The sequence below is a fragment of the Chryseobacterium ginsenosidimutans genome (assembly GCF_024807225.1).
Lineage (GTDB): Bacteria > Bacteroidota > Bacteroidia > Flavobacteriales > Weeksellaceae > Chryseobacterium > Chryseobacterium ginsenosidimutans.
Map to the genome: position 1 here is coordinate 2,710,564 of NZ_JANUCO010000001.1, position 115,343 is coordinate 2,825,906.

Annotated in this window: 104 protein-coding genes, 1 tRNA gene and 9 pseudogenes (1 of these 114 running past the window's edge); 66 read left to right on the forward strand and 48 right to left on the reverse strand. The window is 34.6% G+C overall.

Annotation, left to right across the window (positions count from 1 at the left end; translation table 11 throughout):
• Positions 1 to 34 precede the first annotated feature (34 nt).
• From J3D55_RS12715 to J3D55_RS12755, 9 genes are all read left to right on the forward strand, one after another.
• Positions 35 to 703, forward strand: coding sequence for an ABC transporter ATP-binding protein (locus J3D55_RS12715; protein ID WP_259131606.1), 669 nt, complete (start codon positions 35 to 37; stop codon positions 701 to 703).
• Positions 704 to 714: 11 nt separating this feature from the next.
• Positions 715 to 1,050, forward strand: a complete 336-nt coding sequence (locus J3D55_RS12720; RefSeq protein ID WP_259131607.1) for a murein L,D-transpeptidase catalytic domain-containing protein — start codon at positions 715 to 717, stop codon at positions 1,048 to 1,050.
• Positions 1,010 to 1,297 (forward strand): murein L,D-transpeptidase catalytic domain-containing protein, encoded by a 288-nt coding sequence (locus J3D55_RS12725; RefSeq protein WP_259131609.1) that lies wholly within the window; start codon positions 1,010 to 1,012, stop codon positions 1,295 to 1,297. Before J3D55_RS12720 ends, J3D55_RS12725 begins: the two co-directional genes overlap by 41 nt.
• A 38-nt stretch (positions 1,298 to 1,335) precedes the next feature.
• Complete coding sequence (gene radC, locus J3D55_RS12730) at positions 1,336 to 2,013, forward strand: RadC family protein (RefSeq protein WP_259131610.1); 678 nt, start codon at positions 1,336 to 1,338, stop codon at positions 2,011 to 2,013.
• Positions 2,010 to 2,855: a hypothetical protein gene (locus J3D55_RS12735; RefSeq protein ID WP_259131611.1), complete on the forward strand. Its 846-nt coding sequence runs from the start codon at positions 2,010 to 2,012 to the stop codon at positions 2,853 to 2,855. Before radC ends, J3D55_RS12735 begins: the two co-directional genes overlap by 4 nt.
• 109 nt (positions 2,856 to 2,964) lie before the next feature.
• Positions 2,965 to 3,477 carry a DUF7935 family protein gene (locus tag J3D55_RS12740; RefSeq protein ID WP_259131613.1) on the forward strand — a complete coding sequence of 171 codons (513 nt, stop codon included), beginning with the start codon at positions 2,965 to 2,967 and terminating at the stop codon, positions 3,475 to 3,477.
• Positions 3,478 to 3,500: 23 nt separating this feature from the next.
• Positions 3,501 to 4,112, forward strand: a complete 612-nt coding sequence (locus J3D55_RS12745) for an inorganic pyrophosphatase (protein WP_259131615.1) — start codon at positions 3,501 to 3,503, stop codon at positions 4,110 to 4,112.
• Positions 4,113 to 4,791: 679 nt separating this feature from the next.
• A complete protein-coding gene (locus tag J3D55_RS12750) occupies positions 4,792 to 7,014 on the forward strand; it encodes a sodium-translocating pyrophosphatase (protein ID WP_259131616.1) in 2,223 nt (740 codons plus the stop codon).
• A 28-nt stretch (positions 7,015 to 7,042) separates the two neighbouring features.
• A complete protein-coding gene (locus J3D55_RS12755) occupies positions 7,043 to 7,519 on the forward strand; it encodes an OmpA family protein (RefSeq protein WP_259131617.1) in 477 nt (158 codons plus the stop codon).
• Between the two features lie 155 nt (positions 7,520 to 7,674).
• Here the strand turns inward: J3D55_RS12755 and J3D55_RS12760 are convergent, their stop codons facing one another.
• On the reverse strand, positions 7,675 to 8,814 hold the full coding sequence (locus J3D55_RS12760) for an aminotransferase class I/II-fold pyridoxal phosphate-dependent enzyme (protein WP_259131618.1): 1,140 nt from the start codon (positions 8,812 to 8,814) through the stop codon (positions 7,675 to 7,677).
• An 88-nt stretch (positions 8,815 to 8,902) separates the two neighbouring features.
• Here J3D55_RS12760 and J3D55_RS12765 point away from each other — a divergent pair, with 88 nt between their 5' ends.
• The 4 genes from J3D55_RS12765 (at position 8,903) to J3D55_RS12780 (ending at position 11,363) form a co-directional block, all read left to right on the forward strand.
• The gene (locus tag J3D55_RS12765; RefSeq protein ID WP_259131619.1) at positions 8,903 to 9,946 is read left to right on the forward strand and encodes a M28 family metallopeptidase; all 1,044 of its coding nucleotides are present in this window, start codon (positions 8,903 to 8,905) and stop codon (positions 9,944 to 9,946) included.
• An 89-nt stretch (positions 9,947 to 10,035) separates the two neighbouring features.
• Entirely contained in the window at positions 10,036 to 10,443 is a 408-nt protein-coding gene (locus J3D55_RS12770) for a GNAT family N-acetyltransferase (protein ID WP_259131620.1), read from the forward strand.
• Between the two features lie 33 nt (positions 10,444 to 10,476).
• Positions 10,477 to 10,845, forward strand: coding sequence for a VOC family protein (locus J3D55_RS12775; RefSeq protein WP_259131622.1), 369 nt, complete (start codon positions 10,477 to 10,479; stop codon positions 10,843 to 10,845).
• Between the two features lie 17 nt (positions 10,846 to 10,862).
• The gene (locus tag J3D55_RS12780; RefSeq protein WP_259131624.1) at positions 10,863 to 11,363 is read left to right on the forward strand and encodes an endonuclease V; all 501 of its coding nucleotides are present in this window, start codon (positions 10,863 to 10,865) and stop codon (positions 11,361 to 11,363) included.
• A 219-nt stretch (positions 11,364 to 11,582) separates the two neighbouring features.
• Here J3D55_RS12780 and J3D55_RS12785 read toward each other — a convergent pair whose 3' ends face one another.
• Positions 11,583 to 11,942 carry a winged helix-turn-helix transcriptional regulator gene (locus J3D55_RS12785; protein ID WP_259131627.1) on the reverse strand — a complete coding sequence of 120 codons (360 nt, stop codon included), beginning with the start codon at positions 11,940 to 11,942 and terminating at the stop codon, positions 11,583 to 11,585.
• Positions 11,943 to 12,196: 254 nt separating this feature from the next.
• Here J3D55_RS12785 and J3D55_RS12790 point away from each other — a divergent pair, with 254 nt between their 5' ends.
• Complete coding sequence (locus J3D55_RS12790) at positions 12,197 to 13,114, forward strand: ClpXP adapter SpxH family protein (RefSeq protein ID WP_259131630.1); 918 nt, start codon at positions 12,197 to 12,199, stop codon at positions 13,112 to 13,114.
• An 89-nt stretch (positions 13,115 to 13,203) separates the two neighbouring features.
• On the opposite strand, the gene J3D55_RS12795 is transcribed toward J3D55_RS12790, so the two are convergent.
• Entirely contained in the window at positions 13,204 to 13,602 is a 399-nt protein-coding gene (locus tag J3D55_RS12795; protein WP_259131632.1) for a VOC family protein, read from the reverse strand.
• Between the two features lie 153 nt (positions 13,603 to 13,755).
• On the opposite strand from J3D55_RS12795, the pseudogene J3D55_RS12800 reads away from it, so the two are divergent.
• Positions 13,756 to 14,554, forward strand: a pseudogene (locus J3D55_RS12800) (SDR family oxidoreductase).
• Positions 14,555 to 14,837: 283 nt separating this feature from the next.
• On the forward strand, positions 14,838 to 15,752 hold the full coding sequence (locus tag J3D55_RS12805; RefSeq protein ID WP_259131634.1) for a helix-turn-helix domain-containing protein: 915 nt from the start codon (positions 14,838 to 14,840) through the stop codon (positions 15,750 to 15,752).
• 500 nt (positions 15,753 to 16,252) lie between these two features.
• On the opposite strand, the gene J3D55_RS12810 is transcribed toward J3D55_RS12805, so the two are convergent.
• The gene (locus J3D55_RS12810) at positions 16,253 to 16,393 is read right to left on the reverse strand and encodes a hypothetical protein (protein ID WP_259131636.1); all 141 of its coding nucleotides are present in this window, start codon (positions 16,391 to 16,393) and stop codon (positions 16,253 to 16,255) included.
• A gap of 614 nt (positions 16,394 to 17,007) precedes the next feature.
• Positions 17,008 to 19,800, reverse strand: a complete 2,793-nt coding sequence (uvrA, locus tag J3D55_RS12815; RefSeq protein ID WP_259131639.1) for an excinuclease ABC subunit UvrA — start codon at positions 19,798 to 19,800, stop codon at positions 17,008 to 17,010.
• 667 nt (positions 19,801 to 20,467) lie between these two features.
• Between uvrA and J3D55_RS12820 the strand changes: the two genes are divergently transcribed.
• The 3 genes from J3D55_RS12820 to J3D55_RS12830 all read left to right on the forward strand — a co-directional run bounded on the left by J3D55_RS12820 (position 20,468) and on the right by J3D55_RS12830 (position 23,072).
• Positions 20,468 to 21,460: a TonB-dependent receptor gene (locus tag J3D55_RS12820; protein WP_259131641.1), complete on the forward strand. Its 993-nt coding sequence runs from the start codon at positions 20,468 to 20,470 to the stop codon at positions 21,458 to 21,460.
• A complete protein-coding gene (locus J3D55_RS12825; protein ID WP_259131643.1) occupies positions 21,396 to 22,280 on the forward strand; it encodes a TonB-dependent receptor plug domain-containing protein in 885 nt (294 codons plus the stop codon). Before J3D55_RS12820 ends, J3D55_RS12825 begins: the two co-directional genes overlap by 65 nt.
• 75 nt (positions 22,281 to 22,355) lie before the next feature.
• A complete protein-coding gene (locus J3D55_RS12830) occupies positions 22,356 to 23,072 on the forward strand; it encodes a DUF2490 domain-containing protein (protein WP_259131645.1) in 717 nt (238 codons plus the stop codon).
• On the opposite strand, the gene J3D55_RS12835 is transcribed toward J3D55_RS12830, so the two are convergent.
• Genes J3D55_RS12835 through J3D55_RS12845 form a run of 3 tightly spaced genes read right to left on the reverse strand, consistent with a single transcriptional unit; the run spans position 23,069 to position 25,571 of the window.
• On the reverse strand, positions 23,069 to 24,490 hold the full coding sequence (locus J3D55_RS12835) for a hypothetical protein (protein ID WP_259131646.1): 1,422 nt from the start codon (positions 24,488 to 24,490) through the stop codon (positions 23,069 to 23,071). The two genes, J3D55_RS12830 and J3D55_RS12835, sit on opposite strands and share 4 nt — an antisense overlap.
• On the reverse strand, positions 24,399 to 25,118 hold the full coding sequence (locus tag J3D55_RS12840) for a M48 family metallopeptidase (protein WP_259131648.1): 720 nt from the start codon (positions 25,116 to 25,118) through the stop codon (positions 24,399 to 24,401). Before J3D55_RS12840 ends, J3D55_RS12835 begins: the two co-directional genes overlap by 92 nt.
• A gap of 6 nt (positions 25,119 to 25,124) precedes the next feature.
• The gene (locus tag J3D55_RS12845) at positions 25,125 to 25,571 is read right to left on the reverse strand and encodes a phosphohydrolase (protein WP_259135100.1); all 447 of its coding nucleotides are present in this window, start codon (positions 25,569 to 25,571) and stop codon (positions 25,125 to 25,127) included.
• A gap of 199 nt (positions 25,572 to 25,770) precedes the next feature.
• Here J3D55_RS12845 and J3D55_RS12850 point away from each other — a divergent pair, with 199 nt between their 5' ends.
• A complete protein-coding gene (locus J3D55_RS12850) occupies positions 25,771 to 26,175 on the forward strand; it encodes a DUF805 domain-containing protein (protein ID WP_259131650.1) in 405 nt (134 codons plus the stop codon).
• Positions 26,176 to 26,278: 103 nt separating this feature from the next.
• Here the strand turns inward: J3D55_RS12850 and J3D55_RS12855 are convergent.
• The 9 genes and pseudogenes from J3D55_RS12855 to J3D55_RS12895 all read right to left on the reverse strand — a co-directional run bounded on the left by J3D55_RS12855 (position 26,279) and on the right by J3D55_RS12895 (position 36,187).
• A pseudogene (locus J3D55_RS12855) lies at positions 26,279 to 28,058 on the reverse strand (acyl-CoA dehydrogenase FadE).
• A gap of 73 nt (positions 28,059 to 28,131) precedes the next feature.
• Positions 28,132 to 29,310, reverse strand: a complete 1,179-nt coding sequence (locus J3D55_RS12860) for a thiolase family protein (RefSeq protein ID WP_259131652.1) — start codon at positions 29,308 to 29,310, stop codon at positions 28,132 to 28,134.
• 109 nt (positions 29,311 to 29,419) lie between these two features.
• Complete coding sequence (gene tnpA, locus J3D55_RS12865; protein ID WP_259131653.1) at positions 29,420 to 29,884, reverse strand: IS200/IS605 family transposase; 465 nt, start codon at positions 29,882 to 29,884, stop codon at positions 29,420 to 29,422.
• A 101-nt stretch (positions 29,885 to 29,985) separates the two neighbouring features.
• A pseudogene (locus J3D55_RS12870) lies at positions 29,986 to 32,380 on the reverse strand (3-hydroxyacyl-CoA dehydrogenase/enoyl-CoA hydratase family protein).
• A 21-nt stretch (positions 32,381 to 32,401) separates the two neighbouring features.
• A complete protein-coding gene (locus J3D55_RS12875; protein WP_047402308.1) occupies positions 32,402 to 32,851 on the reverse strand; it encodes a MarR family winged helix-turn-helix transcriptional regulator in 450 nt (149 codons plus the stop codon).
• A gap of 165 nt (positions 32,852 to 33,016) precedes the next feature.
• Entirely contained in the window at positions 33,017 to 33,940 is a 924-nt protein-coding gene (locus tag J3D55_RS12880; RefSeq protein WP_259131654.1) for an ABC transporter ATP-binding protein, read from the reverse strand.
• Positions 33,941 to 34,039: 99 nt separating this feature from the next.
• Positions 34,040 to 34,417, reverse strand: coding sequence for a GxxExxY protein (locus J3D55_RS12885; protein WP_259131656.1), 378 nt, complete (start codon positions 34,415 to 34,417; stop codon positions 34,040 to 34,042).
• Between the two features lie 228 nt (positions 34,418 to 34,645).
• A complete protein-coding gene (locus J3D55_RS12890; protein WP_259131658.1) occupies positions 34,646 to 35,617 on the reverse strand; it encodes a FecCD family ABC transporter permease in 972 nt (323 codons plus the stop codon).
• A gap of 15 nt (positions 35,618 to 35,632) precedes the next feature.
• Positions 35,633 to 36,187 (reverse strand): TlpA family protein disulfide reductase, encoded by a 555-nt coding sequence (locus J3D55_RS12895; protein WP_259131659.1) that lies wholly within the window; start codon positions 36,185 to 36,187, stop codon positions 35,633 to 35,635.
• Between the two features lie 31 nt (positions 36,188 to 36,218).
• Here J3D55_RS12895 and J3D55_RS12900 point away from each other — a divergent pair, with 31 nt between their 5' ends.
• Complete coding sequence (locus J3D55_RS12900; RefSeq protein ID WP_259131660.1) at positions 36,219 to 37,343, forward strand: ferredoxin--NADP reductase; 1,125 nt, start codon at positions 36,219 to 36,221, stop codon at positions 37,341 to 37,343.
• Complete coding sequence (locus J3D55_RS12905; protein WP_259131661.1) at positions 37,340 to 37,957, forward strand: SanA/YdcF family protein; 618 nt, start codon at positions 37,340 to 37,342, stop codon at positions 37,955 to 37,957. The genes J3D55_RS12900 and J3D55_RS12905 overlap by 4 nt, the downstream gene beginning before the upstream one ends.
• Positions 37,958 to 38,238: 281 nt before the next feature.
• On the opposite strand, the gene tamL is transcribed toward J3D55_RS12905, so the two are convergent.
• Positions 38,239 to 40,836, reverse strand: coding sequence for a translocation and assembly module lipoprotein TamL (gene tamL, locus J3D55_RS12910; RefSeq protein WP_259131662.1), 2,598 nt, complete (start codon positions 40,834 to 40,836; stop codon positions 38,239 to 38,241).
• Between tamL and J3D55_RS12915 the strand changes: the two genes are divergently transcribed.
• Positions 40,822 to 41,547, forward strand: a complete 726-nt coding sequence (locus tag J3D55_RS12915) for a TrmH family RNA methyltransferase (RefSeq protein WP_259131663.1) — start codon at positions 40,822 to 40,824, stop codon at positions 41,545 to 41,547. The genes tamL and J3D55_RS12915 overlap by 15 nt on opposite strands.
• 81 nt (positions 41,548 to 41,628) lie before the next feature.
• On the opposite strand, the gene J3D55_RS12920 is transcribed toward J3D55_RS12915, so the two are convergent.
• The 5 genes from J3D55_RS12920 to porQ all read right to left on the reverse strand — a co-directional run bounded on the left by J3D55_RS12920 (position 41,629) and on the right by porQ (position 44,723).
• Complete coding sequence (locus tag J3D55_RS12920) at positions 41,629 to 42,126, reverse strand: phosphoribosyl-ATP pyrophosphatase (protein WP_259131664.1); 498 nt, start codon at positions 42,124 to 42,126, stop codon at positions 41,629 to 41,631.
• Positions 42,127 to 42,129: 3 nt separating this feature from the next.
• Positions 42,130 to 42,438: a phage holin family protein gene (locus tag J3D55_RS12925; protein ID WP_259131665.1), complete on the reverse strand. Its 309-nt coding sequence runs from the start codon at positions 42,436 to 42,438 to the stop codon at positions 42,130 to 42,132.
• Between the two features lie 82 nt (positions 42,439 to 42,520).
• Positions 42,521 to 42,865, reverse strand: a complete 345-nt coding sequence (locus tag J3D55_RS12930; protein ID WP_259131666.1) for a YtxH domain-containing protein — start codon at positions 42,863 to 42,865, stop codon at positions 42,521 to 42,523.
• A gap of 95 nt (positions 42,866 to 42,960) precedes the next feature.
• Complete coding sequence (cmk, locus tag J3D55_RS12935) at positions 42,961 to 43,635, reverse strand: (d)CMP kinase (RefSeq protein ID WP_259131668.1); 675 nt, start codon at positions 43,633 to 43,635, stop codon at positions 42,961 to 42,963.
• A gap of 95 nt (positions 43,636 to 43,730) precedes the next feature.
• A complete protein-coding gene (gene porQ, locus J3D55_RS12940; protein ID WP_259131670.1) occupies positions 43,731 to 44,723 on the reverse strand; it encodes a type IX secretion system protein PorQ in 993 nt (330 codons plus the stop codon).
• A gap of 548 nt (positions 44,724 to 45,271) precedes the next feature.
• Here porQ and pyrH point away from each other — a divergent pair.
• Both pyrH and frr read left to right on the forward strand, forming a co-directional pair.
• Positions 45,272 to 45,979: a UMP kinase gene (gene pyrH, locus J3D55_RS12945; protein ID WP_259131671.1), complete on the forward strand. Its 708-nt coding sequence runs from the start codon at positions 45,272 to 45,274 to the stop codon at positions 45,977 to 45,979.
• 137 nt (positions 45,980 to 46,116) lie between these two features.
• Positions 46,117 to 46,671, forward strand: a complete 555-nt coding sequence (frr, locus tag J3D55_RS12950; protein WP_259131673.1) for a ribosome recycling factor — start codon at positions 46,117 to 46,119, stop codon at positions 46,669 to 46,671.
• A gap of 69 nt (positions 46,672 to 46,740) precedes the next feature.
• Here frr and J3D55_RS12955 read toward each other — a convergent pair whose 3' ends face one another.
• The 5 genes and pseudogenes from J3D55_RS12955 to J3D55_RS22550 all read right to left on the reverse strand — a co-directional run bounded on the left by J3D55_RS12955 (position 46,741) and on the right by J3D55_RS22550 (position 52,554).
• Positions 46,741 to 47,529 carry a hypothetical protein gene (locus J3D55_RS12955; RefSeq protein ID WP_259131674.1) on the reverse strand — a complete coding sequence of 263 codons (789 nt, stop codon included), beginning with the start codon at positions 47,527 to 47,529 and terminating at the stop codon, positions 46,741 to 46,743.
• A gap of 138 nt (positions 47,530 to 47,667) precedes the next feature.
• On the reverse strand, positions 47,668 to 49,128 hold the full coding sequence (locus J3D55_RS12960; protein ID WP_259131675.1) for an LptF/LptG family permease: 1,461 nt from the start codon (positions 49,126 to 49,128) through the stop codon (positions 47,668 to 47,670).
• Positions 49,129 to 49,272: 144 nt separating this feature from the next.
• Positions 49,273 to 49,921 (reverse strand): annotated as a pseudogene (gene lolA1 / locus J3D55_RS12965) (outer membrane lipoprotein periplasmic chaperone LolA1).
• Positions 49,922 to 49,994: 73 nt separating this feature from the next.
• Positions 49,995 to 51,776: a DNA translocase FtsK gene (locus J3D55_RS12970; protein WP_259131676.1), complete on the reverse strand. Its 1,782-nt coding sequence runs from the start codon at positions 51,774 to 51,776 to the stop codon at positions 49,995 to 49,997.
• Positions 51,777 to 51,780: 4 nt separating this feature from the next.
• On the reverse strand, positions 51,781 to 52,554 hold the full coding sequence (locus J3D55_RS22550; RefSeq protein WP_259131678.1) for a DNA translocase FtsK 4TM domain-containing protein: 774 nt from the start codon (positions 52,552 to 52,554) through the stop codon (positions 51,781 to 51,783).
• Between the two features lie 432 nt (positions 52,555 to 52,986).
• Between J3D55_RS22550 and J3D55_RS12980 the strand changes: the two genes are divergently transcribed.
• From J3D55_RS12980 to J3D55_RS12990, 3 genes are all read left to right on the forward strand, one after another.
• Complete coding sequence (locus tag J3D55_RS12980; RefSeq protein ID WP_259131680.1) at positions 52,987 to 56,244, forward strand: cytochrome c biogenesis protein; 3,258 nt, start codon at positions 52,987 to 52,989, stop codon at positions 56,242 to 56,244.
• 182 nt (positions 56,245 to 56,426) lie between these two features.
• Positions 56,427 to 57,296: an SPFH domain-containing protein gene (locus tag J3D55_RS12985; protein ID WP_259131681.1), complete on the forward strand. Its 870-nt coding sequence runs from the start codon at positions 56,427 to 56,429 to the stop codon at positions 57,294 to 57,296.
• A 259-nt stretch (positions 57,297 to 57,555) separates the two neighbouring features.
• Positions 57,556 to 57,744 (forward strand): type II toxin-antitoxin system antitoxin, encoded by a 189-nt coding sequence (locus J3D55_RS12990; protein WP_259131683.1) that lies wholly within the window; start codon positions 57,556 to 57,558, stop codon positions 57,742 to 57,744.
• 180 nt (positions 57,745 to 57,924) lie between these two features.
• On the opposite strand, the gene J3D55_RS12995 is transcribed toward J3D55_RS12990, so the two are convergent.
• Complete coding sequence (locus J3D55_RS12995; RefSeq protein WP_259131685.1) at positions 57,925 to 58,125, reverse strand: hypothetical protein; 201 nt, start codon at positions 58,123 to 58,125, stop codon at positions 57,925 to 57,927.
• A 137-nt stretch (positions 58,126 to 58,262) separates the two neighbouring features.
• On the opposite strand from J3D55_RS12995, the gene amaB reads away from it, so the two are divergent.
• The 27 genes and pseudogenes from amaB to J3D55_RS13130 all read left to right on the forward strand — a co-directional run bounded on the left by amaB (position 58,263) and on the right by J3D55_RS13130 (position 83,669).
• Complete coding sequence (amaB, locus tag J3D55_RS13000) at positions 58,263 to 59,813, forward strand: L-piperidine-6-carboxylate dehydrogenase (protein WP_259131686.1); 1,551 nt, start codon at positions 58,263 to 58,265, stop codon at positions 59,811 to 59,813.
• Between the two features lie 78 nt (positions 59,814 to 59,891).
• Positions 59,892 to 61,217, forward strand: a complete 1,326-nt coding sequence (gene lat, locus J3D55_RS13005; protein WP_259131687.1) for an L-lysine 6-transaminase — start codon at positions 59,892 to 59,894, stop codon at positions 61,215 to 61,217.
• A gap of 63 nt (positions 61,218 to 61,280) precedes the next feature.
• Positions 61,281 to 61,508: a DUF2007 domain-containing protein gene (locus J3D55_RS13010; RefSeq protein WP_259131689.1), complete on the forward strand. Its 228-nt coding sequence runs from the start codon at positions 61,281 to 61,283 to the stop codon at positions 61,506 to 61,508.
• Between the two features lie 268 nt (positions 61,509 to 61,776).
• Complete coding sequence (locus J3D55_RS13015; RefSeq protein WP_259131691.1) at positions 61,777 to 62,289, forward strand: GNAT family N-acetyltransferase; 513 nt, start codon at positions 61,777 to 61,779, stop codon at positions 62,287 to 62,289.
• A 117-nt stretch (positions 62,290 to 62,406) separates the two neighbouring features.
• On the forward strand, positions 62,407 to 62,862 hold the full coding sequence (locus J3D55_RS13020) for a transcriptional regulator (RefSeq protein ID WP_259131693.1): 456 nt from the start codon (positions 62,407 to 62,409) through the stop codon (positions 62,860 to 62,862).
• 1 nt (position 62,863) lies between these two features.
• Positions 62,864 to 64,048, forward strand: a complete 1,185-nt coding sequence (locus tag J3D55_RS13025; RefSeq protein ID WP_259131695.1) for an efflux RND transporter periplasmic adaptor subunit — start codon at positions 62,864 to 62,866, stop codon at positions 64,046 to 64,048.
• 1 nt (position 64,049) lies between these two features.
• Complete coding sequence (locus J3D55_RS13030) at positions 64,050 to 67,196, forward strand: efflux RND transporter permease subunit (protein ID WP_259131697.1); 3,147 nt, start codon at positions 64,050 to 64,052, stop codon at positions 67,194 to 67,196.
• 159 nt (positions 67,197 to 67,355) lie between these two features.
• The gene (locus J3D55_RS13035) at positions 67,356 to 68,699 is read left to right on the forward strand and encodes an efflux transporter outer membrane subunit (protein WP_259131699.1); all 1,344 of its coding nucleotides are present in this window, start codon (positions 67,356 to 67,358) and stop codon (positions 68,697 to 68,699) included.
• Positions 68,700 to 68,866: 167 nt separating this feature from the next.
• Entirely contained in the window at positions 68,867 to 69,361 is a 495-nt protein-coding gene (locus tag J3D55_RS13040) for a GNAT family N-acetyltransferase (protein WP_259131700.1), read from the forward strand.
• A complete protein-coding gene (locus J3D55_RS13045) occupies positions 69,358 to 69,837 on the forward strand; it encodes a MarR family winged helix-turn-helix transcriptional regulator (protein ID WP_259131702.1) in 480 nt (159 codons plus the stop codon). Before J3D55_RS13040 ends, J3D55_RS13045 begins: the two co-directional genes overlap by 4 nt.
• A 183-nt stretch (positions 69,838 to 70,020) precedes the next feature.
• A tRNA-Ala gene (locus J3D55_RS13050) sits at positions 70,021 to 70,094 on the forward strand.
• A gap of 37 nt (positions 70,095 to 70,131) precedes the next feature.
• Positions 70,132 to 70,494 carry a hypothetical protein gene (locus tag J3D55_RS13055; protein ID WP_259131703.1) on the forward strand — a complete coding sequence of 121 codons (363 nt, stop codon included), beginning with the start codon at positions 70,132 to 70,134 and terminating at the stop codon, positions 70,492 to 70,494.
• A 190-nt stretch (positions 70,495 to 70,684) separates the two neighbouring features.
• The gene (locus tag J3D55_RS13060; protein ID WP_259131705.1) at positions 70,685 to 71,224 is read left to right on the forward strand and encodes a C40 family peptidase; all 540 of its coding nucleotides are present in this window, start codon (positions 70,685 to 70,687) and stop codon (positions 71,222 to 71,224) included.
• Between the two features lie 242 nt (positions 71,225 to 71,466).
• Positions 71,467 to 72,279, forward strand: a complete 813-nt coding sequence (locus tag J3D55_RS13065) for a 2,3,4,5-tetrahydropyridine-2,6-dicarboxylate N-succinyltransferase (RefSeq protein WP_259131707.1) — start codon at positions 71,467 to 71,469, stop codon at positions 72,277 to 72,279.
• 29 nt (positions 72,280 to 72,308) lie between these two features.
• Complete coding sequence (locus J3D55_RS13070) at positions 72,309 to 73,478, forward strand: glycosyltransferase family 87 protein (protein WP_259131709.1); 1,170 nt, start codon at positions 72,309 to 72,311, stop codon at positions 73,476 to 73,478.
• Between the two features lie 4 nt (positions 73,479 to 73,482).
• Positions 73,483 to 74,415, forward strand: coding sequence for a glycosyltransferase family 2 protein (locus tag J3D55_RS13075; RefSeq protein ID WP_259131710.1), 933 nt, complete (start codon positions 73,483 to 73,485; stop codon positions 74,413 to 74,415).
• On the forward strand, positions 74,415 to 75,191 hold the full coding sequence (locus J3D55_RS13080) for a polysaccharide deacetylase family protein (protein ID WP_259131712.1): 777 nt from the start codon (positions 74,415 to 74,417) through the stop codon (positions 75,189 to 75,191). The genes J3D55_RS13075 and J3D55_RS13080 overlap by 1 nt, the downstream gene beginning before the upstream one ends.
• Positions 75,188 to 76,288 (forward strand): glycosyltransferase family 4 protein, encoded by a 1,101-nt coding sequence (locus J3D55_RS13085; protein ID WP_259131713.1) that lies wholly within the window; start codon positions 75,188 to 75,190, stop codon positions 76,286 to 76,288. The genes J3D55_RS13080 and J3D55_RS13085 overlap by 4 nt, the downstream gene beginning before the upstream one ends.
• A gap of 251 nt (positions 76,289 to 76,539) precedes the next feature.
• Positions 76,540 to 77,397 carry an ATP phosphoribosyltransferase gene (gene hisG / locus J3D55_RS13090; protein WP_259131714.1) on the forward strand — a complete coding sequence of 286 codons (858 nt, stop codon included), beginning with the start codon at positions 76,540 to 76,542 and terminating at the stop codon, positions 77,395 to 77,397.
• 1 nt (position 77,398) lies between these two features.
• Positions 77,399 to 78,683, forward strand: a pseudogene (gene hisD / locus J3D55_RS13095) (histidinol dehydrogenase).
• A gap of 38 nt (positions 78,684 to 78,721) precedes the next feature.
• Positions 78,722 to 79,711 (forward strand): annotated as a pseudogene (gene hisC / locus J3D55_RS13100) (histidinol-phosphate transaminase); the annotation flags it as partial.
• 53 nt (positions 79,712 to 79,764) lie between these two features.
• The gene (gene hisB / locus J3D55_RS13105) at positions 79,765 to 80,859 is read left to right on the forward strand and encodes a bifunctional histidinol-phosphatase/imidazoleglycerol-phosphate dehydratase HisB (protein WP_259131716.1); all 1,095 of its coding nucleotides are present in this window, start codon (positions 79,765 to 79,767) and stop codon (positions 80,857 to 80,859) included.
• Positions 80,860 to 81,438, forward strand: a complete 579-nt coding sequence (gene hisH / locus J3D55_RS13110; protein ID WP_259131721.1) for an imidazole glycerol phosphate synthase subunit HisH — start codon at positions 80,860 to 80,862, stop codon at positions 81,436 to 81,438.
• Between the two features lie 2 nt (positions 81,439 to 81,440).
• Positions 81,441 to 82,163, forward strand: a complete 723-nt coding sequence (hisA, locus tag J3D55_RS13115) for a 1-(5-phosphoribosyl)-5-[(5-phosphoribosylamino)methylideneamino]imidazole-4-carboxamide isomerase (protein ID WP_259131724.1) — start codon at positions 81,441 to 81,443, stop codon at positions 82,161 to 82,163.
• Positions 82,156 to 82,908 carry an imidazole glycerol phosphate synthase subunit HisF gene (hisF, locus tag J3D55_RS13120; protein WP_259131726.1) on the forward strand — a complete coding sequence of 251 codons (753 nt, stop codon included), beginning with the start codon at positions 82,156 to 82,158 and terminating at the stop codon, positions 82,906 to 82,908. The genes hisA and hisF overlap by 8 nt, the downstream gene beginning before the upstream one ends.
• Positions 82,905 to 83,492 carry a bifunctional phosphoribosyl-AMP cyclohydrolase/phosphoribosyl-ATP diphosphatase HisIE gene (hisIE, locus tag J3D55_RS13125; RefSeq protein WP_259131729.1) on the forward strand — a complete coding sequence of 196 codons (588 nt, stop codon included), beginning with the start codon at positions 82,905 to 82,907 and terminating at the stop codon, positions 83,490 to 83,492. The genes hisF and hisIE overlap by 4 nt, the downstream gene beginning before the upstream one ends.
• A gap of 33 nt (positions 83,493 to 83,525) precedes the next feature.
• The gene (locus tag J3D55_RS13130) at positions 83,526 to 83,669 is read left to right on the forward strand and encodes a hypothetical protein (RefSeq protein ID WP_259131730.1); all 144 of its coding nucleotides are present in this window, start codon (positions 83,526 to 83,528) and stop codon (positions 83,667 to 83,669) included.
• A 114-nt stretch (positions 83,670 to 83,783) separates the two neighbouring features.
• Here J3D55_RS13130 and J3D55_RS13135 read toward each other — a convergent pair whose 3' ends face one another.
• From J3D55_RS13135 to rpmI, 4 genes are all read right to left on the reverse strand, one after another.
• Positions 83,784 to 84,692 (reverse strand): M28 family metallopeptidase, encoded by a 909-nt coding sequence (locus J3D55_RS13135; protein WP_259131732.1) that lies wholly within the window; start codon positions 84,690 to 84,692, stop codon positions 83,784 to 83,786.
• Between the two features lie 97 nt (positions 84,693 to 84,789).
• Positions 84,790 to 85,965, reverse strand: a complete 1,176-nt coding sequence (locus J3D55_RS13140; RefSeq protein WP_259131735.1) for a M28 family peptidase — start codon at positions 85,963 to 85,965, stop codon at positions 84,790 to 84,792.
• A gap of 103 nt (positions 85,966 to 86,068) precedes the next feature.
• Positions 86,069 to 86,413 carry a 50S ribosomal protein L20 gene (rplT, locus tag J3D55_RS13145; RefSeq protein ID WP_047402053.1) on the reverse strand — a complete coding sequence of 115 codons (345 nt, stop codon included), beginning with the start codon at positions 86,411 to 86,413 and terminating at the stop codon, positions 86,069 to 86,071.
• Between the two features lie 120 nt (positions 86,414 to 86,533).
• The gene (gene rpmI / locus J3D55_RS13150; protein WP_034711140.1) at positions 86,534 to 86,731 is read right to left on the reverse strand and encodes a 50S ribosomal protein L35; all 198 of its coding nucleotides are present in this window, start codon (positions 86,729 to 86,731) and stop codon (positions 86,534 to 86,536) included.
• On the opposite strand from rpmI, the gene J3D55_RS13155 reads away from it, so the two are divergent.
• Positions 86,646 to 86,900, forward strand: a complete 255-nt coding sequence (locus tag J3D55_RS13155) for a hypothetical protein (protein ID WP_259135229.1) — start codon at positions 86,646 to 86,648, stop codon at positions 86,898 to 86,900. The genes rpmI and J3D55_RS13155 overlap by 86 nt on opposite strands.
• A gap of 79 nt (positions 86,901 to 86,979) precedes the next feature.
• Here the strand turns inward: J3D55_RS13155 and J3D55_RS13160 are convergent, their stop codons facing one another.
• The 4 genes from J3D55_RS13160 to J3D55_RS13175 form a co-directional block, all read right to left on the reverse strand.
• On the reverse strand, positions 86,980 to 87,801 hold the full coding sequence (locus J3D55_RS13160; RefSeq protein WP_259131742.1) for an alpha/beta fold hydrolase: 822 nt from the start codon (positions 87,799 to 87,801) through the stop codon (positions 86,980 to 86,982).
• A 296-nt stretch (positions 87,802 to 88,097) separates the two neighbouring features.
• Positions 88,098 to 88,598, reverse strand: a complete 501-nt coding sequence (gene infC, locus J3D55_RS13165; protein ID WP_259131744.1) for a translation initiation factor IF-3 — start codon at positions 88,596 to 88,598, stop codon at positions 88,098 to 88,100.
• Positions 88,599 to 88,765: 167 nt separating this feature from the next.
• The gene (gene thrS / locus J3D55_RS13170) at positions 88,766 to 90,685 is read right to left on the reverse strand and encodes a threonine--tRNA ligase (RefSeq protein WP_259131746.1); all 1,920 of its coding nucleotides are present in this window, start codon (positions 90,683 to 90,685) and stop codon (positions 88,766 to 88,768) included.
• A gap of 171 nt (positions 90,686 to 90,856) precedes the next feature.
• Complete coding sequence (locus tag J3D55_RS13175) at positions 90,857 to 92,401, reverse strand: hypothetical protein (protein WP_259131749.1); 1,545 nt, start codon at positions 92,399 to 92,401, stop codon at positions 90,857 to 90,859.
• Between the two features lie 148 nt (positions 92,402 to 92,549).
• Between J3D55_RS13175 and J3D55_RS13180 the strand changes: the two genes are divergently transcribed.
• The 4 genes from J3D55_RS13180 to leuB all read left to right on the forward strand — a co-directional run bounded on the left by J3D55_RS13180 (position 92,550) and on the right by leuB (position 97,033).
• Positions 92,550 to 93,713, forward strand: a complete 1,164-nt coding sequence (locus tag J3D55_RS13180; protein WP_259131751.1) for a 2-isopropylmalate synthase — start codon at positions 92,550 to 92,552, stop codon at positions 93,711 to 93,713.
• A gap of 30 nt (positions 93,714 to 93,743) precedes the next feature.
• Positions 93,744 to 95,126, forward strand: coding sequence for a 3-isopropylmalate dehydratase large subunit (leuC, locus tag J3D55_RS13185; RefSeq protein WP_259131754.1), 1,383 nt, complete (start codon positions 93,744 to 93,746; stop codon positions 95,124 to 95,126).
• A 193-nt stretch (positions 95,127 to 95,319) separates the two neighbouring features.
• The gene (gene leuD, locus J3D55_RS13190) at positions 95,320 to 95,922 is read left to right on the forward strand and encodes a 3-isopropylmalate dehydratase small subunit (protein WP_259131755.1); all 603 of its coding nucleotides are present in this window, start codon (positions 95,320 to 95,322) and stop codon (positions 95,920 to 95,922) included.
• A complete protein-coding gene (gene leuB, locus J3D55_RS13195; protein WP_259131756.1) occupies positions 95,912 to 97,033 on the forward strand; it encodes a 3-isopropylmalate dehydrogenase in 1,122 nt (373 codons plus the stop codon). Before leuD ends, leuB begins: the two co-directional genes overlap by 11 nt.
• Positions 97,034 to 97,206: 173 nt before the next feature.
• Here the strand turns inward: leuB and J3D55_RS13200 are convergent, their stop codons facing one another.
• The 6 genes from J3D55_RS13200 to J3D55_RS13225 all read right to left on the reverse strand — a co-directional run bounded on the left by J3D55_RS13200 (position 97,207) and on the right by J3D55_RS13225 (position 103,836).
• Positions 97,207 to 97,386: a hypothetical protein gene (locus tag J3D55_RS13200; protein ID WP_259131758.1), complete on the reverse strand. Its 180-nt coding sequence runs from the start codon at positions 97,384 to 97,386 to the stop codon at positions 97,207 to 97,209.
• Between the two features lie 58 nt (positions 97,387 to 97,444).
• Complete coding sequence (locus J3D55_RS13205; RefSeq protein ID WP_259131759.1) at positions 97,445 to 98,050, reverse strand: DUF4230 domain-containing protein; 606 nt, start codon at positions 98,048 to 98,050, stop codon at positions 97,445 to 97,447.
• Between the two features lie 3 nt (positions 98,051 to 98,053).
• Entirely contained in the window at positions 98,054 to 98,620 is a 567-nt protein-coding gene (locus tag J3D55_RS13210) for a TlpA family protein disulfide reductase (protein WP_259131761.1), read from the reverse strand.
• Between the two features lies 1 nt (position 98,621).
• A complete protein-coding gene (locus tag J3D55_RS13215) occupies positions 98,622 to 99,089 on the reverse strand; it encodes a pyrophosphohydrolase domain-containing protein (RefSeq protein ID WP_259131762.1) in 468 nt (155 codons plus the stop codon).
• A gap of 463 nt (positions 99,090 to 99,552) precedes the next feature.
• Positions 99,553 to 102,483, reverse strand: coding sequence for a zinc-dependent metalloprotease (locus J3D55_RS13220; RefSeq protein ID WP_259131764.1), 2,931 nt, complete (start codon positions 102,481 to 102,483; stop codon positions 99,553 to 99,555).
• 213 nt (positions 102,484 to 102,696) lie between these two features.
• Positions 102,697 to 103,836 (reverse strand): acyl-CoA dehydrogenase family protein, encoded by a 1,140-nt coding sequence (locus J3D55_RS13225; protein WP_259131766.1) that lies wholly within the window; start codon positions 103,834 to 103,836, stop codon positions 102,697 to 102,699.
• A 191-nt stretch (positions 103,837 to 104,027) separates the two neighbouring features.
• Between J3D55_RS13225 and J3D55_RS13230 the strand changes: the two genes are divergently transcribed.
• The 5 genes from J3D55_RS13230 (at position 104,028) to purF (ending at position 109,761) form a co-directional block, all read left to right on the forward strand.
• The gene (locus J3D55_RS13230) at positions 104,028 to 105,890 is read left to right on the forward strand and encodes an endonuclease (protein ID WP_259131767.1); all 1,863 of its coding nucleotides are present in this window, start codon (positions 104,028 to 104,030) and stop codon (positions 105,888 to 105,890) included.
• Positions 105,891 to 106,075: 185 nt separating this feature from the next.
• Positions 106,076 to 106,681 carry a SatD family protein gene (locus J3D55_RS13235; protein WP_047402038.1) on the forward strand — a complete coding sequence of 202 codons (606 nt, stop codon included), beginning with the start codon at positions 106,076 to 106,078 and terminating at the stop codon, positions 106,679 to 106,681.
• A gap of 2 nt (positions 106,682 to 106,683) precedes the next feature.
• Complete coding sequence (locus J3D55_RS13240) at positions 106,684 to 107,379, forward strand: DUF3307 domain-containing protein (RefSeq protein WP_259131771.1); 696 nt, start codon at positions 106,684 to 106,686, stop codon at positions 107,377 to 107,379.
• A gap of 22 nt (positions 107,380 to 107,401) precedes the next feature.
• Positions 107,402 to 108,121, forward strand: a complete 720-nt coding sequence (purC, locus tag J3D55_RS13245) for a phosphoribosylaminoimidazolesuccinocarboxamide synthase (RefSeq protein ID WP_047444050.1) — start codon at positions 107,402 to 107,404, stop codon at positions 108,119 to 108,121.
• A 140-nt stretch (positions 108,122 to 108,261) separates the two neighbouring features.
• Complete coding sequence (gene purF / locus J3D55_RS13250; protein ID WP_259131775.1) at positions 108,262 to 109,761, forward strand: amidophosphoribosyltransferase; 1,500 nt, start codon at positions 108,262 to 108,264, stop codon at positions 109,759 to 109,761.
• A gap of 98 nt (positions 109,762 to 109,859) precedes the next feature.
• On the opposite strand, the gene J3D55_RS13255 is transcribed toward purF, so the two are convergent.
• From J3D55_RS13255 to aroB, 4 genes and pseudogenes are all read right to left on the reverse strand, one after another.
• Positions 109,860 to 110,582 carry a porin family protein gene (locus tag J3D55_RS13255; RefSeq protein ID WP_259131776.1) on the reverse strand — a complete coding sequence of 241 codons (723 nt, stop codon included), beginning with the start codon at positions 110,580 to 110,582 and terminating at the stop codon, positions 109,860 to 109,862.
• A 320-nt stretch (positions 110,583 to 110,902) separates the two neighbouring features.
• Positions 110,903 to 111,482, reverse strand: a pseudogene (locus tag J3D55_RS13260) (porin family protein).
• 235 nt (positions 111,483 to 111,717) lie between these two features.
• Positions 111,718 to 112,369 (reverse strand): annotated as a pseudogene (locus tag J3D55_RS13265) (porin family protein).
• Between the two features lie 267 nt (positions 112,370 to 112,636).
• Positions 112,637 to 113,683: a 3-dehydroquinate synthase gene (aroB, locus tag J3D55_RS13270; protein WP_259131779.1), complete on the reverse strand. Its 1,047-nt coding sequence runs from the start codon at positions 113,681 to 113,683 to the stop codon at positions 112,637 to 112,639.
• Between the two features lie 101 nt (positions 113,684 to 113,784).
• On the opposite strand from aroB, the pseudogene J3D55_RS13275 reads away from it, so the two are divergent.
• Positions 113,785 to 114,940 (forward strand): annotated as a pseudogene (locus J3D55_RS13275) (pseudouridine synthase).
• Between the two features lie 184 nt (positions 114,941 to 115,124).
• Here the strand turns inward: J3D55_RS13275 and pncA are convergent.
• Positions 115,125 to 115,343, reverse strand: the final stretch of a protein-coding gene (pncA, locus tag J3D55_RS13280) for a bifunctional nicotinamidase/pyrazinamidase (RefSeq protein WP_259131781.1). The gene runs 387 nt beyond the window's last position; the window shows 219 of its 606 coding nt (coding positions 388–606); its start codon lies off the right edge, out of view; its stop codon occupies positions 115,125 to 115,127.

A 115,343-nucleotide genomic window follows, 5' to 3' on the forward strand; every position in this document is an offset into this window, starting at 1 on the left:
CTCATATTTCAAATCAATTTACTATTTTTGAATCATGATTAAAGCAAAAAATATCCATAAATTTTATGGGAATTTAGAAGTATTAAAAGGGGTTGATATTCATATAAAAGTAGGCGAAGTTGTCTCTATTGTCGGAGAATCGGGAGCTGGAAAATCTACGCTTTTACAGATTTTAGGAACTTTGGATCAGCCAAGTACATCGAATAAATTCGGTACCGAAATTTCTATTGCCGGAGAATCTTTCATCAATATGAATGATAAACAGCTTTCTAAATTCAGAAACCAGAATATCGGTTTTGTATTTCAGTTTCATCAGTTGCTTCCTGAATTTACTGCTTTGGAAAATGTTTTATTGCCTACAAAAATTGCAGGAGCGAACGAAAAAGAAGCGTTAGAAAAGGCGTATGCTTTATTTGAAGATCTAAAGATCGAACCAAGATTGCATCATAAACCGAATCAATTATCAGGAGGTGAAGCGCAGAGAGTAGCGGTTGCGAGAGCTTTAATCAATTCTCCGAAAATTATTTTTGCAGACGAACCGACAGGAAATCTGGATTCTAAAAATGCGGATGATCTACACAGGTTATTCTTCGATTTAAGGGATAAATACGACCAAACCTTTGTCATTGTAACCCACAATCCGAATCTTGCTGAAATTACCGACCGAAAATTAGTCATGAAAGACGGAATGATTATCGAATAAAATTCCGACAAATGATGAAACATCTTATTTTTTTATTTCTTTTTTTTATTTCCTGTTCAAAAATTGAATCTCAGGCTACAAATGCTATTGATTATTTACCGAAATCAAAAATTTTGGAGATAAAGAATTATATTAAAGGAAAAAATTACAATCAGAATTTGGCTGTTTTTATCAACTTTAAAATAAATTCCGGAAAGTACAGATATTTCGTTTACGATTTGAAAAACGATAAAATAGTACAAAAAGCCGTTGTTGCGCATGGTGAAGGTTCTGTTGTTAAAAATTCACAGGCTTTACAGTTCAGCAATGTCGACGGTTTCTCATCAGTCATCTTTAGGGAAATATGAAATTCGCGAAAGCTATAACGGAAAATTTGGGAAAGCCTATCGATTGGATGGTTTGGATGAAACCAATAGCAATGCAAGAGCAAGGGCAATCGTTCTACATTCCTATTATTGCATTGAAGATAATGAATCGACAAATCCGGCGTGTTTGAGTTTTGGTTGTCCGATGCTTTCAAAAAACGCATTTATTGAAACTGCAAAATTTATAGATCACTCTAAACAACCTATTATTTTATATGCTTTTTATTAAGTTTATAATTCATCATTCATAACTCATAATTTCCCAAAATGTCCATTAAATTTCTTGCCGAAGACGACAGACCCAGAGAAAAGTTTTTATCAAAAGGTAAAAACTCACTTTCTGATTCCGAATTGTTGGCAATCATTATGGGAAGCGGAAACAGAGACGAAACGGCAGTAGAATTGGCAAGAAAAATTCTAGCTTCTGTGGATAATAACTGGAATCAATTAAGCTTACTTTCAGTTAAGGATTTGATGAAATTCAAAGGAATTGGTGAGGTAAAAGCAATTTCGATCACCACAGCCTTGGAAATCGGAAGAAGAAGAGCGAGCCAGGAAGTTCCGGAGAAACCGACAATTTCTAAAAGTAATGATGCCTATTTAATTTTAAAAAATCATCTTTCAGATCTACGAACAGAAGAATTTTGGGCGCTTTTCCTAAACCAAAGCAATAAAGTTATTCATATAGCACAATTAACACAAGGCGGGATCAACCAATCTATCGTTGATGTAAGAGTTTTGTTTAAAACTGCTTTAGACCATTTTTCTACGGGAGTTATCATTGCACACAATCATCCGTCGGGAAATTTGAAACCGAGTAGGGAAGATATCGACATTACACAAAAAATAAAAGAAGCCGGAAATACTTTAAGCATACAGCTTTTAGATCATTTAATTATCACGCAGAATTCATATTTTAGTTTCTCAGACGAAGGATTATTATGATTAGAACATTGAAATATCACGAAATTGATTTCGAAAAATATACACAGTGTCTGGAAAATTCTGAACAGAGAAACTGGTACGCAAAAAAAGAAGTTTTAGATGAACTGTCTGGAAATTGGGAACTTTTGGTTTCTGGAGATTATGAAGCAATTTTACCTGTTCCGTTAAAAAAGAAACTGGGAATTAACTTTGTCATCATGCCCCTTTTTTGTCAGCAATTGGGTGTTTTTTCAGATAAAGATAATGTTGAAATCAATGATCGGTTTTTAAAATATCTGCGTAAAAATTATAAAATCTTTTTATATACTTTTAATAAAGACAACTCATTTTCTGAAGATCTTGAGAAGAAAAAAAACTACGTCATTCCTCTTTCAGATTATGTGATTTTGCATAGAAAAAAATATTTCAAAGGACGAAAATCGACTACAAAATGTGCACAACATCTTATTTACAAAGAAATTGAAGCTAATTCTGAACATATTTCTTTTATAGAAAATAATTTTAAAGGTCTTACAAAACAAACGGATGTTGATAAATTCAAAAAATATTTAAACTTCCTTTCTGAAAATGATTCTCTGAAGCTTTGCGCGGCTTATTTAGATGAAAAATTAATCAATATAGCTGTTTTGATTTCAGAGAAAGATCAACTTTCTTTATTAGGATTAATCAATGATGAAAATTATAAAAGCGAAAACGGACCTTCTTTTTTAATAGATAAAATTCTGAATCATTATATTCACGAAAAGACATTCAATTTTATGGGAAGCAACATCCGAGGAATTGAAGTTTTCTTCAAAAGTTTCGGGGGAGAAACTTCAGGAATACGGCTATATCGAAAGTAAAATTTTAAAGAAACTTTCCTAAAAACCATAAATACATCCGGAAGTTGTACAATCCTGTGTTTTTCAACGATAAATTCAGAAATTATCAGTAATTTTGCTACCTCAAATTATGACAAGTTTTTCAGGATATTTACCTTATGCTTTTGCATTAATCATCGCGATACCTTTCTTGGTTTTGCTTAGACAATTTGTATTTACTTACATTAAACTTAAAGAGCAGGAAATCAAGCTGCTTTCCATGAAGTCGAATTCCGAGAATAAGACGCAGTCTTATGAAAGAATGACGCTTTTTATGGAAAGAATGAAGCCTTCAAATCTGATTCAGAGGTTTGATAAAGATCTTGCCGCTCATGAATTTATTTTTCTTACAGAAAAGTCGATCAATGAAGAGTTTGATTACAATTCTTCGCAACAGCTTTATATCACAAAAAATTCTTGGAAGAATATTGTTGAATCAAAGAATGCGATCATCGGAACGCTTCACAAAACATATGAAGGAATCAATGGCAATGCAACTCTTGAGGAGTTTAAGACCATTTTCATCATGAATTATATGGAAGATGACGATTATATTTCGAAGACCATTGAAGATTTAAGAAGAGAAATTTTAATAATAGCTTAACTAAAAAATAAAAAATTTAAATAATGATTCCAAATTTTAAAGCACATCCATGGCATGGGGTTTCTGCGGGAGAAGATGCGCCAAATGTTGTAAACGTTTTCGTGGAGATCGTTCCTTCGGATACTATTAAATATGAAGTAGATAAAGAAACAGGATATTTAAAGGTAGACAGACCTCAGAAATTTTCAAATATTATTCCTGCATTATACGGATTCGTTCCAAGAACATATTGTGACAATGAAGTAATGAAATTAGCGGTTGAAAGAGGCGCTACAGACGTTACAACGGGAGATCACGATCCATTGGATATCTGTGTTTTGAGCTCTCACAATATTCACGGAGGTGGGTTATTTATGGAGGCTATTCCAATCGGAGGTTTCAAAATGATCGACGGAGGTGAAGCAGATGACAAAATCGTTGCCGTAATGATCGGTGATCACGCTTTCGGACATTTCAGAGATATCGCAGAATTGCCTGAAGCTGAAGTGAAACGATTAATGCACTATTTCCTGACATACAAAAACTTACCGGATGAGCCTGCAAAATGCAGAATCCAAGAGGTTTACGGTGCTGAACATGCCAAAAAAGTAATCAAAGCATCTCAGGAAGATTATTCAAACAAATTTGGAGGATAATATTCTCTGATTTAATGATATTTAAGGATAAATGAGTTTTCGTTTATCCTTTTTTATTGATTAAAATTTAGATCATTAAGAGTCTGTTTACATTTTCCAACATTAAGAAGTTAAGATTGATACTTAAAACTTAAACAAAATCGATTTATTGATTTCTCAATTCTTAGAAATAGTCAGATTCTTAAATTCTGAATGTTTAAATAAAGATAAATTCCGTTTATTTGAATTAAGAAAATTTAGATTATAAATTCAGTACTTCAAAAAAATTAATAATTTGGGCAGCTATTTCCGCCTTCCGTTCCCGCAATTTTGCAGTTTTCCCAATGCTTTTCCCTTTCCAAAAACTACAAAATGTGCTCCACTCAAGTCAGGCTGCATCTTTCAACATACAATCAACTCTCTCACTATTTCAAGCGCTGAAAGTTTTTCTTAGATCACTAATTATTTTCTGCAACTTAAAAACATCATAAGTTCCTACTCACAAATACCACAATCATCTGTGAAAATCCGTGAAATCTGTGGGAAAAAAAATCAAAGATCATCAAAAAACGGTAAACAAAGTATCTTTAATAGGTTAACCGTTTAACTCCTAATTTTTAAATAGTTATAATATTTTTAAACAAATTCATGAGAATTATTTATTATATTTAATTTTCTATTACCAAAAAAATATTAAACTATGGATCTATTTGTGTTAGTACCATTTTTTGGTGTCATTGCTTTAATTTACACTTTTTTCCAAAGTAATTGGGTAAATAAGCAAAATGCCGGAAATGAAAAAATGAAAATTATCAGCGGTCACATCGCTGACGGTGCAATGGCTTTTCTAAAAGCTGAGTACAAAGTTTTGACCTATTTCGTAGTTATTGTAGCCATTTTATTAGCCGTTATGGGAACTACCAGTGCCAATTCGCATTGGAGCATCGGAATTGCTTTTGTTTTTGGAGCTGTATTTTCTGCATTGGCCGGCTTTATCGGAATGAAGATCGCCACAAAAGCTAACGTAAGAACGGCAGAAGCTGCAAGAACATCCCTTTCAAAAGCTTTAAAAGTTTCATTTGCAGGAGGATCTGTAATGGGAATGGGTGTTGCAGGATTAGCGGTTTTAGGATTGGGAGCGTTATTTTTGATTTTAAAACAGATTTTCGCCCCTCATTCAACCGTTGATTCCCATGAAATGGAAAGAACCATTGAAATTCTTACAGGATTTTCATTAGGAGCAGAATCTATTGCATTATTTGCGAGAGTAGGTGGTGGTATTTACACAAAAGCAGCAGACGTTGGAGCCGATTTAGTGGGGAAAGTAGAAGCGGGAATTCCGGAAGATGATCCTAGAAATCCCGCTACAATTGCCGATAACGTAGGTGATAATGTGGGTGACGTTGCAGGAATGGGAGCCGATTTATTTGGTTCTTATGTAGCTACGGTTTTGGCGACGATGGTTTTAGGAAGAGAAACGGTTTCTGTCGATTCTTTCGGTGGTTTTGCACCGATTCTTTTACCGATGTTAATTGCCGGAACAGGAATTATTTTCTCCATGATAGGAACTTTATTTGTTAGAATTAATGATAACGAAGATTCTTCTACTTCAAGCGTTCAGAATGCTTTGAACCTTGGAAACTGGGGAAGTATCGTTATCACCGCTATAGCTTCATATTTTTTGGTGACTTATATCTTGCCGGATAAAATGGTTTTAAGAGGTCATGAATTCACTAAAATGGGTGTTTTCGGGGCAATTATGGTCGGGCTTGTCGTAGGAACTTTAATGAGTATCATTACAGAATACTACACCGCAATGGGCAAAAGACCCGTGAAAAGTATTGTAAGGCAGTCTTCAACAGGTCATGCAACCAATATCATTGGCGGACTTGCCGTTGGTATGGAGTCTACTTTATTACCAATCATCGTTTTAGCAGGTGGAATTTACGGTTCATACTTGTGCGCCGGATTGTACGGAGTTGCCATCGCAGCAGCCGGAATGATGGCTACAACAGCCATGCAATTGGCAATTGACGCTTTCGGACCCATTGCAGACAACGCCGGAGGAATTGCTGAAATGAGCGAATTGCCAAAAGAAGTACGTGAAAAAACAGATATTTTAGATGCTGTAGGAAATACTACCGCTGCGACAGGAAAAGGCTTTGCAATTGCTTCTGCAGCCTTAACAGCTTTAGCTTTATTTGCCGCATTCGTAGGAATTGCAGGAATCGATGGAATTGATATTTACCGAGCCGATGTTTTGGCAGGATTATTTGTCGGCGGAATGATTCCGTTTATCTTTTCTTCACTGGCAATCACTGCGGTTGGACAGGCTGCAATGGCAATGGTGGAAGAAGTGAGAAGACAATTTCGTGAAATTCCGGGGATTTTGGAAGGAAAAGCAGAACCTGAATACGAAAAGTGTGTGGCTATTTCCACAGACGCTTCGATTAAAAAAATGATGCTTCCGGGAGCAATTGCCATTATTTCCCCTTTATTAATTGGTTTTATTTTCGGACCAGAAGTGTTGGGTGGATTCTTAGCCGGAGCAACAGTTTGCGGAGTTTTAATGGGAATGTTCCAGAATAACGCAGGTGGAGCTTGGGATAATGCTAAAAAATCTTTTGAAAAAGGAGTTGATATCAACGGACAGACTTATTATAAAGGCTCAGAACCTCATAAAGCGTCTGTGACAGGAGATACGGTAGGAGATCCTTTCAAAGATACTTCCGGACCATCGATGAATATTTTGATTAAATTAATGTCGATTGTTTCATTGGTTATCGCTCCGACTTTGGCAGTTTTACATAAAGATAAAATTGAAGCCAATAGAAAGGCTAAAATTGAAGCGTTAATGGGAATTACGGGAACTCATATGACTTCAGGAACTGCTGCACAGGTTTTAGTTTCCGGGAGAAATTAAAGGTCATTTAAACGAAAACGGAGATTTTGTGTATGAAACCGGAAATATTCAGGAAATTGAATTGGAAGGTGGAAAAAAGATCTCAATCGGGGAAGAAAGTCAATTGTATCAACTGTATAATTTGGTTAAAAATAAAGATCAGAAAGTTTTAGATCCAAACAATTGGTATACGATTGAAAATCTGTATTTTGAAACCGGATCAAGTGATTTGAAAGCCAGCTCTGATGTTCAGTTATTAAATTTAGTTGAAATTTTAAATGCTTATCCTAGTCTTAAAATAAAATTGGGAGGTTACACAGATAATACCGGAAATGAAGAAAGTAATCAGAAGCTTTCCAGCTTAAGAGCTCAGACTGCAAAACTTAAATTATTAGAATTAGGAGTTGCAGGAGATCGGGTAGAAGCGGAAGGTTACGGATCTCAGCATCCTGTTTGTGAAGCGAATGATACCGACGAATGTAAAGCAAAAAACAGAAGAATTGATGTAAGAGTTTTGGCTCTTTAAAATTCAATAAAAAATAAATAAAGCACTGCAAAACGCGGTGCTTTTTTATTTAGATTAAATAGAACAATCATAAATATTAAAAAAATAGAACCCAAACATCTGTGAAAATCAGTGAAATCCATGGGGAAAAAATCAGCAGAAATTTTTTCATTTCATTAAAGATTCTTTCTTAAATGCTCCAAAGCATCAATAATCAAATCATCTTTTTTAGCAAAGCTAAAACGCACATAATCCGAATTTTCCCTCGAATTATAAAAAGCAGACAGCGGAAGACAAGCCACTTTTTTCTCAACTGTCAACCATTTTGAAAATTCTACATCCGTCATTGTTTTGGAAATATGTCTGAAATTAGCAATTTGAAAAACAGCACCTTCAGCTATTTGTTCCACAATTAAAGGCGTTTCCTGAATTAATTCATTAAAAATATCCCGTTTTTTCTGCATTAAAATTTGATTTTTCGAGGGATCAAATATTTCAAGATATTTTGCAATCGCATATTGACAGGGAGCATTCGCACTGTAAGAAATATATTGCTGATGACATCGGAATTTAGCAGTTAAGTCTTCTGCAGCTAATAAATAACTCACTTTCCAGCCGGTGGAATGAAACATTTTACCAAAAGAAAAAATACAGAATGTCCTTTTCTTTAATTCGGGATGGAGAAATGAACTGTAGTGTTCGATTCCGTCGTAACAATACGTGTCGTAAATTTCTTCAGAAATCAGATAAATTTCCTGATCTTTTATTAATTCATATAATTGATTCCAATCATTTTGAGACCAGATTTTTCCGGTAGGGTTTTGTGGAGAGTTTACAATAATGGCTTTTGTTTTTTCTGAAATGCAATTTTGCAGTTTTCCCCAGTTTATATTAAAATCATTATCAAGATCATAATAGACAGGAATGCCGTTATTTAAAACAATCGAAGGAGCATAAGTATAATAAGAAGGCTGAATAATAATAACTTCATCTCCTTGATTCAGAATAGTTTTAAGAGCCGTATATAAAGTGAAAGTTGCACAAGGCGTAATAGTAACCTGATTTTCCTGTAAAAAAATACTGTTTTTTCTCTTTAGATTAAAACGGATAACACTTTCTATCAAAGCGGGATTTCCGGCAAGTGGTTCATAATTATGAGTATTATGATCGACGGATTCTTTCAGAAACTCTTTTAAACGTTCATCAATATCAAAATCAGCCAATCCTAAAGAAAGATCAAAACTATGATGTCTCAAAGCAAGCTCCGACATTTCCGTAAAAAATGAATAATGAGTAAATCCGTAAACTTTTTGCATATATTTTGCGTTTATATCAAATATAAGAAAATTAGACATTCGTTACAGATTAAATAATTTTTATTATTTTTAAGCAAATTATTTTATAATGAAAAAACTATTCATTCCACTATTTTCAATCGCTGTATTGGTAAGTTGTGGAACAGCAAAAAAGCCTACTGAAGCGGCATCTCAAACTTCGCCAAATGTAAAAGGAGATAAAGCGTTTCTATCTGCGTATAAGGAAATTAGCGCAGACGACTTAAAGAAAAACTTATACGTTATCGCTTCTGACGAAATGGGAGGTAGAGATACAGGAAGTCCGGGACAGAAAAAAGCTGGAGTATACATGGTTGATTATTATAAAAATCTTGGAATTTCTTTTCCGAAAGCTTTAGGTTCTTATTATCAGAAAGTTCCGGCAGATTTTATGAAGAAAAGAGGCGGTGGAAATCTTCCTGATTCCGAAAATATTCTTGCTTTTATTGAAGGTTCTGAGAAGCCTGAAGAAATTGTGGTAATTTCCGGACATTATGATCACGTCGGAACACAAAACGGTGTTGTGTACAACGGAGCAGATGACGATGGAAGCGGAACTGTTGCCGTAATGGAGATTGCAAAAGCTTTCCAAAGTGCAAAAAAAGCTGGAAAAGGTCCGAAAAGATCTATCTTATTCCTTCACGTAACGGGCGAAGAACACGGATTATTTGGTTCTGAATATTATACGGAAAATCCTGTTTTTCCATTGGCAAATACCGTTGTTGATTTAAATATTGATATGATCGGTCGCGATGACCCTGAAAACAGAGGAAAACAATATGTTTATGTGATTGGTTCTGAGATGTTAAGCTCTCAATTGAAAATCATCAATGAAGCGGCAAATAAAAGAACGAACAATTTAGAATTGAATTATAAATACGATGATCCTAGTGATACCGAGAGATTGTATTACAGATCGGATCATTATAATTTTGCGAAACATGATATTCCGGTTGCTTTTTTCTTCGATGGAATTCACGAAGATTATCACAAGCCAACGGATGATGTAGAAAAAATAGATTACAACTTATTGGCAAAAAGAGCACAGCTTGTTTTTACAACCGCTTGGGAATTGGCAAACAGAACGGAAAGAATCGTAGTTGATAGAAAATAATTTCTATCTTAAAATTGTTGAAATAAAATATATTAAACCTATAAGAGACAGAATCTTATAGGTTTTTAATTAAAATATTAATTGAAGTAATGATTATTCGTGAAGCTCAGTTAAAAGATATTCCAGAAATACAGATTGTAAGAAATTCTGTTAAAGAAAATATGTTGTCGAATCCCAATTTGGTAACGGATAAAGATTGTGAAGAGTTTCTATTTCAAAGAGGAAAAGGTTGGGTTTGTGAGATTGATAACCAGATTGTTGGCTTTTCTATTGTAGATTTAAAGGAAAATAATATTTGGGCATTATTTTTACATCCCGATTTTGAAAAGCAAGGTATTGGAAGAAAACTTCACGACATCATGTTGAATTGGTATTTCGATCAAACTCAAGAAAATGTCTGGCTCGGAAACTTCACCCAATACAAGAGCCGAAAACTTTTACAGAAAATCTGGCTGGAAAGAAATCGGAACGCATGGAAGAGGGGAAATAAAATTTGAAATGACTTATAATGATTGGAAAAATAAGCAGTTATGAAACAGAAAATTAAATCTATCCGTCCGTTTGTTGGTTCTGAAAATTTTGAAATCAGCAGCAATTTTTATAAAGATCTTGGTTTTGAAGAAATAATTTTAGAGCCGAAACTATCGTTGTTTAAATGGAATGAAATCGGATTTTATCTACAGGACGCGTATGTAAAAGACTGGATTGAAAATACAATGCTTTTCATTGAGGTTGAGAATGTTGAAGATTTCTGGGAAGAGCTTTTAAGTTTGCATCTTACTGAAAAATATGAAAATGTAAGAGTAACGCCGATCAGAACAATGGAGTGGGGAAAAGAATGTTTTGTACACGATCCTTCCGGGATTTTATGGCATTTTGGAGAGTTTTTTAATAAATAAATTGACAATAAAATTTAATGATTTACGCTTTTGATACGTATTATTTTGATGATTACGCGAATACAATCTGTATCGCTTTTGAAGACTGGATTTCTGAAGTAGAAACCGAAATTTTCAGTGAAAAAATACCCATTGCTTCCGACTATGAAAGTGGAGTTTTCTATAAAAGAGAATTGCCCTGTATTGTAAGTTTATTAAATAAAATTACCCTTAAACAAGGCGATATCATCATTGTTGATGGATACGTTACGTTGGATAACGACTGTAAAATTGGTTTGGGAGGCTATCTTTATGAAGTTTTAGAAGGGAAATTTCCAGTGATCGGAGTTGCAAAAAACGGTTTCAACGCTCCTGATTTTCAAAGAAGAGAAATCTATCGCGGAGAAAGTAAAACGCCATTATTTGTAACCGCAAAAGGAGTTGACGTAGACGAAATCAAACCGAAAATAGAGCAGATGCACGGTGATTTCAGGATTCCTGCACTTTTAAAAAAGCTGGATCAATTGACAAGAGTCTAGTTCTGAATTAATTAACCGAATTAATTGAAAATTAACAAAATATTCAAAAAGTGATAAATGTCATTAGAATATTATATTTATTAATTCTAAATAAAGATAGATTTGTAGTAACAAAAAAATCGAATTACAGAGTTAAAGAGAAACACATATCTAATCATATCCATATCAATTTTTGTTTTTTTCTAACCGGCAAAGTCATATTGTCGGTTTTTATTTATTCTACTTCTCATAAAGAGATTTTCTGTATTCTATGCCCCATTTGGCGATTTCGTCGATGATGGGCTGTATGGTTCTGCCGTATTCGGTGACTTCATATTCTACAGTTACGGGTTTGGTATTCAATACAGTACGATTAATGAGATGGTTGATTTCCATGTCCTGGAGCTCTTTTGAAAGCATTTTGGCGGCAATTCCGTCAATTTCGCGCAGCAAATCCATGAAACGCATTTTTTCTCCCTGCATTAATGTTCCTAAAATATGAAACTTCCATTTCCCGGATAAGATTTCCATGGCATCTTTAATGGCATTCATTCTGTTTTTGCAGATTACTGTTGTATTCAAATTCGCTTTTTTCTTCATAATCCAGATCCGTTTTATATGATTCTGTAAATTTAATAAAAAATAGTTAGGTAGTTTCATCAAGGAAACTGGTTTCCAAAAGGAAATTCATTACCGAAGTCTGATGATTAAATATTAGTTTTGTATTCAACATCAAATCAAACATCATAAATCCTTATCATCACAAAAATGATAAACTACAAAATACTAACATTCTTTTTCCTTACTGCAACTTTAGGAAGTTGCAGTAAGGAAAAAGTGATAAAAGTAAAAAAATGGAAAACAAAGCAACAAACCCACTATTGTGTGATCCTGCTACAGGAATTTGCGAAGTTCCCGGAGATAAAATCGAGATCGGGGACATCAATGTAAAAGTTAATGAAAAACCTGTAAAAGTTATTTATTTTACAGATCCTATCTGCTCTTCTTGCTGGGGAATCGAGCCTCAGTTGAGAAAACTTAAATTAGAATACGGAAACAGCGTAGATATAGAATACAGAATGGGAGGCCTTCTTCCGAACTGGAGCTACAACAGCGGCGGTATCAGCAAGCCTTCTGACGTTGCACATCATTGGGACGAAGTAAGTGTTTATTATGATATGCCAATCGACGGAGATGTTTGGTTGCAAGATCCTCTGGACTCTTCTTATCCGCCTTCAATTGCCTTTAAAGCTGCACAAATGCAGGATAAAAAGAAAGCAATTGAATTCATGAGAGAGCTTCGTGAAATGGTATTTTTAAAGAAAAAGAATATCGCGAAATGGGAAAATATGGCTGTAGCGGCTAAAAAAGTAGGTCTTGATACAGACAAACTGAAAACAGATTTCGAAGGAAAAGGAAAAGAACTTTTCGAAGAAGATCTGAAATTAGCTAAAGAAATGGGTGTTCGTGGTTTTCCTACCATGTTTTTTACAAACGGTAACGGAAGTAAAGAAATGGTGTATGGTTCAAAGCCTTATGCATTCTACGAAACAGCTATTTTAAAAGTAAATTCGGACACAAAGAAATCTGAATATTCTAAAAATTGGGAAAATCTTTTTGCAAAGTATAATTCTCTTACAGCAAAAGAATTCTCAGAATTATCGGGAACTCCGAGAAAAGAAAGCGAACAGTTATTAAACGAGCTTTCTTCTAAAGGAAGTCTTGAAAAATTCACCACAAAAAACGGTTCCATCTGGACGTTAAAATCTTAATTAATTTCACATTAATATTTAGCAAATTTTTTACCGGAGATTCATTGAATCTTCGGTTTTTTATTGAAGTACATTTAAAATTGTTAAAATCACATTCCCGGCCAATACAATACATTGAATTTGTGATCATCCGGATCAGAAAAAACAAAAGTATATCCTTTGCCAATTTCATAAGGTTCAGCGAAAATTTTTCCTCCTGCTTTCTTAATAATTTCAGTCCATTCGTCAACTTCTTCCTTAGTTTCTGTGGAAAGACTGAAGATAATTTCGTTTCCATCCTTTAAATCTGATATTTCAACTTTAGTATTCTTCTGAAAAACATCTTTCAGAAAAAAATTAATGATAAAATTATTTTGCCCAAAAGAAAAGCTTGTCAGTTCATCAGAATTCATAGAATTGTTGGATGTAAAACCTAATTCTGTGTAGAATTTTGTGGTGCGTTCGATATCTGCTACTGCGAGATTCGCCCATATCTGCTTTGTTTTCATATGCTTATATTTTATTTGTAATGATAATGATATATTAATTTGAATGAAATTTTCAGACCATTTTCATTTTGGCTACATCTTTACCCGTTTTGGCAACTTTATCCTTTTCACGAATCCGCAACTTTGTCCTGTAAAAATTAAACAAGTAAAAAAATGAAAACAATTTTCATCACAGGTGCTTCAACTGGACTAGGAAAAGCAACCGCAAAATTATTTCAAAGCAAAGGATGGAACGTTATCGCAACGATGAGAAATCCTGAAGCCGAAACAGAACTTACTCAATTGGAAAACGTTACCGTGCTTCCATTAGATGTTACAAATTTAGAACAAATTAAATCGACGACGAAAAAAGCATTGGAAATCAGTGATATCGATTTGGTTTTCAACAATGCAGGATACGGATTGATCGGTCCTTTGGAATCTTTAACGGACGATCAGATCGTGAAACAAATTACCACCAATTTATTAGGAGTTATTCGTGTAACACAGGCTTTTATTCCTTATTTCAGAGAAAAAAAACAGGGAATGTTCATTTCTACGACTTCAATCGGTGGATTATTAACTTTCCCGATCAGTTCAATTTATCATGCTACGAAATGGGCTTTGGAAGGATGGAGCGAAAGTTTAGCTTTTGAATTAAATGCATTGGGAATTGATATTAAAACGGTTTCTCCGGGCGGAATCAAGACCGATTTTATCAGCCGTTCATTAGACACAGGAAATCAACCGGAATATGCAGATTTGGTGAATACCATGTTTTCTAATACAGAAAGTATGCTGGAACACGCTTCTGCACCGGAAACTGATTGCAGATGTGGTTTATGAAGCTGCAACCGATGGTAAAAAACAATTGAGATATGTTGCCGGTGAAGATGCGAAAGCTTTGTATGCACAACGGCTGGAAATGGGTGTTGAAGCATTCAGAGAGCAACTTGGTAAACAATTTATTTAAACTTAATTTGGGTTTTAGAGTTTGAGTGTATGTGAATTTTAGAGTTTTTTTGAATATCCGTTTTTCCACCTAAAAATAGGTAAGTAAAGAAATACTTTGTGATCTTTTTTAAATAGAACGCCTTTGTATAACTTAAAAGCGGTTAGTTGTCAAAAAATATTTGCGAACTTTGCGCTTAAATTAATTTAGGCATCAAAAGGGATAATCAATTATTTTTAAATTTCTAATTATTTTACACACTCAAACACGATTACCCTAAAACTTAATTTTGTAACTTTAAATCATGGAAAAGAAAGATCATTCTCCTTTGAAAATTTCGTCGATTTCAGAACTTCACCAGATTTTGAGTCTTCCTAAGCCTCTTCATCCGCTGATTAGTCTGGTTGATAATACGAGTATGAGCGTGAATAAAGAAATGCTCAATCGTAGTTTTGCGCTTGATTTTTATAAAATTTCCTACAAATTCTCAGAGAACGGAAAAATAGGATACGGACAAGGCTATTACGATTTCAATGAAGGCGGAATGATGTTTACAGCACCCAATCAGATTTTATTTACAGAAGAAGATGCTGAATATCATGGATATACTTTGTTGATGCATCCCGATTTTATCAGGAATTATCCTCTAGCTAAAAACGTAAAAAAATATGGCTTCTTTTCTTACGACACCAATGAAGCGTTGCATTTGTCTGATAAAGAGAAGAGTACAGTGGTAGGTTTGTTGAACAATATTCTGGATGAGCTGAATAATGCCATCGATGAAGTGAGCCAAGACGTTATTGTTTCTTATATTGAAGTGTTGTTGAATTACAGTAATAGATTTTATAAGCGTCAATTTATCACCAGAAAAGCTGTCAACAGTGATTTTCTTTCTAAAATGGAGGAACTCCTTGATGAATATTTTAACAATCAGGAAACACTCACAAAAGGACTTCCGACGGTAGAATTTCTGGCTTCGGAACTGAATCTTTCAACACATTATTTAAGTGATATGCTGAGAAACCTGACCGGACAAAACGCGCAGCAACATATTCATGAAAAGCTGATAGAGAAAGCAAAGGAATATCTTACGACTACAAGTTTTTCTGTGTCGGAAGTGGCTTATCAATTAGGTTTTGAGCATTCTCAGTCTTTCAATAAATTATTCAAAAAGAAAACCAACACTACACCTTTGAGCTATAAGCAGTCTTTTAACTAATGAAATAAGAGTAGTGATTACTAATTTTATTTGATCGAATATTTTATCTTCATTAAAAAAGCATCCGACTTTCGGATGCTTTAATAAAAAAAAATCAATCTAGATACTCAAAATAGCTTTTGTGATTCCTTGGTCAGAATAGTTTTTTATAATTTAATTAATTCGGTGCTTCTTAATTCAATTTGCAGCAATAGATTTCCCTTTCGTTGTAATCCAGCAAATTGTTTATGTTAACGTTTAAGATATTTTCTTTAGTTTGGACAGTAAAGCCTGAAAAGTAAGATAAGGACTAAAATATTTTGTATTCCTGAAATCTATAATATAGGCTATCCAGAAATCTACGGAACTTCAGCGTTGATTTGATTTTTATTCATTTATTTGTGATTTTATAATGGCGAAATTATATAATTAATCAGATAAAGACTGTTAAAAAAATATAAAATATTGGTAATAAGAATTGTTTACTAAACTTTATAATCTTTTATAATAAAATATAAAGTTTAAATCATTTTTAAGTGAATTTTATTAATCACAGAAAAAATAATTTCACCAATCGAACTTGATTTGGTTGTGAAAATGTAGAAAAAGTGAAGAGATGAAAGAATCTGCTCTTTAGGAGCAGATCCAGTAGATAAATACATCTCATTTTTTTAATTAGACAACAATAAAAAAGCACAGCCGACAATGCTGTGCTTAAATTTTTATAAATTTAATTGCAATTTCAAAGCTGAAAAAAGCAAAAATTAATTTCATTTCAGATTTATTACATAGTAAATGTAGGAATAAATTTTTTATCTACCATGAATTAAATGTTAAAATTCACAAGTTACTAACAATTTTTTGTGGATAACTTTTACGAGTCTCTTTAGAGTCTGTTTAAATTTAATTCAAACATTTCAAAAAGCAGTACTCATTTTTAACGCAAAGATTTAATTCAATAGTACTTATTATGAAGTGAGCAAAGAAGAATCAACAAGTTGATTTGATGAAGCGCTGTTTTCACGCTTTGTGAAGCAAATTTTATTTGCCTTTGCTTTCTAAAATAATGCGGAATGTAAATATAATCTTTGCGTTAAAAATAAGAGTGTATTCCATTTGAAAGAAGCTTAGGTCTTTTGATACAAAACTTTTATTCTAAAGAAAATATAAAAAACTATATTTCAAACAGGGTTACAAAAATTTGTAATATAAAATTTAAACAGGCTCTTAATATATTCAAACAAAAAAAGAGAGTCATTTTGACTCTCTTCTTATTTTAATTCTCCAGCTTTTCTTTAATATATTTTGCTGTATGAGATTTTTTATTTTTTGCTAATTCTTCCGGAGTTCCTGTGAAAACAACTTCTCCACCGTATTTTCCGGCTTCAGGACCGATGTCGATCACGTAATCTGCGGATTTGATGATGTCCGGTTGATGTTCAATAACAATCACAGAATGTCCCAAATCGATCAACGCCTGCAAAGATTTCAATAATTTTTGAATATCATGGAAATGCAAACCTGTTGAAGGTTCATCAAAAATAAACAAAGTTTTATCCGTCGTCACACCTTTTACCAGAAATGAAGCCAGTTTTACACGTTGCGCTTCACCGCCGGAAAGAGTAGAAGAGCTCTGTCCCAACTGCAAATATCCTAAACCAACATCCTGCAAAGGTCTCAGTTTGGTTACAATTTTATCTTCCTTATTATCTTTAAAAAACTCCAACGCTTCATCAACCGTCATGTGAAGAATATCCGAAATGTTTTTTTCATCAAATCTTACCTCGAGAATTTCGTTTTTGAAACGCGTTCCTTTACAAACCTCGCATTCAAGCTCGATATCTGCCATGAACTGCATCGAAACATTGATGACACCTTCACCTTTACATTCGTCGCATCTTCCGCCATCAACGTTGAAAGAGAAATGTTTCGGCTTGTAACCCATCATTTTCGATACTTTCTGTTTGGCAAAAAGATCTCTGATATCGTCATAAGCTTTCAAATACGTAACAGGATTCGAACGGGATGATTTTCCGATCGGATTTTGGTCGATCAGTTCAATATGTTTGATGAGCTTTTTAGGAAATTCGACAGAATCGTAATCGCCTTTTTTTCCACCCATTCCTAATTGAATTTGGATGTCATTCGTAAGAATTTCTTTCATTAAAGTAGATTTTCCACTTCCTGAAACTCCTGAAATTACGACCAAACTTTCCAAAGGAACGTCTACATCTACATTTTTAAGGTTGTTTTGACGCGCTCCTTTTATATTGATCCATTCTTTTGCTTTTCTACGCTTTGCAGGAACTTCAATTTCCAATCTGCCAGTAAGATATTTTGAAGTTAAAGTATCTGCATTTTTCAGTTCTTTATAATCACCTGAAAAAACCAGTTCACCACCAAGATAACCCGCTTCCGGACCAATATCGATGATATAATCTGCAGCTTTCATTACGTCTTCATCGTGTTCTACAACGATTACCGTATTTCCAAGATCGCGGAGATTTTTTAAAACACCAATTAAATTTTCGGTGTCTCTTGAGTGAAGCCCGATTGAAGGTTCATCCAAAATATAAATAGAACCCACCAAAGAACTTCCCAGACTCGTCGCCAAGTTAATTCTCTGACTTTCCCCACCCGAAAGCGTGTTTGAAGTTCTGTTCAACGTTAAATATCCCAACCCTACTTTTAATAAAAACTCAATACGGGTTGTGATTTCGTATAATAATCTTTTGGCGATTTCCTTATCGTGATCAGACAGTTTTAAGCTGTTGATTAAAGGAAATAATTCATCCAAAGGAAGCTCGATCATCGACTGGATATTGTATCCGTCAATTTTTACCCAAGTTGTTTCTTCACGTAATCTCAATCCTTCACAAGTCGGACAAAGTGTTTTTCCGCGATAACGGGAAAGCATGACACGATATTGAATTTTATATAAATTTTCCTCAAGCATTTTGAAGAAATTATCAACTGATGGGAATGTGCTTTTTCCGTCTCCTTTCCAAAGATATTTTTTCTGTTCTTTGGTTAATTGATGATAAGGCTTATGAATAGGGAAGTCTTTCGCTTTTTTAATGAAATCTTTCTTCCATTCGCTCATCGTTTCACCTTTCCATGAAGCAACGGCATCTTCGAAAATCGACAACGTTTTATTCGGAATCACCAAATCTTCATCAATTCCGATCACTTTTCCGTACCCTTCACAAGTCGGACAAGCTCCGTAAGGATTATTAAAGCTGAAAAAATGAACGTTGGGTTCCAGAAATTCTATTCCGTCAAGCTCAAATTTATTCGAAAATTCTTTGGTTTTTCCGGTTTCAGCATCTTTTAATGAACAATATCCGCGACCTTCATAGAAAGCCATCTGAATAGAATCTGCCAAACGCTGTAGGAAACTCTCATCTTCTTCATAAGAAAAACGGTCGATTACCAGATTGATTTCCATTCCTTTTTCGGGAGTGAAACCGAAGCTTTCTAAATCTTCAATTCCGGCAACGTTTCCATTGATTTCCAATCGGGTAAAACCGGCAAGTTTTAAGATATTTAAATTTTCACCAAAATTGGCAGCATCATATTCTAATGGCGCTGTCAATAAAAATGAAGTATCTTTTTTGGCAGCTTTAATGAAATCTACCACATCCGTTACCGAATCTTTTTTCACTTCTTCACCCGAAACCGGAGAATATGTTTTCCCGATTCTTGCAAAAAGAAGCTTCATATAATCATAAATTTCCGTCGAAGTTCCCACTGTTGATCGGGGATTCGAAGAAATTACTTTCTGCTGAATAGCGATGGAAGGCGCCAAACCTTTAATATCATCAATTTTCGGTTTTTCTAATTTCCCCAAAAACTGACGGGCATAAGAGCTCAAACTCTCGACATATCTTCTCTGTCCCTCTGCATAAATCGTATCAAAAGCCAATGAAGATTTTCCGCTTCCGGAAACTCCTGTGATGACGATGAGTTTATTTTTCGGGATAAGAACATCTATGTGTTTCAGATTGTTAAGGTGTGCATTCTTAACGAAAATCTGCTTTTTAATATCTATATCTGTTGTATTAGCCATAGTAAAATTAAGACTAACAAAATTACGAATTTTTGGCGGACTTTTTATGATTTAAATTAGGTGAAATTTGAGTTGTTTATATTTTTATTAAAGAGTTAAAAATAGGAAGATTATACTGTTCATTTAGGATTTCTGAATCAGATTTCATTTTTTGGAGATTCTTAACGTTTTATTTTAACTACAAAATGGAAAAATTACCTTCATCAATAATATCAAAATGTTAAAACTTTGAAAATGTTTTTAAAGGCTAACAATCAGTGTTTTATAGTTGGAAAATTAAACAATGTTTTCGTTTAAGAATGAAAGATTCGTATTCATAATGATTTAATGGAATTAGAATTTAAACAATTAGGTAATAAAAAGATATTATCATTGCAGACGACTGAATCTCAATGTTAAATTTTATGATTTTTATGTTTTTTTAAGTTCAAGGTCTTGTTTTGTGTTTTAAAATTTGTTAAAATTGTATTCATAAATTTGTAATATAGAAATGAGAAAATTGTTCAGAGATCTTGTTACACATTTAATGAGAAAAAGATAAAGAAATTACTCCCAAAAGATGCAGCCCGAAACTGCATCTTTTTTTATGACAACTATCATTTGTATGTCTTCCCGAACTCCACTACTTTTGAGCTCACGAAACTAACTGAGAATAATTCTGATAAATATGATTAAAAAAGTAGGAAGTATCTTTTTCCTTGGAACCTTGTTTTTTGCACACGCACAGGAAAAATCAACGGATATTGACAGTATTGAAATCCAGGGGAAATTAATTTCCATTCCTTATAAAATTGCCAATCAAAATATAACGGTTATTACAAGAGAAGACATTGCCAATTCTCCTGCAAAAAGTATTGACGAAATCCTTCAGCAAGTTCCGGGAATGGATATCAGAAGGAGAGGAGCAAATGGTGTACAAAGTGATATTGCTTTCCGTGGAAGCTCTTCTGAGCAGGTTCTTTTGCTTTTAAACGGAATCAGAATGAGTGATTCTCAGACAGGTCACAATTCGATGAATCTGCCGATCGATCTTGATGATGTGGAAAGAATAGAAGTGATAAAAGGAGCCGGAGCAAGACGTTTCGGGCAAAATGCATACGCCGGAGTTATCAATGTGATTACAAAAACTCATATCGGAAAAAGAGTAAAAATAAGCGCAGAAGGCGGAGATTATGAAACGTATGGTTTCGGATTGAATGCTCAACTGGGAAATGAAAAATTTTCAAATTCTCTTCAGGCAAATTCCAACTCGTCTCAGGGATATATGTACAATACGGATTATGAGATCAGAAATATTTTTTATCAGAGTAAATTAAACATAAAAGACGGAGACATCAGATTACAAGCCGGTTTTTCGGAGAAAAAATTTGGAGCAAACGGTTTTTATTCATCCCCAAAAGCTACCGAACAATATGAAGAAACGCAGGCTTCTGTGGTAAGTTTGGCGCATCAGCAGACATTTGGAAACCTTAAAATTCATTCTAATGTATATTGGCGAAGAGGGCAGGATATGTATCTTTATAATAGAGAAAAGCCTGAAATCTACAGAAATATGCACATCGGAAACAATGTAGGCGGAGAAGTGAATTCCAGCTATGAATGGGGATTGGGAACGACAGGAGTTGGTGTGGAAACTGAGAAAAGAATTTTTGGCAAGTAATAATTTAGGAGACAGAAACCGTTTCGTTTCGCAGGTTTTCTTTGAACATCATTTTTCTTTATTGGATAAGAAATTAAACATCAGTCCGGGAATTTCTTGGGCAAATTATTCTACGGTAGGAAACTTTTTCTATCCAGGTTTAGATGTTGGATATAACTTTAATTCAAGCAATAAAATCTACGGAAATATCTCTAAAGTTTCCAGAGTTCCATCTTTTACCGATCTTTTTTATAAAAGTAATACCGAAGTCGGAAACCCTAATTTACTGCCTGAAGAAGCGGTTTCTGCGGAAATAGGATATCAATATCAGACTAAAAATATTTTGGCTAAAGTAAGTGGTTTTCTGAGAGATTCCCGTAATTCGATAGACTGGACAAAAATGTCGCTGAATGATCCTGTTTGGTACGCTCAAAATATTGGTGATACAAGCAGTAAAGGTGTAGAATTTGAGCTTAATCACCGACTGAATGACTGGCTGAAATACTCGGTTGGATACACTTATTTGGAAAATAAATTAAATTCTGTCGGAGACTTTGCCGCAAGATATCTTTTGGATAATCTGAAGCATCAGTTTATTGCGAAACTAGAAACAAGATTCCTGAAAAACTTCACCAATGAGCTCGTTTACCGATACAATCAAAGATTGAACAACGGAAGCTATAATTTGCTGGACGAAAAATTAAGTTTTGTTAAAAGAGACTTTTCGGTGTATATTTTAGTTAATAATGTAACAAATACTTCATATACAGAAACTTTCGGCGTTGCAATGCCGCAAAGGTGGTTTCATGTTGGGTTTTCGTACAATATTAATATTAAGTAAATGTTAATGAATGATGAATTAAAGTTAATATTACGAAATTGTTAATTCATTTACATTTGCAAAAAAAAATTTAGAATGAAACTGTTTTTAAGTTTAAGCTTACTTTTAACCATTACTTTTTTCAAAGCACAGGAACATATTTCCGGTTTCGGTGCAGTGACTTTAACTTATAAGTTTCATCCAAAATTTTTCCTTTATGCAGAAGGACAAATGAGAAGTATCGAAGATTTTACTTACCCCGATTATTACGAAATGAAAGGTGGATTAGGATATTATCTTACGAAAAATCATAAGCCATTTATTGGTTTAGGAAGATATGCAACGTATAAAGAACATGCAATCAACAAAGAAGAATTCAGAGTTTGGTTGCAGGATGTAATTGATATTAAAAAAGGAATTGTAAAATTTGAAAACCGTATTCGTGTTGAAAAAAGCTGGTTTTACGAACCTCAAACGGATAAAAATTCTCAAAGAATGCGTTACCGTTACCGATTGAACGTAAGTGTTCCTTTAAACTCAAAAGAAGTGAAAAAAGGAACTATTTTCGCCAATGCTTACGATGAAATCTTCCTTATAAGTCCGATGAAACCTACTTTCGCGAGAAACAGAGTGTATGCGGGAGGCGGTTATCAGATCGATAATAATGTTGGAGTTGCAGCAGGTTATCTTTGGCAGAGAGAATTTAATGCAACTGGAAACCAAAACTTTCATTTCCTTTATCTTGCTTTAAATATCAATATTGATGGAACCAATCATCCGGTGAAAACGTTTGATTATCCGGGTGCGGATTAGGATGCTTTATCCAAATCCGCCTGGAAATCTATAAGCTGAACTTTATACTCAGAATATGCTTTGTTAAGAATTGTCTGATATTCATTTATTAAAGAAAATATAGCATCCACTTCTTGTTGAATATATTTGTCATTATTAAAATAAATATATTCGGACTTGACGAAATCTTTCAGCACTTGTTTATTTTCTATTGATAAAAATTCTTTATAGCCGGATTCTTCGACAAAATGTTTTATAACTTCTTTGAAAGGCTTTTCATTTTTAAGCAAATTAGCTCTGTGTTTACGAATTTCTTCGACAGGTAACGTAACCATTATAAATTGTAAATGAGGAATGAAATTATGGATTGAATTTTGAAACATATCAAATTCATGATCCAATTTTGCAAATGTTTTATATTTTCCAATTAAAACTTTTTTATCGTTTTCATCGGCTTTCTGATAAAAGTACTGGAAAATATTTTTATCATTTTCAGTAATTTCAGATTTAATTTTTTCTAAATCTTTTGTAAATCTCGGAATTAAAATTTTAGCTTCACTTGCTTTATACAATCTGCCATTACATTTAAATGTTTTAATAATTTTTGGATTGGCAACAAGTTGATTGAGTGTTTGAAGATCACTTTCAATACCTGCTTTTTCATGAACTAATGAAACTTTTTTATCATTAAAAAGATCATTTCCGAGGGGAGTTTCACTATTAATGAGTTCCTCAATATTTTCTAAAACAGGATTATGTCTTTCGTAATATCCGTTAAAATCCGAATAAATGCTTTGATAAGGGTATTTTTCGTTATAAAGCTGTAAAAATCTTTCGCTATCATCAACAACTTCGCCTACGTTTTTAATATTATATAAGGTTAAATATTTACTCGTTAAAGCCTTACAAATTTCGTCAAAACCACGAATGATATTCTTTGCCAATTCATTATTTTCAGGAATATTTTTGGTCTTATTTTTCCAGATCGCCTCAATTCTTTTATCTGTTTCCGGATGAAATGACCATTGATCTTCAATTTCGATTTTCGTTTTATTGTATCGTGTCGAATCTTCCAGATCTACTTTGGGCAGATTGTTTTCGTATGGATGATTATTTCTTTCGCTGAAAATTTTCATCAAATACGTTTGATTTTCAAAAAGGTTTTCAGGCAAATACTTTTGCTCGCTGTCTGCATAAAACATAAATGAACTGTTGAAAGCTGCATTACTCAAATCTAATCTCAACAAAGATGAAGTTTGTTCTTTAGGATTGGTAACGTAAGTTGCAACGGCATCGGCATGAAACTCCATTTCTCTTCGTAATGAAGCATTATTTTTAAAGATAAAATCAGAAAAAATCTTTAAGATATATTGAAAAACACTTATGAATCCTACGGCAATCATTCCTGCAAACTGAAACGCCCAATGTCCGGAAACCATGTTTTATGGAATTTTCAAAATCTTTATTGTTATAAACCGTATCGAAAATTATTTTTTCAACCTGATTTACATATCCTCCAATTTTCATGCTTCGCTGCGAGAAATGTCCAAATTCATGTGCTAAAACAGATTTAAGTTCGCCTACAGTTGTAGAATTTACTAGTCCCATTCCGATGGTAAGATTCTTTTTTACGGGCACAAACATGCTCCAAAAAGGAGAATTATAGCTTACACTTGCATTCACTTCAGGAGACAGAAAAACCTTTCCTGGTTTTTGGACCCTTGTTTCTGCGATAATCTCGTCAATAATAGCAAAAAGTTCCGGCTGATTTTTTCGGTCAACTTCAATTAAATGTCTATTGCTGTAATTATTTTTTATGAAGATAAATTTTATTAAAAAATAGAAAACAATAAATCCTATACTCACCAATCCTAATGCAATAACGGCTGTGAAATAGTTGGCATAAAGCATCACAAGATTTACTGCTCCATAACCTAATAAAAAGATCAGAAAGAGAGAAATTAGAATTAATATAAAATAAACAACGAAAAATATTGAAATTGAAGCAATTGCAGAAGTCAGCTTAGATCTGTAAGCTGATGAAATAGGAGGAAGGTTATTAGTCATGTGTTTTTAATATTTATCAATCAAATAATGATAGGCTTTTAAATATTTATTAAATCTTTTGATGTCTTTTGGAGTTAATTCCCGATTTACTCTTCTCAAATCCATATTATCACGAAGATCGTTTAATTTTACGGCGACAGCGAGAGGAGAACGCTCGGTTCTTTTTACGAAATCATCATATTCTTCATCGGGATCGAATTTCGTAAGACAGCTTATCGCGAAAATGATGTATTCGGGGAAACCTTCACCTCTTAAATAATCGAGACTGAATTCTGCAGGATGATCTTCCACGACGTCGTGCAAAACACCTACGATTTTTTCGTCCATTGTTTTACCATATTCCATGACACGCATAACGTGAGCGATGTATGGAGCATGGTATTTGTCTGTCTGACCTTTGTGTGCCTTATCGGCTATTTTTATTGCTCTGTGAAGCAGATCGTCTTTTGTCATTTCAAATAAAAGTAGATCACAAAAGTAAAAAATATCTTCCATTCTTTTTCGTAAAAATTCTCTGTTATGGTATTTTTATTGAAATAAATTTCAGTCAGGGAAAATTCATATTTCAACAGAATGAGATTTTTTTTATTAAAAAAGCAATCTTATTAAAAATAATCTTTATTTTTGAGTTTAACAAAAAAACTAAATAATTATGAAATGGTACTTAAAAGTATTAAAACAGTACGCTGATTTTAATGGGAGAGCAAGAAGAACAGAATATTGGATGTATGTCTTATTCAATATAATTTTTGCAATTGTAGCTATAATTTTGGATAATATCTTAGGCTTAAAATTCACACCGGAAATTCCTTACGGATATATTTATTTGCTTTATGCATTGGCAACTCTTATCCCAGGATTGGCAGTATCTGTAAGAAGACTGCATGATGTTGATAAAAGCGGATGGTTTTTATTCATTTCTTTAATCCCTATTATCGGAGGAATCTGGTTAATAATATTAGATGCAACAGAAGGAACTCCGGGTAGAAATGCATATGGAGTAAATCCTAAAGAAAATTATAATGAGATTAATGAAATTGGACAAAAAGAAATATAATTACAAAAAATCCCGAAATTTACTTTCGGGATTTTTTTTATCAGTAAAAACAGATTTATAAAAACGTTTCAGATGCCTGAAGCGTTTTTTTGTTAATCTAAATCTAGTAATGTCCTTTTTCAATATAATGCGCAGCAACTTTTTCAGTTAAAGCTACAACATTCGGAGTATTTGTATATTTTGTAAATCTTCTTAATCCTGAAAGCATCATTCTCTGTTCGTCACCTTCCGCGAAAGAAACAATTCCTTCTTTTGCAGCAGCGATGATTTTGTCTATCGCTTTGTAAAGGTTCAACTGAGCCATTGCCGCTTCTACAGAATCGGCAGAGAAGTGTTTTTCAGCTCTTAAAATTGCAGATTCAGCCATGTAGATCTGGTTAAGAATTTCAGAAGCATTTAATAATAAATGTTGCTGTTTCTCAATATCCATCATGTATTTTTGAAGAGCAGCTCCGGAAACCATTAAGAAAACTTTCTTAAGATTAGCGATGATTGCTTTTTCTTCACTCATAAAAGCAGAATAATCAGGAACTTCGAATGACGGAATTCCCATCAATTCTTTGCTGATCGCCATTGCAGGAGATAAAAGGTCTAATTCACCTTTCATTGCTCTCTTAATTAGCATTCCAACTGCAAGAAGTCTGTTGATTTCGTTTGTCCCTTCATAAATTCTTCCGATTCTTGCATCTCTCCAAGCAGATTCCATTGGAGTATCTTCTGAGAATCCCATTCCGCCGTAGATTTGAATTCCTTCATCGGCAGTATTTTGAGTAAGATCTGATACGAAAACTTTAAGAATAGAAGCTTCTACGGCAAATTCTTCAACACCTTTTAATTCAGCTTGTTGATGATCCATTCCTCCTGAAACGAATTCTTCAATTTTATCTTCAACATTTTTTGCTAAACGGTAAGAACCTGCTTCACTTACGAAAACTCCGGTTGACATTTCAGCAATTTTCTTTCTGATCGCTCCGAAAGTTGAAATCGAAACTCCAAACTGTTTTCTTTCGTTTGAATATTGAATAGAGTGGTTTAAAATTCTTCTTTGTCCGTCAAGATTTGCGGCAGCTAATTTAATTCTACCAACATTTAATGCATTCAAAGCGATTTTGAAACCATTATTTCTTTCACCCAACATATTTTCAACAGGAATTTTCATGTCATTGAAGAAAACCTGACGAGTAGAAGACGAACGAATTCCTAATTTGTGCTCTTCTTCACCAAAAGTTAAGCTTTTTGGATCTTCCAATTCTGAACGGTTGATAACAAAACCTGTGATGTTTTTATCATCATCAATTTTTGCAAACAACGTGAAAGTATCTGCAAAACCTGCATTGGAAATCCACATTTTTTGCCCGTTGATGATGTAATGTTTTCCATCTTCAGACAATTTCGCTCTTGTTTTTCCTGAGTTGGCATCAGAAACCAGCATCCGGTTCAGTCAAACAATACGCTCCGAATTTCGTTCCTGTCGCCAAATCCGGAAGATATTTCTTTTTTAATTCTTCACTTCCATAAAGTAGGGTTGGAAGCGTTCCAATTCCGGTATGTGCTCCGTAAGCCGTTGCTAATGAGCCGTTTCCTCCTGAAACATAGTCGCAAGCCAACATTGTGCTTACGAATCCCATTCCAAGACCGCCATATTCTTCAGGAACGGTGATTCCAAGAAGTCCCATCTCGCCTAATTTGCGCATTGTTTCTTCTGTCAATGCATAATCTTTTTTCTCAAAACGATCATGCTGCGGAACAACTTCTCTATCTATAAATTCTTTCGCAGAATCGCGAAGCATTTTTTGCTCTTCACTCAGTTCTTCAAGACTGAAAATTTCGTTTGCAGGAATTTCTTTAATTAAGAATTCTCCTCCTTTTAATATATTTCCCATTTAATACTTGATTTTTTCTTATTAAGGAAACCTTCAAGGTTTTTAAAACCTTGAAGGTTTCGTTTTTATTTTATTATAAAAGTTCAAAAATTGAAGCAGCTCCTTGTCCTGTTCCCACACACATAGAAACCATTCCGTATTTGTTTCCGCGTTTTCTCATTTCGTCAAGAAGTTGAACGGTTAATTTCGTTCCGGTACATCCAAGTGGGTGACCCAAAGCGATAGCACCTCCATTGACATTTAGAATATCAGGATTTAAGTTTAATTCTTTTTTGATTGCAACAGATTGAGATGCAAATGCTTCGTTTAATTCGATTAATTCAATGTCTTTTAATTCTAAACCTGCCTGTTTTAAAGCCTTTGGAATGGCATAAATTGGTCCCATTCCCATAATTCTTGGCTCAAGACCTGCTGCTGCATAAGCTACTAATCTTGCTTGAGGTTCCAATCCTAATTCTTTTACCATTTCTTCACTCATTACCATTACGAAAGCTGCTCCGTCACTCATTTGAGAAGAGTTTCCGGCTGTTACGCTTCCTCCATTGGCGAAAACTGGTGTAAGTTTAGCCAAACCTGTTAAAGAAGTATCAGCTCTTGGACCTTCATCTACTGAAAAATCAAACTTTTTAGTCTGCATTTTTTGGTTTTCATCCAGGAAATTATATTCAACAGGAATCGGAACAATCTGGTTGGCAAATTTACCTTCCTGATTGGCTTTTAAAGCCTTCATATGAGATTCAAAAGCGAACTGATCTTGTTCTTCTCTTGTGATATTATATTGTTTAGCAACTTCTTCCGCAGTGTAACCCATTCCCCAATAATAATCAGGGTTTGTTTTTGCAATTTCCGTTTCAGGAACTGGTTTGTAACCACCCATCGGAATGTAAGACATTGATTCTGTACCTCCTGCAATGATACAATCAGCCATTCCTGCCTGAATTTTTGCAGAAGCAATCGCAATCGCCTCACTTCCGGATGCACAATATCTGTTAACCGTAACTCCGGGAACTTTATCCGTATTTAATCCCATTAAAGAAATTAAACGGGCAACATTTAAGCCTTGTTCGGCTTCCGGCATTGCGTTTCCCACGATAAGGTCGTCGATTCTGTTTTTGTCTAATTGCGGAAGTTCAGCCATTAATTTTTCAATTACTGTTGCCGCCATTACATCGGGTCTTGTGAATCTTAAACTTCCTTTTGGAGCTTTTCCAACGGCAGTTCTGAACCCTTTTACTATATATGCTGTTTTCATATTTTTTATTGATTAATATTATTTTCTGAGAGTTTTTTGCCTCGTAGAGGTAAACTGTTCATAGCTATTTGTTTGTTTTTGCTTTGCGGAGCTCCGTAGGAGCGACCTGTTAATTTTCAATCCATTCAAATAAATATTTTGAATCATATTCAATTTCAAATTTTTCCATAAAATCTAAATATTCTTCTTTGAATGTTTTCTTTTTGTGATGTTCTTCTTGGTTTAAAATATACTTTACAACCGAATCAACACTGCTTTTGGAATAAGAGAATGCGCCATATCCTTCTTGCCAATTGAATTTTCCTTTTATCCAACCTTTCTCATTAATAAATTTTGAAGAACCGGCTTTGATGTCTCTTACTAAGTCTGAAATTGAAATAACTGGACCCATACTTACAAGAATATGAACGTGATCCGGCATTGCAAAAACTGCGAATAATTTTTGATTTCTATTGGATACAATACCTGTAATAAATTTATGTAATTCTTCTCTGTTCTCTTTTGAAATCAGGTTTTGTCTTCCTTTGACAGCGAAAACAATTTGAATATAAATTTGTGTGTATGTGTTTGCCATAAAAATTAACGTGGTCGTCTATTATCAGGTCGCCTCTACGAGGCTCTAAAAAATTCGCTAATCGTTCTGCTATTAACAGTTCGCTCCTACGGAGCTCCCTATTAGTTTCTCAAAGGTTTTCCGTTTTGCAACATGTACTGAATTCTTTCCAATGTTTTTCTTTCACCACAAAGCTGTAAGAAAGTTTCTCTTTCAAGATTCAATAGGTATTGTTCAGTTACGATTGTTGGTTCAGAAAGATTTCCACCGACCATTACGTTGGCTAACTTATCTGCAATTTTCTTGTCGTGTGCAGAGATGAAATTTCCTGTTAACATTTGATCGGTTCCAACGTAGAACATTCCCAAAGCATCTTTACCAAGAACTTTTACCTTTTGTTCGATCGGTTGAGTATAACCTTGTTCAGCCAATAATTTTGCAATCTTTTTAGCTTCTGCGATCTGTCTGTTTTTGCTTACGGAAACGATATCTTTTCCTTTTTCAAGAATTCCCATATCGTAGGCTTCATAAGCGGAAGTTGCTACTTTACCCATTGCGATATTCATGAAAGCTTCACGAAGCCTGTTGTTTTTAACATCATCACTGTGGAATTCTCTTGAAGTTCTCAACGTCAATTCTTTCGTACCACCACCACCAGGAATTACACCAACTCCAGTTTCAACCAATCCGATGTAAGTTTCTGCTGCTGCGACAACTCTGTCGGCGTGCATGGTCATTTCACAACCACCACCAAGCGTCATTCCGTGAGGAGCAACAACTACAGGAATAGAAGAATAACGAACTCTCATCATTGATTTTTGGAAATAAGCGATTGCCATATTCAAATCATCCCAATCCTGTTCGATTGCCATCATCAAGATCATCGCTAAATTTGCTCCAACAGAGAAATTTGTCCCTTGATTTCCGATTACTAATCCGTCATATTCTTTTTCAGCTAAATCAATCGCTCTGTTTAATCCATCTAAAACTTCGCCACCTAAAGAATTCATTTTAGAACGAATTTCGAAGTTGATAATTCCGTCACCTAAATCTTCAATCGAAGCTCCCGAATTACTCCAAAGCGTTTTGTTTTTTCTGATATTATCTAAAATAATGAAAGCATCCTGACCCGGAATTTTGTTGTATTCTCCTGAGTTTTTATCAACGAAAATAGTTTGTCCTTCATCATTAACTTTATAGAAAGTCTCTACATTTTTTACCCAGTCTGAAACTTCGTAACCGGAATCTTTAGCCAATTCAATACCTTTTTGAACGCCAACAGCATCCCAGATTTCAAATGGACCGTTTTCCCAACCGAAACCTGCTCTCATGGCATCATCGATTTTATAAACTTCATCAGAAATTTCAGGAACTTTATGCGAAACATAGGCGAATAATGCTCCTAACGATTTTCTGTAAAGCTCGCCGGCTTTATCTTTTCCACCAATTAAGACTTTGAATCTGTCAATTGGTTTATCAATATTTTTAGTTAATTCTAACGTCGGGAAAGAAGATTTTCCTTGAAGTTCATATTCTAAAGTATCAAGATTTAATCCGTGAATTTCAGATTTTCCTTCTGCATTTTTCACTTTTTTATAGAAACCTTGCTCCGTTTTTGAACCTAACCATTTATTATCAACCATTTTCTGGATGTAACTTGGAAGGGCAAAAACATCATTGAAATTATTAGCTTCAACACCGCTGTTACGAACGCCATTCGCAACCATCACCAAAGTATCCAAACCAACAACATCAGCAGTTTCTGAACGTCGCAGATTTTGGACGACCGATTATCGGACCTGTCAATTTATCAACTTCAGAAACAGTTAATCCTAATTTCTGAACGTTATGAAGTAAGTCCATCATTGAGAAAACTCCGATTCTGTTGGCAATAAATGCAGGAGTATCTTTTGCTAAAACTGTTGTTTTACCTAAGAATTTTGCTCCATAATTCATATAGAAATCAATAATTTCCGAATTTGTATCAGTTGTTGGAATAATCTCTAAAAGAGGAAGATATCTTACAGGATTAAAGAAATGCGTTCCTGCAAAATAATGTTTAAAATCATCACTCCTTCCTTCCACCAACATATTAATCGGAATTCCGGAAGTGTTTGAAGAAACTAAAGTTCCTGGTTTTCTGAACTGTTCTATTTTTTCGTAAACCGATTTTTTGATGTCAAGTCTTTCAACCACAACCTCAATAATCCAGTCTGTATTTTTTATTTTTGGTAAATCATCATCAAAATTTCCAACCTTAATTCTATCTGCGAATTTCGGAGAATAGAGTAGAGCCGGACTTGCTTTTTTAAGTTTTTCAAAGTTTTCAGAAGCGATTCTGTTTCTTACCGCTTTGTCATCTTTGGTCAAACCTTTTTTCTGTTCTGCTTCAGTTAATTCAAAAGGCACGATATCCAAAAGCGAAACTTCTACGCCAATATTAGCGAAGTGAGCCGCAATACCGCTTCCCATGATTCCTGAACCAAGAACTGTAACGTGTTTGATTCTTCTTTTCATTTGATTTATAGATTTGTTATATTATTTTTTATTATTTAAATCGACCGCAATTTTCATGATTTCGACCATGACTTCTTTGAAAGTATCCAGTTTTTCGGGAGAGATTTTTTCCATCACTCTTTTGTTGAAGTTGACGACAACTTCTTTAGACATGTTTCTGGAATTCAAACCTTTATCGGTGAGTTTTATGATCACTTCACGTTTATCCGTCGTCGTTTTTTCCTTATAGATATATCCGTTATCTTCAAGAAGTTTGATTATTCTTGTTAATGAAGTCGGTTCGATAGCCATTTTGGGGCCTAAATTCGTACTTCTTGTCCCTTCTTTTGGGTCAATTTTAAGAAGAGTAAGCGCCTGAACAGCTGTGGAATCATGTTCCTGAGCAAGATCTGTATACATTTTAGAAACAGCCAACCAAGTCTGCTTTAAAATGAGATCTACATTTTCTATTTTGTCTTTATTGTTGTCCATCATATTTGTGGAAATGGTTTAATTCAAATGTAGTAAATATTATGCATGCATAGTATTTATTAACGTTAAAATTTGTTAACAATTTGATAGTAAGGTGGTTAAATTGTATGATTAGCATAATACTATGCATGCATAGTATATGAAGTCAATAAAGAAAAACGTGTATTAGTAAATGGTTTTCACGAAATTAACTATTTCTTCGAAGGATTCGCATTGCTGTTTGAAGGAATCATTAGAAATAACCCAAAAGTTGTTCTGAAACTCAAAATTGAGTGAAGAAAGGTCTTTTTGGAAGTTTTTTTGAAGCAAAGAATAGAGCATTTCCTTATAAAAATCCGGCGCAGTGATTTTTGGCGCGATAAATTGATCGTTAATTTGAAACAAAGAGGCATTCGTTAATTCCTCATGCTGAAGCAAAACATCTTCCACAATTCCCGAATACAGATGAGAATCTTTTACATACCATATTTTATCCGCAAACTCTTTTGCCAAACGCCAATCGTGAGACGAAAAAAGAATCAGCTTATTTTGTTCTTTAGCTAATTTTCTAAGCGTTTTTAAGATGATAATTTTATTCTTCTCATCTAAATGTGTCGTCGGTTCATCAAGAATAATGATGGGAGAATTTTGGGTTAAAGCTCGACCGATAAATGCTTTCTGAAGGTTTCCGTCTGAAAGATTCCTTAATAAAGTATGTTTGTATTGATCTAAGGCTAATTCTGTAATAATCTCCGAAACCTCTTCTCTATCCTCTTTTTTAAGCTCAAAATAGAAAGGATAATAAATGTATTTCCCCAAAGAAATAAGATCTTCAACTGTATAATTCTGCGGAATAATCGATTTTGAAAAAACAACCGCAATGTTTTCTGCAATTTCTTTAACGGAAAGAGTTTTTATATTTTTATGATTAATAGAAATTTCTCCCCTTAATAAAGGAATCTGATGTAAAATAGATTTGATTAAAGTGGTTTTTCCGACACCGTTGTTACCAATTAACAGGCATACATCGCCTAAATTCAAATTTGCATTAGTATTTGAAATTAAGGTTTTATTGTAGCCTATGTTTGCTTGGTTGATTTGTAGGTGCATTTCTTTGTTGGTTTTCGCAAAGGCGCAAAGTTTGTTTTACAAAAATAGTGTTTTAAGGCGCAAGGAATTTGACTTTGTCAAATTTTTATACTGATTAATTTATAAAAAATTTACAATCCTTGTCACTCCGTTTTTAAAGACATCCGATTGGAAATTTAATAATAATCCTAATTTACAGTTTGTCATTTTTAAATAAGTTAGAAGTTGAGCTTTATGAGTCGGATTAATGTAATCAACAGTTTTTATTTCCAAAATCAATTTACTTTCTACAATCATATCCAGTCTGAAAGCGTTTTCTATTCTTAATTCTTCATAGACAATTGGAAGCAGTTTTTGCTTTTCTACAAACAATCCTGTTTTTGTTAATTCATAAAACAGACATTCTTCATAAACATGCTCAAATAATCCGGCTCCGAGTTTTTTATGAATTTTTAATCCTGTCTCAAAGACAATCTTTGATAATTCGTTTTCTGTCATTTGTGTTGTGTTTTTATTTTATCCTTTGTTGGTTTTTCGCAAAGGCGCAAAGATTTCTAATTTTATGCTGTTTTTAAGGCGCAAGAAAATCAAAGATTTTCAGCAAGTATTGTATTGCATTAATTTTGTAATAATTTCGCGATCCTAAATTTTATCAAAGATAAAATCCTTGCGCCTTAAAACGTAAACTATTTAATTAAACTTTGCGCCTTTGCGAAAAACCAACAGCTAAACTTTATTCTGTTTCAAAAGCATCATCAAAATCACAGGAATTCCAAAGATAGAGCTTATCACATTTAAAGGGATTTGAGATTTTTCTGCGACGATTGAAAATAATAGCATCATCAACATTCCTAAAAACATATTTAAAATCCATTGTTGCCAAAGTTTTGCGGGATTGTAAATTAATCGACAAAAATGCGGAACAATAATTCCAATGAATAAAATAGGTCCTAAAAATGCTGTAACAGAAGCTGAAAGCAGGGAAGAAGCGACAATGATCAAAAGTTTTAATTGATTCAAATTAACACCCAGACTTTGTGCATATGAACTTCCCAATGAATTTCCAATCAAAGGTTTTATACTTTTAAAACAAATAAATAATCCGATTAAAACTAAAATCGACAAAACGAAAATCTGATTTCTCGAAACCATATTATTCGCTCCGAAAGACCATAAAATATAATTTTTCAAGCTTTGATTTTCAGCGTAAAACTGAAGCAGAGAAACGATAGCTCCGGCAAAAGCTGAAACCAAAAAACCAAAAATAATTAAATAAGATTTGTCCTGAAACTTATTGGACATTGATAACAAAACCAGCATCAAAAGCAAACTTCCAATGATTGATGATAAACTTAAAAGGCTGTTTTGGAGAAAATCAGGAAGCGAAATATTGTAGGAAAATAAAATATAAAAAGCGACTGATAAACTTGCCACGGAAGTTATGCCCAGAATATCGGGTCCGGCTAAAGGATTCTGAAAATATTCCTGCATCAGAAAACCGGAAGTCGGAATGGAAATTCCAGCCAAAAGCATTACCAAAACACGGTTTACACGAATTTCTGCAATCTGGCTGTTTGAAGAATCCTGAAAAAAATCAAGAAAATTTAAACTTAAAAATCCTGTGTTTAGATTGATAAACGCAGTCAATACAATTGCGATCAATAAAACCAAACACAGGATTTTAAACTTATTCGACATTATAAAAGTCTAAGTTTATTTTAAAAGAGAATTAATTTTCTCATTAAGCTGTTCTGCACTGATCATACCTAAAGTTTCATCAGTTTTATCGCCTCTTCTCATGAATGTAAACGGAATTGCAGAACCTGTCCATTCTTTAAAATTAGTTTTGAAAAAATTCGCATCCAAAAGCTGGCTGTCCAAAAGAACGGTATGATCCTGAATTCCGTGTTCTGCCGTAAAGCGTGGAACTTCAGAATTCCAGATTTCTTTCTGGTCTAAACTTACGAACGTTATTTTTACAGGTTTTCCTTTTAATTCCGCTATTTTATCTTTGAAATGTGGGATTTCCTTTACACAAGGACCGCACCATGTTGCAAAGAAATTGGTTACGTACAATGTGTCGTTCTTTTTATTTAAAATTTCTGACATGTTGTCTAGCGTAACTGCTTTCAAGGGAATCGCAGCAGAAGAAGTTTCAGGAGTTGAAACAGAATCTGTTACCGGAGTCTTTTCATTATTTGTCTGAGTTTCTTTTTTACATCCCGCTAATGCAAATAGAACAAGCGTGGATAAAATTATCTTCTTCATAATTATTTTTTATCTATTTTTGAATTGAAGTATGGAACAACAAATCTATAAGGGGAAACTAACGCAGTTTCACTGGCTAAAAGTAACGAAAAAGGAAGAACTTACCAAAAATACTTTTTCTCTGGAGTTTGAAATTCCGGAGAATTTACATGATAATTTCAAATTTGAAGCAGGGCAGTTTGTAAGTGTAAAATTTCAATCGCATGGTGAAGATGTCATTAATGATTATTCGATGACTTCCGCTCCTTACGAGAAAAAAATAAGTTTAGGGATAAAAGTTACGTCTCCGGATGGAGCAACTTCGCAGTTATTTAAGAACTATAATGAAGGGGATGAATTACTTGTAAGCGAACCCAGCGGAAGGTTTACAGTAATATCTAAACCTCATGAATTCAGAACGATTGTAGGTTTTGCTGCAGGAATAGGAATTACACCGGTTTTAAGTCATTTTAAAAATATTCTTCATAACGAACCCAGAACAAGGCTGTTTTTATTCTTTGGAAATAAAAGTTCAGCGGATTTAATTTACCAGGAAACATTGAATAATCTTGTGAAAACTTACGGCGACAGATTGCAGGTTTTCTATTTCTTTTCGCAGGAAAAAACGGCAAACAGCTTTTTTCACGGAAGACTGGATGCGAAAAAATTAAATTTAATTATCAATCAAATTCTTCATTTGGATGATACAGATGAAGAATCTACTATTTGGGATGCCGTTGATGATGTTTTAATCTGCGGAAAGGGTGAAATGATTAAAACTCTTGCCAATGCATGTTACGATCACGGAATTCCAAAGAAAAATATACATTTTGAGCTTTTTGAAGAATTTAATGACGATATTTATCCTATTGAAAAAGAATTTCCGTTAGTTGAAAATATTGCTGTAGAACTTACGATGTTTGGAAAAGAATATTTGGCGGAACTTCCAACGAATGAAGAGAAAATTCTGCAGCAGCTGTTAATTCAAAAACTTCCCGTACCTTACTCTTGTAAATCAGGGATTTGCGGAAGCTGTGAATGTATTCTGGAAGAAGGCGAAGTAGAATTGCTGGAAAATGAATATTTAACTGAAAAAGAAGAGGAAAAAGGACATATTTTAGCTTGCATGTCTATTGCGAAAAGCAAAAAAATAAAGCTTAATTTTGATCTTAGTTGAGAATTATAAAAAACATATTTAATCTGATAATCATATCAATAGAAATGACCGTTCTGTTGATATGTCTTGCCAATGCATGGGTTTTTGCGTTGACAGACGGAAGAACGTACACCAAGATTTCAAAAATTCCTCCGCGGGAAATAGCTCTTGTTTTGGGTACTTCACCAAAGATGAGATCGGGCGTATCCAATCCTTACTTTACAAAAAGGATGGATGCCGCAGCGCTTCTTTATCATCATGGCAAAATCAGGAAAATATTGGTAAGTGGCGAGAAAAGCAAAGGATACGACGAACCTGCCGCCATGAAAAATTATCTTATTTATCAGGAAGGCGTTCCAGAAGATATCATTATTGAAGATCCTAAAGGTTTTAATACGTATAAAAGCATTTTGCGCTGCAAAGATGTTTACAAAAAAGATAATGTGATCATTGTTTCACAAGGTTTCCATAATCTTAGGGCGCTGCTTTTTGCAAGAAATAACAGTATGAATGCTTTGGGTTTTGATGCTCAGGATGTTACAAAACCGGAAAGCTATTACCGAAATCAATTCAGAGAAATACTTGCGAGAACGGTTGCTGTTGTGTATTTTGCTCTGGGTATTTCGCCTGATTAAAATGGCACATTCCTTTTATTAGATTCTACACACACTTACTACACTATATGGATGTTAAAAAATTCTATACCATTGAAATCTCGGATAAAGAGGAATGGGAAAAAATCATCAGATCATGTATTTTAACCACAAAAGATTAACACATTAGAAATTTTAAGTTCATCATCAAACTACAAATAAGAACACATTAGTTTTTAAAAATCTTTGATTTTTATTCTTTTGTAAATTATTGTTTTAGCTTTTGCTTCTAAGTTTTTATTAGTTTCAACAGGTTTTATTATTTAGAAAGGATACCCAAACGCAATATTCAGTGTAGGTTTGAATGGCTGGAAGTCTTTTATTCTCCATCTGTCACCTTCAGGTTTGTTTGGATCGTACATTTTATAGGCTAAATCCAGTCTTAATGTGATATAAGCCACATTTATCCTTAATCCGAATCCGCTCCCGATTCCGACCTGTCCTAAGAATTTATTAAATTTAAATTCATCTCCGTATCCGTCATTATAGTTTTTAAGACTCCAAGTGTTACCGATATCCGTGAAAAGCGCGCCTTCATACATATCGCTAAAAGGAACTCGGAATTCTATATTGGTGGTTAATTTTAAATTATCCGTCATATACGTACGAACTCTTTCGTCAACCTGAGAATCTGCAGGACCAAGACCGCCAAAAGCCACCCAAGCTCTGATATCATTGGAACCACCATTAAAATATGATCTGATTACAGGCATATTTGAGGAATTTCCGTAAGGAATTCCGACTCCAACAAATTGGCGGAGAACCAAAGTATTATTATTAAATTTAAAATACTTTCTGATATCAAAATCAAACTTTATAAACTGTGCGTAAGGAACTCCGAAAATCGTTCTTTCCGGACTTGTTACAATTCCTCCATCGTTTCTTTTCTGATTGAAAATACTGAAAATGTTTCCTGCCAATTCTACTTTTCCATTAAAATAGAAGGCATTCGGATAATCTTTTTTCCCGATTTCATTATACACAAAATTATAAATCATGGAAGAAATCAATACATCCTGAGTTTGTCTGTCTTTATTTACCAAAGTTCCTACAAATGCAGTAAAACGATCTCTACCTTGCTGATTCAAACCTTGTAGATAAGCTGTATCTTCGGTAATCTTCTGTGAAACCTCATCAATAGTCAATTGTCCTGAACTAAATTCCTGTGAAGTAGCAGGATGAGACAAGAAATAATCATCAAAAATCTCTCGTCTCACTGCATCATCATTCACGAAATAATCATAGTAAGCAGATTTATTTTTCGTTAAACTCAGCTGTGTATTAAATAAAGTCAGTCTGTGAGAAACTTTATCATTTACGGTTGCCAGATAATTCAGACCTGTATTGAAATTTAACCTTCCTAAACCAATGTTATTTTGATCTGAAACTCCTAAAACAATCGATGAAGTAGGGCTATACCTTTTAGGCAACAATTTATAATAATCGAAAGGCAGCAATAATCTTGGGAAATTAAGTGAAGCCTGAGCAGATAATTCATAAGCCAACACTCTTTGGCTTATATCTTTTGTACTTCTTATAGAACCAAATGTTCCCGCAAGACTCGTGGAAAGGTTTTCTGCACCACCAAAAATATTTCTCGTCGTTAAATCAACCGAAGGAGAAATTCCCAAATTCAAAAGCTGAGAATAATTTACATCTGTTCCCACTTTTAATTCGTATTTCGGAAGTGGTTTCAGAATATACATTACATCCACAATACTGTCATTGGGACTTGCTCCGCCGCCATGTCTTAAAGAATCTCTTGATTTCAGAATACTAAAATTATTCATAGACAAAAGGTTTCTCTTGGTAAGATCGAACTTTTTCTGATCATACACCTGTTTGTGTCCTGTTGTAATGGCTCTCCAAATGGCACGGGAATCATATTTATTGTCTTTTTTATGAAATCTGATGCCTCTTAAACTGTCTTTCGTAGTATTTTTAGGATAATCACTCAGCTCATCAACAATGGCAACATCAATATTTCCTACTGTGGCAACTTTATAAGGTCTGTCCAGAGAATCTTTATGGATTTCTAATGTCAGAGGAACTTGTTTTCTGCTTTTAATAGAATCGGCAACAAAATATATTTCGTCTCCGAAATTATTAAACTTATAATATCCGTAATCTCTCATCAGATCGGTAATCCTTGTCAATTCTTTTTCAAGAACGGTCTGATCAAGAATTTGTCCCTGTCTTACCAAACTTTCATTTAGCTTTTGCTGGTAAATATTTTTAACAGTGTGATCCGTAATATTGTAATAATATTCTTTAATATAAGTAGGATCTTTGTGGGTGACAAAATAGCTCACCGTTGCTTTTTTTGCAGCAGAATCAAGATCTTGTTTAAATTTTACTTCTGCATCCCAATAACCGCGATATGTCAGCCTTTTTTCAACGGATTGTGCGCCTTTTTCTGTCTTTGTCTGATCCAGAATAACAGGAGCAGAACCCCAACTGTGGTATAATCTATCGAAAAAGAGACTTTTTCCTACGCTGCTTTTCATATTATACTTAACGAAAAGAGAATCTCTTAAATTTTGATCTCTCAATTCATTAGGATACGTCATGTATTCATTAAGTAGCGTATCGTACTTCGGATTGGCTGTATTGTAGAGCCACAAACTCAAAGGCATGAAAAGAAACTGCCTTTTATTGGGCTTTTGCTGTACATATCCTTTTAGCTCGCTGTCGAAAGGAGCTTTCTTATCTTCAAACTCAAAATTGTTTTTTACAAGTAGATATTCGCCGTCGGGAACTTTTTTTGTAGTACTACAAGCATAAAGGAGACCCACAAATGTTGCAAATGATATAATTTTATAATATTTTTGAGGAGAATTCTTATAATGCTTACAGCTCATACAATAAAAGTTTTACAATCTTTAGATAAAAAGAAGTTCAGACAAAAATACAATTTGTTTTTGGTTGAAGGTAATAAAATCATTTGTGAACTTCCCGATTCTAAGTTTAAAATTAAAGAAATATTTTCTACCGATCCGCAAAAATTGGACCGTACGGATGTACCCATAACTCATATCTCTGAAAATGAGTTGAAAAAAATTAGCTTTCTGCAAAATCCTAAAGATTCTGTAGCAGTTTGCTATATAAATCCGGAAGAAAAATTAGAAGATAAAAATTTTCAGTTGGTTTTGGATGGGATTCAGGATCCCGGGAATTTGGGGACAATTATTCGCCTCGCAGACTGGTTTGGAATCGAACAGATTATCTGCAGTGAAGATACCGTAGATTTTTACAATCCAAAGGTGATTATGGCAAGTATGGGATCTTTTACGAGAGTAAATATGGTCTATACAAATTTGGTTGAATACCTTTCACAAACAGAAAATGTAAATATAGGAACCGATATGAATGGTGAAAATATTTATGATTTTGAAAGACCTGAAAAAATCAATTTAATTTTAGGAAATGAAGGGAACGGAATGCGTCCGGAAACAGAAAAATTACTTCAGAAAAGCATCATGATTCCAAGGTTTGGAAAATCGCAGTCTACGGAAAGCCTGAATGTTTCTATGGCAGCTGGAATTATTTTGGGGCAACTCTTTAGAGTTTGAGAGTAATAGAGTTATAGAGTGGGAGAGTTTGTGAGTTGTTGTAAACTCTAAAACACACTTACTCTATAACTCTAAAACAAATTATATAAGTTGTTCTAAGCTGGAAACACTTTTATTTTTCTGGTAAGTTTCCAGTTTTTTTCTTACAAATTTCAAAGCAATAGGAGCGAGGTAGATCAATGCAGCGCCCAACGCTTTTTTCTTCCAATTGGAGCTGCTCATGTTTTTCTTGGCATATTTTCCTACAAGAGCCGTTACTCCTAATTTAAGGATGATATCAAAAGCATCCCCTTTAAAGGCAGAGCTTGCGATACCCATTGCTGTATTCTTGCTAATTAAAGCATCTTTGATTTCGGATGTGATCTGTTTTGCGATAACATCTTTTCTGAGAACAACTTTTTCATCACCTTCTTCATCTACTTTTTCCTGCAGATACTGATCTGTTAAACCATTGGTGAATGCACTCAAACTTTCTTTCGTATTTTTGAATGTCAGAAGATCTTCCAAACCGTCGATTTCTTGTTTCAATAGTTTTTTCTTTCTTCTTAATTCGTCTAAGCTCTCATACTTTCTGCCCATAGTTTAATGATTTAAAAATTTAATAACATGATCTGCCACATAATTTACGATTTTCTTTTTTAACATGACAATTAAAATCATTACTAAAAAATAAAATGCAGCCACAATTAAGAATCCGTAGGACTGATCGCCCAAAGCTTTCCCGATAAGAAGCGCGATCCCAAAATTGAACAGAATAATGAAAAAACCGAAGGCAACGATGAATACAACAAGAAAAGCGATGAGCCCGGCTGAGAGAGAAGACTTTTCTGTGGCTTCAATTTTCAGGAGATCTATTCTTTTCGTGGCGTATTCTTTTATAGTTTCAATCATTGTTTTTTTTTAAAGTTACAAAAAAAGGAACTTTCATTTATAAAGTTCCTTTTCATAATTTATCTAAAAAATAAATCGTTTATTATTTTAGATCATTCAATTCCGATTCTACGTTTTTTACAACGTCTGCAGTTTTAGAAACGATTTGATCTTTGTATTTGTCGTATCCGTCTTTCACTGTATGAGCTACGCTGTTTGCTGTTTCTTTGAAAGTAGAAGAGATGTTACCATATTGATCTTTTACTTTTTCAGAAACTTCTCCGTATTTATTTTTAGCCTGATCTTTAAGATCTCCTGCTTTATCCTTTATCTTCTTTCTAGTTTCCTTTCCTTCTTCCGGAGCATAAAGCATTCCTAAGATGACACCCGCTGCAGCACCTGCAAGAAGTCCTGCCAAAATACCCGCTGTATTGTTTTTTTTAGACATTTTCGTTTTTTTTAATAGTTAATAAATAGTAGTCTTACTTGCGATGAAACCTACAATTAATATACCAAAGGAGGTAAATGTCCAATTAAAAATTGTTAAATCTTTTTGATGTGAGATAAAATACTGTCGATGGTTTCGTGCTTTGTAAGATGGGTATTATCGATTACAATGGCGTCTTCAGCTTGCTTCAAGGGGGCTATTTCCCGCTCACTGTCAATCTTATCGCGTATTAAGAGGTTTTCTTTTACCTGTTGTTCGTTGGCTTCAATACCGAGACTTATCAATTCGGTATAGCGTCTTTTGGTACGTTCGTCGATACTTGCTGTCAGGAAAAACTTGTAGTCCGCATTTGGCAGAACTACTGTCCCGATGTCACGTCCGTCCATTATTATGCCACCTTTTTCTGCCAAAGAACGTTGAGATTGCAGTAAAAAATCTCTCACTTCTTTTTGCTTTGCTACCAAACTTACATTGTTTGAAACTTCATTTGTTCTGATGGCTTTTGAAATATCAATATGATTAAGAAAAAGAACCAATTCTCCGTTATCGTTTTTAAATTCAAGCTCGATTTCATCAAAAGAAGAAAATAAGCCTTCCAAATTGATAGACCCATTATCATTAAGACAGTTCTGAAGTGCAAACCAGGTTACTCCTCTGTAAAGCGCCCCTGTATCGAGATGTACAAGTCCAAGTTTTTGGGCAATAACTTTAGATATTGAACTTTTTCCGGTAGACGAGTACCCATCGATAGCAATTACAGGTTTTTTCATACCGCAAATTTGAAAAATTTTTCTTAAAAATCAAGAAACCTCAAGAGTTTTTTCTTAAGGTTTCTTATTATTTTGTGTTAAAATTTTAGTTAAAATTAATATCCTGCGTGGCTCGTAAGATCCATAGAGATTCCTATCTGGTTGACATTGGAAGAATTATGATACCTCACATGAGCATAATCTATACGGAATCTTGAGATTTTAATTCCGAATCCTGCAGAAAGTCCTGAGAAGTTTCTTTGGTCTGCAACAGCCAATTCATTTCCTCTTTTTACATTGTATCCCAATCTGATGTTGAAGCCTTTTTCCGGAAACAATTCTGCACCGAGAGAGAAGTGATCGGCAATTTTTCTGCCTACATTTACTTCCTGTCCGTTCACATTATAAGGAGAAGAGATGTCGAACTCCTGCAAATCGTGAGCGGTAATGGTAATCGCCAAAGGAATAGCCTTTAATATTCTCGTATATCCTACATCTACTCTAAAGGGAAGTTTTTCTCTAGTTCCGTTGAATGTTTTAAACTGATATCCGAAATTTCTAATAATAACAGAAGCTGTTTCCTTATTTTTTTTGTTGTAGTACGTTACTCCAAGATTTCCTGAAATAGCAGAAGACGAATAGGTGTCAATTTTTGAAGTGATAAAGTTTAATCCACCCCCAATTGTCCAGTCTTCTTCGAATTGGTAAGCGTATCCTGCTCCGACAGCAACGTCGGACGCGTTAAATGTACCGTTTTCGAAACCGCTGTCATCTGTTCTCGGGATATCTCCATAACTCATGTATCGCGCATTGATTGTAGCCATATGACCGTTATCAAAGTCTTTCGCATAAGCAATAGTTCCGTACTTGGAGTCCGCAAGGTAAGACGTTGCGTTTACAGAAAGTTGGTTATCAGAATCTTTATTCAGTAAAGATGGGTTTGCAATAGCAAAGGAAACATCATGATCTCTAATGGAAATTGCATCACCGCCCAAAGCAGCCTGTCTCGCAGAAACAGGAAGTGTTAAAAACGGAAAAACGTTTGTTCCTGTTTGTGCATAAGAAACAATTCCTGATAGAAACAATGAAAGAATGACAATTTTCTTCAATTCAGTTTATTATTAATGCAAAAATAATCCTTTTTCGTACTTTTCAAAATATTTCTCACATTATTTATATTTAAATTTTATGTTTTGTGGAAATGACTTATTTAATTGAATGAAGTTGTGTTGTTTTTTGAATGTTTTTAGAAGCCTTGTCGAGGTTTTGAACCTGGACAAGGCTGGTTTATAGCCCCGATTGTAGCGACATCCTTTTTGGTTGCGGGCGAAGCGAAGCGGAGCCCGTAACCAAAAAGATACAGCGGAAAGCGGGAAAAGCTTCAAAAATAAATTAAGTTTGGATAAAAAATGAAAGATCTCGAGAACCTCAACCTGATAACGCCTTATTAATTAAACGGATAATATTTAGATATATCACCATGAGCAAAGTTGAAGAGAATAGAATAAAATAACGTCAAACTCCTTTGTCAATAGGCTAAAACAAGACAATTAAAATTTATAATCTATAATATAAAATCAATATTATTAATGATTATATTTGCAAAATCAAATTCTGGAGAAATTGATAGAACTAGTAAAGTTATTAAAAATTGAAAATGAAATATAAAAGAATCCTTCTAAAACTTAGTGGTGAAGCCTTAATGGGAAACAGACAATATGGTATTGATACTGAAAGGCTAGAAGAGTATGCTGCTGAGATAAAAAAAGTGGTAGAAAAAGGCTGTGAAGTTGCCATTGTAATTGGAGGAGGAAATATTTTCCGTGGCGTTGCAGGTGCAGCAAAAGGGATGGACAGAGTGCAGGGAGATTATATGGGAATGCTTGCAACGGTAATCAACGGGATGGCTTTGCAAGGTGCTTTGGAAGATGCAGGTGTAAAAACAAGATTACAGTCTGCGATCGAAATGGATAAAGTTGCTGAACCTTTCATTAAAAGAAGAGCGGTAAGACACCTTGAAAAAGGGAGAGTCGTAATTTTCGGAGCGGGAACAGGAAACCCATATTTCACAACAGATACTGCTGCAACATTAAGAGCAATCGAAATCGGAGCCGACGTTATTTTAAAGGGAACCAGAGTAGACGGAATCTACGACAGCGATCCTGAGAAAAACGAAAACGCTGTAAAATATAATTCATTATCTTTCGACGAAGTTTTTGAGAAAAACCTTAAAGTAATGGATATGACAGCATTTACGCTAAGTCATGAGAACAAATTGCCGATCATCGTTTTTGATATGAACAAGGATGGTAATTTGGAGAAAATAGTAGACGGAGAAAATGTGGGTACTTTAGTTAATTTGTAATTTTAGGGATTAGGTAATAGATTTCAGGAATTAGTTTAATTAAGATTAAAAAATTCTGAGATTTAGAAATTACTTATCACGTATTACTTATTGCTAATTATTTAAAAATGTGTAACTTATCAAATTTTTATTATATAATGGAAGAATTAGATCTTATAGTAGAATCTGTAAAGCAGGACATGGAAGGAGCTATTAAGCACTTGGATCATGCATTTCAAAGAATCAGAGCGGGACGTGCGTCTACAAGTATGGTTCAGGATGTGATGGTAGAGTATTACGGTGCTCCGACTCCTATTAATCAGGTTGCCAACGTTTCTGTACCGGATGCGATGACAATTGCTATTCAACCTTGGGACAGAACAGCGATCAACGCTATTGAAAAAGCTATTATTAATTCTAATTTAGGTTTTGCGCCTTCAAACAACGGGGAAAATATCATCCTTAATGTTCCGCCTTTAACGGAGGAAAGAAGAAGAGATCTGGCAAAACAGGCTAAAGGAGAAACTGAAGATACAAAAATCGTTATAAGAAATGCAAGACAAAATGGTTTGAAAGAACTTAAAAGACTTGAAGGTATTTCTGAAGATGTTATCAAAGGAATAGAAGCAGATATTCAGGAGCTTACAGACAAACATGTGAAAGCTTGTGACGATCATCTTAAAGTAAAAGAAGCTGAAATTATGAAAGTATAATTTTCAGTTTTTGAAAATAAAAAAGCGGTTTCAATTTTGAGACCGCTTTTGTTTTATATTGTATTGAAACTATTTACAATTTTCGTTGTAATCGTAGATCACTTCATTTACGATAGAAAGATTGTCAGACATTGCATTGTCAATTTCGTTTTTGATGAATTTTCCTAATCCTGATCTTTTCTTCGTATCATTTTTCAGAGAACCGTATTCTCCGCTTGTTACTTTTCCTTTTACTACAGGACAATCTGCCGTGATGATTTTCGCTTTTGCGATCGTAAGTTCTTCCGCTTTTCCTCCTTTTTTAGAATAAATATAAGAAGGAGTTTCTCTCATTTTTCTTGTTTCTTCTTCCGCAACTGAAACCTGACCTCCCGCTGAAAATGTAGTAGGATAACCGTATAATTTATAAACTTTAATCTTTCCGTCTGCCAATAATTCTGCAAACTGTGTACTTTTTGTAAGGTTGTTGAATGCTTTTAATCCTCCACTTAATCCTCCGTTTGAAGTGTTGTAAGCTTCTTTTGTGTTGGTATATTTTATGGCTTCAAAATGTCTTTCCGCATTATTGTCAATCGCCATATAACCTTTAAGATCGTCTGCATCAAACGTTTTGAATTTCTGCTTTTTCTTAGCATTATCAATATCAGAAGAAGCAATGAATTTTACTTTTTTCTGATTCGTCCACGGATTCATTTCGTCACCCGCCAATCTTACGATGCCTTCAATTTTCTTTCCGCTTTTGTCGATGATATAGCCTGTTTTTTCGCCGACTCTCATCTCATATTCCGTATTATCTTCCTGAGCATATACATTCAATGAAACAAAACTTAGCAAGCCAATAAGTAATAATTTCTTCATATCAATTTATTTAAATTTTCGCAAAGATAAATTTTTATAATTAATTACTATTTAATTGAAAATATTTAACATACCACAAAAAAAGATCCGGAAAACCTCCGAATCTTTAACTATAATAAAATAATCTTAATGTAAAAATTATTGATATCTCTTATGTTCTTTATTCTTAACAAACAAATTAGTAATCGGTTTGAATAGAACTTTATATTTTTCAGCATCAAATAACTGAGAATCCGTAAGCGCTTTATAAGTCATCCAGATTCCAAAAGGAAATAAGACAAGATTCGGAATCCAGGCGGCTAAATAAGGGTTTACTTTCCCCGACCATGCCATGTTTTCCGTACTGACATTGATGACGTAGAAAATAATAAAAATAACGATCGCTATGATTACGGGAAGTCCCATTCCTCCTTTTCTGATGATCGACCCCAAACTCGACCCAATAAGGAAGAAAATGATACAGGTAAAAGAATATGTCACGATTCTTTGCTGATAAATAACGACTTTGCTGTAATATTTTACTCCCGGATTAATCTCGTTGGATTTCCCTTCAATGGTACTTTTCAGGTTGTCTAATCTGCTGTAAGCGCTATTAATTATTTCTAATCTTTTCTCGCTTTTCAGAGTATCCAGCTTTAGAAGTTGTTTGGGTTTTACCTTTATTTTGTTCTGTTTCGAGTCCATATAGCTCATTACAGAATTAGTTTGGTTCATAACATCATTACTAATATTCGTAAAGAATTTATCGTTATCCTTTTTTGTTTTATCAATCGTTTTATTCAGTTCATTGAAGGTCAGAAAACGGTAATCGTCTGTAATTTTTTCTTCCTCAATGGCTTTACTAATAAGTTCACTTACATCAAAATGAGAAACCAAAGAATCAAATTTAATCACCTGATCAGGTTGTTTCACTCTCACCTCTTCACCTCTTCCCGCAAAATTATCATCGTAAACATACCCGTTGTAAAGAACCAGCTTCAAATAATTTGAATTGGAAGCAGGGATAAATCTTCCTTTTTCCGCTAAAATCGTTTGTTGATTTTCAAAACTATTTGCTTTTTTATGAAGAAAAACCCCTTCAATATGTTCGGCATTTTCACCATAAATTTTATCAAACTTCACCATATTTCCGGGAATCTGATCAATAAACTGTCCCGGTGTGAAATTCAGGGCAGGTTTGGTTTGTGCAATATTGAAAAGCATATTCCTCGCCTTCCTCTGGAAATCCGGAATAATATTATTGGAGAAAAAGTAGAGCATGACTGCCATAATCGCCGTTACACCCAACAGCGGAACCATTACTCTGGTCAACGAAATTCCGGCAGCTTTCATCGCAGCAAGCTCGTACCGTTCCCCGAATTCTCCGAAAGACATGATGCTTGCCAAAAGAATCGTTAACGGTAAAACCATACTGATAACGCTTACTCCGAGATAGAAAAGCAATTTTACGATTTGCCATGTGCTTAATCCCTTTCCCATAAACTGCCCAAGCTGAACCCAGATAATGTTTACAATAAAGATGAAAAACAATACGCTGAATATAAAGAAAAACGGTCCAAAGAAGGTTTTTATGATATATCGGTCTAGTATTTTTAACATTCGCCAAAATTAATCAAAAAGCCACAAAGTTTTCTTTGTAGCTCTTATATTTTATGAAATTTTTATAATTTAATCTAAAAGGTGAAACTGCAAAACTGCAAATTTGCTTTTGACTGTTAAGTGATTTTACCTTCATGATTTTGTTTACAATTCTGTAATCAGGTAATTTTTGTATTTAGTCTTGTCGAACACAAACATTCCTGCATCCAAAGTCTGATTTTCTTTGTAATCTTTAATGGCAATTACGGCAACATCTTTATTGGTTTCCGTGCTGCTCCAGTTTTACCATTTGCTTTTTCGCTGAATCTACGAAAAGATAAACATATTTTATTCCGTTTGATTTTACTGGGGTTAACTTAATAAAATCTGCATTTACTCCATTCACATTTTTCTTTCCTTCGTACGTTACGTTGTAATCATTTCTGTACGTCGAAAGATAATTGATAGGGGAGAACATCGAGCTGCTTCCGTTGGGTTTTGCCACGGTAACCTCCATATCTTCTGTGTTGATGTTGTAGATTTTGTTGCCGTCAAAGATCTGCTCTGTTTCCATGATCTTTAATTTGTACTTGTCTCCCGCGGAATAATAAATTCCCGGTTCGGTTTTCGCAACTTTCCCGTTTGTTCCGTTTCCGAAAGAGAATTTGAAGTAAGAATTCTTTTTAGAATTGTAATTTGCTGTAATATCGTCTAATATTTTTTTTGCTTTTGCATCAATTTTCTGAGCATTTGTAAAACCTACCGCTCCAACTACCAAACTGCTTACTATAATTTTTGAAATAATATTTTTCATTTTCTTTATTTAAATCTTTAATCTTTAGACTTCCTCAAATGTTAAAAGTTAAACTAAATTGTTATTTTATCCCTTAACTGCGCAAATCTTCCAAAAACTGTTCCAAAGAATGAAGATCACTTATTAAAACCTCTCTTGCTTTAGCTCCGTTGAATCCGCCCACAATTCCGCTTGCTTCCAGCTGATCCATAATTCTTCCTGCTCTGTTGTATCCTAATTTTAATTGTCTCTGAAGCATCGAAGTAGAACCTTGCTGAGTTGAAACGATAATTCTTGCAGCATCTTCAAACAATGCGTCTTTTTCATTAGGATCAAAAGTTCCTACCGTGCTTGTAGCTTCCTCAGAAACGTATTCAGGAAGAAGGAATGCAGAGGCGTATCCTTTTTGTTCACCAATAAATTCTGCCAGTCTTTCTACTTCCGGAGTATCAACAAAAGCACATTGAAGTCTTAAAATTTCATTTCCGTTAAAATAAAGCATATCTCCTTTACCAATCAGCTGATCTGCACCTGTAGAATCTAGAATCGTTCTGGAATCCACACTTGAAATCACTCTAAAAGCCGCTCTCGCAGGGAAGTTGGCTTTAATCATACCCGTAATTACGTTTACGGAAGGTCTTTGAGTTGCAACAATTAAGTGAATTCCTACTGCTCTGGCCAACTGTGCCAATCTTGCAATCGGCATTTCAACTTCTTTTCCGGCTGTCATAATCAAATCTGCAAACTCGTCAACCACCAAAACGATGTAAGGCAAATAACGGTGTCCGTTTTCTGGATTTAATTTTCTTTCCTTGAATTTATTGTTGTATTCTTTCAGGTTTTTACAGAACGCATTTTTAAGCAAATCATATCTCTGATCCATTTCCACACAAAGAGAATTCAGCGTGTTGATTACTTTATTGGTATCAGTGATAATCGCGTCATCCGAATCCGGAAGTTTTGCCAGATAATGTCTTTCTATTTTTGAATATAATGAAAGTTCCACTTTTTTAGGATCTACCATGACAAACTTCAATTCACTTGGATGCTTTTTGTAAAGCAGGGAAGTAAGAATGGCATTAATACCGACCGATTTTCCCTGACCTGTCGCACCCGCCATCAATAAGTGAGGCATTTTTGACAAATCTGCCATGAACACTTCATTGGAAATCGTCTTCCCGAAAACCACCGGCAAATCCATATCCGTATTCTGGAATTTATGAGACGCAATCACAGAACGCATAGAAACCATCGTAGGATTTTTTCTCGGAACTTCAATACCGATTGTCCCTTTTCCTGGCATCGGTGCAATAATTCTGATTCCTAAAGCCGAAAGGTTCAAGGCAATATCATCCTGCAGTTTTTTAATTGCTGATACTCTGATTCCCGCTTCAGGAACGATTTCGTATAACGTAACTGTCGGTCCGATCGTAGCTTTAATTTCGGCAATTCCTACATTAAAGTTTTTCAGTAATCCTACAATTTTATTTTTATTTTCCTCTAATTCTTCCTTATTAATAGAAATTTCTTCATTTCCATAATCTTTTAAAAGCTCAACAGGAGGCATCTGGAATTTTGCCAAGTCTAATCTGTGATCATAAAGACCATGTTTTTCAATTAAATCTTTAGACTGTTTATCTGCATCATCAAGAATATCGATCACTGGAGCAACTTCAATATTGAATTTAATGTCTTCCTGAGTCGAAGTAGTTGTTGAAACTGCGGGTTTGATATCAAAAGCCTGTTCCGGACTTGAAGTCGGAATGCTTGGTTTTGTTTTAAGATCTAAATTAATTTCATTTGTAAAATCATTTTTACCTTCCTCAAAAGAAGTCTGATTCGGAGTAACAATTGCATTTAGATCCGAAGAAACCACAACTTCAGGAAATCCTTTCGGAACACTTACGGGTTCTGGTTTCTGTAAATTTCACTGTTGGTTTTTCAACAACTTCGGTTACTGTAATTTTTGATGGAGTTTCTTCAGGTTGTTCTGCTTCTTCAATTAATTCTTCATCGGCTTCAAAATTTTCATCAGAACTTGGCATCATAGATTTTACTTTTCCGATGGTACTTTCGTTGATGTCATTCAGTTTAGATTTAATGGAGCTCGGACGAAGATTGAATTCCAAAATGAAATACAAAAGAATACTTGCCGCCAAAACCAGCCAAAGACCAAGCCCTCCGATCAGCGCATGTAAAGAATCCATGATTTGATAGCCGTAAACACCGCTCAAAACACCGCCTTCTCCTCTTGTAAATGCCGCACCGAAGAAAATAGGAAGCCAGCAAATGAAAAACAAAGAGTGACCGACTGTTTTCCAAGGTTTGAAGGTTCTCTTTTTCAGAATAATTGTTCCGAAAACCAAAAATAAAAATGCGATTATAAATGAAGCGATACCGATACTTTCGAAAATAAAAATATTCCCAAGCCAGTCGCCAAGTTTACCAAAAAGATTAGAAGATTTTATACTTTTATCAAGCAATGTTCCTGCCTGACTTTGGTCTGCCTTCCAATTCATTAAATAGGAGACAAATGAAAAGGTAAGAACTATAGAGAAAAATATAAAAGTAAGCCCGAAAAATACTCGTTGCTTAGATAAAAATTTGCCTTTTTCAGACGCGTCCTGTTGTTTGTTTTGTGTGTTTTTATCCATAATATCAATGTGGCAAATTTAATATTTTTTCAACATTAAATAAATGCTTTTTTATTGAAAAGAAGTGTTAATTTTTCCCTAATTTTAAAGGAAATCAGTTTGTGTGATTTTAGTTTTGAATGATTAAAAATATTTAAAATAAAACAAATTTCAATTAAAAATATTCTATTTTATTTTGTTTCAGGTTTTAAAAATTTATTAGGTTGGTCTTTTTTGGGATATATTTTATTGTAATAGACAGTCTCAATCAGCAGAATAGCTTTTATGGATTTAAATGATGGGCAGATCTAATTTTAAATTTTTCTCAATAAAAATAAGCTTATTAAGAACGTTTCAAAATAGCATTTCTCGTCTGCAAAGTGATAAAAAACAGCTTTTTTTGGCTCTGTTATAGTTTATCATCCTTATTTTTGCATGTCAAGTAAATAAATCATGAAGAAGCTCCAGGATATTATTATCTCAACCAGAACAATGGCTGTATTGTTACTGGCATTCGCATTTTCGATGGCATATGCCACGTTTTTAGAAAATGATTACGGAACACCTACAGCAAAAGCTTTAATTTATGAAGCATGGTGGTTTGAACTGATTATGGTTCTGCTTATTCTTAATTTCATAGGAAATATCGGAAGATACAGACTTTGGAGACGAGAAAAATGGCCGGTTTTAGTTTTTCACCTTGCCTTTGTGTTGATTTTCATTGGTGGTGCGATCACACGATACGTCAGCTTTGAAGGTACAATGCACATCAGAGAAGGGGAAACGTCTAACGAAATCGTAACCGACAAAAATTTCTTTAAAATTCAGATCGAAGAAAAAGGGGATGTTCTTAATTATCAGGATGTACCTTATTTAATGTCTCCTTTGCACAAAGATTTCAGCGCAACGTATGATTTCCACGGCAAAGAAGTGAAAGTTTTCGCTAAAGATTATGTTCAGAGAAAAAAAGACAGCTTAGTTGCTGAACCAAACGGTGCAGAATATCTTCATTTGGTTTCTACAGGAAGCACGGGAAGACAGAATATCTACATCAAACCGGGTGAAACGAAGTCTATCAACGGTACTTTGGTTACGTTCAACAGAGCAATTGAAGGCGCTGTAGAATTCAGAAACGATGGCGGAAAATTAATGATAAAAACTCCTGTTGATGCGACATTTATGACGATGGCGACTCAGGCTACAGGAAATACAGTGAAAAACGAGTTCCAGCCTTTGGCTTTGAGAAGTTTATATTCAATTAACGAATTAAAATTAGTTGTTCCTGAAGGCCTTAAAAAAGGAAGGTTAATTGCTATTGAAGGTGATAGAAAGAAAGATCAGGCTGTTCCTGATGTGTTGACGGTAGAACTTCAAGGTCCAAAAACGAAGCAATTGGTAGATCTTTCCGTAGAAAAAGGAAATCCGAATGCTTACAAACAAGTAACGATGGATGGTTTAAATATCATGGTTGGTTTCGGTCCTAAAATTTACAACACGCCTTTCGCACTAAAATTGGAGGATTTCGTAATGGAAACGTATCCGGGAAGTTCATCTCCAAGTGCTTATGAAAGCCACATTAAGATTATCGACGGAGGAAAACAGACTCCTTTTAATATTTATATGAATCACGTTCTTAATCATGGAGGGTATCGTTTCTTCCAGTCAAGTTTTGATCCGGATAGAATGGGAACTGTACTTTCTGTAAACCACGATTATTGGGGAACTTTAATTTCTTATATCGGTTATACATTATTATTTGGAGGATTGTTCTTTGTCTTCTTTTGGAAAGGAACTCACTTCTGGAAATTAAATAAAATGTTGAAAGACGTTAACAAGAAAAGAGCGGTAAGTATTATTTTATTGTTTTTAAGTTTAGGCTTAAATGCTCAGAAAATTGAAACTCATGGAACGACAGACGGAAGCAGAGAGCACGTTCATGTAGAAGGTGAAGCTCACAATCATACGCCTGAAGCAACTCAGACTCAGCCGTCGCAACAGAATTCTCTGGCTGCACCTTTGACTAAAATGAGATCAATTTCTGCAGATGAAATTATTGCTAGAAATAAAATAAGTGCAGAACATGCAGATAAATTCGGATATCTTTTGGTTCAGAATTTTGAGGGAAGAATTGTTCCTATTAATACTGAAGCGTTAGATGTTTTAAGAAAACTATACAAAAAAGACGAGTTTAAAGGAACAGACGGGAAGTCTTTAACAGCCGATCAATGGTTCCTTTCTGTGAATACAGACACACCAAGCTGGACGATGGTTCCGATGATCAAAATCGGACCGAAAGGAGGTGATGAATTAAAGAAAAAAGCAAAAGCTGATGATGATGGGTACACTTCATTAATGAATCTTTTCCCAGCAGATGCAGACGGAAATTTAAGATACGTTCTTGAAAATGATTACAACACAGCTTTCCGTAAAAAGATTTCTGAACAGACAAATTATGACAAAGAAGTAATTTCTGTTAACGAAAGAGTTCAGATTTTTAATGAGTTTTTCAGCGGTCAGTTTATGAGAATTGTTCCTGTGAAAAATGACGCCAATCACACTTGGCATTCTTGGCTAGACCAAAAAATGGAGCCGGATATGGAGTCTCAACAAGTAATGGGACCTTATTTTGCAGAAGTTTTACAAGCTCAAAAATCAGGTGACTGGAGCAAAGCCGATGCTGAATTGGTGAAACTTTCAGATTATCAGCAAAAATGGGGGAAAGCGGTTGTTCCTACAAAATCTAAAGTTGATCTTGAGGTTTTCATGAACAAAGTGAACCTTAACTTCAAATTATTGATTTTCTACACGATAATCGGAGGATTACTATTGATTTTAGGTTTTGTTGAATTATTTAAGCCTAAGAAAATTCTGAGTAAAATTATTAAAGTAATTATTGTACTTGGAGTTGTAGGATATCTATTCCATTTCTTAGGATTGGTTGCAAGATGGTATATTTCCGGTCACGCACCGTGGAGTAACGGTTACGAAGCGATTATCTTTATCTCTTGGGTTGGTATTACAGCCGGATTGATTTTATATAGAAACTCAAACGCATTGATTCCTGCAGCAGGATTTATGGTGGCTGTAATTATGATGGGATTTGCACACGGAGGTTCAGCGCTTGATCCACAGATTACGCCGCTTGTTCCGGTGTTGAAATCGTATTGGTTGATCGTTCACGTGGCAATTATTACGTCGAGTTACGGGTTCTTTGCCCTTTCAATGATTATTGCGGTGCTAAGTTTGGTATTCTATATTATTTCAAATAAAGAAACGTACAAAATTCACCACGATACCACATTAAAGGAACTGGTAATTGTTTCTGAAATGTCTTTAACAATCGGTTTGTTTGCATTAACCGTAGGAAACTTCTTAGGAGGAATCTGGGCAAACGAATCTTGGGGAAGATACTGGAGCTGGGATCCAAAAGAAACTTGGGCATTCATTTCCATCATGGTTTACGCATTTGTATTGCACATGAGATTGGTTCCTGGATTAAGAAGCAAATGGGCATTCCACGTAGCAACAATGTTTGCATTCTGCTCGATGGTAATGACGTATTTCGGAGTAAATTATTACTTAAGCGGACTTCACTCTTACGCAGCAGGAGATCCGGTTCCGGTTCCGGCTTGGGTATACATCGGACTTGGAACAATGGCACTTTTAGCATCAGCTTCTTATTTTAAATTTAAAACTTTGAACAAGAAATAAATTTAAAATTTACACATAAACAGAATCCCTGAAATTAATTTTTCAGGGATTTTTTTTGTTTTAATTTTTAGCATTCAAGACAAAAGAAATTTAATAAAAAAAACTCATCATTTATAATCCATAATTCAAAACTTACTCATATCTTTATGATATCAAATTAATATCAAAATAAAAATTATATCATGGAAAAAGTTTTAAAACCAATGTCAGGCTATCTTGCCTTAGTTATTTGTTTAGTCTTGTTCATTGCATCTGTTTATTTGTTTATTACGGGAGCAGGAACTGAAAATATCACCAATATGGTGTTGGCTGGAATATGCTTTATTGCATTTTTCTTTTTTATTAAAGGCTTAATGATTATTCAGCCGAACCATTCAAGAGTCTTGAATTTCTTCGGAAGATATGTAGGAACGGTAAAAGACAACGGATTGTTCTTTATTAATCCTTTATATTCTTCACAAAAAATGTCGCTTCGTTCCGAAAACCTTCAGGGACAGACTTTGAAAGTAAACGACAAAATGGGAAATCCTATAGAAATCGCAGTCGTAATGGTCTGGAAAGTAGGAGATACCTACAAAGCAGCTTTTGATGTGGAGCGTTATTCAGATTTTGTAAAAATGCAGAGTGAAGCGGCGGTACGTCATTTGGCGATGAGTTTTCCTTATGACAATCTGGAAGACGACCATGCTCCGATTACATTGAGAGAAGGTGGTGACAAAATTAATTCAATCTTAGAACAGGAATTAACTGACCGTCTTTCAAAAGCGGGAATTACGATTCAGGAAGCGAGAATTTCACATTTGGCTTATGCCTCAGAAATTGCAGGAGCAATGCTTCAAAGACAACAGGCAACAGCAATTGTAGCGGCAAGAACCAAAATCGTAGAAGGAGCTGTCGGAATGGTAGATTTAGCCTTGAAAAAGCTTTCAGCAGAAAATATTGTTGAACTGGATGATGAAAGAAAAGCTGCAATGGTAAGCAATTTAATGGTGGTTCTTTGTGGCGAAAAAGCAGCACAACCTATCTTAAATGCCGGAACTTTGTATAATTAATAGAAGAATTATTAATTGAAAATTTTCCAGAAAGTTTGTTGTTCCGTAGGAAATTAAGCAAGGATTTGAGGAATCAAATAAACAGATTCTTCACTCGAATGACAAACAATATAAAATCTTTGCTGAGTGAAATCGCAGATTCGACGTAGTGAAACGCCTTTGCGAACTTAAAAACATAAGATTTATCAAAAAAAACTTAGCGCACTTTGCGTCAAAAAAACAAAAAGCATCAAGCAAGAAATCAGAAAAATAGAAAAAAATGGAATCAGAAAAAACTCAAAATCCTTCCGAAAACAAAGGCAAAAAATCTTTTGTCCTAAGGATTGATGAGTCTACTTACAAGCTGCTGGAAAAATGGGCAAATGACGAATTCCGAAGCGTGAATGGACAAATTGAGTATTTGCTACATCAAAAACTGACGGAAGCAGGAAGAAAGAAAAAAGAATAAATTGTATTCGTTGTTGTCATTTTGACGAAGGAGAAATCTATTTTAAACCAATATGTTTAATAGATTCTTCACTATATTTTGTTTCGTTCTGAATGACAAAACAATGACAAAATAAGTTTTAACCAAAACAAAAGCAGAGAAAATTTCCTCTGCTTTTGCTGTTTTTATATATCAATTAATTTAATCAAATATTCCTGTAAAGTAACCTGCAATAATGCTCCAGGCATTTTTTCCCAAGAAATAGATAAGAGTAGAAGAAATAATTCCTTTTACAGTAAAGAATATAATTCCGCCGATCCCGAATTTCTTTACCAGCCTTTTCCATCTTGGGTCTTTCTTTTCCTCAGCAATAGGTTCGTTTGTCGTCTTATTATTTTCCATTTCTGAAATTCAAATGATTACCCTGCAAAGATAAGCATGTTTATAATTAGTCCAAATAAAAAACACGTTAAAAAAATTAAAATTTTGCAGTTCACATAATATTTTTATCTTTAGAGGAAACGAAAAGTAGAATTTTTATGTCTAAAAAAGTAAAGGATTTTGGGATTGAAAAAACGCTCAAAAATCTAGGAATTAAAGATGAAAATAAAGGTACTTCTGTAGGCGGAAAATACTTTGCATCAGGAAAAATTATAGAAAGCTATTCTCCCGTAGATGGAAACCTGATTGCGAAAATAAAGACTTCCGACGAATCGGATTATGATAAGGTAATCCAGACGGCTCAGAAGGCATTTCAGGAATTCAGGGCTATTCCGGCGCCTAAAAGAGGGGAAATCGTAAGACAGTTAGGTCAGAAATTAAGGCAATATAAGGACGATTTAGGGAAACTTGTTTCTTATGAAATGGGTAAATCTTTACAGGAAGGATTGGGTGAAGTTCAGGAAATGATCGACATCTGTGACTTTGCAGTGGGAGTTTCAAGACAGCTTCACGGGTACACAATGCATTCGGAAAGACCTGGTCACAGAATGTACGAGCAATATCATCCGCTTGGAGTAGTGGGAATCATCACGGCATTCAACTTTCCGGTAGCGGTTTGGGCTTGGAATACGGCTTTAGCATGGATTTGCGGTAACGTTACGATCTGGAAACCATCAGAAAAAACACCTCTTTGTGCGATTGCTTGTCAAAATATCATGAATGAAGTAATCAAAGAAAACGATCTTCCTGAAGGAATTTCAAGTGTATTGGTTGCTGATCACGAAATCGGACAAAAATTAGTGGATGATAAAAGAGTTTCTCTGATTTCTTTCACAGGTTCAACAAGAGTCGGAAGAATGGTTTCTTCTAAAGTGGCTGAAAGATTCGGAAAATCTATCCTTGAATTAGGAGGAAACAACGCGATCATCATTTCGAAAGATGCAGACATCAATATGTCGATTATCGGAGCTGTTTTTGGCGCTGTAGGAACTGCAGGACAAAGATGTACTTCAACAAGAAGATTAATTATTCATGAAGATGTTTATGATGAAGTTAAAAACAGATTGATAAAAGCTTACGGACAATTAAAGATCGGAAATCCTTTAGATGAAAACAATCACGTTGGACCGCTTATTGACGTTGCTGCGGTTACTCAATACGAAGAATCTGTCAAAAAATGTAAAAAAGAAGGCGGAAAATTCATCGTGGAAGCTGAAGTATTAAAAGGAAAAGGATACGAATCTGGTTGCTACGTAAAACCTTGTATCGCTGAAGTTAAAAATTCTTATGAAATCGTTCAGCACGAGACTTTTGCGCCGATTTTATATTTAATTAAATACAAAACTCTGGAAGAAGCGATTGTTATTCAGAATGACGTTCCTCAAGGATTGTCGTCTGCAATCATGACGCAAAACTTAAGAGAAGCAGAATTATTCCTTTCTCATGCAGGTTCAGACTGTGGAATTGCCAATGTAAATATCGGAACTTCCGGTGCAGAAATCGGTGGTGCTTTCGGTGGTGAAAAAGAAACCGGAGGTGGTAGAGAATCTGGCTCAGATGTTTGGAAATACTATATGAGAAGACAAACAAATACCATTAACTATACAGCTCAACTTCCTTTAGCACAAGGAATTAAGTTTGACCTTTAAAATTATTAAAGATTAAAAGACTTGAGAATTTTTACTCTTAATTTTTAATCATAATTATCCCTAAGATTTTTATTTAATATGGAACAAACAATTGATATACAAGCAAATAAAGTTAAAGATACAATAGGTAAACACGTTCTTGCGGACGGTTTTGATTTCGTGATGGATATTGAAAAATCTCACGGATCTTGGCTTTATGACAAGCTTACAAATAGAGAATATTTAGATATGTTTTCGATGTTCGCTTCGGCGTCTATCGGTTACAATCACCCTTATTTGGTCGAAAAATCGGCTTGGTTAGGGAAAATGGCTGTCAACAAACCTACTTTGGCAGACATTTATTCTGAAGAATATGCACACTTTTTAGAAGTTTTCGAAAGAGTGGTTATTCCTGAAGAATTACAGTATGCTTTCTTTATTGAAGGCGGAACTTTAGGGGTTGAAAATGCCATGAAAGCATGTTTCGACTGGAAAACGCATAAAAATTTCCAGAAAGGTCTTGAAACAGAAGCGGGAATTTGTATTCACTTCAGACAGGCATTTCACGGAAGAAGCGGTTATACATTGAGTTTAACAAATACTTCTGACCCAAGAAAATATCAGTATTTCCCGATGTTTAACTGGCCAAGAATTCTGAATCCTAAATTACATTTCCCAATCACGGAAGAAAATTTAGAAGAAACCATTAAAAACGAAAGATTAGCTTTATTGAATATTGAAGAAGCAATCTTGATGAATCCTGATAAAGTGGCTTGTATCATTATTGAGCCGATTCAGGCTGAAGGTGGTGACAACCATTTCAGAGACGAGTTTTTATTAGGGTTGAGAAAAATCTGTGATAACAACGAAATTCTTTTGATTTTTGATGAAGTTCAGACAGGTATCGGAATTACAGGAAAAATGTGGGCTTTTGAACATTTTACAGCAAAACCGGATATTATTTCTTTTGGTAAAAAAGCGCAGGTTTGTGGTGTTTTAGCCAATAAAGAGAAGTTTGATGAAGTTCCGAATAATGTTTTCAGAGAAAGCTCAAGAATCAATTCTACGTTTGGAGGTAACTTTATCGATATGCTTCGTTTCCAATTGGTAATGGAAGTTATTGAAAAAGAAAATCTTGTAGAAAATGCAAGAATTGTAGGCGATTATCTATTGGAAGGCTTAAAAACTTTAGAACAGAAACATCCTGAAAAATTGTCAAATGCAAGAGGAAGAGGGTTGATGTGCGCTATTGATTTACCAACGAATGAAGAAAGAAATCACTTAAGAGATGAGCTTTTCAATGATGGTTTATTTATCTTATCATGTGGAGATCAGTCACTTCGATTCAGACCTCATTTGAACGTTACGAAGGAAGAAATTCAACTTGCTTTAGACAAAATTGAAAATAATATTAATAAAATTTAAAACTCAAAATTTGTAATTTTCAAAAAAACGTCATATATTTAGATACTCAAACGGGATCGAAATATGGAAAGAAGTACAAGAGTATCAGTTTTTGAAAGCGACAAATCAGCAGAAATCCAGCTAATTAAGTCAAAATTGGATGATGCACAAATAAAAAATTCAGTTGAAAATAGCTACCTTACTTTTACGACTACGCCTACAGCTACATCGTTAAAGTTAATGGTTAAGTTAGAAGATGAAAAAAAAGCATTCGACGTGATCGACGCTTATCTTCAACAAAATGAAAATTAAAAACAATTTCATAATTTTAAATTTTACTACTTCGAACCGAAAATTAATTTTAATTAGTTTTCGGTTTTTTTTAATTAAATTTTTAGCAATAATTTATTCTAAGATTTAAGAATTTTATTATTAGTTTTTAAATGTTTCGACAAGTTCAGCATAATCAATAGAGGTGGGCTTTAGCCCGCCTTCAGAAATAGAGACGTTCAATTTGACTTTAGTCAAAACTTAAATTCAAAATAATTCTTTAATCTTTTAATTAAAATTTTTCACAGCAATGAATTCAGAAATTAAACTAAGAAAGGCAGAAATTGAAGACAGAAATATGATCTGGAACATTTTGCAACAGGCAATCGAAAGAAGAAAACAAGACGGAAGCACGCAATGGCAACAAGGTTATCCTAATATGAATACGGTAGAAAGTGACATTGCAAAAGGATTCGGATATGTTCTTACAGTCGATGGTGAAATTGCAGTTTATACCGCTTTAATTTTGAATGATGAGCCGGCTTACAGCACGATTGAAGGAGCGTGGTTGAGCAACGGAGAATTTGTTGTGGTTCACAGAGTTGCTGTTGATGAAAAATTTGCAGGTCAGGGATTGGCGAAAAAATTGTTTGATCATATTGAATATTTTACTCGTGAACAGGGAATTCAGAGTGTGAAAGTAGACACCAATTATGATAATATGGCGATGCTAAAAATCTTGGAAAGTAAAGGATATTCTTATTGCGGAGAAGTTTTTCTTGCCGGCGGAATGAGAAAGGCATTTGAGAAGATTATAATTTAGGCAAAAGGTTAAATCTATTTCCATTGAATTTTTAAAACGCTATCTATTTATAAACTCTATTGAGTTTGTTCGTTTAGTTCTGAACTAATTTCTACTTTTGCTACAAATTAATATACAATGCATAAGAGTATAGAAATTGACGAAAAAATTTTTCAGGATGCCGTTAAATTCTATGGCACCATTTTCAACCTACCTCCATTAGCCTCAAAAATTTATGCTTATCTTCTTTTCGATTATGAAAAAGCAGGTATCACTTTTGATGAGTTTGTGGAAGTGCTTTCTGCGAGTAAGAGCTCGGTTTCTACAAGTATTTCTTTGTTGCTGAACGCACAGCTTATCGTAGATCATAACAAAATGGATGAACGAAGAAGATATTTTTTCATCAATGACGAATATAAAAGAATAAGATTTGAAAAAATAGTTCAGAAGATGAAAGACGAATTAAAACTACTAGATGACTTAGACAATTTTAAAAAAAATCAGGAAGATGGGTACGACGAAAAAATTGAAGCTTATAAAGCTCTTTTAAATAAAAACATAATAAATATTCAGCAATCTCTTAATAAACTATAAAATGAATAATAAGCTAGTTATACTTTCTATTGCAGGACTTTCTTTAGTTGCCTGCAAAAAAGAAGCTCCAAAGCAGGATGGTGCAAAACCATATCCTGTGGTAAATGTGGAGTCGAAAAATATAGTCGGCTATCAGACTTTCCCTGCTACAATCGAAGGTAGGGTAAACAATGATGTTCGTGCTAAAATACAGGGATATATCACTCAGGTTTTGGTAGATGAAGGGCAATACGTCACAAAAGGGCAACCTTTATTCCGTCTTGAAACCAATATTTTAACTGAAAATGCTGCCGCTTCCAAAGCCGGAATCGGTGCTGCAGAATCTAATATTGCGGCGGCTCAGGCTGCGGTAAACGCTGCGAATGTGGAAGTAAATAAACTGAAACCACTTGTTCAGAAAAATATCATCAGTAATGTTCAGTTGGAGACGGCGCAGGCAAATTTGGCTCAAGCTCAGGCTCAGTTACAACAAGCGAGAGCGGGCAAAAGTCAGGCGGTTGCTAATTATAAAGGAGTTGCAGCTAATATCGATTATTCTGTGATTCGTGCACCTATTTCCGGAGTTATCGGAAAACTTCCGCTAAAAGTAGGAAGTTTGGTTGGACCGACTGATCAGACTGCTTTAACGACAATTTCAGACACTTCTCAGTTATTCGCTTACTTTTCAATGAATGAAAAAGAATATTTTGACTTCCTTGAAAAATCTCCGGGTGCAACATTGCCTGAGAAAATTAAAAACCTTCCATTGGTTGAACTTCAACTGGCAAACGGAAGCATTTATTCTGAAAAAGGTAAAATTGAAGCCATTACAGGACAGATAGATAATACGACGGGTACGATTCAGTTTAGAGTAGGCTTTACAAATCCTCAGAAATTATTGAGTAACGGAAATAGTGGATCTATCAGATTACCAAAAACTTATGAAAATGTATTGGTAGTTCCTGAAAGTGCGACTTACGAACAGCAAGGTATTGTTTACGTTTATAAAGTAGAAAAAGATACTGCTAAAAATGTTGTTGTAACTGTAATCGACAGAATCGACAATTTAGCGCTTCTAAAATCTGGTGTAAACAAAGGCGAAATGATCGTAGCTGCAGGAATCGGAGGTTTAAAACCGGGAACTGCCGTGAAGCCGAAGAAAATCAAAATGGATAGTCTTGTTCAATCTATAAAACCGAAATTCTAAAATGATTAAAAATTTTATAAACAGACCGGTTTTATCCACCGTAATCTCAATCTTGATTGTGATTTTGGGGGTATTGGGATTGATCTCACTACCGGTCACACAGTATCCTGACATTGCGCCACCAACAGTAAGCGTTTCAGCGAACTATACAGGAGCCAATGCGGAAACTGTAATGAAGAGTGTGGTAGTACCTTTGGAAGAACAGATCAACGGGGTGGAAGGAATGGACTATATTACTTCATCTGCCGGAAATGACGGTTCTGCACAAATTCAGGTATTCTTTAAACAAGGAATTGATCCTGATATTGCTGCCGTAAACGTACAAAACCGTGTTACCAGAGCAACGCCGCTACTTCCAAGTGAGGTTACACGTTCTGGGGTTGTTACACAGAAACAGCAGACCAGTGCCTTGATGTATATGTCTTTCTATTCTGAAAATAAAGATCTGGATGATGTATATCTTCAAAACTTCCTGAATATCAATATTATTCCAAATTTAAAAAGGATTAATGGAGTAGGTGATGCCAACGTTTTCGGGGGTAAAAACTACTCAATGAGAGTTTGGTTGGATCCTTCAAAAATGGCAGCTTACGGGGTAACTCCTACAGATGTTACCAATGCCATCAACGATCAGAGTAGAGAAGCTGCGGCGGGTTCTATCGGACAAAACAGTGGTAGTTCTTTCGAATATATCATTAAATATGTTGGTAAATTCAATGACAAATCACAGTACGATAATATCATCATTAAATCTCTTGCAGACGGACAAAACTTAATGTTGAAAGACGTTGCTAAAGTAGAATTGGCAGGTCAGTCTTACACAGGAATCGGAGAAAATGGAAACAGCCCGTCAATTAGTATGGGGATTTTCCAGACACCGGGTTCTAATGCACAGGAGATCATTAAAAATATTAAAACATATCTAAAATCAGCGGAAGGAAGTTTTCCTAAAGGTGTAAAATATACATTCAACTTTGATACCAACGAATTCTTGGATGCATCGATTGATAAGGTTGTTCATACCTTAATTGAAGCGTTTATCTTGGTATTTATCGTTGTATATATTTTCTTGCAGGATTTCAGATCTACGTTGATTCCGGCAATTGCGGTTCCGGTTTCGATTGTGGGTACGTTTTTCTTCCTGAATTTATTTGGATATTCATTAAACTTATTAACGCTATTCGCCTTAGTTCTTGCAATTGGTATCGTTGTGGATGACGCGATTGTCGTCGTCGAGGCCGTTCACGCCAAGATGGAGAACGGTATTTCTGATGCTAAAAAAGCAACGGTAGAAGCGATGGACGAAATTACAGGAGCGATTATCTCAATTACGTTGGTAATGGCATCTGTATTTATTCCGGTAACATTTATTACGGGTCCTACAGGCGTTTTCTACCAACAGTTTGGTATTACGTTGATTATTGCGATTATCATTTCTGCGATTAACGCATTGACATTGAGTCCGGTTTTATGTTCATTATTCTTAAAACCTCACGATGAACATCATACAGAATACAAGAATTTAAATATTCTTAAAAAGTTTTTTTATAAGTTTAATATTGCTTTTAAAACTGCGACAGAACGTTACGGAAGAGGATTTGTATTCTTATTGAGACACAAATGGGTTACCTTAATCATCTTTGCAGTTACAGGATGTATCTTATATTGGGCAAGTACAACCATGAAAAAAGGTTTCGTACCAACGGAAGACAGAGGGATTATCTTTACAGACGTTCAACTTCCTCCGGGAGCTTCAATGGAAAGAACTTACAATGCGTTGAAAACTCTTCAGGCAAACGCTTTAAAAGTTCCGGGAGTACAAAACGTTACTATTTCTACAGGTAGAGGCTTCTTATCTGGAAACGGGAGTAACAATGGTTTAGCTTTTATTAAATTAAAACCATTCGACGAAAGGAAAAAAGGGGGACAGACTTCTGAAGATATCACTAAAAAATTATTCGGGATTTCCGGAGCAGTTCCTGATGCGAAAATTGTATTTTTCCAACCGCCGAGTGTACCAGGTTTTGGTAACAGTGCCGGTTTTGAGATGGTACTTTTGGATAAATCAGGTGGTGAATATGCAGATTTAGACAATAAAATGAATGAATTTATCGGGAAACTGATGGAAAGACCCGAAATCGAGTTTGCCCAGAGTTCATTCAATACAAAATATCCTCAGTACGAAATGCAGATCAACGTTCCATTGGCAAAACAAATGGGAGTTTCTGTGAGCGATATCTTGGCAACAATGCAAGGATACATCGGAGGTATTTATACTGCTGACTTTACGAAATACGGTAAACAGTTCAGGGTAATGGTTCAGGCTCTTCCTGAAAACAGACAAAACATTAATAACCTTAATGAATTGTATGTGAAAACAGGTTCAGGAGTAATGTCACCAATTTCTCAGTTTGTTACTTTAAATAAGGCATACGGACCTCAATCTGTAAGCCGTTACAACTTGTTTACTTCGGTGAAAATCACAGGTGCAAACAAAGCAGGATATAGTTCCGGAGATGCGATTACAGCGGTTCAGCAGGTTGCTCAGGAAACACTGAATCAAAACTACGATGTAGAGTTTACGGGGTTAACAAGAGAAGAATTAAATTCAGGATCTCAGACATTGTTGATCTTTGGGTTAAGTTTAATTTTCGTTTACTTCATCCTTTCTGCTCAGTACGAAAGTTACATTCTTCCTTTGGTGGTGGTAATTTCTCTTCCTCTTGGGGTAATGGGAGCTTATTTCGGACAAAAAATCATGGGCTTGGAAAACAATATTTATTTCCAGATCGCCCTGATTATGTTGGTCGGATTATTAGCGAAAAATGCCATTTTGATAGTTGAATTTGCTGTGCAGAGAAGACATCACGGTGAAACCATTGTAATGTCTGCCATCAACGCTGCAAAAGCGAGATTAAGACCAATCTTGATGACATCATTTGCCTTCATCTTCGGTTTAATGCCGTTGGTTTTGGCAAGCGGAATCGGTGCGGTTGGTAACAGATCAATTGCAACAGGTGCAGCAATCGGATTATTGATAGGTACAATTTTAGGACTTTTCGTAATTCCTGTTTTGTATGTAATTTTCGAATATTTACAGGAGAAAGTGAAACCTATCAAGCCAAAAGAAATCAATCTAGCAGAATAAATTTAATTAGATAAGTTGGAGGTTAGATAGTAGAAATTATTTTTAAATCTAACTTCTAACCTCTAGTTTCTAACTTCTATTATAACATGAAGAGTATTTTAAACATCATAAAAGGAATAACATTTTCAGTCGCAGTTTCTTGCAGCCGTATCATCATGTATGGCGAGAAAAGAATATCACAGACCGGATAATGTTGTAGACGAGAAGCTGTTCCGTACAGATATGCTTCCTACCGACAGTACCAATATCGCGAACGTTTCATGGAAAGAAATTTTCACAGATCCTATACTTCAGGGGCATATTTCAAAGGCGCTGGAAAATAATCTGGATATAAGAATCGCTTTACAGAGCATTACTTCTGCAGAAGCTTATTTGAAGCAAAGTAAGGCAGCGTACCAACCAACGGTAACGGTTGGTCCCGGTTACACTTTCCAGACACAGTCTTTGAATACGCAGACCGGACAATTATTCGGAGAAAGACGTTACATCAACCAGCTTGATATTACAGCAAGCGTTGGTTTTGAAGCTGATATTTGGGGGAAATTAAAAGCTCAGGAAAAAGCTCAGTTGGCAACTTATTTAGGAACTGTTGCAGCTCATAAAGCCGTAAAAAGTGATTTAATCGCTTCTATTGCTTCTGCCTATTATCAATTATTGACTTTTGATGAGCAGAAGAAAATTATCACAGAAACGATTGAAGTTCGTGAGAAAAATTTAGAAGCAACAAAAGCTTTAAAAATTGCGGGAACAGTAACGGAAGTTGCCGTTCAGCAAAGTGAAGCTTTGGTTTATAATGCAAAATCTTTATTAATCGACATCGATACTCAGATCCAGTCACTGGAAAATACAATGAGTTTATTGATGGGAGAACCTTCTCATTCGATTGAAAGATCAACATTAGAAAGCCAGAATATTCCGATTGATTTAAAATTAGGATATCCTGCTCAATTACTGGCAAATCGTCCTGATGTAATGAGAGCAGAATACAGCTTAATGAATGCTTTTGAGCTAACAAATTCTGCAAAAGCACAGTTTTATCCTACTTTAAAAATCACAGGAAGCGGAGGAATCCAGTCGCTTGATATCGATCATTTGTTCAGTGTTAATTCATTGTTTGCAAGTGTTGTAGGAGGATTGGCTCAACCGATTTTGAACAAAAGAACGATCAAAACGAACTATGAAGTAAGCTTGGCAAATCAGGAAACAGCATATTTAAACTTCAGAAAAACGGTTCTTACAGCCGGGAAAGAGGTTTCAGATGCAATCAGAGTGTTCTCGGTTCAGGATCAGTATATAGAATTAAAACAAAAAGAACTTTTAAACTATAAAAATTCTGTTGACTACTCTCAGGAGTTGGTCAACTATGGTATGGCAAATTATCTTGAAGTATTGAATGCAAGCGTAAATTCTTTAAACGCAGAATTGAACATCGCCAATGCACAATACAGCAAAATGAAAGCAGCAGTAGAGCTTTATCAGGCTCTCGGAGGTGGTTGGAAATAAATTTTCAATATAAAGTTATCGTAAAAACGCATGTTAATTAATTTTAGCATGCGTTTTTTTTATAATTAAATTTAAATATCTCATTTATAGTTATTTAAATTAATTTTTAATAATTTTATTTGCATATATGTAGTTAACTACGTAGTTTTGTACGTAAATAAATAACAATGTTAGAAATTAGTACTGTAAACGACACCTATTCAAAATCAATTATAGATTTGATACTGAATATACAGCAAAAGGAATTTAATGTTCATATCACGATAGACGATCAGCCGGATCTTATGCAAATCGATGATTTTTATTTTGCGAATGGCGGAAGTTTTTGGGGAGCTTTTATCAATGGTGAACTTGTAGGAACAATAGCTTTGGTAAAGTTTGATGAAAATGCTGCTGCGATCAGAAAAATGTTTGTGAAAAAAGAATTTAGAGGAAAAGAGTATAATATCGCTCAGAAATTATTAGAAATCCTCATTTCTTACTGTCGAGAAAACGGAATAAAAGAAGTATATTTAGGGACAGTATCAATATTAAAAGCAGCATTGCGTTTTTATGAACGAAATCACTTTACTGTCATTAATAAAGAATTGCTTCCAGCTAAATTCCCAATAATGAATGCCGATAATGTATTTTGTTTTCTTGATTTAAAACCCAGCTTATGAATGTTATCAATGAATCAGGCGTTCTTGCATTGTCAACAAGATTGCAGCGACTTAGCGATCAGTTGCGTAAAGACGGAGCTTTAGTGTACAAAGAATTCGGAATCGATTTTGAGCCAAAATGGTTTCCGGTAATTTTCACATTACATCATAAAAAAACACTCAGCGTTGTAGAAATTGCTAATGAAATAGGGTATACGCATCCTTCGATCATCAGTCTTTTGAAGGAGCTTGAGAAACAACAAATGATTAAATCCAAAAAAGATAAATCCGACGAACGTAAACGTTTGATAGAATTGGCACCAAAAGGCATTGAGTTGGTAGAAAAAATGAAGCCGGTCTGGGAATTAATATCAAAAGTATTAGGAGAAATATCAGATAATGAGAATCATTTGCTGAAAGCGATTAATGAAGCCGAGGAAAAACTTGCCGGTCAGTCATTTCTGCAAAGAGCGTTGCAATTGAAAAACGCGCAATAGGATGATGCTGATAAATTGATAGTTAAATAATTTTCTTTTTGCTGTTTCATTCAAAGAAGCTTTTAAAAAATGATTATTATCTAGTTAATAAGGTAACTTCTTAAATAAAATTCAATAAAATATTTGTAAATGTAGTTTAAATACTTACTTTTGTACGGTTTCGGGAAATACGGATCTGAAAATGGGGGATTGGCGCAGTTGGCTAGCGCGTTTGACTGGCAGTCAAAAGGTCACGGGTTCGAATCCCGTATTCTCCACGAAATTTGTTTAAGTGATAAAACTACTTATAAAACTATGAAGAAAATATTTTTACTTTTAATGACTGCCTTTTTGTTCATCGGTTGTAGCAAAGACGAAGATACGATCTACGATTTCATCGGAACTTGGGCCGGAACTTATGACGGAAACGAAAAAGGAGACTGGAACATCGTCGTGGCAACTGACGGAAAAGTAACCGGAACAATGCATTCTGACCAGACTACTGAAAATTATTACATTTCAGGATATCTTAATGAGTCGGGAGAATTGAACGCAACAATCGGTTCACCTGCAGACGGAGAATTCAAAGGAACCTTAACAAGAGAGGACAAAAAAGGAACAGGAAGCTGGACAAACTCAGTTCCGACACCTATAAGAAACCGGAACCTGGAAAGGTGAAAAAACTTCAAAATAATAAGATTTTTACATCATAAAATAGAAGCTGTCCAATTTGGATGGCTTTTTTTATTTTAAAACTCTACTTTTCTCTCATAAACTCAATTAATTAAAATCATAATTTATCTATATTTGTAATTGGAGTAAAAATCAGAGAAATATGACGGACAGATTGTTTTACAAGAACCTAAGGATGAAAAATATACTCGTTTTACTGGTTGCATCAATAATTACAATTTCATGCGGAAGCTCAAAAAATGTGGGCACAAAGAAAAATACAGGTTCTAAAACAGTTGCAAAAACTGAAAATCTCAGAAAGCTCGATTCAAAATTCGACGGAAAAGTTTCAAAATCAATCGACAATATGTTGAAAGATGCTGAAAAATACATCGGAACTCCTTACAAATTCGGCGGAAATACGTCTTCAGGTTTCGACTGTTCCGGATTTACGGTAAAAGTTTTTGAGGAAAACGATTTTAAACTTCCAAGAAGATCATCTGATCAAGCCGAAGCTGGAGAAAAAATTGATATTAAAGAAGTAAAACCGGGAGATCTCTTATTTTTTGCAACAGCAGGAGGAAGCAGAGTTTCTCACGTCGGAATTGTTCATGACATTGGAACCGATGGCGAAGTGAAATTTATTCATGCTTCAACCTCAAAAGGCGTAATGATTTCTTCTTTAAACGAAAAATATTGGAACAATGCCTTTCTTCATGCACAAAGGGTTTTGTAGTATTTTAATATAAAAATTTACATAGAGTTTTTCATTCCGTAGAAATCTCGGCGAAGTTTTCTAAAATTAAAACTTAGATTCCTCAGGAATGACAAAACAACTGTTTTTATCAACGAAAATTTTAGAAATAAAAAATTAAAAATCAACTTTCACTAAAATATTAAAATCAGTTTAAACAAAATACTTTCAAAAGGTTTTGCTGAACTTTTTTGTATATTCGCGAATAATTTTAAACTAGAAAAATGTCGTTACAACAAACTATTGAAAATATCTGGGACAACAGAGAATTATTACAGAATGAAGACAGCCAAAAGGCAATTAGAGAGGTTATTTCTTTGGTTGACAAAGGGGAACTTCGTACAGCAGAGCCTACAGAAAACGGATGGCAGGTAAATGAATGGGTGAAAAAAGCTGTGGTAATGTATTTTCCGATCCAGAAAATGGAAACTATCGAGGTAGGTCCGTTTGAATTTCATGATAAAATGCCTTTGAAGAGAAATTATGCTGAAAAAGGGGTTAGAGTTGTGCCACATGCAATTGCAAGAGAAGGAGCTTACATTGCTCCGGGAGTTATTTTGATGCCTTCTTACGTAAATATTGGTGCTTATGTAGATTCAGGAACGATGGTTGATACTTGGGCGACGGTGGGAAGCTGTGCACAGATCGGTAAAAACGTTCACTTGAGTGGTGGTGTTGGAATCGGTGGTGTGTTAGAACCGCTTCAGGCTGCTCCGGTTATCATCGAGGATGATTGTTTCATCGGTTCAAGATGTATCGTTGTAGAAGGTGTTCGCGTAGAAAAAGAAGCAGTGTTGGGAGCAAATGTTGTATTGACGGCTTCTACTAAAATTATCGACGTTACAGGAGATACGCCAGTTGAAATTAAAGGTAGAGTTCCTGCCCGTTCAGTGGTGATTCCTGGAAGTTATACAAAACAGTATCCGGCTGGAGAATATCAGGTTCCATGTGCTTTGATCATCGGTCAGAGAAAAGAATCTACAGATAAGAAAACATCTTTGAATGATGCGTTGAGAGATAATAATGTTGCTGTTTAAGATGACTATTTTAAACTAATACTACTATTTTGAAAGATAAATTTCTTAAAATACTATTAAACCCTAAATATATATTTGGGGTTTATCTTATTATATCAATTGTTACGGCGATTTCGAAATATAATAGAGGAGCTTATGCGATTAATAATTATCTGATTTTCAAGAGTGTATTTTTTAATACCCTCCATCAGAAAAACTTATTTATTCACTATCCTGATCTTTTTTTTGACTTAAATCATTACGGCGTTTTTTTCAGCACTTTAATAGCTCCGTTTGCGTTAATGCCCGATTGGTTGGGGATTTCTCTTTGGAATATTGCCAATACCTTAATCTTCATTTACGGAATTTACAAACTCCCGTTTTCAGATTCAAAAAAGGCATTATTTGGACTGCTTTGTTTGCAGGAATATATTACGGCGGCTTTAAGTTTACAGTTTAATGTGGCTTTGACAGGGCTTTTATTATTATCCGCAACTTGTATTTACGAAAGAAAAGAAGTAAAATCCGTAACCGCTATTTTAATAGGAGTTTTTGTAAAAATCTACGGAATTGTAGGATTAACACAGTTTTTCTTCATTAAAAACAAAACAAAATTTATTCTTTCAGGATTAATTATCGCAGTTCTGTTTTTTGTTTTACCAATGACTTATTCAAGTCCGAAATTTGTGATTCAGTGTTATTCGGATTGGTTTCAATCAATAGTAGAAAAAAACAGTGAAAATCAGGTTCTTGGGAACATGCAGGATATTTCATTGATGGGTTTTTTCAGAAGAATTTTAGGGGATGCTTCGATTTCAAATCTGGTATTTTTAGCGGCAGGTTTACCTTTATTTGCAGCACCTTACATCAGAACTAAGCAATATAAAAACTACGCGTTTCAGTTAATGATTTTGGCTTCGACCTTACTGTTTTTGGTATTGTTCAGTTCAAGTTCAGAATCTCCGACGTATATCATTGCGGTTGTAGGAGTTTTGATCTGGTTTTTCCTTCAAAAAGAAAGATCACCATTGATTATTGGTTTACTCATTTTCGTAATTATTTTCACTTGTTTTTCGACTTCCGATTTATTTCCAAAATTTGTAAAAGAGAATTATATCAAAAAATATTCTTTAAAAGCTGTACCTTGCATTGTCATTTGGTTGAGGGTAACGTATGAACTTTTAACCAAAAATTTTGAAAAAGATTACAGCCTGAATTAATACTATGAAGAAAATTTCCATCGTCATTCCTGCCCATAACGAAGAAGGAAACGTTGCTTTGGTTCATCAGAAAATTAAAGAAGTTTTTGATGGTTTATCCAATTATGATTTTGAAATTATCTTTGTAAATGATGGCAGCCGTGATAATACCCAACAAAAATTAGAAGAACTTTCCCGACAATATGACGAAGTAAAATTCATTGAGTTTTCAAGAAATTTCGGACATCAACCAGCCGTAAAAGCGGGAATGGACAATGCTCACGGAAATGCAGTGATCTCAATGGATGGCGATTTGCAGCATCCGCCGGAATTGATTCCGGAATTGATTAAAAAGTGGGAAGAAGGCAATGATATCGTTTATACGATCAGAAAATATCCAAAGCAGATTTCTTATTTTAAAAGGAAAACTTCTGATTTTTTCTATAAAATTTTATCAAGCTTATCAGATGTTGATTTAACGAAAGGGGGCGGTTCAGACTTTAGATTAATGGATGCAAGTGCAGTCGAAGTGATGAGAAGTTTCAACGAAGATGACCTGTTTTTAAGAGGTTTGACAAGCTGGATGGGCTTTAAACAAACAGGAATCGAGTTTACAGCAAATGAAAGAATTGCAGGAGAAAGCAGTTACAACCTTAAAAAAATGATCACTTTTGCCTTCACAGGAATTACAGCTTTTAGTGTAAAACCGTTGTATATTGCAGCTTATTTGGGCTTTTTGTTCTCCGGAATTTCAGTCGTTGGTTACGGTCTCTATGTTTTGTATGCATTCATTGCAAAAACCGAAATTTCTGGTTGGGCATCATTAATTATGACGATCGTTTTCTTTGGCGGATTACAATTGATAATCTTAGGAATTATAGGAATTTATTTAGGCAAAATCTTCAAACAGGTGAAAGAAAGACCTAATTATATCATAAAAAACAAAAATTTTCAATAATGGTTTTATTAAGTTTTGATATCGAGGAATTTGATATGCCATTAGAATACAAAGGTGAAATCTCTTTTGAAAAGCAGCTATCAATCTCACAAAACGGGCTCGAAAGAATTTTAGATATTCTTAAAAAATATAAAGTAAAAGCTACTTTTTTCTCAACGGTAGTTTTTGCAGAAAACAGTAAAAATTTAATCGAAAGATTATTAAGTGAAGGTCATGAACTGGCTTCTCACACATGGTTTCATTCAGATTTTGAAGAGAAACATCTGAAAGAATCAAAAGACCGATTAGAAGAATTATTTTCTACAAAAGTAACGGGTTTAAGGATGCCGAGAATGATGCCTGTAAGCAAAAATGCGGTGGAAAATGCAGGTTATTCTTACAATTCATCAATTAATCCCACATTTCTTCCGGGAAGATATAACAATTTGAAAGTTTCCAGAACGTATTTCAAAGAAGGAAAGGTGACACAGATTCCGGCTTCGGTTTCTCCGAATTTCAGAATTCCTCTGTTTTGGTTGAGTTTTCATAATTTTCCGTTGTCTTTTTACAAAAAACTGGCTTCTGATACGTTGAAAAAGGATAATTATCTTAATATTTATTTCCATCCGTGGGAATTTGCAGAAATTAAAGAGGAAGCTTTTAAATTACCGGGTTTTACCGTAAAAAATTCAGGAAAAGATATGATTGAAAGGTTCGATGAATTTGTTTCTTGGTTAAAAAATAAAAACTATTCATTCGGAACATTTCAGGAATTTCAAAAACAAATTGAATCATGAAAATAACTTTCGATGCCAAACGGTTTTTCCACAATACTTCAGGTTTAGGCAACTATTCCAGAGATCTTGTGAGAATTTTAGCGAAATATTTCCCTGAAAACGAATACATTCTTTTAAACAAAAATAAGTCAGAAAGAGGAGCAGATAGTTTAGAAAATCCCAATGTTCACTTTGCTGAAACGTCCAAAGGAAGTATGTCCCGTCAATTCAAAATGGGAAAAGATGCACAGAAACATAATGCAGATATTTTCCATGGATTATCAGGCGAGTTACCTTTGAAATGGGATAAAAAAACGATCAAAAAAATCGTTACTATTCACGATTTGATATTCGTAAGATATCCTCAATATTATTCTTTTTTTGACAGAAAAATTCATCTTTGGAAATTCAAAAAAGCAGCAAATTCTGCGGACAAAATTATTGCCATTTCGGAGCAGACAAAACTTGATATTATCCAGTTTTTAAAAGTTCCTGAAAGTAAAATCGAAGTGATTTATCAAGGGTGTCACAAAGCTTTTAAAGAACAGCAATCCAGTGAATTAATTCAAAATATAAAGCAAAAATTCAATCTTCCGGAAAGGTTCATTTTAAACGTCGGAACGATAGAAGAGCGTAAAAATTTATTGAATATCGTTAAAGCAATAAAAGATACCGGAATTCCTTTAATTGTCGTTGGAAAAAAAACAAAATATATTCAAAAAATAGCGAGTTTTATTCAGAAAAATAAAATGGAAAAGCAAGTTCATTTTTTGGAAGGCGTTTCTATGGATGAATTGGCTGTTATTTATAAACTAGCAGATATTTTTGTGTATCCAAGTTTTTTTGAAGGCTTCGGGATTCCTGTGATAGAAGCGCTTTTCTCAAAAACTGTTACCGTTACAAGCAACACAAGTTGTCTTCCTGAAGCAGGCGGACCGGATTCTGTTTATATCGATCCTGAAAATTATTTAGATATTCAATCAAAAATAAAATTTTTATGGGATAATGAATCGGAGAGAAAACGCCGTTCTGATAAGGGTTTTGAGTTTGTTCAGAAGTTTAATGACGAACCAATTGCCAATCAATTAATGGATCTCTACAAAAAAATATTGCAATAAAATCTTTGCATTTTAAAAATAAGTTCTACATTTGTACCACAAAATTTCAATAATGAAACCGAATTTTTTAACATTACATCATTACTATCATCATCTCTGCTAAGACGGAATTGATTGATAGGTAACTATGTTAAAAATCAAAATAATTAAAAACCGTCTGAGTAAACAGACGGTTTTTTTGTTTCTAAATTCTTCCCGGGCAATTTATTTCAATTAATCATTTTCGTTTACTCAGGTTTAAAATAATCAAAATGAGTAAATTAAAAATTGCCATACAAAAAAGCGGACGGCTTTACGAAGAATCCCTTCAGCTCCTCAAAGACTGCGGTATTTTCGTCAACAACGGAAAAGACCAGTTAAAAGTTTCTGTAGAAAATTTCCCCATCGAAATTATGTATCTGCGAAACTCCGATATTCCTCAATATCTGGAAGATGGAATCGTGGATATCGCCATTGTCGGCGAAAATCTGTTATTCGAAAAGCAAAAAAATATTAAAATTATTCAGAAGTTAGGATTCTCAAAATGCCGGGTTTCACTGGCTGTCCCAAAAGAAATCGAAACCGATAATCTGGAATATTTTCAAGGTAAAAAAATTGCTACTTCTTACCCGAATACCCTTAAAAATTTTCTTCAACAAAACAGCATTTCTGCGGATATTCACGTCATTTCTGGTTCGGTAGAAATTGCCCCAAACATTGGTCTTGCCGATGGAATCTGTGATATTGTAAGCTCAGGAAGTACATTGTTTAAAAATGGATTGAGAGAAACTGTAACGCTTTTAAAATCAGAAGCTGTACTGGCAAAAACATTTCAGTTAAGTAAAGATAAAGAAGATATTTTAGAAAAATTTCTTTTTAGAATTAAAGCTGTTTTAAAAGCAAAAAATTCAAAATATATTCTGATGAATGTCCCAAATAACAAAATCGAGATTATTTCTAAAACCCTTCCGGTTCTTAAAAGTCCGACCGTAATTCCTTTGGCAGAAGAGGGTTGGAGCAGTATTCATTCAGTAATTAATGAAGAAAGATTCTGGGAAGTGATCGACGAGCTGAAAGAAAAAGGAGCGCAGGATATTTTAATAATTCCAATCGATAAAATGGTGATTTGATATGAAAATTAATAAATATCCCGATAAAAATAAATGGGCTGAATTGATAAAAAGACCCGTTTTAAAAAGAGAAAAGCTCACCGAAATCATTGCAGATATTTTTAACCAAGTCAAAGAAAATGGAAATCAGGCTTTGATTGATTTTAATAAAAAATTCGATAATGCAGAAGTTAAAAATATTCAGGTTTCAGAAGAAGAAATAGAAAAAGCAGAAAGCTTAATCAGTAACGAATTGAAGTTTGCGATTCAACAGGCAAAAGAGAATATTACAAAATTTCACGCTTCACAAATCGTTGAAATTGAAAAGATTGAAACAACAAAAGGAGTTATTTGCTGGAGAGAAAACCGAGCGATAGAAAAAGTTGGAATCTACATTCCGGGAGGAACTGCCCCTTTATTTTCTACCGTTTTAATGCTTGTAATTCCCGCACAATTGGCGGGTTGTAGGGAGATTATATTATGTACTCCGCCTGATAAAAACGGAAATATTAATCCAGTCATTTTATATACGGCGAAACTTTGCGGAGTTAAAAAAATCTTTAAAACAGGAGGTGCTCAAGCTGTTGCAGCAATGACTTTTGGAACTGAGAATATTCCCAATGTTTATAAAATTTTCGGTCCGGGAAATCAATATGTAGTTGCTGCCAAAGAAAATGCTCAAACTTATAATGTTGCGATCGATATGCCTGCAGGACCGAGTGAAGTTCTTGTAATTGCCGATGAAAACGCGATTCCTTCATTTTGTGCCGCAGATTTACTTTCTCAGGCGGAACATGGAAGTGATAGTCAGGTGATTTTTATTTCTACGGATGAGAAAATTTTTAACCAAACGATCAAAGAAACGGAAAAACAGGTTAAAGAACTTCCAAGAAATGAATTTGCAGGAAAATCACTAAAAAACAGTCATTTTATTTTGTTAAATACAATTGATGAAGCTCTGGATTTCAGTAACTTATATGCACCGGAACATTTGATTTTGGCTTTGGAAGACTATGAAAAATATATTCCGAAAATTCAAAATGCAGGTTCGGTTTTTCTTGGAAATTATTCATGTGAAAGTGCGGGAGATTATGCAAGCGGAAACCAATCACACGCTTCCAACGAACGGATTTGCAAAGAACTACAGCGGAGTTTCCTTAGACAGTTTTGTGAAGAAAATCACGTTTCAGCATTTGTCAAAAGAAGGACTTCAAAATTTAGGAAAAACAATAGAAATTATGGCAGAAGCAGAAGGATTATTTGCTCACAAAAATGCCGTTTCAATCCGATTAAATCAAGAAAAATGAAAGAGTTTACGATCAATACATTAGTTAGAAAAAATATTTTGGAACTGCAACCTTATATCAGTTTCAGAGATCAAAATGAGTTTGAAAATCCGGTATTATTGGATGCTAACGAAAGTCCGTTTGGAGAATTGAATCGTTATCCGGATTCCACACAGAAAAAATTAAAGCAAAAGCTCTCAGAAATAAAAAATATTTCAGTTGACCAAATTGCAATCGGAAACGGAAGTGATGAGTTGATTGATTTAATTATTAAGGTTTTCTGTGAGCCTAAAAACGATTCAATTTTAATGATGAATCCGTCTTTCGCCATGTATGGTTTTTATGCTTCTATTAATGAAAATAAGGTTGTCAAATTAGATTTAAATGAAAATTTTGAAATTATAAAAGAGGAATTTTTAAATACAATTAATGATAATCAGTTAAAAATTTTCTTTTTGTGTTCCCCCAATAATCCGACAGGAAACAGTATCGATGATATTGAATTTTATGTTCAGAATTTCAATGGAATTGTGGTGGTTGATGAAGCATATATTGAGTTTTCAAATAAGAAATCCTCTATCGAACTTTTAGATCAATATCCTAATCTTATCGTTCTTCAAACCTTTTCAAAAGCTTGGGGAATGGCGGGAGCAAGAGTGGGAGTTGCATATTCGTCGAAAGAAATTATTCAACTGATCAATACGGTAAAAGCTCCTTATAATGTTAATTCTTTAAGTTTAAATAAAATAACAGAACTCATTAATATAAAGGATAATACAAATAAAAATATAGAAAATACTTTAATTGAAAAATCATGGTTGAAAGATAAATTTCAAGAGATAAATTGTATTACAAAAGTTTATCCAAGTGATGCCAATTTCTTTTTAATTGAATTTGAAAATGTAGATAAAGTGTATGAAAAACTATTGGAAAAAGAAATTTTGACAAGTAAAAGAAGCCCTCAAATTCCAGATTGCATCAGAATAAATGTTGGAAACAGAAATGAAAACATTCAATTAATTCAAGTTTTAAAACAGATAACCTTATAGATTTTCAAAACCTATAAGGTCTATTTAATTAAAGCATTACAAATATTTTAGATATGAAAAAAGTATTATTTATAGATAGAGATGGCACATTGATCATTGAACCAAAAACTGATTTCCAAGTCGATTCTTTAGAGAAATTGGAGTTTTATCCCGGAGTTTTTCAAAACCTTTCAAAAATTGCTAAAGAGCTTGATTATGAGTTGGTCATGGTGACCAATCAAGATGGTTTGGGAACAGAAAGTTTTCCTTATGAAGATTTTATAAAACCACATGAAATGATGTTGAAAGCCATTGAAAATGAAGGAGTTATTTTTAACGATATTCTAATTGATAAGACTTTTGAACATGAAAACCTACCTACCAGAAAACCAGGAATTGGAATGTTCGGAAAATATATTTACGGGGATTATGATCTTGGAAATTCGTTTGTGATCGGAGACAGATTGACTGATATTCAGTTAGCAAAAAATTTAACCTCAAAAGCGATTTTCATTAATACTATTCAGAATGAAGATGCAGAACTTACGACAGAAAGCTGGAGTGAAATTTATTTATATTTAAAACAAATTCCGCGAAAATCCAACGTTTCAAGAAAGACGAACGAAACGGATGTTGAAGTTGAAATCAACCTCGACGGAAGCGGAAATTCTGAAATTTCGACTGGATTACATTTTTTTGATCATATGCTTGAACAGATTTCAAAACACGGAAATTTAGATTTAAAAATTAAAGTAAAAGGTGATTTGCAGGTTGATGAGCATCACACGATGGAAGATACAGGAATTGTTTTGGGAGAAGCTGTTTTGAAGGCTTTAGGAAATAAAAAAGGGATTGAAAGATATGGCTTTCTGCTTCCGATGGATGATTGTCTGGCGCAGGTTGCCATTGATTTTGGAGGAAGATCTTGGCTGGTTTGGAATGCAAATTTTAAAAGAGAAAAAATCGGAGATGTACCGACCGAAATGTTTGAGCATTTTTTTAAATCTTTCACTGATTCGGCGAAATGTAATGTAAATATTAAAGTGGAAGGCGAGAATGAACACCACAAGATTGAATCGGTTTTCAAAGCCTTTGCAAAAGCAATAAAAATGGCTGTTAATCAAACAGATCAGAACTTTAATGTACCATCAACCAAAGGAAGTTTATAGATGATTGCGATTATAAAATACAACGGAGGTAACGTAAATTCCGTACAAAATGCATTGAACAGATTGAGTACAGAATCGATTATTACTGATGATTTTGAATTAATTCAAAAAGCTGATAAAGTTATTTTTCCGGGAGTTGGTGAAGCGTCCTCTACGATGAAAATTTTAAAGGAAAAAGGGCTGGATCAGTTAATTCCGACTTTACAACAACCCATTTTGGGAATTTGTCTGGGAATGCAATTGATGTGTAAAAGCAATGAAGAAGGAGATACCGTCGGAATGGGGATTTTTGATATCAATGTAAAGAAATTTCCTGCTAAAAATATTGTTCCGCACATGGGTTGGAATACGATTTCGGGTTTTAATTCAGATCTTTTTTCAGATGTAGAAGAAGAAAGCGACGTCTATTTTGTGCACAGTTTTTATTGTGAATTATCAGAAAATACAACTTCTATGTGCGATTATATTTTGCCTTTCAGTGCGTCTTTGCAGAAAGATAATTTTTTTGCAATGCAGTTTCACCCTGAAAAATCGGGTAGAATTGGAAGTGGATTATTACAAAATTTTTTAAAACTTTAAGTATGAAAATTATTCCTGCAATTGACATTATCGAAGGAAAATGCGTACGTCTGTCAAAGGGTGATTACGGAACGAAAAAAATTTACAACGAAAATCCTGTAGAAGTAGCTAAAGAGTTTGAAAGTTTTGGCATCAAATTTCTTCATTTGGTTGACTTAGATGGCGCAAAATCAAAACATATTGTTAACCAAAAAGTATTGGAAAGTATTGCTCAAGAAACGTCTTTACACATCGATTTTGGAGGTGGTTTGAAGACGTTGGAAGATATAGAAATTGCTTTTAATTCAGGGGCAAAACAGATTACGATCGGAAGTATTGCGGTTCAAAATCCTGAGTTTTGTTTTGATTTAATTCAAAAATTTGGTTCAGCGAAAATTATTCTGGGAGCTGATTGTGAAAATAGGAAAATAAAAACTTCAGGCTGGCTGGAAGAAAGCGACCAAGATGTTATTGATTTTATTATCCAATATCAGGAAAAAGGTGTAAAAAATACAATCTGTACCGATATTTCTAAAGACGGAATGTTGGAAGGACCTTCTACGGAATTGTATCAGGAAATTTTAACTCAAACTTCTATTGAACTGGTTGCAAGTGGCGGAATTTCGGGGATTGAAGACGTCTATAAAATGAAAGAAATCGGATGTTCCGGAACGATTATCGGAAAAGCGATTTATGAAGGGAGAATAAGCTTACAACAACTACAAAATTTTATTGAAAATGCTTAAAAAAAGAATTATCCCTTGTTTGGATATAAAAGACGGAACGACGGTAAAAGGAATCAACTTTGAAGGATTGAGAAATGCAGGAAATCCCATTGAACTGGCGAAAAAATATGAAAATGAAGGCGCTGATGAATTGGTTTTTCTGGATATTACAGCAACTATTGAAGGGCGAAAAACTTTTGTTGAATTGGTAAAAGATATTGCAAAAGAACTCAGTATTCCTTTTACAGTCGGAGGCGGAATTTCTACGGTTGAAGATGTCAGAAAACTACTGGAAGTCGGAGCAGATAAAATCAGTATTAATTCTTCCGCAGTTAAAAATCCGCAATTGATCTCTGATTTGGCGAAAGAATTTGGGAGTCAATGTATTGTTGTTGCTATAGATACAAAGTTTATTGATGGTTTGGATTGGGTTCACATCAAAGGAGGAAGAGAAAAGACGGATCTTAAAACCTTGGATTGGGCAAAAAAAGCGGAACAATCGGGAGCAGGAGAAATCCTTTTAACATCGATGGATGGCGACGGAACAAAAAATGGTTTTGACATAAGAATTACAAAATTAATTGCTGAAAACGTAAATATTCCTGTCATCGCTTCAGGAGGAGCCGGAAATAGGGAGGATTTTGAAAATGTTTTCAACGAAACAAAGGCTACAGGAGCTTTGGCTGCAAGTATTTTTCACTTTGGAGAAATTAATATCGATGACTTAAAACAAAATTTAAAACAGAAAAAAATAGCAATCAGATGAAAATAAATTTTAATAAATCGAAGGGTTTAGTACCTGTTATTATTCAGGATGACAGAACATTGCAGGTGTTGATGTTGGGTTATATGAATGAAGAAGCTTTTGAAAAGACAGAAAAAGAGAAAATTGTTACTTTTTTCAGCCGATCAAAAAACAGACTTTGGACGAAAGGGGAAGAATCTGGGAATTTTCTAACGGTAAAAAGTATTGATGTTGATTGTGATCAGGATACAATTTTAATTAAGGCTATTCCTGGAAATATGGTTTGTCACACCGGAAGTTTCAGTTGTTTTGGAGATAAAAGTTCGAAAGGATTTTTATATGAATTAGAAGGGAAAATCAACCAAAGAATTGATGAAAAAGTTGAAGATTCTTATACCTATTCTTTATACGAGAAAGGCATCAATAAAATGGCTCAAAAAGTAGGAGAGGAGGCTGTAGAACTGGTAATTGAAGCGAAAGATAATAATGATGATCTGTTTAAAAATGAAGCTGCAGATTTACTTTATCACTATTTAATTTTATTGAAAGCCAAAAATATCCGCTTAGAAGATATTGAAGAAACTTTGATGTCGCGTGACAAATAAGCTGTACTTTTATATGAATTAAAAACTAAAATCATGGCAGAAGACAAAAAAGAAAACCCGGAATTGCCGAAAAGCAGAGAACCAAAAGATCCGAATAGTGCTTCCGGAAAACAAGGAGGTAGTGTAGGAAAAGTAAGGACCAATGAAGCTGAAAAAGGCGGTACAAGAGGTGGATAAGATATTACAATTTATGGAAGTTTCGGCGGGCTTTGTCCGCCGAAACCCCTTATAATTCAATTAAAAATCATTTAAATTTTCAAGATAAGTCCGTTATAAACTTTACTTTACATTTTATTTATTTGCAACCGCAAAATGCTGTAACGCTCCGATTGTAGCCTTTCCGACATTAAAAACATACATAATATCCGTATTGGCAAAAGTATCGTCTTTTGTGTGCGGAAGATCACTTCTAAGATATTCAAAAAAGCCTGTAATTACTTCGCCTTTCTTCTCAAAAGAGACATAGTCGCTGTCTTCTGCGGGATCAGTTTTTGCCTGCAAAGGAGAATACAATGTTGTACAGGTCATCAATTCTTTTGTAACCTGCGTTGAAGCCGCATTATTTTTAGACGATCCACCTTGGTCTTCATCGCAAAAAACAGTATCATTGAACATGCCTTTTTTTCCACCGACCTGATCGAGATTAAACACCATCTTTATGTCAATCTGGCGAGTTTTATTTTGGAAAACGACATCATTTGCATAATGCTTACTTCCGTAAAGTCCCTGTTCTTCACCTGAAAAATGGATGAATTTAATAGAATATTCGGTAGGAATATCTTTTAAAATTTTCGCTGCTTCAAGAATAATGGATGTTCCGCTTCCGTTATCATTCACACCGGGACCGTTAATGCTGTCGAAATGCCCACAAATAATCACATATTTATCAGGATAAAGAGTTCCTTTTTTTGTGATGATAAGGTTTTTCGATTTTAACCTTCCTATAGAAAAAGGATCTTCCTCGATTTGATTTTCAGAATAACCGAAGGATAAATATTTATCTTTAATCCATTTCAGGGCATTGTCATTTTCTGCAGAACCAGTTGTTTTTACCCCAAGTTTTTCAAATTCTTTTAAATTTGATATGATATTTTCTTTCTTTAGCAGGTTCACTCTATCCTGATAAGCCTGAATAAAGGTCTGTGCACTCAAACTTAAAGTTGATAAAGAAAAGAGGAGAAGTGTAGTAATTTTTTTCACTTTAATAATGGTTTATAGTTTAATAATTCCACAAAAATAGCAATAAAAAAATCCCGAGCAAAAAACTCAGGATTTCTATATCTGTTTATTTTAATAACTATTTTCCGATAATTACTTTTCTTACTGCAATTTTATCGTTTGCTTTTATGGTACACAAATACGCACCATTTACTAAACTGGAAACATTGATTTTCGTTTCGTTTTCTTTGTTTAAAATCAAACGCCCGTTCATATCTGTAATTTCTATATTGAAATTTTTAACCTCTTTAGGAAGATCAATATTCAGGAAATCTTTAGCCGGATTCGGATAGATTTTTATCGATTCTAAAGCGTTCGTAGCTGTTTCATTTGTTCCTAAAACAGTTGTTGCCACTGCAAAATGCTGTAACGCTCCAACTGCCGCTTTTCCAACATTGAATACATACGTTGGGTCTACATTCGCAAAGGTGTCATTTACCGTATGTTCGTTATAGCTTCTTACATTCTCATAAAACCCTGTAATAATGTCTCCATTGGCTTCAAAAGGCATGTAATCTGATGAATATGCATTAGACATTACCGTTTGCAAAGGCGAATACAGCGTTGTACAATTTGCCAATTGCTGTGTAAATGAAAGAGAAGCCGCGTTATTTCCTGTTTGACCGCTTTGATCGCTTTCGCATTTTATAGCGGTATTTAGATTTCCTAGCTTTCCTCCAACCTGATCAATATTAAATACCAATCGTACATTCAACTGACGAGTTCCGTTTAGGAAAACAACATTATTCGCATAATGATTACTTCCCAATAACCCTTGTTCTTCTCCCGAAAAATTAATGAACTTGATCGAATATTCTGTCGGAATATCTTTTAAAATCCTCGCTGCTTCAAGGATAATTGAAGTTCCGCTTCCGTTATCACTCACTCCGGGACCGGTAATGGTGTCGTAATGCCCGCAAATAATGACGTATGTATTAGGATAAACGGTTCCTGTTTTAGTTATTATTAAATTTTTTGCACTTGTATTATTGCTTCCGAAAGTGAAAGAATCTTCGCTCATCTGACTTGCAGTATATCCATAAGAAAGATACTTTGCTTTTAACCAGTTTAAAGCATCTGTATTGGCGGTTGAACCTGTTGTTTTTACACCAAGGTTTCCAAATTCCTGCATCAGTGTTGTGACGTTGGTCTGAGAAACCATATCCGCTCGGTTTTTATAGGTCTGAATAAGACTTTGTGCCTCTAAGCCGTAAGTTGCTAATGAAATAAATAGAAGGGTAGATAATTTTTTCACTTTTAAAGAAAGTTTTAAGCATTTAATAATTAACAAATGTATATAATAAAAAAATCCCGAGCAAAAAAACTCGGGATTTATATTGATAACAAAAAATTCTACATTATTTTACTTGATCAACAACAGCTTTGAAAGCTTCAGGGTGATTCATTGCTAAATCTGCTAAAACTTTTCTGTTTAGTTCGATGTTGTTCTTTTTAAGAGCTCCCATAAACTGAGAGTAAGACATTCCGTGTACTCTAGCTCCCGCGTTGATACGCGTGATCCAAAGTGATCTGAAATTTCTTTTCTTTTCTTTTCTACCACGGTAAGCATATTGCATTGCTTTTTCTACCGCGTTTTTAGCTACAGTCCAAACGTTTTTTCTTCTACCGAAAAAACCTTTAGCTTGCTTTAAAACTTTTTTTCTACGAGCTCTTGAAGCTACGGAGTTTACTGATCTTGGCATAATTTAAATTGTTTTTTTGAAATGTGCGGTAATTGTTTCATTACTCTTAGGTGCTCCATTTCAGGGTTAAATTTTTGAATTTGTTTGAATTCCTATAAACCGAATATAGATTTATAAAAACTACTTAATTGCTAATTGACGTTTAACGCTTTTTTCGTCCACTTTTGCAACATAAGAAGTTTGCGTAAGATTTCTCTTCTGCTTAGTTTCTTTCTTTGTCAAAATGTGGCTTTTGAAAGCATTTTTTCTTTTAATCTTTCCAGTTCCGGTAAGTTTAAAACGCTTTTTAGCACCTGATTTCGTTTTTAATTTTGGCATTGTTTTGCTTTTTATTATTTTGTTATCAATATCTGTATTGGCTACTCCTAGATATTTTAGGAATAATAGTGTGCAAAATTACGAAAAAAAAATGAGACGTGAAAAGAAATTTTCAAGAGTTGAAGAGGGTAAAGAAGATGACGAAGTCTTTTTTAATAAAATAGGATAGGATTAAAATGATTTCCATTAAAAAACAAAAACTACGGACGAAAATATCACCCGTAGTTATCTTTAAATATATAAGTAAATTATGAGTTAATAAACTCTAAAAGGTCTTTATTAATAACATCTGCATGAGTTGTCGGCATTCCGTGAGGGAAGCCTGGATAAGTTTTTATCGTTCCGTTTTTCAATAATTTAATTGATTTTAAGGCTGCATTTTGGTAAGGTACAATCTGATCGTCTTCTCCATGAAGAACCAAAACAGGAATTTCAGTTGATTGTAGATCTTCTCTGAAATCAGTTTCAGAAAACGCTTTGATACCGTCGTAATGAGCAACGATTCCACCCATCATTCCTTGTCTCCACCAGTTTCTCTGGATTCCTTCTTTTATTTCAGCACCGTCTCTGTTATATCCATAGAAAGGGAAAGTAAGATCGATATAAAACTGTTGTCTGTTGTTCAACGTCTGGTCTCTGATGCCATCAAAAACTTCCATGGGTACACCATCCGGATTGCTGTCGCTTTTTACCATAATTGGCGGAACAGCACTGATTAAAACCGCTTTTTTCGCTCTGCCATTCGCATATTTGCTAACATAACGGATTACTTCACCACCACCTGTAGAGTGTCCGATGTGAACTACGTCTTTCAGATCAAGAAATTCTACTAATTCAGCAGCATCCGAAGCATATTGTTCAATCGTATGATTATAAATATTCTGACTAGAACGACCGTGACCTCTTCTGTCGTGAGTAACCACTCTGAAACCTTTCTGTAAGAAAAAGATCACCTGAGAATCCCAGTCATCGGAAGATAAAGGCCATCCGTGGTGAAACATCAATGTTGGTCCTTCTCCTTGATCTTTGTAAAAAATTTCTGTTCCGTCCTTTAATTTTAATGTACTCATAGTTTTTTTTGGTGTTTAATCGTTTGTTATTTATTTTGATGAATAAGTTTCTATTTCTTATTTATAAAGCAAATGTAAAGTAAAATTTTTACCGTAATCTTGATATAGGTTAAATTTTAATAAAAATTAATAACTATTATAAAATTATAAAAAATATTAAACAAATTTTAATAATCGATTAAACTACTTTAATAAAAAACGTAAATTCACTGATTTCCGTGATATTTAAAAACAAAAAAACCTCAAATTTCTTTGAGGTTACTATTTTACATCAGACTTTTGGTCTGATTATCGGATTATTTAGCTGGTTTTTTAGGACTCATCATCATAATCATTCTCTTTCCTTCAAGCTTAGGAAGCTGGTCTACCTTTCCAACGTGCTCGAGTTCCTGAGCAAGTTTTAGAAGTAAAATCTCTCCTTGATCTTTAAAGATAATCGAACGTCCTTTAAAAAATACGTAGGTTTTTAATTTTGAACCTTCTTCAAGGAATTTTTCAGCATGCTTTCTTTTGAATTCGTAGTCGTGTTCATCAGTCTGAGGTCCGAAACGGATCTCTTTTACCACTACTTTTACCTGCTTAGCTTTTAGTTCCTTTTGCTTTTTCTTTTGCTCATATAAGAATTTTTTATATTCTAATATTCTTGCAATAAACGGTTCAGCCTTATCGGAAATCACTACTAGATCCAATTCTTGTTCCGCAGCAAACTGTCTTGCTTTGTCGATTGGATAAATTCCCGGCTCTACGTTATCGCCCACCAAACGTAGCTCTCTCACACGAATTTTATCGTTGATCAAGTGTAAGTCCTCCTGTACAGGACGTCTTTGTGGGCCCCTGTTGTTAAATCGTTGTGCTATTGTATTATAATTTTATTGGTTAAATTCTATTTTTCTAAATTAAAAGATTTAAATTAATTTACAATCAGTAATTTTTAATTTATATAATCTTTTACTATTTAATTTTCTTATATCGCAGATTCTTTCTTAAAATAAGAAACGAAATCATCAAGTTTCATTACTCCAAGATCTCCTTCACCACGTCTTCTTACAGAAATTGTGCCATCATTCTCTTCATTTTCTCCTATTACCAGCATGAACGGAATCTTATTCAATTCTGCATCACGGATCTTTTTACCTGCCTTCTCGTTTCTGTTATCAATCTGACCGCTAATATCGTGATTTTCTAAAAATTGTGAAACTTTTTTTGCATAATCTGTATATTTTTCACTGATCGGTAAAACGATGAACTGATCCGGGCTCAACCACAATGGGAAATCTCCCGCTGTATTTTCAAGCAAAATAGCGATGAAACGCTCCATAGAACCAAATGGTGCTCTGTGAATCATCACTGGTCTGTGCTTTTCATTATCGTTTCCGATGTAGTGAAGATCAAATCTTTCAGGCAAATTATAATCAACCTGAATAGTTCCAAGCTGCCATTTTCTGCCTAAAGCATCTTTCACCATGAAATCCAGTTTAGGACCGTAGAATGCAGCTTCACCATATTCTACAACAGTTCTCAACCCTTTGTTTGCTGCTGCTGTAATGATAGCGTTTTCTGCTTTCTCCCAGTTTTCGTCTGAACCGATATATTTTTCTTTGTTTTCAGGATCTCTCAACGAAACCTGAGTCATGAAATCTTCAAAACCTAAAGATTTGAAAACATACAAAACAAGATCAATAACCGCTTCAAATTCTCCCAATAACTGATCCGGAGTACAGAAAAGGTGAGCATCATCCTGAGTAAATCCACGAACTCTTGTCAAGCCGTGAAGCTCTCCACTTTGCTCGTATCTGTACACAGTTCCGAATTCTGCATATCTTTTTGGTAAATCTCTGTAGCTCCATTGTGAAGTTTTGTAAATTTCACAGTGGTGAGGACAGTTCATTGGCTTCAGCATGAATTCTTCTCCTTCATTCGGAGTTTTAATCGGCTGAAAGCTGTCTGCTCCATATTTATCCCAGTGTCCGGAAGTTACATACAATTCTTTTGACCCGATGTGCGGCGTCATTACAAATTCATAACCTCCTTTTTTCTGAGCATCAGAAAGGAAATTTTCTAATTTTTTTCTCAAAGCAGTACCTTTTGGCAACCAAAGTGGTAAACCGGCGCCTACTTTTTCAGAGAAAGCGAAAATCCCAAGTTCTTTACCTAATTTTCTGTGGTCTCTTCTTTTTGCTTCTTCTAATCTTTCAAGATATTCAGTCAGTTCTTTCTGTTTAGGGAAAGAAATACCGTATACTCTTGTTAACTGAGGATTTTTTTCGTTTCCTCTCCAATATGCTCCGGCTGCATTCAAAATCTTCATTGCCTTTACAATACTGGTGTTCGGAATGTGTCCTCCACGACAAAGATCTGTGAAATCATCGTGTGTTACGAAGGTGATCTCTCCGTCATTAAGATTAGAAATCAATTCTACTTTATAAGGATTATCTGCATAAGTTTTTAACGCCTCTTCTTTAGAAACAGGGTATAATGAGAATGTTGAACCTTTTTTAGCATTTTCCAATACTTTTTTCTCAATTTTCTCAAATTCTTTGTCAGATAAACTTTCGTCACCGAAATCTACATCATAATAGAATCCGTTTTCGATTGCAGGACCGATTGTCAACTTAGCATCAGGATAAAATTCAAGGATAGCCTGCGCCAAAAGATGGGCAGAAGAATGCCAGAAAGCTTTCTTTCCAAGATCGTCGTTCCAGGTCAACAATTGTACCGTAGAATCCGTGGTTATAGGTGTGGTCGTTTCTACTTGTTTGTCATTTACAACTGCAGAGATGGTATTTCTAGCCAATCCCTCGCTTATAGATTTTGCCACATCTAGCGGAGTAACTCCCGCCTCGAATTCTTTGACGCTATTGTCTGGAAGTGTAATTTTTATCATTGTTTACTAAGAAATTTTAAGATGCAAAAATACGCATTTTTTATTTAAAATACTAAAATACGGGATATTTGAAGAGATATTTAATACTAAAAATTGAATAAATCCGTTTTTACTTATTGTGGATTAATCAATGGTCTAATTATTAATGGGTTAAAATACATTCGCAAAACTTTAATTCTCCCTTTTATACCTCACTCTTTCCTTAATAATTTCAATCACATCCACATTTCTCACTTTAGATTGTACCCAACCGTGGATATCTATATATAATAACGACCTTCTGTAATATTCGTTTTCCGAAAAAAGATCGAGTTTTTTGTTAAATTTTTTAAAGGATTCCAGTTGTTGATCGGGAGTGAGATCGTTCAGATTTTTGAAAAACGCAATGCTTTCAAAATGGAATTCATCCGGCTTTTTCATTTTTTTAGCAAATTTTGAAGTAGCTTTTATAAATTCATCATAATCTTCATCATTTCCGGATTCGTGTTTCGCCATCAAGATCAAAATTCTCGTGTGGAAAAGCAAGTCTTCCTGCACATTTCCCTTAGATTCAATTATTTTTAACGAATATTGTATAGACTCCTTGAATTTTTTGCTTCCGAAAAACATCGCCGCCATTTTTAAATAAAGAATCATAAAATGATGTTCATCAATTTTATCACGGAATCTTTCCATTTTCAACTCGATTTCAGGAATTAATTTTGTACCCGAAAAGAATTCACCTTTTATAAAATGAATATTCATTAAATTGTTGTAATATATCAGAAAAACAAGAGATTGTATGTTTTCATTTTGAGTAAAGCTTGAAGAACTAACAACCTCATTAAAATCTTTGAATCGGTTTTCTAAAATATCGATGTTTCCGTACAGAAAAAGAATTTTAAAAAGATACGTATTCCCTTTGATGTACCAAACCGGATGGCTTACGATCATCTCTGGATTTTTGTGAAATAAATCTACCCATTGAAAAGCATATTTCAACGTATATTTATATTCCTGAAACAATTGGTTTTTCCAGACATGTGCTTTAAAATACCATAATTTTTCCGTAAAATTCAGTTTTTCAAAGTTTATTTTCTGAATTTGAGCAGTAAAAATTTCCATGATTTCAGCCCGGTCTTCATCATTTTTCACATAACCATGCGTCAACATTTCGCTGTACAGTTTCAATGAAAGATTGGATAATTCTGTAGCGTAATAATTTTGTATGCTGATCTCGGTGGATTGTCTAATCAATTCATCAGCACGACCTTCAATACTTCGTGTAATAAACTGTGATTCAATTACTTTTTCTAAATCAATAATTTCTGAAGCAATACTTTTTTCGTCTAATTCTAAAGCTGTTTGTTTGGTTTTATCTAAAATTTTTAAAGCCTGCTTGTAAAGTCCTTTTTGATATAGAATATTCGCAAAATCAAGTTGTTCGCGCAATTGTATTCTATTATTCTGATGACTCGGATTCATTCTTAAACTCACCAAAATCTGTTTGTAAAGATGAGCTTTCAGGTTTGACAGCTGTTGTTTCGTGGAAATTTTTTTCTCAATGATGGTCGTTTCATCGTACTCCTTCATCTTATCAAGTTCTGAAAAAAGAAGGAGAAATTTTGCATCAACATTAATTCCAAGTCGGTTTACATACAGCTTGAATTGCCTTTTTTCGGAGGTCGTTAACGACTTAATCAATATAAATAAGAAATCTTTATGCAATTCTGCCATTGTAAATTTTATGAATTTAAAATAATGATAATCAATTAATTAAAATAAAAAAATAATGTTTTGACTATTGTAATTTTTATAAAAACTAAAAATGAATAAACGTTTCATCTTTTTAGTTTTGAATCAAAATTAAGTAAAAAACTTCATTATGAATTCCGAAAAAGTCGAAATTTTTGATACCACGCTGCGTGATGGAGAGCAAGTTCCGGGTTGTAAATTAAATACAGAACAGAAATTAATTATTGCCGAAAAACTGGATGAGCTGGGTGTAGATGTGATAGAAGCTGGTTTCCCGATTTCAAGTCCCGGAGATTTTCATTCGGTTTCGGAGATTTCAAAATTAGTAAAAAATGCAAAGGTTTGCGGCTTAACAAGAGCCAATCAAAAAGATATTGATGTCGCTGCGGAAGCTTTACAATTCGCAAAAAGACCAAGAATTCACACAGGAATCGGAACTTCGGATTCTCATATTAAATTTAAATTCAATTCAAACAGAGAAGATATTATTGAAAGAGCTGTTCAGGCTGTAAAATATGCCAAATCTTATGTGGAAGACGTAGAATTTTATGCTGAAGATGCGGGAAGAACCGATAATGATTATTTGGCGAGAGTTTGCGAAGAAGTCATTAAAGCAGGAGCAACAGTTCTTAATATTCCTGATACAACAGGATATTGTCTTCCTGAAGAATACGGTGAAAAAATAAAATATCTGAAAGAAAATGTAAAAGGTATTGACAACGTCATTTTATCTTGCCACTGTCACAATGATTTGGGAATGGCAACTGCGAATTCTATTGCAGGCGTTATGAACGGGGCAAGACAAATCGAATGTACGATCAACGGATTGGGAGAAAGAGCCGGAAATACAGCGTTGGAAGAAGTGGTGATGATTTTAAAACAGCATCCGAATTTAAAATTATATACTGATGTTCAGTCGAAAATGCTAAATCCAATGAGCGTTTTGGTTTCTGAGTTGATGGGAATGCAGGTTCAGCCGAATAAGGCGATTGTGGGAGCAAACGCTTTTGCGCACAGTTCGGGAATTCATCAGGATGGTGTGATTAAAAACAGGGAAACTTACGAAATTATCGATCCTTCAGAAGTTGGCGTAAATGCTTCAACGATTGTATTGACAGCGAGAAGCGGACGTTCTGCTTTGGCATACAGATTCAAAAATATTGGTTTTGATGTTACTAAAAACGAACTTGATTTTCTCTATCAGGAATTTTTGAAAATCGCTGATCGTAAAAAAGAAGTTGATAATGACGATTTGAGTTCTATCATCGAAAGAGTGACGAGAAAAATAGGGTAGGATTTGATTTTCAATTAGATAAAATTAAAAATGAACAACGATAAAAAAACACTTTTTGATAAAGTCTGGGACGCTCATGTTGTAGAAACGATTCCCGACGGACCTCAAATTATATATATTGACAAACACCTGATTCATGAAGTAACAAGTCCACAAGCTTTTGCTGAATTGGGAGCCAGAAATCTTGAGGTTTTCAGACCAAAACAAATTGTTGCGACAGCCGATCACAACGTTCCTACTTTGGATCAGGATCTGCCGATTCGTGATGATTCTTCACGAAATCAAGTTGAACAGCTAACAGAAAATTGTAAGAAAAATAACATTGAATTGTATGGTTTAGGGCATCCATATCAAGGAATCGTACATATTATTGCGCCGGAATTAGGCGTTACACAACCCGGAATGAGTATTGTTTGCGGCGACAGTCATACTTCGACACACGGAGCTTTTGGTTCGATTGCTTTTGGAATCGGAACAAGTCAGGTGGCGCAGGTTTTTGCGAGCCAGTGTTTGTTGCTGAATAAACCGAAATCGATGAGAATTACCGTAAATGGTACATTAAATAAAAACGTACAGCCTAAAGATGTGATTCTGTACATTATTTCAAAAGTCGGAACCGACAGCGGAACAGGATATTTCTGTGAATATGCAGGAAATGTTTTCGAAGAAATGTCCATGGAAGGCAGAATGACCGTTTGTAATATGAGCATAGAAATGGGCGCTCGCGGAGGAATGATTGCTCCTGATGAAACGACTTTCGATTATGTAAAAGGCAGAACTTTCGCGCCAAAAGGTGAAGAATGGGAAGAAAAATTGGAGTATTGGAAAACATTAAAAACAGATGACGAAGCTGTTTTTGATGCTGAATTTTCTTTCGATGCTTCAGATATTTACCCGATGATTACGTACGGAACAAATCCGGGAATGGGAATTTCTATCAGTCAAAATATTCCGAATCCGCAGAATGAATCTGAGAAAAAGGCGTTGAAATACATGGGTTTAAAAGCCGGACAAGCTCTTTCTGATATTAAAGTAAATTATGTTTTCATCGGAAGCTGCACCAATGCGAGAATTGAGGATTTCCGTTCTGCAGCGAATTATATTAAAGGAAAAAGCAAGTCGGAACACGTTCAGGTCTTAATTGTTCCGGGTTCACAACAGGTTTTAAAACAGATTTTTGAAGAAGGACTGGACAAAGTTTTCAATGAAGCAGGTTTCCAGATCAGGCAACCGGGTTGTTCGGCGTGTCTGGCGATGAATGACGATAAAATTCCGGAAGGTGAATATTGTGTTTCGACTTCCAACAGGAATTTTGAAGGAAGACAAGGACAGGGAGCGAGAACAATTCTTGCAAGTCCGTTAACTGCCGCAAAAGTGGCTATTGAAGGGAGAATTTCAGTTTTTGAAAACTAAAATTGTAAGGATACCAAATTCCTAGCCCCGATAGAAACGGTTACCCCGCAGCTTGAATTGGAGCGTTTTGGAGGAGGAGGCTTTAGCGTCGGAGAAGGCGGGAAAGAATGGGAGCGAGGAGTATGAGTGGATAGCGGGATTAAGCTCCAAAAAAATTATTAAAAACAAGTAAAACTATTTTGATTCAACAAAAATGCAAAAATTAACCCTTATACAATCCCGAGCAATTCCTTTGTCGGCTGAAAACATAGATACAGACCAGATTATTCCTGCAAGATTTTTAAAAAGTATCGACAAAAACGGCTTTGGAGACAACCTTTTCAGAGATTGGAAATACAATGTTCATACGAATGAGCCGAATCCTGATTTTGTATTGAATAACCCGAAATACAGTGGTGAAATTTTGGTTGCCGGAAATAATTTCGGTTGCGGAAGCAGTCGGGAACATGCAGCCTGGTCGTTGACGGATTATGGTTTTAAAGTAGTTGTTTCAAGTTTTTTTGCCGATATTTTTAAAGGTAACGCATTGAATAACGGCTTGTTACCCGTAAAAGTTTCTGAAGAATTTTTAAAAGAAATTTTAAACGATATCACAGAAAATTCTGAAGAAGAAATTTTGGTAGATGTTGAAAAACAGACGATTACTTTCAAGGATAAAACGGAAAATTTTGAAATTGATTCTTATAAAAAAATATGTCTGATAAACGGTTATGACGATATTGACTTTTTAATCAGCAGAAAACAGGCGATCAAAGAATTTGAACTAAAAACACAAAAAGTATTATATGAAAACTAATTTTAAAATTGCAGTTCTTCCGGGAGACGGAATCGGACCTGAAGTTGTTGCTGAAAGTATTAAAATTTTGGGAGCTATTTCTGAAGCTTTTCATTATCAGTTCGATTTCAAGTATGGATTAGCGGGCGCTGATGCGATTTTCAAGACAGGAAATCCTTTGCCGGACGAAACATTGGAGATTTGTAAAGAATCTGATGCCGTGCTTTTCGGAGCAATCGGCGATCCTTCTTTTGATAATAATCCGGATGCAAAAGTACGTCCTGAACAGGGATTGTTGAAACTTCGTAAAGAACTTGGTCTTTTTGCCAACATCCGACCTTTGAAAACGTACAGTTCTCTGATTGATAAAAGTCCTTTGAAAAGGGAGATTGTTGAAGGAACGGATATTCAGATTTTCAGGGAATTGGTGAGCGGAATTTATTTTGGCGAAAAATTTACCGATGAAGAAGCGGGTTATGCTTATGATATTTGCAAATATAACCGTGATGAAATCGCGCCAATCGTTCATATGGCTTTTCAGGAAGCGCAAAAACGCAGGAAAAAATTAACCTTAATCGATAAAGCCAACGTGTTGGATACTTCGAGATTATGGAGAAAAGTCTGTAAAGAAATTGCGACGGAATATACAGATGTTGAGCTAGATTTTATGTTTGTAGATAATGCGGCAATGCAGTTGATTTTAAATCCGAAACAGTTTGATGTGATCGTTACCGAAAATATGTTTGGAGATATTATTTCTGATGAAGCAAGTGTGATCGGCGGCTCTATCGGACTGCTTCCTTCAGCTTCCATTGGGAATGAAAATGCAATGTTTGAGCCTATTCACGGTTCTTATCCGCAAGCAAAAGGAAAGGGAATTGCCAACCCGATTGCCTCTATTTTGAGTACGGTGATGATGCTTGATTATCTAAAGCTGGATCATGCTGCAGAGAAATTGAGAGCGTCTGTAGAATATGCGATTGAAAATAAATATGTTACAGTTGATTTGAATTCAGAACAGCCTTATTCGACAAGTGAAGTGGGAAGTTTCATCGCAGATTATATTAAATATTCTGAAAAAACATATTATAATTTTGAAAATGTGAAAATTGGGAAATCAACAATTGTTTAAAATAAAGTGAATTATCAATTTTGCTTCGTAAGTCAATAGTCAAATAGTTAGGGTAGTTTACAAGCGGAGCGAATTGATGACCACTGTCGGTTCAATAGATATTTGATTTTTATTTGTATATTTTTTTTAAAAAGGTTCCATCTCATAGAGAAGGAACCTTTTTTATTGTAAAATTATTCTTTCGTATTATCCGTTTTTCCTGATTTGTTTTTTGAAGATTTTTGCACATCTTCCTTATCAATATCAGGCGGATTCGTTTTTTTTGATGAAGCAGGAATATTGGGGAAATCCTGATTTTGTCTTTTCGTTTCTGCGGTATTGGCAGGTTCTTTTTTGTTGTCGTTGGAGTCCATAATTTTAAATTTTATGATTTGAAAACGGACTTTAAAAACTTATGTAAAGTTAAAATTTCTACAGTCCGAGAATACCGATCTTTCCGGTTTTATCTTCTATCGTATAATTCAAAGCCTTTGCCAAAACGAAAATATTATTAAGATTTTCCATCAATTGTTTGCGACCTTCTGTTCTCAATTTGTTTTGATCGACAGAGTTTATCCCTGTATCTTTTGCTTTCTGAGTTACATTTTTGATGTCTTTCTCAGAAATTCTGTTGAAAAAAGAATCATCCAAAGATTGAATTTCCACACTTGGAGTGATTCTGATATCGGCATCCGGAAGTTCCGTTATGATTAGTTTTTTGTTGATAGAATCTACTTCCATCTTCATTTTATTAAGATCATAAGAAACCTGCGCATTGGTTTTTGTATAGGTAATAATACTGTTGCTGGACACTTCTTTCCCCATAAATTCGTAGCCCATTTTGGTTTTTTGAATCGCCGAAGAATTCTGCTCCAAAACCACCATTTTATTCATCTTAGAAATCTGGTTGGTCAGAATATAATAATCTGACTTTTCCGTCTTCTGAGTAGGATTAAAACATGATTTAAAGCTGAAAAATAGGATCGTCATGACTACGATTCCCACCAAAAACGCTATTATTATTCTGATGTTTTTCAAAGTTTATTTGCTAAAAATTTCTTTAATCACAGATTCGTCATCTTTCTTTAAAATCTCAACCAAATCTCTTTCGATATATCCGGTTGTAGGCATTTCTATAATTCGCCCGATTTCCTTACCGTATTTTTGAACAATAATGGTCGGAACTTTCTGAACATTGAAAAGCGTTTCGTCTCCGTTCGGAGATTCTTTTTTACGGTTTAATGCGATGATTGTCAGTTTGTTTTCAGGATATTTCAGTTCTTCCAGGATCTTCATTAATCTCGGAAAATCTCTGTGGCTGTCTTCGCACCAAGTTCCCATAAAAACAGTGATGCTGTAAGAATTGATCTTATTTTTCTTTAATTCTCCGATCGCTTTCTGATCCAATGCATATTCGTCGTGTTCTTTCACATACCAATCTGCGTAAGGAGCTTCGGTAAATTTGCTTTTCAGCTGGTTTCCCAAAAGCATTTTGCCATCGTTTGTTGTTTCCACTTCACGACCAACCACAACTTTTTGTGCGCTAAGTTGTTGATTTGCCAAAAGTAAAGCCGAAACAGCAATAAAATTTGTAATAATTTTTTTCATATTATTTTTCGATAATTGTCTTCAAATCGGCAGGAGAATAGTATTTGTTTTTCAAAACCTTATGATCGGCTTTTCTGTATACATTAAATTTCTCACCAGATTTTTCATAAAATGAATCTACGTCTTTTTCTTTATAAAATTCAACGGTTTCCTGTGCCTGTTCTTCGTTATCGCAAGCTTTAGACATATTAGAACGCTGAACTTCGTTGAACAACTCTACAAATTTGTTGCCAAGTCCGAATTCTAGAACTGCACCGCTTAAAACATATTGCAAATCGCATAATGCATCAGCAATTTCTACAATATCATTATCAGCAATCGCTTGTTTTAATTCATTTAATTCTTCCTGCAAAAGTTCAACTCTAAGATTGCATCTTTCAATCGAAGGAATCTGTGGAGTATCTAAAATAGGGGCTTTGAAGGTTGTGTGGAATTCTGCTACTTGGTTCAGGCTGTCAATTTTATCCATGAATATTTTTAATTTAAGGCAAAGATAAAAATTAGGAATTAGATATTAGAATTAGGGATTAGGTTTTTTGTTGAATTATAGAATAAGTGAGGTTGTTGTTCTGGAGAAGGAAGTTTTTTTTTAGTTTTAAATTAAAGTTAAAATGCTTTCTGCCTGATGAAAGGAGTTAAAAGGTACTGAAAATTAGGTTTCGGCAAAGCCAAATGATTTTTTCCTTATTTATTTAAACGTGCTAAAGCCCGTTCCTATTGATGTTGATAATTGGAATATTGAGATTTAGTCAAAAACAATTCATAATTCATAATTCATAATTCATAATTCATAATTCATAATTCATAATTCATAATTCATAATTCATAATTCATTAAAAAAAATTACCCATTACTCATCACTTATTACCCATAAAAAAAGACTGTCCGTTTCCAGACAGCCTTTTCTCCTGTGTTTAAATTCGAAAAAATTATTAGTTTTTAATGAATCTCTTAGAGACTTCTCCAACTTGGATCATATAAGCGCCTTTGATAAGATTGCTTACATTCACAGAGCCTCTTTCAAGTTTTCCTGAATTGATTAGTTTTCCACCCATATCGAAGATTTTATAATCTTCATTCGTCGTATTTGAAATATTTAAAATATCTTTTGCAGGATTTGGATATAATTTAATATCAGTTAATAAATCTTTTGTACCAACTTCACCTCTTCCTGATGAAACAATATTTAAGGTATAATCTTCAACCTGTCCGTACGTGTAAGATCCGCAAGAAGAGGTAGGAGCAGAGCTGTACTGCATCATGACTCTCATTCTTGTACTACCAACAGTTGCAGTTGACGGAATCGTGATTGATCCTGTAGCCGGAGTCGTTGTAGATCCTGCTTTCGACCAAGCTAATTCTCCGCTGTCTGTAAAATCACCATCGCCGTTGTAATCAATATAAACTGCGTAAGCTTCACTGTAAACCGTTGATGTCCAAACCGGAGTTACAGAGATTGTGTAAGCAGATCCTTTTGTTACGTTGGTAGAAATTGCAGTAAAGTTTTCATACCCTGCAGTTCCTGTTGAAGTATTGTTAATGGTTCCGAATTTCACGTTTCCAATTCTTTCGTCAGCTGTATTGTTAGCAGAAGCCGAACAATAAGAAACCGTACTTCCTGCAAGAGTTGTTACAGAAACCGTGTTGCTTGAAGGCGAAACGTTTCCTGCTGCATCTTTTGCTTTTACCGAGAAACTATATGTTGTAGAAGGAGTTAAACTCGTTACCGTGTAAGAAGCCGAAGCTGTGGAACCGATCAATGAAGCGCCCTGATAAACGTCGTAACCTGTAACTGCTACGTTGTCTGTTGCTCCTGACCAAGAAAGATTTGTGCTTGTAGAAGTAGTGCCTGAAGCTGCTAATACAGGTGCTGTAGGAGCGAGTACATCTCCTGTTCCTGAACCTGCATTTACAGTAATATTTGCGTTGTTTACATCAAAGAAAATATGATTTGAACCTTTTACCATAATTCTTCCCGTTGTAGTTGAAGCATTGGGAATGGTTACCGCCTGCGTTCCGTCGTTTGGAGTTCCTGCCAATAGAGTAGTCCATGTTGTTCCGGAATTGGTAGACCAAAGAATGTCTACGTTGGCTGCATTTACGCCGTTTGCTGTAGTTCCTGCAACATTCCATGTTATGGTTTGAGAAGTTCCTCCTGTATACGTTGTTGCTGAATTTTGAGAACTCACACTGAAAGGTCCTGCCGTTCCGTTTACCGTAATTACTGCATCGTCAGAATTGTTTCCTGAACCTCCTGCTCTGTTGTCACGAACGGTAAATCTGAAATTATACGTTCTTGCTACATTAGAAAGAGCTTCAACAGTAATTTCTGAACCTGCCGTTGTAGTTGCGCCCGTTAAAACCGAAGCCATTCTTGGGAAATATCTTACCGGAGTTGTTTGTGGTGTCCAAGATCTGAAGGTTGGACCTGTAGCTTTTGTAGCACTTGCTGCTGAACTTGCTCCTGTCTGAGAAGAAGAAGCGTTATCCATTTGCTCCCAAACGTATGTTAAAGAATCTCCGTTCGCATCTGTTCCGGTTCCCGTTAATATGAATGGTGTTCCTTTCGGAATAGTATAATCTAAACCTGCACCTGCTGTCGGAATTGAATTTCCTGTGCTTGTGCTTACCGGACAGGTTTTAGCTTTAATATTATTCGTGATCTGCTGAATACTGATCGCGTGGAAGAAGGCATCTGAATGTGGCTGAATATCCTGAGCGGTAATTCCTGCATACCCCATGATCGTAGATCCTGATCCTGGTTCCATATTTGCGCCGGTTCCTTCATTACTCATTGAGAATGTGTGGTTTCCACCGAATTGATGCCCCATTTCGTGAGCAACATAATCGATATCAAAATTATCACCTGAAGGAATTGCATCTGCTGGAGAAGTATAACCACTTCCTTTAGAGCCATTTGTACAAACGCAACCGATACATCCTGCGTTTCCGCCACCTCCGGAAGCTCCGAATAAGTGACCGATGTCGTAATTGGCTTCACCGATTACCGATGTTAACGTTGATTGTAATTGAGAATTCCAGTTACTCATTTGTGCAGCAGCAGAATAGGGATCAGATGAAGCACTTGTGTAAATTACTGCATCATTATTAGCAATTAAAACCATTCTCGCTGAGAAATCTTTTTCAAAAACTCCGTTTACACGGGTCATGGTGTTGTTCATTGCGGCTAAAGCGTTGGATTTTGTTCCTCCAAAATAAGTGGTGTATTCTCCTGTGGAAGATAACGCTAATCTGAATGTTCTTAATTTTGCATCGTCTGCATTTGGTCTTGCAGCAAGATCGGTAATGCCTGAAACGCCTTTTTGAGCAACATCAATTACAGTACATTCAAATTTATTTAAATCATCTTTTTTGTCTGATTTTTTGTAAACTACATACGTTGAAAGATCTTTTGTGTAAGGCTCAATGAAAACCGCAGATTTGTCGCCATAAATTTCCATTGATGATAAACCAAGTGGCGAAACACTGAAATACACGGTAGAATTTGAATCTCCGAAACCTTCACCAACATAAGATTTGATATCCGGATATTTCGCTGCCAACTGAGGATCGAAATTGGAATTTTCTCTTACTTTAAAGTTTTCCATTGTTCCCTCAGAATTGGGAAAGGAGATAATGATTTCTGATTTTTCTCCTACCGCTAATCTTTTGGGAGCTTTTGCCAGAACGCTCTTCAAGCCATTAATATCCAGACTGTAAATCTTGGGATTATTAATGTTTGATTTGTTTTCAAAGATTTCTGAACCTGTTTTTTTAGACCCTTCAGACCAAAGACGATCGGTCTGCGCGAAAGAGATGCCCGATAGAAGTAGCATCCCAATCATCGATAATTGTTTTTTCATATAATTCTCTATTTTGATTGTGGGGTATCAAAGCTAATGAAAAATTTATTACGAAAAACAAAATTTTTTAAGAAAATTTTAGAATATTCATCTAAACAATTATGCGATACATTAAATATGCCTTAAAATTCATTTTCTCAAAAAAAGAAAATAGCACTCGCAAAATACGAGTGCTATTCATTTATTGGTGATATAATTCTAAATTTATTGAAATTATTTTGTGATGTCTCTACCGATCACTACTCTTTGGATTTCGGAAGTACCTTCTCCGATGGTGCAAAGTTTAGAATCTCTGTAGAATTTCTCAGCAGGGAAGTCTTTTGTATATCCGTACCCTCCGAAAATCTGAACTGCATTGTTCGAAATTCTTACACAAGCTTCAGAAGCATACAATTTTGCCATTGCTCCTTCTCTTGTCATTTTTTGCTTAGCATTTTTCAATGTTGCCGCTCTTTGAATCAATAATTCAGAAGCATCGATTTCTGTTGCCATATCCGCCAACATAAAGTTGATTGCCTGGAATTCTGAGATTGATTTCCCGAATTGCTGTCTTTCTTTAGCATATTTTAAAGCAGCTTTATAAGCTCCTCTTGCAGTTCCTAAACTTAAAGCAGCGATAGAAATTCTACCTCCGTCCAAAATTTTCATTGCCTGCTTGAAACCTTCTCCAACTTCTCCTAAACGATTCGCATCAGAAACACGAACGTTATCGAAAATTAATTCTGCTGTTTCAGAAGCTCTCATTCCCAGTTTATTTTCTTTTTTACCAGAAGAAAAACCAGTCATTCCTTTTTCTAATACAAAAGCTGTTGAATTATTTTTAGCACCGATCTCACCTGTTCTTGTCATTACAACTGCAATATCACCTGAAATAGCGTGAGTGATGAAGTTTTTAGCCCCATTAATAATCCATCCGTCACCGTCTCTTACGGCTGTAGTAGACATTCCTCCTGAATCTGAACCTGTATTATGCTCCGTCAATCCCCAAGCTCCGATTACTTTACCAGAAGCCAACTGAGGAAGCCATTTGTTTCTTTGTTCTTCATTTCCAAATTCATAAATATGATTCGTACAAAGAGAATTGTGCGCCGCCAATGAAAGACCGATAGAAGGATCTACCTGAGAAATCTCATCAAGGATCGTAACATATTCGTGATACCCAAGACCAGAACCACCATATTGTTCAGGGATAACAATACCCATGAAACCCATCTCTCCTAACTCATGAAACAGATCTTTAGGGAAAGTCTGGCTTTCGTCCCACTCCATAATATTAGGTCTAATATTCTTCTCAGCAAATTCTTTTGCCGTCTCCGCTATCATTTTGATATTGTCAATTGTCTCTGTATTCATATTTGAAAATAGTTAGTTCCCAAAGATAACCAAATTGACGGAACGCCCAAAAAAATTATTTGACCACTTAGGTTTTTACATGCAAAACTTTAGTTTTCAATTTTTTATACCTAAAAGTTAATGATTTTTTAATAAAAATTTCAGAACTTCGAGTAGATTAATTTACTACTTTAACCACCCAATTTTAAAGCATGAAAAAATTTCTACTTCCTATTATTTTGATTTCATCGTATTTTGCAGCTCAGGCTCCGGCAGGATATTACGATGGAACAGCAGGCTTGACGGGTTACGCCCTAAAATCGAAATTACATGATATTATTGCGGCGAAAAATATAAACTGGCATTACGGTGATCTTACAAATTATTACAATCAGACAGATCTCGATAAATATTACGATCATGATGCTACGAATTCGACAATATTATTAGATATGTATTCTGAAATTCCGACCGGTCCGGATTCGTACGAATATACAACAGCCAATATTATCGGAAGCGCAGGAGCAGAAGGATTGGGCTGGAACAGAGAGCATATGATGCCTCAAAGTACCTTCTACAGTAATTATCCGATGTATTCAGATTTATTTTATGTAGTTCCTACGGACGCGAGAATTAATCAATTGAGGAGTAATTATCCTTACGGAATCGTGGGTTCTACTATATATTATACATTTTCGAATACTTCAAGAATCGGAAACTGTGCGATTCCGGGAATGACTTATACAGGTCGTGTTTATGAACCCATTAATGAATTTAAAGGAGATGTGGCAAGAAGCATATTGTATTTTGCCGTGAGATATGAAGGGAAATTAGGAACTTTTAATTTTAATAATAGCGCAAATCCTGCTTCCGATACCAATCCTTTGGACGGAACGGAGGAAAGATCTTTTGATCCTGCTTATATTACAATGCTTCTTCAGTGGAGCACTCAAGATCCAGTTTCTCAAAAAGAAATCGACAGGAATAATGCGGTTTATAATTTACAGAAAAACAGAAATCCTTTTATTGATAATCCAGCCTGGATAAGTGCGATTTGGGGACAGACTCCGGATGCTGTTGTTCCGCAGACGCCAACGAATTTAACGGTAACTCAAAACAGTGCTTATTTTTCTACTTTAAGCTGGACGCCAAGTTCAAGTACAGATGTAATTGGCTATAAAATTTACCAGAACGGAACTTTGGTAGCCTCTACAAAAAATTCTACAATAAGCATTGATCATTTAACGCCTTCTACGACGTATATGTACACTGTTAAAGCCTACGACAGCGGTTATTTACTTTCCGGAGACAGCAATACTGCTTCAACAACAACTTTAGCTTCTGATATGTATGCTAAAGATTTAATGGTTACAAAATACCTTGAAGGATCTTCAAATAATAAAGCCTTAGAAATTACCAATAAAACGGGTCATACTGTTAATTTAAGTGATTACAGATTGTCAATTCAGTTTTATAGCGGAACAAATTACTACTTTGTAGATCCTTATGAACTGGAGGGAACGGTTCAGAATAACGAAACTTTTGTAGTCTTAAATCCAAGTGCTAATTTTTCTTGCTATACCATCAATCAGGCAAAATTTGTAACGGCAGCTCCACAAATGACTTTTACGGGAAGTAATTATTTAGAATTAAGATACAAATCTTCAAGTGTGGATGCGATAGGAGTGACGGGACAATCAAATTCTTCTGTGTTAGCAAACGTTTCTTTATATCGGAAAGCCAATATTAATAATCCGACAACGACATTTACCATTGGAGAATGGGATTCTTATGCAAACGATTATTGTCAGAACTTAGGTGTTTTAGGAACTTCGGATGTGGTTTTAGCAGAAAATGAGTTTAAAATTTACCCAAATCCTGTGAATGATAATATTTTTGTTAACGGAAAAACAGAGAAGATAAAAACGGCTCAGGTTTTAGATTTTTCAGGAAAAGTAATTTCTACAGAACAAAATCCTTTTAAAAATAAGAAGAATATTTCTGTTCAAAGTTTACCTACAGGTTCTTATTTGTTGAAACTGGATGATAAAATCTATCAGTTTATTAAAAAATAATGCATGAATACTAAACCTTCAAGGTTTCAAAAACCCTGAAGGTTTGATAAAATAAGTCTTAAATAAGCCTTCAAACCGGCTGTTTTACAACATCATCGATATAAGCAGATTCACTAATAATCAATATCTATAAGTGTATCTGCTTATATTTTTTATTTATAAGTAATTATGCTTATATTTGCAGAATGATAGCGGTACTTACCGGAGACATTATAAATTCACAACACGCGGAAACAGAAGTTTGGATTACCAAGCTTAAAAATCTTCTCGAACAATGGGGAAGCGCACCTCAAACATGGGAAATCTACAGAGGCGATGAATTTCAGTTCAAATGTAATATCGATGAAGTTTTCTGGCGTTTCTTAGCCATAAAATCATTAATAAAAAGTCAGGAAAATTTAGATGTAAGAATTGCCATTGGTATTGGCGAAGAAAATTTTTCATCTGAAAAAATCACGGAATCCAACGGAACAGCATATGTACATTCCGGAAGATTGCTGAATGACTTAAAGAACGACGGACACACCGTTTCTATCAAAACCTCCAACGATTCTGTTGACAGAGACTTGAATATTTTACTGAAATGGTCTTCGAAAGACTTCGATAACTGGACGATGGCAACATCCGAAATCATCCACGAAATGATCATGAATAAAGATATCACGCAGGAAGATCTTGCGAAAAGATTTGCTATTTCACAATCATCTATAAGCCAGAGACTGAAACGTGCAAACTACGAGCTGATCGTGGAGACCAATCAATATTTTAAAAAGAAAATTTCAGAACTGTAAGCATGATTTTTACTAAACTCATATTGGCACATTTATTTGGAGACTTTATTCTCCAGCCAAATTCTTGGGTTGCAGAGAAAGAAAGCAAAAAACTGAAGAGCAAATATTTGTACCTTCATGTTTTGATTCACACGGTCTTAAGTTTTATTTTCCTTTGGGATCTACAACTTTGGTGGGTAGCGGTTTTGGTGGGAGTTTCTCATTTTATTATTGATGCTGCGAAACTGAGTTTTCAGACTGTTAAAAATAAGAAAAACTGGTTTTTCTTTGATCAGGCTCTTCATATTTTAGTAATTGCAGGAGTTTCTTTTTATTTTAATGAATTCAGTTTTGAATTTTTAAAAGATCAGGAAATTTTAAAAATAGTAATGGCAGCTTTGTTTTTAACGACACCTGCTTCAATTTTTATCAAAATATTATTGTCTTCATGGACGCCCGTTCCGGAGACTACAAATAACATACAAACCGAATCTTTATCAAGTGCCGGAAAATATATTGGAATTTTAGAACGTTTACTGGTATTCACTTTTATTTTGGTGAATCACTGGGAAGGCGTTGGTTTTATGGTGGCTGCAAAATCTGTTTTCAGATTCAGTGACTTAGCACAGGCCAAACAAAGAAAATTAACAGAATATGTATTAATCGGTACATTGTTGAGTTTTGGATTGGCAGTTTTAACAGGAATTTTAATTAAATAACTAAAAATAAATCTAGTAAGAAATGGAAAAGAAAGAAATGTTGTACGAAGGTAAAGCGAAACAAGTATTTGCTACCGATAATCCTGATCAAGTTGTAGTTCGTTTCAAGGACGATGCTACTGCATTTAACGCTCAAAAAAGAGGATCTGTTGATTTGAAAGGTGAAATGAACAATGCCATCACCACTCTTATTTTTGAATATTTAAATGAAAAAGGGATTAAGACTCATTTCATTAAGCAATTGGACGAAAGAGAACAATTGGTAAAAAAAGTATCTATTATTCCTTTGGAAATGGTGGTAAGAAACTATTCTGCAGGAAGTATGGCTCAAAGATTAGGAGTTGAAGAAGGAATTAAATCTCCTGTAACGATCTTCGATATCTGCTACAAGAAAGACGAGTTGGGAGATCCGCTTATCAACGATCACCACGCTGTTTTCTTAGGGGCTGCAACGTATGAAGAGCTTGATGAAATGTATGAATTAACTTCAGACATCAACGAAATTTTGATCGATCTTTTCGACAAAATGAACATCATCTTGGTTGATTTCAAAATCGAATTAGGAAAAACTTCTGACGGTGAAATCATCTTGGCAGACGAAATTTCTCCTGATACTTGCAGACTTTGGGACAAAGACACGATGAAGAAATTGGATAAAGACAGATTCAGAAGAGACTTAGGAGAAGTTACTGAGGCTTATGTTGAGATCTACAACAGATTGAAAACTTTACTTAACAAGTAAGATTTCAGATTTGAGACATCAGATGCTAGATTTTTAGCTCTGAAAAAATGATTTGTTATTTAACAAAAATAAATTTGAAGTTGGTTTTTAGTCTAAAATCTAATATCTGACTTCTGCTATCTATAATAGAAAAAATAGAAATGAAAAGTTTAGACATTCATAAAAGTGAATATTTAAAACAATTTGAAAATCAAACCTACGGAAGAAATCTTTTCAGAACGCAGGAAGAAGAAAGACTTGATGCTCCGAACGAGGAGTGCGGTATCTTCGGAATGTATTCTGATAACGATTTGGATACGTTTTCTCTTTCGCAGTTCGGGCTTTTTGCGCTACAGCACAGAGGTCAGGAAGCATGTGGTATTTCTGTTTTAAAGGACGGAAAAATCACCAATATGAAAGATGAAGGGTTGGTTTTAGATGTTTATAAAGAGATCCAGGATCCTGAAGCTTTTATGGGAAATTCTGCAATCGGACACACTCGTTATACGACTGCAGGAGACAAAAAGAAGTATAATTTTCAGCCATTTTTCGCGAAAAACGAATATGACCAGATTATTCTTTCTATAGCGCATAACGGTAATCTTACCAATGCAAAAGAATTAAAACACGAACTGGAAGCTGAAGGCGTAGTTTTCAGAGCAACTTCTGATTCTGAGGTTATTTTAAGATTAATTCAAAAAAATCTTGATCTAGGTCTTCGTGGAGCTATTAAAGCAACAATGGAGAAAATTGAAGGAGCCTATTCTGTTGTCGGAATGACGAGAAATAAATTTTTCGCATTCAGAGATTTCAACGGAATCAGACCTTTGGTTTTGGGAGCAATTAACGAAAATTCTTACGTTGTTGCTTCAGAATCTGTGGCTTTAGATGCTGTCGGAGCTCAATATGTACGTGATATTTTACCGGGAGAAATCATTTATACCAATGAAAATGAGCCCGGAAAATTGAATTCTTACATGGTAGATGAAGCAAAAGGAAAGCAAAGAATCTGTTCTTTTGAATATATTTATTTTGCAAGACCCGATTCTACATTAGAAAACATCAATGTCTACGAAATCAGAGAAAAATCTGGTGAAAAAATCTGGGAACAGGCTCCTGTAGAAGCAGATATCGTAATCGGAGTTCCTGATTCGGGAGTTCCTGCTGCGATTGGTTTTTCTAAGGCTTCCGGGATTCCTTTCCGTCCGGTTTTGATTAAAAACAGATATATCGGAAGAAGTTTCATCGTACCGACTCAGGAAATGAGAGAAAGGGTAGTGAACCTTAAACTGAACCCGATTATTTCTGAAATCAAAGGCAAAAGAGTAGTAATCATCGACGATTCAATCGTTCGTGGAACTACTTCTAAGAGATTGGTTAAGATTTTAAAAGAAGCAGGCGTGAAGGAAATTCACTTTAGAAGTGTTTCTCCGCCAATCATTGCACCTTGTTATTTGGGAATCGATACGCCGTCAAAAGACGATTTGATTTCTGCAAATATGACGACTGAAGAGCTTAGAGATTATTTGGGAGTAGATTCTTTAGAATTTTTAAGTACCGATAACTTAAAAGCAATTTTAGGATCTTCCAACCACTGTTTCGGATGTTTTACAGAAGAATATCCTGTAGCAAAAGGAGAAGAGGTAGAATTATTTAGTTAAAATTTTTAATTAAAATAAAAACGAAAGGTCAGGCTTAATTACTAAGTCTGACCTTTTCATTTGCAAATTAATTAGATATGATATGAATAAATGGGTAGTTAAAATTTATAATTTAATCCTAACTGGAATACTCTGTTGGTCGTATTATTTTTGTTTTCTTCTGCGATTCCGGAGTTGTTTGCAATGTGAGTTAAGCTGTTTACATATCTCGCGTTGATGCCTAAGTTCTTTGTGAAATAATATCCAAGACCAAGACCTAAACCAATATTAAACTTCTTAATATCATCCTTATTGACGCTTTGCGAATATGAAGTTGTCTGAGTCGTTGTTGCGTCTCCCGTTGTTGTTGTAATAGTGCTTTCGCCCTTATCTTTACCATCCAGTAAGTAGCTGAATTCCGGACCGGCTTCAATATAGAAATTATCGGTTGCCTTCATCTGAAGCATTAAGGGAACGGAAATATAATTTAAATAAACCTTTTCATCATTTACCATTTTTACAGTGGTACTTCCGGTTGTTACCTCAGAAACTGAAACAGCACTTCTTGCTCCTAATTGATTATATAGAACCTCAGGTTGAATCGCAAGCTTCTTAGAAAGAGGAATATTAACAAACGCACCGGCATTGAATCCTATTTTCTGATTCTTCACACTTAACTGCTGACTGTCAAAAGCTGCCGCATTTGCGCCTCCTTTGATACCAAATCTTACAGATTCTTTTTCTTTTTTCTCAATAGGAGCGGATGTTACTGTAGGTTTTGTTTCCTGAGCAAAGGTTAGAGTACCAGCAACTATTGCTAGTCCTAGAAATGACTTCTTCATAATTTTGTTTTTTAATTTTACGATGTCTTGCCTAATCGTTTAATCAGACTTACTGGTGTTTCGCAAATTACTTGCCAAAATTATTTATTTAGGGTGAAACCACTGTTAACAAAAGGATGCAAGCGTTAAAATAATTCAAATAAAATAGATTTATTTTAAATTTATTTAATAACAAACTTATTTTGGGTTTAAAATTTCAATCGATCCTGTTATTATGTTGCATTAAAATTTTAACAGTAATTTTAATGATGATTTTCAACCAACAAACAAAACAGCCGGATTTAGTAATAAATCCGGCTGTTTCTTATAAAATTATTTTTTTAAAACTTGTAAGCAACTCCTACTTGGAATACGCTGTTTCTAATTGCATCATCGTTATTATTCTCGATAATATCTGTAGCTCCAGCAACGAATCTTGCCGTCACTCCGAATCCTTGTGCGAAATAATATCCTGCTCCAAGACCTACACCAAAATCAAATCCTTTGTAGAAATCTTTCACATCCACAGAAACCGCCGTCGCCTTTAATCTTTCTGCTGATCGCAAAACTGAATTGTGGCCCTGCTTCCAGATACAATTCCGGAAGAATATTATACTGAAGCATTACCGGCACAGAAATGTAATCCAGATTTAATCTTACATCAGAAAAATCTTCGTTTTTTGCACCCACTCCGTTGTATAGAAGTTCAGGCTGTACGCTGAAAGAGCTTGCAACGGGGATATTAGCGAAGAATCCTCCATAGATTCCGGCTTTTGCTTTTGCGTCGTCAGAATTAATGGAAGATACGTTCAATCCGGCTTTAATACCGAATCTTACGGGTGAAGTTGAAGCTTTGGCTTTTTCTTGGGCAAATGCTAAAGAACTTGATGCAATTGCTAATCCTAACATTAGTTTTTTCATAGTTATTGTTTTTAAAGTTATTAATAAATAGTTTATTCGCGAGAATTGCAACAAATTTCTTGCCAATTTTTATTAATTGATGTAATGATTGACAAAAATTAGGTTGTAAATAAATCAAAATATCAATCAATCTTTATCAATAAGCCTTTAATAAAAAGAAAAAAGGTCGGACTTAAAAAATTAAGCCTGACCTTCTATTGAAATCAAAATTGTTTTTTTCTAAACCTTGAGCTGATTAGAATTTGTAAGCCAACCCTACTTGGAAAGTATTGTTTCTTACAGCATCAGAAACCGCTTGGTCTGTCTTTAGCAACATCTGTTACACCTGCAACATATCTTGCCGTAATACCGATATTATCTGTGAAATAATAACCTGCACCAAGACCGATACCTAAGTTAAAAGTGTTTAAACTATCCTTGTAATTATCTGATGTAGATGAATCACCGTTGGATTCGTTTTTAATTTTATTTTTTGCACTTACCATCAATCCGAATTCCGGACCTGCTTCTATATATAAATTAGGGATAAAGTTGTACTGAAACATTAATGGTACAGCAACATAATCTAAATGAGTAGCTGAAGAATATTTAGTACCTAATAAAGTATAGTCTGCTTTGCTACCATATTGAGTATAGATTACCTCCGGTTGGATACTGAAAGAGGTTGCAATTGGAATGTTTGCAAAAACACCTGCATTGAATCCGATTTTAGATTTTTGATCGTCTAGTGAACCGTCTTTTGATAAAGAAGAAACGTTCATTCCACCTTTGATACCGAATCTTACATCAGAAGAACTTCTGGTTGTAGTGGTCGTCGTAGTTGTCGTTGTTTGAGCGAATGCTAATGAACTTGCCGTTATTGCTATTCCTAAGATTAACTTTTTCATAACTTTAATTTTTTAATTTTTACTATTTTAAATTTTACTACTTGTCAATTTTTTCCGTTGACGGTGAGTATCTTTCAAATTGCTTGCCAAAAAACAAAATATGATAAAAGTCAATAAAAAATCCGCCTGAAAAACGAGCGGATTTTATTTTAATGCATTGATTTTTAATTATTTGAAAACTTAATTAAACGTTTGTTTATAAATATTCTAGATTAATAATTTTCTTAAATCCAATGAAATTTACCTCATTATTTGATGAAAATAATCTTATGCATTGTTTAATTTTCTATAAAAATCCAAAGATTGGGTAATATTTTTCAGGTTGCATTGATGATCAAAATTACAAGACCCAATTCCGGAAAGCAAAGAAAAGTTGATTTTGCTGTCGACATTCTTTTTATCATTTAATAATAAATCAAAAATATCTTCATCTTTAAAATCACTGATATCCAAGTAAGGATAGTACTTCTGGATATTTTCGATAATTAAATCTGAGTCTTCTTCCGAGATCAAACCTTCCAGATAAGCAAGATGCGCTTCAGAAATCATTCCCATTGCAACCGCTTCACCGTGAAGAATAGGATTTCCCTGACTTAAACATAAACTTTCAATCGCATGACCAATCGTATGCCCGAAATTCAAGGTTTTTCTGATATTTTTCTCATGAAAATCCTGCTCTACAACATTTTGTTTAATATCCATCGAAGTCTGAATATGAGGAATTACACTTTCTATATCTAATTTATGAATCTGAATTAAATTTTCCCAATGTGCTTTATCGGCAATCAAGCCGTGTTTTAGCATTTCTGCAAAACCGCTTCTCAATTCTTTAAAAGGAAGCGTTTCCAAAAATTTCGGATACACAAAAATCTTTTCAGGAAAGCTGAAAGTTCCCACCATATTTTTATAATGCATCAGATCAATTCCCGTTTTTCCTCCGATTGAAGCGTCACACATCGACAAAAGGGTAGTAGGAATATTAATAAACTCAATTCCTCTTTTATAAGTTGAAGATACAAAACCTCCCATATCCGTAATGACACCGCCACCAAGGTTGATTACCAAAGCCTTTCGGTCTGCTTTCATTTCTGTAAGAATTTCCCAAAGTTGGTTCGCCGTCTGAATATTTTTCATTTCTTCACCTGCTTCTACCTCCAAGATTTCAAAACCAAGATCTGTTTCCATGTTTCCTAAAAGAATAGGAAGACAATATTCATGGGTGTTTTCATCAACTAAAATAAAAATTTTGCTGAAAGATTTTTCGTGTAAAAAAGAGTTTAATTGCGAGAAATTATCGTCTACTAATGTTATCATTTTCTGTTTTCCTGTATATTTTAAATAAACTATATTGCAAAGTTATGATTCTTAATTTTTAACTCGTTACTAAATTAACTATCTTTGCACAAATATTTAGCATGAGCAGAGACAATAATTCAGGAAGACCAAAGAAACCAAGAAGTTCAACAAGAAATAATTCTGATGATTCTCGTGCTTCAAGATCAGGAAATTCTTCTGGTTCAAAACCTTTCAAAAAACCATTTCCAAAGGCTGGAGAGAGAAATTCTGATTCTAGGAAAAGCAGTGGCGACACAAGCTACCAAGCCAGAATGGAAAAGAAATACTCAAAAACTGAACAAGAGCCATTTATCAGCAGCCCAGGTGAAGAAAAAAAATCATTCGGAAAATCTGCTCCACAAAGAGGAGGAGTTAGAGATAAAAGCTTTAATACTAGAGATAAGTATGAAAGAGGCAGCTTAAAATACGGAAGAAGACCAGGAAGTGGAGATGACAGAAATCAAGATGGTGCAAAATCTTTCGTACAGAAAAGAAGACTGAATAAAATAGAAAAAGATATTCATAAAGACACGATCCGTCTTAATAAATACATCGCCAATTCAGGAATCTGCAGCAGAAGAGAAGCAGATGAAACTGATCACTCAAGGTTTGGTAGAAGTAAACGGAAAAGTGGTGAATGAAATGGGATATCAGGTTGAGAAAACAGATAAAGTAGTTTTCGACGGACAGAATATTACTCCGGAAAAACCAGTGTATGTACTTCTTAATAAGCCAAAAGGTTATATTTCTACAACGAAAGACGACAAAGCAAGAAAGACAGTAATGGATTTGGTGGCAAACGCTTCTCCTTACCGTGTTTTCCCTGTGGGAAGACTGGATCGTTCTACAACGGGAGTTATTCTTTTAACGAACGACGGACACATGACCAAAAAGCTGACGCACCCATCTTTTGACGCTAAAAAGATCTATCACGTAACATTAGATAAGAAATTAACCAATGAAGACATGAAACTGATCGTTGAAGGTATTCGTTTGGACGAAGGAGTAGCTATGGTAGATCAAATCTCTTATATCGAAGGAAAACCTAAAAATGAAGTAGGAATCGAGATCCATATCGGTTGGAATCGTGTGATCAGAAGAATTTTCCAGAGATTAGGATATGAAGTGGAAGCTTTAGACAGAGTAATGTTTGCGGGATTAACGAAGAAAAACATCAAAAGAGGACACTGGAGAATCCTTACAGATCTTGAAGTAAACAATCTTAAAATGCTTTAATCGGGATTCGACTTTCGGATTTTTAGAGCTAATTTTAAGTTAAAAAATAAAAAGACGTTGAATATTTTTCAACGTCTTTTTTTATGCAGTTTGTCATTCTGTGACGAAAGAAGAATCTATTAGCTTAATAAAGATTCTTCATTACGCTTCTGCTTCGTTCTGAATGACAGAGTAAATTTAAAAACTATCCTAAAACGGTCACGCCTTTCTGAATCATTTCGTAGATCGCGTCTCTTCCATTATCAGGTTTTACGTTGACAGCACGCGTTCCGTTAAAATGAAGACAAGTAACATACCCGCTTGCAACCGCATCTGTACACGTAAATTTTACACAATAATCCATTGCTAAACCTACAATTTCCAATAATTGGATATCGTGATATTTTAAGAAATCATCCAAACC

What these genes read in the sequence shown, in the direction of transcription:
- J3D55_RS12715 (WP_259131606.1), top strand. Translation starts at nt 35, where the DNA reads ATGATTAAAGCAAAAAATATCCATAAATTTTATGGGAATTTAGAAGTA.
- J3D55_RS12720 (WP_259131607.1), top strand. Translation starts at nt 715, where the DNA reads ATGATGAAACATCTTATTTTTTTATTTCTTTTTTTTATTTCCTGTTCA.
- J3D55_RS12725 (WP_259131609.1), top strand. Translation starts at nt 1,010, where the DNA reads ATGTCGACGGTTTCTCATCAGTCATCTTTAGGGAAATATGAAATTCGC.
- radC (WP_259131610.1), top strand. Translation starts at nt 1,336, where the DNA reads ATGTCCATTAAATTTCTTGCCGAAGACGACAGACCCAGAGAAAAGTTT.
- J3D55_RS12735 (WP_259131611.1), top strand. Translation starts at nt 2,010, where the DNA reads ATGATTAGAACATTGAAATATCACGAAATTGATTTCGAAAAATATACA.
- J3D55_RS12740 (WP_259131613.1), top strand. Translation starts at nt 2,965, where the DNA reads ATGACAAGTTTTTCAGGATATTTACCTTATGCTTTTGCATTAATCATC.
- J3D55_RS12745 (WP_259131615.1), top strand. Translation starts at nt 3,501, where the DNA reads ATGATTCCAAATTTTAAAGCACATCCATGGCATGGGGTTTCTGCGGGA.
- J3D55_RS12750 (WP_259131616.1), top strand. Translation starts at nt 4,792, where the DNA reads ATGGATCTATTTGTGTTAGTACCATTTTTTGGTGTCATTGCTTTAATT.
- J3D55_RS12760 (WP_259131618.1), bottom strand. Translation starts at nt 8,814, where the DNA reads ATGCAAAAAGTTTACGGATTTACTCATTATTCATTTTTTACGGAAATG.
- J3D55_RS12765 (WP_259131619.1), top strand. Translation starts at nt 8,903, where the DNA reads ATGAAAAAACTATTCATTCCACTATTTTCAATCGCTGTATTGGTAAGT.
- J3D55_RS12770 (WP_259131620.1), top strand. Translation starts at nt 10,036, where the DNA reads ATGATTATTCGTGAAGCTCAGTTAAAAGATATTCCAGAAATACAGATT.
- J3D55_RS12775 (WP_259131622.1), top strand. Translation starts at nt 10,477, where the DNA reads ATGAAACAGAAAATTAAATCTATCCGTCCGTTTGTTGGTTCTGAAAAT.
- J3D55_RS12780 (WP_259131624.1), top strand. Translation starts at nt 10,863, where the DNA reads ATGATTTACGCTTTTGATACGTATTATTTTGATGATTACGCGAATACA.
- J3D55_RS12785 (WP_259131627.1), bottom strand. Translation starts at nt 11,942, where the DNA reads ATGAAGAAAAAAGCGAATTTGAATACAACAGTAATCTGCAAAAACAGA.
- J3D55_RS12790 (WP_259131630.1), top strand. Translation starts at nt 12,197, where the DNA reads ATGGAAAACAAAGCAACAAACCCACTATTGTGTGATCCTGCTACAGGA.
- J3D55_RS12795 (WP_259131632.1), bottom strand. Translation starts at nt 13,602, where the DNA reads ATGAAAACAAAGCAGATATGGGCGAATCTCGCAGTAGCAGATATCGAA.
- J3D55_RS12805 (WP_259131634.1), top strand. Translation starts at nt 14,838, where the DNA reads ATGGAAAAGAAAGATCATTCTCCTTTGAAAATTTCGTCGATTTCAGAA.
- J3D55_RS12810 (WP_259131636.1), bottom strand. Translation starts at nt 16,393, where the DNA reads ATGTATTTATCTACTGGATCTGCTCCTAAAGAGCAGATTCTTTCATCT.
- uvrA (WP_259131639.1), bottom strand. Translation starts at nt 19,800, where the DNA reads ATGGCTAATACAACAGATATAGATATTAAAAAGCAGATTTTCGTTAAG.
- J3D55_RS12820 (WP_259131641.1), top strand. Translation starts at nt 20,468, where the DNA reads ATGATTAAAAAAGTAGGAAGTATCTTTTTCCTTGGAACCTTGTTTTTT.
- J3D55_RS12825 (WP_259131643.1), top strand. Translation starts at nt 21,396, where the DNA reads ATGAATGGGGATTGGGAACGACAGGAGTTGGTGTGGAAACTGAGAAAA.
- J3D55_RS12830 (WP_259131645.1), top strand. Translation starts at nt 22,356, where the DNA reads ATGAAACTGTTTTTAAGTTTAAGCTTACTTTTAACCATTACTTTTTTC.
- J3D55_RS12835 (WP_259131646.1), bottom strand. Translation starts at nt 24,490, where the DNA reads ATGGTTTCCGGACATTGGGCGTTTCAGTTTGCAGGAATGATTGCCGTA.
- J3D55_RS12840 (WP_259131648.1), bottom strand. Translation starts at nt 25,118, where the DNA reads ATGACTAATAACCTTCCTCCTATTTCATCAGCTTACAGATCTAAGCTG.
- J3D55_RS12845 (WP_259135100.1), bottom strand. Translation starts at nt 25,571, where the DNA reads ATGACAAAAGACGATCTGCTTCACAGAGCAATAAAAATAGCCGATAAG.
- J3D55_RS12850 (WP_259131650.1), top strand. Translation starts at nt 25,771, where the DNA reads ATGAAATGGTACTTAAAAGTATTAAAACAGTACGCTGATTTTAATGGG.
- J3D55_RS12860 (WP_259131652.1), bottom strand. Translation starts at nt 29,310, where the DNA reads ATGAAAACAGCATATATAGTAAAAGGGTTCAGAACTGCCGTTGGAAAA.
- tnpA (WP_259131653.1), bottom strand. Translation starts at nt 29,884, where the DNA reads ATGGCAAACACATACACACAAATTTATATTCAAATTGTTTTCGCTGTC.
- J3D55_RS12875 (WP_047402308.1), bottom strand. Translation starts at nt 32,851, where the DNA reads ATGGACAACAATAAAGACAAAATAGAAAATGTAGATCTCATTTTAAAG.
- J3D55_RS12880 (WP_259131654.1), bottom strand. Translation starts at nt 33,940, where the DNA reads ATGCACCTACAAATCAACCAAGCAAACATAGGCTACAATAAAACCTTA.
- J3D55_RS12885 (WP_259131656.1), bottom strand. Translation starts at nt 34,417, where the DNA reads ATGACAGAAAACGAATTATCAAAGATTGTCTTTGAGACAGGATTAAAA.
- J3D55_RS12890 (WP_259131658.1), bottom strand. Translation starts at nt 35,617, where the DNA reads ATGTCGAATAAGTTTAAAATCCTGTGTTTGGTTTTATTGATCGCAATT.
- J3D55_RS12895 (WP_259131659.1), bottom strand. Translation starts at nt 36,187, where the DNA reads ATGAAGAAGATAATTTTATCCACGCTTGTTCTATTTGCATTAGCGGGA.
- J3D55_RS12900 (WP_259131660.1), top strand. Translation starts at nt 36,219, where the DNA reads ATGGAACAACAAATCTATAAGGGGAAACTAACGCAGTTTCACTGGCTA.
- J3D55_RS12915 (WP_259131663.1), top strand. Translation starts at nt 40,822, where the DNA reads ATGCTTACAGCTCATACAATAAAAGTTTTACAATCTTTAGATAAAAAG.
- tamL (WP_259131662.1), bottom strand. Translation starts at nt 40,836, where the DNA reads ATGAGCTGTAAGCATTATAAGAATTCTCCTCAAAAATATTATAAAATT.
- J3D55_RS12920 (WP_259131664.1), bottom strand. Translation starts at nt 42,126, where the DNA reads ATGGGCAGAAAGTATGAGAGCTTAGACGAATTAAGAAGAAAGAAAAAA.
- J3D55_RS12925 (WP_259131665.1), bottom strand. Translation starts at nt 42,438, where the DNA reads ATGATTGAAACTATAAAAGAATACGCCACGAAAAGAATAGATCTCCTG.
- J3D55_RS12930 (WP_259131666.1), bottom strand. Translation starts at nt 42,865, where the DNA reads ATGTCTAAAAAAAACAATACAGCGGGTATTTTGGCAGGACTTCTTGCA.
- cmk (WP_259131668.1), bottom strand. Translation starts at nt 43,635, where the DNA reads ATGAAAAAACCTGTAATTGCTATCGATGGGTACTCGTCTACCGGAAAA.
- pyrH (WP_259131671.1), top strand. Translation starts at nt 45,272, where the DNA reads ATGAAATATAAAAGAATCCTTCTAAAACTTAGTGGTGAAGCCTTAATG.
- frr (WP_259131673.1), top strand. Translation starts at nt 46,117, where the DNA reads ATGGAAGAATTAGATCTTATAGTAGAATCTGTAAAGCAGGACATGGAA.
- J3D55_RS12955 (WP_259131674.1), bottom strand. Translation starts at nt 47,529, where the DNA reads ATGAAGAAATTATTACTTATTGGCTTGCTAAGTTTTGTTTCATTGAAT.
- J3D55_RS12960 (WP_259131675.1), bottom strand. Translation starts at nt 49,128, where the DNA reads ATGTTAAAAATACTAGACCGATATATCATAAAAACCTTCTTTGGACCG.
- J3D55_RS22550 (WP_259131678.1), bottom strand. Translation starts at nt 52,554, where the DNA reads ATGGATAAAAACACACAAAACAAACAACAGGACGCGTCTGAAAAAGGC.
- J3D55_RS12980 (WP_259131680.1), top strand. Translation starts at nt 52,987, where the DNA reads ATGAAGAAGCTCCAGGATATTATTATCTCAACCAGAACAATGGCTGTA.
- J3D55_RS12985 (WP_259131681.1), top strand. Translation starts at nt 56,427, where the DNA reads ATGGAAAAAGTTTTAAAACCAATGTCAGGCTATCTTGCCTTAGTTATT.
- J3D55_RS12990 (WP_259131683.1), top strand. Translation starts at nt 57,556, where the DNA reads ATGGAATCAGAAAAAACTCAAAATCCTTCCGAAAACAAAGGCAAAAAA.
- J3D55_RS12995 (WP_259131685.1), bottom strand. Translation starts at nt 58,125, where the DNA reads ATGGAAAATAATAAGACGACAAACGAACCTATTGCTGAGGAAAAGAAA.
- amaB (WP_259131686.1), top strand. Translation starts at nt 58,263, where the DNA reads ATGTCTAAAAAAGTAAAGGATTTTGGGATTGAAAAAACGCTCAAAAAT.
- lat (WP_259131687.1), top strand. Translation starts at nt 59,892, where the DNA reads ATGGAACAAACAATTGATATACAAGCAAATAAAGTTAAAGATACAATA.
- J3D55_RS13010 (WP_259131689.1), top strand. Translation starts at nt 61,281, where the DNA reads ATGGAAAGAAGTACAAGAGTATCAGTTTTTGAAAGCGACAAATCAGCA.
- J3D55_RS13015 (WP_259131691.1), top strand. Translation starts at nt 61,777, where the DNA reads ATGAATTCAGAAATTAAACTAAGAAAGGCAGAAATTGAAGACAGAAAT.
- J3D55_RS13020 (WP_259131693.1), top strand. Translation starts at nt 62,407, where the DNA reads ATGCATAAGAGTATAGAAATTGACGAAAAAATTTTTCAGGATGCCGTT.
- J3D55_RS13025 (WP_259131695.1), top strand. Translation starts at nt 62,864, where the DNA reads ATGAATAATAAGCTAGTTATACTTTCTATTGCAGGACTTTCTTTAGTT.
- J3D55_RS13030 (WP_259131697.1), top strand. Translation starts at nt 64,050, where the DNA reads ATGATTAAAAATTTTATAAACAGACCGGTTTTATCCACCGTAATCTCA.
- J3D55_RS13035 (WP_259131699.1), top strand. Translation starts at nt 67,356, where the DNA reads ATGGCGAGAAAAGAATATCACAGACCGGATAATGTTGTAGACGAGAAG.
- J3D55_RS13040 (WP_259131700.1), top strand. Translation starts at nt 68,867, where the DNA reads ATGTTAGAAATTAGTACTGTAAACGACACCTATTCAAAATCAATTATA.
- J3D55_RS13045 (WP_259131702.1), top strand. Translation starts at nt 69,358, where the DNA reads ATGAATGTTATCAATGAATCAGGCGTTCTTGCATTGTCAACAAGATTG.
- J3D55_RS13055 (WP_259131703.1), top strand. Translation starts at nt 70,132, where the DNA reads ATGAAGAAAATATTTTTACTTTTAATGACTGCCTTTTTGTTCATCGGT.
- J3D55_RS13060 (WP_259131705.1), top strand. Translation starts at nt 70,685, where the DNA reads ATGAAAAATATACTCGTTTTACTGGTTGCATCAATAATTACAATTTCA.
- J3D55_RS13065 (WP_259131707.1), top strand. Translation starts at nt 71,467, where the DNA reads ATGTCGTTACAACAAACTATTGAAAATATCTGGGACAACAGAGAATTA.
- J3D55_RS13075 (WP_259131710.1), top strand. Translation starts at nt 73,483, where the DNA reads ATGAAGAAAATTTCCATCGTCATTCCTGCCCATAACGAAGAAGGAAAC.
- J3D55_RS13080 (WP_259131712.1), top strand. Translation starts at nt 74,415, where the DNA reads ATGGTTTTATTAAGTTTTGATATCGAGGAATTTGATATGCCATTAGAA.
- J3D55_RS13085 (WP_259131713.1), top strand. Translation starts at nt 75,188, where the DNA reads ATGAAAATAACTTTCGATGCCAAACGGTTTTTCCACAATACTTCAGGT.
- hisG (WP_259131714.1), top strand. Translation starts at nt 76,540, where the DNA reads ATGAGTAAATTAAAAATTGCCATACAAAAAAGCGGACGGCTTTACGAA.
- hisB (WP_259131716.1), top strand. Translation starts at nt 79,765, where the DNA reads ATGAAAAAAGTATTATTTATAGATAGAGATGGCACATTGATCATTGAA.
- hisH (WP_259131721.1), top strand. Translation starts at nt 80,860, where the DNA reads ATGATTGCGATTATAAAATACAACGGAGGTAACGTAAATTCCGTACAA.
- hisA (WP_259131724.1), top strand. Translation starts at nt 81,441, where the DNA reads ATGAAAATTATTCCTGCAATTGACATTATCGAAGGAAAATGCGTACGT.
- hisF (WP_259131726.1), top strand. Translation starts at nt 82,156, where the DNA reads ATGCTTAAAAAAAGAATTATCCCTTGTTTGGATATAAAAGACGGAACG.
- hisIE (WP_259131729.1), top strand. Translation starts at nt 82,905, where the DNA reads ATGAAAATAAATTTTAATAAATCGAAGGGTTTAGTACCTGTTATTATT.
- J3D55_RS13130 (WP_259131730.1), top strand. Translation starts at nt 83,526, where the DNA reads ATGGCAGAAGACAAAAAAGAAAACCCGGAATTGCCGAAAAGCAGAGAA.
- rplT (WP_047402053.1), bottom strand. Translation starts at nt 86,413, where the DNA reads ATGCCAAGATCAGTAAACTCCGTAGCTTCAAGAGCTCGTAGAAAAAAA.
- rpmI (WP_034711140.1), bottom strand. Translation starts at nt 86,731, where the DNA reads ATGCCAAAATTAAAAACGAAATCAGGTGCTAAAAAGCGTTTTAAACTT.
- J3D55_RS13160 (WP_259131742.1), bottom strand. Translation starts at nt 87,801, where the DNA reads ATGAGTACATTAAAATTAAAGGACGGAACAGAAATTTTTTACAAAGAT.
- thrS (WP_259131746.1), bottom strand. Translation starts at nt 90,685, where the DNA reads ATGATAAAAATTACACTTCCAGACAATAGCGTCAAAGAATTCGAGGCG.
- J3D55_RS13175 (WP_259131749.1), bottom strand. Translation starts at nt 92,401, where the DNA reads ATGGCAGAATTGCATAAAGATTTCTTATTTATATTGATTAAGTCGTTA.
- J3D55_RS13180 (WP_259131751.1), top strand. Translation starts at nt 92,550, where the DNA reads ATGAATTCCGAAAAAGTCGAAATTTTTGATACCACGCTGCGTGATGGA.
- leuC (WP_259131754.1), top strand. Translation starts at nt 93,744, where the DNA reads ATGAACAACGATAAAAAAACACTTTTTGATAAAGTCTGGGACGCTCAT.
- leuD (WP_259131755.1), top strand. Translation starts at nt 95,320, where the DNA reads ATGCAAAAATTAACCCTTATACAATCCCGAGCAATTCCTTTGTCGGCT.
- leuB (WP_259131756.1), top strand. Translation starts at nt 95,912, where the DNA reads ATGAAAACTAATTTTAAAATTGCAGTTCTTCCGGGAGACGGAATCGGA.
- J3D55_RS13200 (WP_259131758.1), bottom strand. Translation starts at nt 97,386, where the DNA reads ATGGACTCCAACGACAACAAAAAAGAACCTGCCAATACCGCAGAAACG.
- J3D55_RS13210 (WP_259131761.1), bottom strand. Translation starts at nt 98,620, where the DNA reads ATGAAAAAAATTATTACAAATTTTATTGCTGTTTCGGCTTTACTTTTG.
- J3D55_RS13215 (WP_259131762.1), bottom strand. Translation starts at nt 99,089, where the DNA reads ATGGATAAAATTGACAGCCTGAACCAAGTAGCAGAATTCCACACAACC.
- J3D55_RS13220 (WP_259131764.1), bottom strand. Translation starts at nt 102,483, where the DNA reads ATGAAAAAACAATTATCGATGATTGGGATGCTACTTCTATCGGGCATC.
- J3D55_RS13225 (WP_259131766.1), bottom strand. Translation starts at nt 103,836, where the DNA reads ATGAATACAGAGACAATTGACAATATCAAAATGATAGCGGAGACGGCA.
- J3D55_RS13230 (WP_259131767.1), top strand. Translation starts at nt 104,028, where the DNA reads ATGAAAAAATTTCTACTTCCTATTATTTTGATTTCATCGTATTTTGCA.
- J3D55_RS13235 (WP_047402038.1), top strand. Translation starts at nt 106,076, where the DNA reads ATGATAGCGGTACTTACCGGAGACATTATAAATTCACAACACGCGGAA.
- J3D55_RS13240 (WP_259131771.1), top strand. Translation starts at nt 106,684, where the DNA reads ATGATTTTTACTAAACTCATATTGGCACATTTATTTGGAGACTTTATT.
- purC (WP_047444050.1), top strand. Translation starts at nt 107,402, where the DNA reads ATGGAAAAGAAAGAAATGTTGTACGAAGGTAAAGCGAAACAAGTATTT.
- purF (WP_259131775.1), top strand. Translation starts at nt 108,262, where the DNA reads ATGAAAAGTTTAGACATTCATAAAAGTGAATATTTAAAACAATTTGAA.
- J3D55_RS13255 (WP_259131776.1), bottom strand. Translation starts at nt 110,582, where the DNA reads ATGAAGAAGTCATTTCTAGGACTAGCAATAGTTGCTGGTACTCTAACC.
- aroB (WP_259131779.1), bottom strand. Translation starts at nt 113,683, where the DNA reads ATGATAACATTAGTAGACGATAATTTCTCGCAATTAAACTCTTTTTTA.